Origin of the sequence: Micromonospora sp. B9E7, assembly GCF_039871815.1 — a bacterium.
Taxonomy (GTDB): domain Bacteria; phylum Actinomycetota; class Actinomycetes; order Mycobacteriales; family Micromonosporaceae; genus Micromonospora.
On record NZ_JBDPLX010000001.1, the window covers coordinates 401,963 to 517,305 of the forward strand.

At 71.0% G+C, this 115,343-nt stretch carries 96 protein-coding genes, 1 pseudogene and 1 riboswitch (2 of these 98 running past the window's edge); of the genes and pseudogenes, 39 read left to right on the plus strand and 58 right to left on the minus strand.

The window, feature by feature from the left end; genetic code table 11:
• Nucleotides 1-1,265, plus strand: partial view of a glycoside hydrolase family 18 protein gene (locus tag ABGB10_RS01760; protein ID WP_347659036.1) — the 3' portion only. The gene continues 61 nt to the left of window position 1, outside the view; 1,265 of the gene's 1,326 nt are visible here — the last part of the coding sequence; its start codon lies beyond the left edge, outside the window; the stop codon is at nucleotides 1,263-1,265.
• Between the two features lie 64 nt (nucleotides 1,266-1,329).
• Here ABGB10_RS01760 and ABGB10_RS01765 read toward each other — a convergent pair whose 3' ends face one another.
• Both ABGB10_RS01765 and ABGB10_RS01770 read right to left on the minus strand, forming a co-directional pair.
• The gene (locus ABGB10_RS01765) at nucleotides 1,330-3,249 is read right to left on the minus strand and encodes a caspase family protein (protein WP_347659037.1); all 1,920 of its coding nucleotides are present in this window, start codon (nucleotides 3,247-3,249) and stop codon (nucleotides 1,330-1,332) included.
• On the minus strand, nucleotides 3,246-3,662 hold the full coding sequence (locus ABGB10_RS01770) for a hypothetical protein (RefSeq protein ID WP_347659038.1): 417 nt from the start codon (nucleotides 3,660-3,662) through the stop codon (nucleotides 3,246-3,248). Before ABGB10_RS01770 ends, ABGB10_RS01765 begins: the two co-directional genes overlap by 4 nt.
• 168 nt (nucleotides 3,663-3,830) lie before the next feature.
• Between ABGB10_RS01770 and ABGB10_RS01775 the strand changes: the two genes are divergently transcribed.
• Nucleotides 3,831-6,635, plus strand: coding sequence for a M14 family zinc carboxypeptidase (locus ABGB10_RS01775; protein WP_347659039.1), 2,805 nt, complete (start codon nucleotides 3,831-3,833; stop codon nucleotides 6,633-6,635).
• 69 nt (nucleotides 6,636-6,704) lie between these two features.
• Here ABGB10_RS01775 and ABGB10_RS01780 read toward each other — a convergent pair whose 3' ends face one another.
• Nucleotides 6,705-6,899 carry a DUF397 domain-containing protein gene (locus ABGB10_RS01780; protein WP_347659040.1) on the minus strand — a complete coding sequence of 65 codons (195 nt, stop codon included), beginning with the start codon at nucleotides 6,897-6,899 and terminating at the stop codon, nucleotides 6,705-6,707.
• Nucleotides 6,887-7,687 (minus strand): helix-turn-helix transcriptional regulator, encoded by an 801-nt coding sequence (locus tag ABGB10_RS01785; protein WP_347659232.1) that lies wholly within the window; start codon nucleotides 7,685-7,687, stop codon nucleotides 6,887-6,889. The genes ABGB10_RS01780 and ABGB10_RS01785 overlap by 13 nt, the downstream gene beginning before the upstream one ends.
• A 233-nt stretch (nucleotides 7,688-7,920) precedes the next feature.
• On the opposite strand from ABGB10_RS01785, the gene ABGB10_RS01790 reads away from it, so the two are divergent.
• Nucleotides 7,921-8,214, plus strand: a complete 294-nt coding sequence (locus tag ABGB10_RS01790; protein WP_347659041.1) for a hypothetical protein — start codon at nucleotides 7,921-7,923, stop codon at nucleotides 8,212-8,214.
• A gap of 637 nt (nucleotides 8,215-8,851) precedes the next feature.
• Here the strand turns inward: ABGB10_RS01790 and ABGB10_RS01795 are convergent.
• From ABGB10_RS01795 to ABGB10_RS01825, 7 genes are all read right to left on the minus strand, one after another.
• Nucleotides 8,852-9,652, minus strand: a complete 801-nt coding sequence (locus ABGB10_RS01795; protein ID WP_347659042.1) for an SAM-dependent methyltransferase — start codon at nucleotides 9,650-9,652, stop codon at nucleotides 8,852-8,854.
• A 136-nt stretch (nucleotides 9,653-9,788) separates the two neighbouring features.
• Complete coding sequence (locus tag ABGB10_RS01800; RefSeq protein WP_347659043.1) at nucleotides 9,789-11,855, minus strand: cellulose binding domain-containing protein; 2,067 nt, start codon at nucleotides 11,853-11,855, stop codon at nucleotides 9,789-9,791.
• A gap of 268 nt (nucleotides 11,856-12,123) precedes the next feature.
• Complete coding sequence (locus tag ABGB10_RS01805) at nucleotides 12,124-13,383, minus strand: hypothetical protein (protein ID WP_347659044.1); 1,260 nt, start codon at nucleotides 13,381-13,383, stop codon at nucleotides 12,124-12,126.
• Nucleotides 13,380-14,426, minus strand: coding sequence for a lantibiotic dehydratase C-terminal domain-containing protein (locus ABGB10_RS01810; RefSeq protein ID WP_347659045.1), 1,047 nt, complete (start codon nucleotides 14,424-14,426; stop codon nucleotides 13,380-13,382). Before ABGB10_RS01810 ends, ABGB10_RS01805 begins: the two co-directional genes overlap by 4 nt.
• Nucleotides 14,419-17,199, minus strand: a complete 2,781-nt coding sequence (locus ABGB10_RS01815) for a lantibiotic dehydratase (RefSeq protein WP_347659046.1) — start codon at nucleotides 17,197-17,199, stop codon at nucleotides 14,419-14,421. Before ABGB10_RS01815 ends, ABGB10_RS01810 begins: the two co-directional genes overlap by 8 nt.
• Before the next feature lie 37 nt (nucleotides 17,200-17,236).
• Nucleotides 17,237-18,829, minus strand: coding sequence for a nitroreductase family protein (locus ABGB10_RS01820; RefSeq protein ID WP_347659047.1), 1,593 nt, complete (start codon nucleotides 18,827-18,829; stop codon nucleotides 17,237-17,239).
• Nucleotides 18,830-18,839: 10 nt separating this feature from the next.
• The gene (locus tag ABGB10_RS01825; protein ID WP_347659048.1) at nucleotides 18,840-20,804 is read right to left on the minus strand and encodes a TOMM precursor leader peptide-binding protein; all 1,965 of its coding nucleotides are present in this window, start codon (nucleotides 20,802-20,804) and stop codon (nucleotides 18,840-18,842) included.
• Nucleotides 20,805-20,921: 117 nt separating this feature from the next.
• Between ABGB10_RS01825 and ABGB10_RS01830 the strand changes: the two genes are divergently transcribed.
• A complete protein-coding gene (locus ABGB10_RS01830; protein ID WP_347659049.1) occupies nucleotides 20,922-21,149 on the plus strand; it encodes a hypothetical protein in 228 nt (75 codons plus the stop codon).
• 9 nt (nucleotides 21,150-21,158) lie between these two features.
• On the opposite strand, the gene ABGB10_RS01835 is transcribed toward ABGB10_RS01830, so the two are convergent.
• The 3 genes from ABGB10_RS01835 to ABGB10_RS01845 form a co-directional block, all read right to left on the minus strand.
• Nucleotides 21,159-21,374 (minus strand): hypothetical protein, encoded by a 216-nt coding sequence (locus ABGB10_RS01835; protein WP_347659050.1) that lies wholly within the window; start codon nucleotides 21,372-21,374, stop codon nucleotides 21,159-21,161.
• A gap of 193 nt (nucleotides 21,375-21,567) precedes the next feature.
• The gene (locus tag ABGB10_RS01840; protein ID WP_046564715.1) at nucleotides 21,568-21,750 is read right to left on the minus strand and encodes a hypothetical protein; all 183 of its coding nucleotides are present in this window, start codon (nucleotides 21,748-21,750) and stop codon (nucleotides 21,568-21,570) included.
• A 54-nt stretch (nucleotides 21,751-21,804) separates the two neighbouring features.
• Nucleotides 21,805-23,943 (minus strand): TOMM precursor leader peptide-binding protein, encoded by a 2,139-nt coding sequence (locus tag ABGB10_RS01845; protein WP_347659051.1) that lies wholly within the window; start codon nucleotides 23,941-23,943, stop codon nucleotides 21,805-21,807.
• A 482-nt stretch (nucleotides 23,944-24,425) separates the two neighbouring features.
• On the opposite strand from ABGB10_RS01845, the gene ABGB10_RS01850 reads away from it, so the two are divergent.
• From ABGB10_RS01850 to ABGB10_RS01870, 5 genes are all read left to right on the plus strand, one after another.
• Entirely contained in the window at nucleotides 24,426-25,322 is an 897-nt protein-coding gene (locus ABGB10_RS01850; protein ID WP_347659052.1) for an ABC transporter ATP-binding protein, read from the plus strand.
• Entirely contained in the window at nucleotides 25,319-26,161 is an 843-nt protein-coding gene (locus tag ABGB10_RS01855) for an ABC transporter permease subunit (RefSeq protein ID WP_347659053.1), read from the plus strand. Before ABGB10_RS01850 ends, ABGB10_RS01855 begins: the two co-directional genes overlap by 4 nt.
• Nucleotides 26,162-26,178: 17 nt before the next feature.
• The gene (locus ABGB10_RS01860; protein WP_347659054.1) at nucleotides 26,179-26,400 is read left to right on the plus strand and encodes a hypothetical protein; all 222 of its coding nucleotides are present in this window, start codon (nucleotides 26,179-26,181) and stop codon (nucleotides 26,398-26,400) included.
• A 97-nt stretch (nucleotides 26,401-26,497) separates the two neighbouring features.
• Complete coding sequence (locus ABGB10_RS01865) at nucleotides 26,498-26,662, plus strand: hypothetical protein (protein WP_347659055.1); 165 nt, start codon at nucleotides 26,498-26,500, stop codon at nucleotides 26,660-26,662.
• Nucleotides 26,663-26,706: 44 nt separating this feature from the next.
• Nucleotides 26,707-27,414, plus strand: coding sequence for an ElyC/SanA/YdcF family protein (locus tag ABGB10_RS01870; protein ID WP_347659056.1), 708 nt, complete (start codon nucleotides 26,707-26,709; stop codon nucleotides 27,412-27,414).
• A gap of 6 nt (nucleotides 27,415-27,420) precedes the next feature.
• Here the strand turns inward: ABGB10_RS01870 and ABGB10_RS01875 are convergent, their stop codons facing one another.
• Genes ABGB10_RS01875 through ABGB10_RS01890 form a run of 4 tightly spaced genes read right to left on the minus strand, consistent with a single transcriptional unit; the run spans nucleotide 27,421 to nucleotide 31,678 of the window.
• Nucleotides 27,421-28,446: a LacI family DNA-binding transcriptional regulator gene (locus ABGB10_RS01875; RefSeq protein ID WP_347659057.1), complete on the minus strand. Its 1,026-nt coding sequence runs from the start codon at nucleotides 28,444-28,446 to the stop codon at nucleotides 27,421-27,423.
• A gap of 52 nt (nucleotides 28,447-28,498) precedes the next feature.
• Nucleotides 28,499-29,335 carry a carbohydrate ABC transporter permease gene (locus tag ABGB10_RS01880; protein WP_347659058.1) on the minus strand — a complete coding sequence of 279 codons (837 nt, stop codon included), beginning with the start codon at nucleotides 29,333-29,335 and terminating at the stop codon, nucleotides 28,499-28,501.
• The gene (locus tag ABGB10_RS01885) at nucleotides 29,332-30,330 is read right to left on the minus strand and encodes a sugar ABC transporter permease (RefSeq protein ID WP_347659059.1); all 999 of its coding nucleotides are present in this window, start codon (nucleotides 30,328-30,330) and stop codon (nucleotides 29,332-29,334) included. Before ABGB10_RS01885 ends, ABGB10_RS01880 begins: the two co-directional genes overlap by 4 nt.
• Before the next feature lie 52 nt (nucleotides 30,331-30,382).
• Complete coding sequence (locus tag ABGB10_RS01890; protein ID WP_347659060.1) at nucleotides 30,383-31,678, minus strand: extracellular solute-binding protein; 1,296 nt, start codon at nucleotides 31,676-31,678, stop codon at nucleotides 30,383-30,385.
• Between the two features lie 254 nt (nucleotides 31,679-31,932).
• Between ABGB10_RS01890 and ABGB10_RS01895 the strand changes: the two genes are divergently transcribed.
• Nucleotides 31,933-33,558, plus strand: a complete 1,626-nt coding sequence (locus tag ABGB10_RS01895; RefSeq protein WP_347659061.1) for a glycoside hydrolase family 43 protein — start codon at nucleotides 31,933-31,935, stop codon at nucleotides 33,556-33,558.
• A 45-nt stretch (nucleotides 33,559-33,603) separates the two neighbouring features.
• On the opposite strand, the gene ABGB10_RS01900 is transcribed toward ABGB10_RS01895, so the two are convergent.
• Nucleotides 33,604-34,245, minus strand: coding sequence for a hypothetical protein (locus tag ABGB10_RS01900; RefSeq protein ID WP_347659062.1), 642 nt, complete (start codon nucleotides 34,243-34,245; stop codon nucleotides 33,604-33,606).
• A gap of 193 nt (nucleotides 34,246-34,438) precedes the next feature.
• On the opposite strand from ABGB10_RS01900, the gene ABGB10_RS01905 reads away from it, so the two are divergent.
• The 7 genes from ABGB10_RS01905 (at nucleotide 34,439) to ABGB10_RS01935 (ending at nucleotide 41,173) form a co-directional block, all read left to right on the plus strand.
• On the plus strand, nucleotides 34,439-35,734 hold the full coding sequence (locus ABGB10_RS01905; RefSeq protein WP_347659063.1) for a chitosanase: 1,296 nt from the start codon (nucleotides 34,439-34,441) through the stop codon (nucleotides 35,732-35,734).
• A 169-nt stretch (nucleotides 35,735-35,903) separates the two neighbouring features.
• Nucleotides 35,904-36,296 carry a MerR family transcriptional regulator gene (locus ABGB10_RS01910; protein ID WP_347659064.1) on the plus strand — a complete coding sequence of 131 codons (393 nt, stop codon included), beginning with the start codon at nucleotides 35,904-35,906 and terminating at the stop codon, nucleotides 36,294-36,296.
• Nucleotides 36,266-36,613 (plus strand): thioredoxin, encoded by a 348-nt coding sequence (gene trxA, locus ABGB10_RS01915; protein ID WP_347659065.1) that lies wholly within the window; start codon nucleotides 36,266-36,268, stop codon nucleotides 36,611-36,613. The genes ABGB10_RS01910 and trxA overlap by 31 nt, the downstream gene beginning before the upstream one ends.
• A 91-nt stretch (nucleotides 36,614-36,704) precedes the next feature.
• Nucleotides 36,705-37,955, plus strand: coding sequence for a DUF222 domain-containing protein (locus tag ABGB10_RS01920; RefSeq protein ID WP_347659066.1), 1,251 nt, complete (start codon nucleotides 36,705-36,707; stop codon nucleotides 37,953-37,955).
• A gap of 206 nt (nucleotides 37,956-38,161) precedes the next feature.
• Complete coding sequence (locus ABGB10_RS01925; protein ID WP_347659067.1) at nucleotides 38,162-38,758, plus strand: hypothetical protein; 597 nt, start codon at nucleotides 38,162-38,164, stop codon at nucleotides 38,756-38,758.
• A gap of 51 nt (nucleotides 38,759-38,809) precedes the next feature.
• Nucleotides 38,810-40,702 (plus strand): ABC transporter ATP-binding protein, encoded by a 1,893-nt coding sequence (locus ABGB10_RS01930; protein WP_347659068.1) that lies wholly within the window; start codon nucleotides 38,810-38,812, stop codon nucleotides 40,700-40,702.
• A 60-nt stretch (nucleotides 40,703-40,762) separates the two neighbouring features.
• A complete protein-coding gene (locus ABGB10_RS01935; protein WP_347659069.1) occupies nucleotides 40,763-41,173 on the plus strand; it encodes an SMP-30/gluconolactonase/LRE family protein in 411 nt (136 codons plus the stop codon).
• Nucleotides 41,174-41,273: 100 nt separating this feature from the next.
• Here the strand turns inward: ABGB10_RS01935 and ABGB10_RS01940 are convergent, their stop codons facing one another.
• From ABGB10_RS01940 to ABGB10_RS01955, 4 genes and pseudogenes are all read right to left on the minus strand, one after another.
• Complete coding sequence (locus ABGB10_RS01940; protein WP_347659070.1) at nucleotides 41,274-41,444, minus strand: hypothetical protein; 171 nt, start codon at nucleotides 41,442-41,444, stop codon at nucleotides 41,274-41,276.
• Between the two features lie 2 nt (nucleotides 41,445-41,446).
• A complete protein-coding gene (locus ABGB10_RS01945; RefSeq protein ID WP_347659071.1) occupies nucleotides 41,447-42,133 on the minus strand; it encodes a hypothetical protein in 687 nt (228 codons plus the stop codon).
• Nucleotides 42,134-42,239: 106 nt separating this feature from the next.
• The gene (locus ABGB10_RS01950; RefSeq protein WP_347659072.1) at nucleotides 42,240-42,794 is read right to left on the minus strand and encodes a DUF5872 domain-containing protein; all 555 of its coding nucleotides are present in this window, start codon (nucleotides 42,792-42,794) and stop codon (nucleotides 42,240-42,242) included.
• Between the two features lie 166 nt (nucleotides 42,795-42,960).
• Nucleotides 42,961-43,356 (minus strand): annotated as a pseudogene (locus ABGB10_RS01955) (response regulator); the annotation flags it as partial.
• Between the two features lie 47 nt (nucleotides 43,357-43,403).
• Here ABGB10_RS01955 and ABGB10_RS01960 point away from each other — a divergent pair.
• On the plus strand, nucleotides 43,404-43,817 hold the full coding sequence (locus ABGB10_RS01960; protein WP_347659073.1) for a hypothetical protein: 414 nt from the start codon (nucleotides 43,404-43,406) through the stop codon (nucleotides 43,815-43,817).
• Between the two features lie 42 nt (nucleotides 43,818-43,859).
• Here ABGB10_RS01960 and ABGB10_RS01965 read toward each other — a convergent pair whose 3' ends face one another.
• The 3 genes from ABGB10_RS01965 to rpsD form a co-directional block, all read right to left on the minus strand.
• Nucleotides 43,860-47,798 carry a polysaccharide lyase family 8 super-sandwich domain-containing protein gene (locus tag ABGB10_RS01965; protein ID WP_347659074.1) on the minus strand — a complete coding sequence of 1,313 codons (3,939 nt, stop codon included), beginning with the start codon at nucleotides 47,796-47,798 and terminating at the stop codon, nucleotides 43,860-43,862.
• Between the two features lie 86 nt (nucleotides 47,799-47,884).
• Nucleotides 47,885-51,820, minus strand: coding sequence for a ThuA domain-containing protein (locus ABGB10_RS01970; protein ID WP_347659075.1), 3,936 nt, complete (start codon nucleotides 51,818-51,820; stop codon nucleotides 47,885-47,887).
• A gap of 254 nt (nucleotides 51,821-52,074) precedes the next feature.
• Nucleotides 52,075-52,683 carry a 30S ribosomal protein S4 gene (rpsD, locus tag ABGB10_RS01975; protein WP_347659076.1) on the minus strand — a complete coding sequence of 203 codons (609 nt, stop codon included), beginning with the start codon at nucleotides 52,681-52,683 and terminating at the stop codon, nucleotides 52,075-52,077.
• Nucleotides 52,684-52,733: 50 nt separating this feature from the next.
• On the opposite strand from rpsD, the gene ABGB10_RS01980 reads away from it, so the two are divergent.
• Both ABGB10_RS01980 and ABGB10_RS01985 read left to right on the plus strand, forming a co-directional pair.
• Complete coding sequence (locus tag ABGB10_RS01980) at nucleotides 52,734-53,456, plus strand: DUF2470 domain-containing protein (RefSeq protein WP_347659077.1); 723 nt, start codon at nucleotides 52,734-52,736, stop codon at nucleotides 53,454-53,456.
• A 138-nt stretch (nucleotides 53,457-53,594) separates the two neighbouring features.
• The gene (locus ABGB10_RS01985; protein WP_347659078.1) at nucleotides 53,595-53,885 is read left to right on the plus strand and encodes a DUF1540 domain-containing protein; all 291 of its coding nucleotides are present in this window, start codon (nucleotides 53,595-53,597) and stop codon (nucleotides 53,883-53,885) included.
• A 49-nt stretch (nucleotides 53,886-53,934) separates the two neighbouring features.
• Here the strand turns inward: ABGB10_RS01985 and ABGB10_RS01990 are convergent, their stop codons facing one another.
• The 3 genes from ABGB10_RS01990 to ABGB10_RS02000 form a co-directional block, all read right to left on the minus strand.
• Nucleotides 53,935-55,395, minus strand: coding sequence for a hypothetical protein (locus ABGB10_RS01990; RefSeq protein ID WP_347659079.1), 1,461 nt, complete (start codon nucleotides 55,393-55,395; stop codon nucleotides 53,935-53,937).
• Nucleotides 55,392-57,248: a dynamin family protein gene (locus ABGB10_RS01995; RefSeq protein ID WP_347659233.1), complete on the minus strand. Its 1,857-nt coding sequence runs from the start codon at nucleotides 57,246-57,248 to the stop codon at nucleotides 55,392-55,394. Before ABGB10_RS01995 ends, ABGB10_RS01990 begins: the two co-directional genes overlap by 4 nt.
• Nucleotides 57,249-57,363: 115 nt before the next feature.
• Nucleotides 57,364-58,251 carry an IniB N-terminal domain-containing protein gene (locus tag ABGB10_RS02000; protein ID WP_347659080.1) on the minus strand — a complete coding sequence of 296 codons (888 nt, stop codon included), beginning with the start codon at nucleotides 58,249-58,251 and terminating at the stop codon, nucleotides 57,364-57,366.
• Between the two features lie 298 nt (nucleotides 58,252-58,549).
• Here ABGB10_RS02000 and ABGB10_RS02005 point away from each other — a divergent pair, with 298 nt between their 5' ends.
• The 7 genes from ABGB10_RS02005 (at nucleotide 58,550) to ABGB10_RS02035 (ending at nucleotide 68,005) form a co-directional block, all read left to right on the plus strand.
• Nucleotides 58,550-59,815 (plus strand): Hsp70 family protein, encoded by a 1,266-nt coding sequence (locus ABGB10_RS02005; protein ID WP_347659081.1) that lies wholly within the window; start codon nucleotides 58,550-58,552, stop codon nucleotides 59,813-59,815.
• Nucleotides 59,816-59,820: 5 nt separating this feature from the next.
• On the plus strand, nucleotides 59,821-62,385 hold the full coding sequence (locus ABGB10_RS02010; protein WP_347659082.1) for a LuxR C-terminal-related transcriptional regulator: 2,565 nt from the start codon (nucleotides 59,821-59,823) through the stop codon (nucleotides 62,383-62,385).
• 36 nt (nucleotides 62,386-62,421) lie between these two features.
• Entirely contained in the window at nucleotides 62,422-64,362 is a 1,941-nt protein-coding gene (locus ABGB10_RS02015) for a nitrate- and nitrite sensing domain-containing protein (protein ID WP_347659083.1), read from the plus strand.
• The gene (locus ABGB10_RS02020) at nucleotides 64,359-64,808 is read left to right on the plus strand and encodes a roadblock/LC7 domain-containing protein (protein WP_347659084.1); all 450 of its coding nucleotides are present in this window, start codon (nucleotides 64,359-64,361) and stop codon (nucleotides 64,806-64,808) included. The genes ABGB10_RS02015 and ABGB10_RS02020 overlap by 4 nt, the downstream gene beginning before the upstream one ends.
• The gene (locus tag ABGB10_RS02025) at nucleotides 64,786-65,166 is read left to right on the plus strand and encodes a DUF742 domain-containing protein (RefSeq protein WP_347659085.1); all 381 of its coding nucleotides are present in this window, start codon (nucleotides 64,786-64,788) and stop codon (nucleotides 65,164-65,166) included. The genes ABGB10_RS02020 and ABGB10_RS02025 overlap by 23 nt, the downstream gene beginning before the upstream one ends.
• Nucleotides 65,167-65,241: 75 nt before the next feature.
• Nucleotides 65,242-65,982 (plus strand): cellulose binding domain-containing protein, encoded by a 741-nt coding sequence (locus ABGB10_RS02030; RefSeq protein ID WP_347659086.1) that lies wholly within the window; start codon nucleotides 65,242-65,244, stop codon nucleotides 65,980-65,982.
• 109 nt (nucleotides 65,983-66,091) lie between these two features.
• Nucleotides 66,092-68,005, plus strand: a complete 1,914-nt coding sequence (locus ABGB10_RS02035; protein ID WP_347659087.1) for a glycerophosphodiester phosphodiesterase family protein — start codon at nucleotides 66,092-66,094, stop codon at nucleotides 68,003-68,005.
• Between the two features lie 138 nt (nucleotides 68,006-68,143).
• Here ABGB10_RS02035 and ABGB10_RS02040 read toward each other — a convergent pair whose 3' ends face one another.
• Genes ABGB10_RS02040 through ABGB10_RS02055 form a run of 4 tightly spaced genes read right to left on the minus strand, consistent with a single transcriptional unit; the run spans nucleotide 68,144 to nucleotide 70,544 of the window.
• Complete coding sequence (locus ABGB10_RS02040) at nucleotides 68,144-68,746, minus strand: hypothetical protein (protein ID WP_347659088.1); 603 nt, start codon at nucleotides 68,744-68,746, stop codon at nucleotides 68,144-68,146.
• Nucleotides 68,743-69,504 (minus strand): EndoU domain-containing protein, encoded by a 762-nt coding sequence (locus ABGB10_RS02045; protein ID WP_347659089.1) that lies wholly within the window; start codon nucleotides 69,502-69,504, stop codon nucleotides 68,743-68,745. Before ABGB10_RS02045 ends, ABGB10_RS02040 begins: the two co-directional genes overlap by 4 nt.
• Before the next feature lie 7 nt (nucleotides 69,505-69,511).
• Nucleotides 69,512-70,213, minus strand: a complete 702-nt coding sequence (locus ABGB10_RS02050; protein WP_347659090.1) for a hypothetical protein — start codon at nucleotides 70,211-70,213, stop codon at nucleotides 69,512-69,514.
• A 10-nt stretch (nucleotides 70,214-70,223) separates the two neighbouring features.
• Nucleotides 70,224-70,544: a type VII secretion target gene (locus tag ABGB10_RS02055; protein ID WP_347659091.1), complete on the minus strand. Its 321-nt coding sequence runs from the start codon at nucleotides 70,542-70,544 to the stop codon at nucleotides 70,224-70,226.
• Between the two features lie 195 nt (nucleotides 70,545-70,739).
• Here ABGB10_RS02055 and ABGB10_RS02060 point away from each other — a divergent pair, with 195 nt between their 5' ends.
• From ABGB10_RS02060 to ABGB10_RS02070, 3 genes are all read left to right on the plus strand, one after another.
• Complete coding sequence (locus ABGB10_RS02060; RefSeq protein WP_347659092.1) at nucleotides 70,740-71,120, plus strand: YccF domain-containing protein; 381 nt, start codon at nucleotides 70,740-70,742, stop codon at nucleotides 71,118-71,120.
• A gap of 306 nt (nucleotides 71,121-71,426) precedes the next feature.
• Complete coding sequence (gene helR / locus ABGB10_RS02065; protein WP_347659093.1) at nucleotides 71,427-73,568, plus strand: RNA polymerase recycling motor ATPase HelR; 2,142 nt, start codon at nucleotides 71,427-71,429, stop codon at nucleotides 73,566-73,568.
• Nucleotides 73,569-74,025: 457 nt separating this feature from the next.
• On the plus strand, nucleotides 74,026-74,823 hold the full coding sequence (locus tag ABGB10_RS02070) for an SAM-dependent methyltransferase (RefSeq protein WP_347659094.1): 798 nt from the start codon (nucleotides 74,026-74,028) through the stop codon (nucleotides 74,821-74,823).
• Between the two features lie 54 nt (nucleotides 74,824-74,877).
• Here the strand turns inward: ABGB10_RS02070 and ABGB10_RS02075 are convergent, their stop codons facing one another.
• Nucleotides 74,878-75,606, minus strand: a complete 729-nt coding sequence (locus ABGB10_RS02075; RefSeq protein ID WP_347659095.1) for a cellulose binding domain-containing protein — start codon at nucleotides 75,604-75,606, stop codon at nucleotides 74,878-74,880.
• 326 nt (nucleotides 75,607-75,932) lie between these two features.
• On the opposite strand from ABGB10_RS02075, the gene ABGB10_RS02080 reads away from it, so the two are divergent.
• Entirely contained in the window at nucleotides 75,933-79,091 is a 3,159-nt protein-coding gene (locus ABGB10_RS02080) for a GH92 family glycosyl hydrolase (RefSeq protein WP_347659096.1), read from the plus strand.
• On the opposite strand, the gene ABGB10_RS02085 is transcribed toward ABGB10_RS02080, so the two are convergent.
• On the minus strand, nucleotides 79,084-80,478 hold the full coding sequence (locus tag ABGB10_RS02085; protein WP_347659097.1) for a right-handed parallel beta-helix repeat-containing protein: 1,395 nt from the start codon (nucleotides 80,476-80,478) through the stop codon (nucleotides 79,084-79,086). The two genes, ABGB10_RS02080 and ABGB10_RS02085, sit on opposite strands and share 8 nt — an antisense overlap.
• 235 nt (nucleotides 80,479-80,713) lie before the next feature.
• Here ABGB10_RS02085 and ABGB10_RS02090 point away from each other — a divergent pair, with 235 nt between their 5' ends.
• Nucleotides 80,714-81,787, plus strand: a complete 1,074-nt coding sequence (locus ABGB10_RS02090) for a hypothetical protein (RefSeq protein ID WP_347659098.1) — start codon at nucleotides 80,714-80,716, stop codon at nucleotides 81,785-81,787.
• A 37-nt stretch (nucleotides 81,788-81,824) separates the two neighbouring features.
• On the opposite strand, the gene ABGB10_RS02095 is transcribed toward ABGB10_RS02090, so the two are convergent.
• Together ABGB10_RS02095 and ABGB10_RS02100 are read right to left on the minus strand one after the other, a co-directional pair.
• Nucleotides 81,825-82,922, minus strand: coding sequence for a winged helix DNA-binding domain-containing protein (locus ABGB10_RS02095; RefSeq protein WP_347659099.1), 1,098 nt, complete (start codon nucleotides 82,920-82,922; stop codon nucleotides 81,825-81,827).
• A gap of 132 nt (nucleotides 82,923-83,054) precedes the next feature.
• Nucleotides 83,055-84,311: a phosphodiester glycosidase family protein gene (locus ABGB10_RS02100; protein ID WP_347659100.1), complete on the minus strand. Its 1,257-nt coding sequence runs from the start codon at nucleotides 84,309-84,311 to the stop codon at nucleotides 83,055-83,057.
• A 332-nt stretch (nucleotides 84,312-84,643) separates the two neighbouring features.
• Here ABGB10_RS02100 and ABGB10_RS02105 point away from each other — a divergent pair, with 332 nt between their 5' ends.
• Nucleotides 84,644-90,133 (plus strand): carboxyl transferase domain-containing protein, encoded by a 5,490-nt coding sequence (locus ABGB10_RS02105; RefSeq protein WP_347659101.1) that lies wholly within the window; start codon nucleotides 84,644-84,646, stop codon nucleotides 90,131-90,133.
• 87 nt (nucleotides 90,134-90,220) lie between these two features.
• Here ABGB10_RS02105 and ABGB10_RS02110 read toward each other — a convergent pair whose 3' ends face one another.
• From ABGB10_RS02110 to ABGB10_RS02160, 11 genes are all read right to left on the minus strand, one after another.
• Nucleotides 90,221-90,682: a hypothetical protein gene (locus ABGB10_RS02110; protein WP_347659102.1), complete on the minus strand. Its 462-nt coding sequence runs from the start codon at nucleotides 90,680-90,682 to the stop codon at nucleotides 90,221-90,223.
• A 146-nt stretch (nucleotides 90,683-90,828) separates the two neighbouring features.
• On the minus strand, nucleotides 90,829-91,887 hold the full coding sequence (locus ABGB10_RS02115; RefSeq protein ID WP_347659103.1) for a beta-eliminating lyase-related protein: 1,059 nt from the start codon (nucleotides 91,885-91,887) through the stop codon (nucleotides 90,829-90,831).
• 17 nt (nucleotides 91,888-91,904) lie between these two features.
• Entirely contained in the window at nucleotides 91,905-92,483 is a 579-nt protein-coding gene (locus ABGB10_RS02120) for a sigma-70 family RNA polymerase sigma factor (protein ID WP_347659104.1), read from the minus strand.
• Between the two features lie 170 nt (nucleotides 92,484-92,653).
• Nucleotides 92,654-94,495 carry an ABC transporter ATP-binding protein gene (locus ABGB10_RS02125; RefSeq protein WP_347659105.1) on the minus strand — a complete coding sequence of 614 codons (1,842 nt, stop codon included), beginning with the start codon at nucleotides 94,493-94,495 and terminating at the stop codon, nucleotides 92,654-92,656.
• Nucleotides 94,492-96,198 carry an ABC transporter ATP-binding protein gene (locus ABGB10_RS02130; RefSeq protein ID WP_347659106.1) on the minus strand — a complete coding sequence of 569 codons (1,707 nt, stop codon included), beginning with the start codon at nucleotides 96,196-96,198 and terminating at the stop codon, nucleotides 94,492-94,494. Before ABGB10_RS02130 ends, ABGB10_RS02125 begins: the two co-directional genes overlap by 4 nt.
• Nucleotides 96,199-96,356: 158 nt before the next feature.
• On the minus strand, nucleotides 96,357-96,914 hold the full coding sequence (locus ABGB10_RS02135) for a gluconokinase (protein ID WP_347659107.1): 558 nt from the start codon (nucleotides 96,912-96,914) through the stop codon (nucleotides 96,357-96,359).
• The gene (manD, locus tag ABGB10_RS02140) at nucleotides 96,904-98,133 is read right to left on the minus strand and encodes a D-mannonate dehydratase ManD (RefSeq protein WP_347659108.1); all 1,230 of its coding nucleotides are present in this window, start codon (nucleotides 98,131-98,133) and stop codon (nucleotides 96,904-96,906) included. Before manD ends, ABGB10_RS02135 begins: the two co-directional genes overlap by 11 nt.
• A 37-nt stretch (nucleotides 98,134-98,170) precedes the next feature.
• Complete coding sequence (gene dgoD, locus ABGB10_RS02145) at nucleotides 98,171-99,319, minus strand: galactonate dehydratase (RefSeq protein ID WP_347659109.1); 1,149 nt, start codon at nucleotides 99,317-99,319, stop codon at nucleotides 98,171-98,173.
• Nucleotides 99,320-99,326: 7 nt separating this feature from the next.
• A complete protein-coding gene (locus ABGB10_RS02150; protein ID WP_347659110.1) occupies nucleotides 99,327-100,142 on the minus strand; it encodes a carbohydrate ABC transporter permease in 816 nt (271 codons plus the stop codon).
• Entirely contained in the window at nucleotides 100,139-101,089 is a 951-nt protein-coding gene (locus ABGB10_RS02155) for a sugar ABC transporter permease (RefSeq protein ID WP_347659111.1), read from the minus strand. Before ABGB10_RS02155 ends, ABGB10_RS02150 begins: the two co-directional genes overlap by 4 nt.
• 74 nt (nucleotides 101,090-101,163) lie before the next feature.
• Nucleotides 101,164-102,402: a sugar ABC transporter substrate-binding protein gene (locus ABGB10_RS02160; RefSeq protein WP_347659112.1), complete on the minus strand. Its 1,239-nt coding sequence runs from the start codon at nucleotides 102,400-102,402 to the stop codon at nucleotides 101,164-101,166.
• 183 nt (nucleotides 102,403-102,585) lie between these two features.
• Here ABGB10_RS02160 and ABGB10_RS02165 point away from each other — a divergent pair, with 183 nt between their 5' ends.
• Complete coding sequence (locus ABGB10_RS02165) at nucleotides 102,586-103,362, plus strand: FCD domain-containing protein (RefSeq protein ID WP_347659113.1); 777 nt, start codon at nucleotides 102,586-102,588, stop codon at nucleotides 103,360-103,362.
• A 71-nt stretch (nucleotides 103,363-103,433) separates the two neighbouring features.
• On the opposite strand, the gene ABGB10_RS02170 is transcribed toward ABGB10_RS02165, so the two are convergent.
• The 6 genes from ABGB10_RS02170 to ABGB10_RS02195 form a co-directional block, all read right to left on the minus strand.
• Nucleotides 103,434-103,721: a hypothetical protein gene (locus ABGB10_RS02170; protein WP_347659114.1), complete on the minus strand. Its 288-nt coding sequence runs from the start codon at nucleotides 103,719-103,721 to the stop codon at nucleotides 103,434-103,436.
• Between the two features lie 263 nt (nucleotides 103,722-103,984).
• Nucleotides 103,985-104,986 carry a hypothetical protein gene (locus tag ABGB10_RS02175; protein WP_347659115.1) on the minus strand — a complete coding sequence of 334 codons (1,002 nt, stop codon included), beginning with the start codon at nucleotides 104,984-104,986 and terminating at the stop codon, nucleotides 103,985-103,987.
• Nucleotides 104,983-105,348: a helix-turn-helix transcriptional regulator gene (locus tag ABGB10_RS02180; RefSeq protein WP_347659116.1), complete on the minus strand. Its 366-nt coding sequence runs from the start codon at nucleotides 105,346-105,348 to the stop codon at nucleotides 104,983-104,985. The genes ABGB10_RS02175 and ABGB10_RS02180 overlap by 4 nt, the downstream gene beginning before the upstream one ends.
• Before the next feature lie 127 nt (nucleotides 105,349-105,475).
• Nucleotides 105,476-106,384, minus strand: a complete 909-nt coding sequence (locus tag ABGB10_RS02185; RefSeq protein WP_347659117.1) for a hypothetical protein — start codon at nucleotides 106,382-106,384, stop codon at nucleotides 105,476-105,478.
• Nucleotides 106,385-106,396: 12 nt separating this feature from the next.
• A complete protein-coding gene (locus ABGB10_RS02190) occupies nucleotides 106,397-107,170 on the minus strand; it encodes an SDR family oxidoreductase (RefSeq protein WP_347659118.1) in 774 nt (257 codons plus the stop codon).
• A 17-nt stretch (nucleotides 107,171-107,187) separates the two neighbouring features.
• A complete protein-coding gene (locus ABGB10_RS02195; RefSeq protein WP_347659119.1) occupies nucleotides 107,188-108,027 on the minus strand; it encodes a fumarylacetoacetate hydrolase family protein in 840 nt (279 codons plus the stop codon).
• Nucleotides 108,028-108,130: 103 nt separating this feature from the next.
• Between ABGB10_RS02195 and ABGB10_RS02200 the strand changes: the two genes are divergently transcribed.
• From ABGB10_RS02200 to ABGB10_RS02215, 4 genes are read left to right on the plus strand one after another with little or no spacing between them, the layout of a single operon-like run.
• Entirely contained in the window at nucleotides 108,131-108,850 is a 720-nt protein-coding gene (locus ABGB10_RS02200) for a GntR family transcriptional regulator (RefSeq protein WP_347659120.1), read from the plus strand.
• 30 nt (nucleotides 108,851-108,880) lie between these two features.
• Nucleotides 108,881-109,591, plus strand: a complete 711-nt coding sequence (locus ABGB10_RS02205; protein ID WP_347659121.1) for a (Fe-S)-binding protein — start codon at nucleotides 108,881-108,883, stop codon at nucleotides 109,589-109,591.
• Nucleotides 109,588-111,033 carry a LutB/LldF family L-lactate oxidation iron-sulfur protein gene (locus ABGB10_RS02210; RefSeq protein ID WP_347659122.1) on the plus strand — a complete coding sequence of 482 codons (1,446 nt, stop codon included), beginning with the start codon at nucleotides 109,588-109,590 and terminating at the stop codon, nucleotides 111,031-111,033. Before ABGB10_RS02205 ends, ABGB10_RS02210 begins: the two co-directional genes overlap by 4 nt.
• Nucleotides 111,030-111,632 carry an LUD domain-containing protein gene (locus tag ABGB10_RS02215; protein ID WP_347659123.1) on the plus strand — a complete coding sequence of 201 codons (603 nt, stop codon included), beginning with the start codon at nucleotides 111,030-111,032 and terminating at the stop codon, nucleotides 111,630-111,632. The genes ABGB10_RS02210 and ABGB10_RS02215 overlap by 4 nt, the downstream gene beginning before the upstream one ends.
• Here the strand turns inward: ABGB10_RS02215 and ABGB10_RS02220 are convergent.
• Together ABGB10_RS02220 and ABGB10_RS02225 are read right to left on the minus strand one after the other, a co-directional pair.
• Nucleotides 111,621-112,133, minus strand: a complete 513-nt coding sequence (locus ABGB10_RS02220) for a signal peptidase II (protein WP_347659124.1) — start codon at nucleotides 112,131-112,133, stop codon at nucleotides 111,621-111,623. The two genes, ABGB10_RS02215 and ABGB10_RS02220, sit on opposite strands and share 12 nt — an antisense overlap.
• Before the next feature lie 109 nt (nucleotides 112,134-112,242).
• Complete coding sequence (locus ABGB10_RS02225) at nucleotides 112,243-112,923, minus strand: hypothetical protein (RefSeq protein WP_347659125.1); 681 nt, start codon at nucleotides 112,921-112,923, stop codon at nucleotides 112,243-112,245.
• A gap of 277 nt (nucleotides 112,924-113,200) precedes the next feature.
• On the opposite strand from ABGB10_RS02225, the gene ABGB10_RS02230 reads away from it, so the two are divergent.
• Nucleotides 113,201-113,482 (plus strand): hypothetical protein, encoded by a 282-nt coding sequence (locus tag ABGB10_RS02230; RefSeq protein ID WP_347659126.1) that lies wholly within the window; start codon nucleotides 113,201-113,203, stop codon nucleotides 113,480-113,482.
• Nucleotides 113,483-113,514: 32 nt separating this feature from the next.
• On the opposite strand, the gene ABGB10_RS02235 is transcribed toward ABGB10_RS02230, so the two are convergent.
• Nucleotides 113,515-114,501, minus strand: coding sequence for a zinc-dependent alcohol dehydrogenase family protein (locus ABGB10_RS02235; protein ID WP_347659127.1), 987 nt, complete (start codon nucleotides 114,499-114,501; stop codon nucleotides 113,515-113,517).
• Nucleotides 114,502-114,671: 170 nt separating this feature from the next.
• A complete protein-coding gene (locus ABGB10_RS02240; protein WP_347659128.1) occupies nucleotides 114,672-115,184 on the minus strand; it encodes an acyl-CoA thioesterase in 513 nt (170 codons plus the stop codon).
• A 119-nt stretch (nucleotides 115,185-115,303) separates the two neighbouring features.
• A riboswitch (cobalamin riboswitch) is annotated at nucleotides 115,304-115,343 on the minus strand (it continues 175 nt past the right edge of the window).

A 115,343-nucleotide genomic window follows, 5' to 3' on the forward strand; every position in this document is an offset into this window, starting at 1 on the left:
CCGCCGCCCCGCCCACCGCCGCCAGCGCGGGCGACAAACAGCAGCGCCGCACCGGCTACCACCGGGTCGGTTACTTCACCCAGTGGGGCATCTACGGCCGGGCGTTCCCGGTGAAGAAGCTCGACACCTCCGGGGCGGCGAGCCGCCTCACCCACCTCAACTACGCCTTCGGCAACGTCAGCGAGGACGGCCGCTGCTACGTCGACGGTGGGCCGGGCGAGGGCGACGCCTGGGCCGACTACCAGCGACCCGTGCCCGCCGAGGAGAGCGTGGACGGCGTCGCCGACGCCCCGGGCCAGGCGCTCAACGGCAACTTCAACCAGCTCGCCAAGCTGAAGGCCAAGCACCCCGATCTCCAGGTTCTGATCTCGCTCGGCGGCTGGAGCTGGTCGACGTACTTCTCGAACGCCGCCCGCACCGACGCCTCCCGCAAGGCGTTCGTCGCCTCCTGCATCGACCTCTACCTGAAGGGCGATCTCCCCGGCAGCCCGGGTGCCGGGGCCGGCGTCTTCGACGGCATCGACCTCGACTGGGAGTGGCCCAACTGGGAGGGTGAGCCCGGCAACGTCATCCGCCCGGAGGACCGGGAGAACTTCACCAAGCTGCTCGCCGAGTTCCGCCGGCAGCTCGACGCGTACGGGCGCACGACCCGCGCGCACCACCCGCTGACCGCGTTCCTGCCGGCCAGCCCGGCCACCATGGACGCCGGCTACGAGGGTCGCAAGATCTTCAAGTACCTGGACTTCGCCACCGTGCAGGGGTACGACTTCCACGGCGGCTGGGACGCGAAGGCCAACCAGCAGTCGGCGCTCCGCGTCCCGGCGGGCGCCCCGGACAACCCGGACTTCTCCGTCGAGGTGGCCATCGACGGGTGGATCGACCGTGGCGCGCCGCGCGACAAGCTGGTGCTCGGCATCCCGTACTACGGTCGCGGCTGGACCGGCATCACCGGCGGCGGCAACGGCCTGTTCCAGCCGGCCACCGGGCCCGCGCCGGCCACCTTCGAGGCCGGGTACGAGGACTACAAGAAGCTCAAGACCCTGGCCGGTAACGGCTACACCGTGCACCGCGACCTGCGCGCCGGGCACGCCTGGCTGTTCGACGGTACGACGTTGTGGACGTACGACGATCCGGCTGTCGTGTTGCAGAAGACGCTCTACATCCGACGGGCCGGTCTGGCCGGCGCCATGATCTGGTCGCTCGACGGCGACGACGACAACGCCACGCTGACCAAGACGATCGGCCTCGGCCTGACCACCTGGTAGCCGTCGACCTCCGACCCGGCCCGCCGTCGACCGATCGTTCGGTCGGCGGTGGGCCGGCTTCACCTCACTGGGTGCTCCAACGATCGCTGTACCGCAGGGCCGGCCTTCCGTCCGGTCGCGTGGGCAGCCGATCCTCCTCCGGGCCGGGCGGGGTGACCCCGTGCAGGGTGCCGCCCGCGAAGTGCGAGAGGGCGTGCAGGATCTCCGCCCGGCTGTGCGGGAAGTGCCGGAGGTCGGCCACTGGAAAACCGCCCAGCTCTGCCGAGTAGGTGAACTCGCGCGGCTTCTCCACCTCGGGATAGTCCCGTTTGAAGGCGATGACGAGGACGTTGCCGGCGACGAAGATCCGGTCCAGGTGGTGCCAGGCGATGAACCTGTTGTGCGCTCTGGTCTGAATGCCGATGCCCTGCTTGGAGAGGGAGACGACGAGCGGTCTCTTCGAGAGCGCCAGATGGCCGGTCAGAACGTCCTGGAACTGGACGACGAGCAGGAAGCCGATGGTGAGAAAGCCGGCAAGCGTCCACACCTCGCCGAGAGCGTGGGACTCGAGCAAACTGATGAACCGGGTCTCCCCCAGCACCGGGTCCGGGGTGGCGTAGAGCGCGGTCATCGCACCGAAGACGACGGCGACCACGAACGGGGTGCGCCACCACATCCGCAGCACGCCACTCTCGTCCCTCGGTTTCTGGCCCCCGAACCACCACAACGCCAGGGCAAACACGCAGGAGCCGAAGGGAACGACGAAGTGCGAGTAGTCACCGAGCAGCGGCACCACGACTCGCATGGCCACCGTCACCATCAGGAGCACGGCGACCACACCCCAGATCACGATGGCCAGGCCCCACTTGATCCTTGCGTCCCCCGGGAACCCTTCTCGCGCGTCGCGAGCGGCGGTGAGTGCCAGGGCGGTACCGACAGCCGCGGCGGCGATGTCGAGGATCGTGAGGAACACCCCCGGGCCCGGCCAGCCACCCCGGCTCGACGTCACCTCGGGAACAACGAGCCGCGCCAACAGGAACACGGTGTAGAGGGCAGCGATGCCAACGGACACCGCGAGCCGTCGCCGTTGCACCCGCAGGAGTTCCCGGTGCAGTGGGTGGAACAGCCGCTGCGGTCGGCGAAGTGTGTCGAGCACCGGCCGGGCCACGGTCAGTGCGGGCAGATTGCTGGCCGGAGCAACGGCGGGCGTCTCACCCGAGGGTTGGTCCTCGGCCGCCGGTGGAGCGCCGGGCCCCGGACGTAACACCAGGTCGGCCGCAAGGTCGGTGTTGCGTTGACGCGGACGGGGCAGGCCCTGGCTGGGCAGGGTCACCGCCAGGTGCCGGTACACGGCGCTCAGGGTGAGGTCTTCCCCGTCGGGATGGCCGTCGCGCACCGGTGGTCCGTGCCGGAGCAGGCTCAGCAGCTCGCCGGTGAACGCGGTGTGCTCCGCGCCGACCGGGGCGATCGCGGCGACGTTGTCGGAGGTGGCGGTCAGGGTGAACGTCCCCTGGATCTCGCTACGGTCGGCCAACCCGTTCTCGACGTCGGCGGCGGACATGGTGTTGAGCGCGCGGCCCGCGAAGCAGCAGTCGAGGATCAACACCCGGGTACGCGCGGGGCTGTCCCGCATGGCGTCCCGGATCCAGCTGAACGGGATGGCCGTGTACTTCAGCCAGTCCGGTCGGGGGTTCGTGCCCGACAGCGCGAGGAACAACTCCCCGTTGTCGTCCAGGAGCCCATGGCCGGCGTAGTAGACCAACAGCAGGTCCTCCGCCTCGCCGCAGCGTTCGGCGATGGTCACGCCGGCCTCGCCCGGGTGCGAAAGATCGAGGAGCTGCGTGCAGCGGTCCACGGCGACCAGGTCGACCGGCCCGGTGGTGACCAGCCGGGCCAGCTCGGTCACGTTCGCCCGCACGGCCGGCAGATCGTCAAGTGCCTGTTGACTGTGCGTGGCAGTGCCGATCAGCAGCGCGGTCGACCTGGTCGGGTCGGGGCGGCTCACCTGTCGTTCGTCTCGACAGACGGTTCGTGCTCGGTCAGCGCGCGGACGGCAGCTCCGATGAGCGCGGTGACCTGGTCCATGTCCCGGGCCCGACGGACGTCCAACTCGGCCGACGACCCGTCAGGAAGGGTCAGCTTCACCGTCACGTCCTCGCGACGGTGGGTCAGCCAGCCGGCGATCGACTGCACCAGCACCATCACCGCGCCGCCACTGCCGACCGCCACCAGCAGCACGTCGGTGGCCCCGGCCGACATCTCGTCGGGCCGAGCCGTCGAACCGGGCGCGGGCCCGGCGGTCACGTGCCCGCGGAGCCGATCCTCGGCACGCAGCCAGGACGCGAGGGATCGCCGAGCATCGGCGGAGGGCAGATCCGGGTCGACCGAGAGCGTGATCGTCTCCTGAGACGCGGGCACCGTCTTCTCCTTCCGGCGAAGGCAAACCCCACTCCCTCATCCTGCCAGCCGGTGTCGCCTTCGGGCAGCCCACAGAGTCACCGAAGTCGATCAGCCCTTGACCGTCGTGTCGGCCGGTTCATAGGCTCCGGCCACTGCGAGGCTTTTCCCGAGAAGGGAACCCGAGACATGCCCCCATCGACGCGTCCGTTCTGGATGGTTCCTCCGAAACGGCTGGCGGGTGCCGCCACCATCGCACTCCTACTCGGCATGACTCCCCTGCTCAGCGGCACGTCCGCCGCGACCGCCGCCCGGCCCACCCCCTGCAGCAGCGATCCGGGCGCCCGGTTGACCACCGTGCCGAGCCCGCAGGCCGTGCTCGGCTTCCCCCTCGGCGCGGGGCAGGAGCGGGTCGTCACCAACGACGAGGTCCGGACCTACCTCGGGGCCGTCGACAGCGCCTCCAACCGGGTCGTCACCGGGGTGATGGCCACCAGCGTGCTCGGCCAGCCGCTGCCGTACGCGGTGGTGTCCAACGAGCGCAACGTGCGGCCCGCCGCCCTGCGAAAGATCGCCGACGACGTACGGGACCTGCGCGACCCGCGCCGGACCAGCGCGCGGACGGCCGCCCGTACGGCGAAGGACAGCCCGGCCATCGTCTGGGTCACCGCGAACGTGCACGGCGGCGAGAAGAGCGGGACCGACGCGGCGCTCAAGACGCTGTACGAGTTGGCCGCGGGCCTGTCCTGCGAGGTCGCCCGGCGCAACGACAACCTGGTCACCATCATCGTCCCCACCCAGAACCCGGACGGCCGCGACGCGACGCGGCGGCAGAACGAGTTCGGCTTCGACATGAACCGGGACTGGTTCGCCCGCACCCAGCAGGAGACCGACGGCAAGCTCGAACTGCTGCGCCGCTACCCACCGCAGGTCTTCGTCGACGCGCACGAGATGGGCGGCCGGCAGTACTTCTTCCCACCCAACGCCGACCCGATCCACCACGAGATCGCCGGCGAGGCGGTGGACTGGATCAACCGGATCGGCGAGGCCAACAGGGCCGGCTTCGGCTTCAACGGCGCCTGCGACGACACCGTCACCACCGAGTGCTACTTCAACTACGACACGTACGACATGTTCTTCATGGGCTACGGCGACACCGTGCCGACCACCGGCTTCGGCGCGGCCGGCATGACGTACGAGAAGGGCAGCGCCTCGGCGGTGGCCGACCGCGTCCAGCAGCAGTTCCACACCCAGTGGTCGACGCTGGGCTGGGCCGCCGCGAACAAGCGCGAGGTGCTGGACGGCTACTTCGACATCTGGACCGACGCGCTCGCCCAGGGCCGGGCGGGCACGCTGGAGCCGAACGAGGTGGTGCAGCCCACCAACGAGGTCCAGTTCCCGGTGCCGGACGTCACGATCCGCTCGTACTTCCTGCTGCCCGACCGGCAGCTCGCCGACGTCCGACAACTGGTCGAGCGGCTGCGCCGGATGGACGTCGAGGTGTACGAGGTGCGCAAACCGACCCGGGTGCCCACCGCTCGGGTCTTCGGCGGGCGCACCGCCACGAACGTGACAGTGCCCAAGGGGGCGTACTGGATTCCGATGGACCAGCCGCAGAAGCACTGGATCCAGGCCGTCATGGGCGAGGACCCGTACGTGCCGTTCCCGTACTTCTACGACGTGTCGTCCTGGAGCAACCCACTGCTGATGGGTGTCTCGGCCATCTACACGGGCGACACCGTCAAGCCGAACGCCGAGCTGGTCCGCACGGTCGCCGGTGGTCGCACCGCTCCGGCGTGGCCGTGGGGCTCGTACACGTACCCGCTGGACTCGGCCGCCTCCGCGGAGCTCACCTTCGCCCTGCTCGGCCGCGGTGTTCCCCTGGTTCGTGACCTCCCGACCAGCAGGGTCGCCATCCCGGCGGCCAGGGTGAGCCGTACCGTCGACGAGCTGGCCACGTCGCTCGGGGTGACGCTCACGCCGGGCGGTCGGCCGACCGGCACCCGCGTCGACCTGCCCGACGTCGGGCTCTTCCAGGGCACCGGCATCTCCACCACGTCGGGTTCCCACGGTGAGGCGCGCTACGTGCTCGGCAAGCGGTGGGGGCTGGACCTGAAGCCGGTCACGACGGCCGACATCAACGACAACACCGCCGCGTTCACCGGGCGTACCGTGCTGCTGGTGCCGGACGGCAGCAGCCCGACCGGTGGTCTGACCGCCAGCGGCCAGGCCAACCTGCGGGAATGGATCGCCCAGGGCCACACCTACGTGGGGCTGCGCAACGAGGGCACCCGGTTGGCGCGCGCCGCCGGGCTCACCTCCACCACCGAGAAGACGAAGCCGGCCGACTACCTGGTGATCGGCTCGCACCTGCGGGTCGACGTGGACACCGCCAGCCCGGTGGCGTCGGGTCGCCCGGCGGAGGACTTCGAGTTCAACAACAGCGACCCGATCCTCACACCGAGCACCACCGGGACGAACGTGCTCAGCTACCCGACGGGTGACACCTTCTGGGCCAACGGCTACACCGTCGGCGCGGACACGCTCAAGGGCACGGCGGCCGTGGTGGACGAACCGACCGGAGCCGGTCGGGCGGTGCTGTTCGCGTTCAATCCGCTCTTCCGGGCGTACAACGAAAATGGTCTGCACCTGGTGGCCAACGCGCTGCTCTACCCGGCGGGCGCGGCTCCGGACGCCCGGCGCGCGGCCGGCGTCGACGCGGCGCGCGCCAGCGCCGCCGCCGCGCCAGTGCCGCCCGACCTGGGCGGCGGCTGGCGACCGATCACCATCCAGGTCGCGGTCGGCGACCTGCCGCGCACGCAGGCCATCGTCGAACGCTTCACCACCGACGCCCGGGTGTCCGCGAAGGACGATTCGGCGTACGTCGTGATCCCGAACCCGCAGGGACTCCAGGTGGACGAACACCCGTTCGCACGGGATCTGGTACGCGCGCTGAATGCCGCCAAGGTGCCGCTGCGGTCGGTGGTGGGCTGACCGACCCGTGCACAGCGAAGCGCCCGTCCCCTCGGCTGGGGCGGGCGCTTCGGCGCGTTCGGGAGTCGGTTACGACCGCCGGGCGACCTCGGTGACGAACGCCCGCCAGGTCACCGGCCCGAAGACCAGCGCCGGCCCCTCGGGGTCCTTCGAGTCCCGCACGCCCACGATGCCGGGCAGGTTGTCCGCGACCTCGACGCAGGCGCCGCCATTGGTGGATGAGCGGGAGGCTTTCCGCCACTGTGCACCCGTCAAGATGTCCATGTCTTTGCTGCTTCCTTCAGTAAGTCGAGGGTTTGCCCGAGTGGGAGAGCCTCGCCTCGGACGGCGTCCCACGACAGTCCCAGGCTAGCAACACCCTCGGGCTGCTCTACGATCTGCGCCGAGAGCTGGTTGTCCACATAACCAACACGTGACCCGTCGGGCATGTCGGCCAGAATGAATGCGCCCGCCAGCCCTGAATACATGCCAGTAGACATCGGAACCACGTGCAACTGAATATGCGGTTCCTCCGCGCAGCTCATCAAATATTCGACCTGCTCGGCCATCACGTCCCGCCCACCGCAGGCCCGTCGAACCGCCATCTCGTCCAGGACTACGAAGAGCTGCGGCGCCGGGACACGGGTGAGAACCGCTTGCCGTTCCAACCGCGCAGAAACACGCTGATCGAGCTCGAACGCCGGCACCCGTGCGGCCCGGAAGGTTGCCCGTGCATACGCCTCGGTCTGAAGGAGCCCCGGCACGAACGCGTGCTCGTACCAGCGCAGCGCAGTCGCCTCACGCTCAGTCTCGATCCACTCGCGCAGCCAGACCGGCGCAGCGTCTCCCTTCACCAGCTCATTCCAGAGCGTCGTGAAATATCCACCGGTGTCGAGTGTCTTATCCACGGCCGCCAGATAGGGCAGCGTGGGCTGCTTCGTTCCGGTCTCGATGGCACTCACCTGAGAATCTGAGCAAAACACCTGCTCTCCGAGCTGCGCCTGAGTCAATCCCGCCGCCGTCCGGCGTCTTTTCAGCTCGCGAAGTAGGTATTCAGAGGGTGAGATTCCCACGACTTCCACGCCCTTCCGCACGATTCCGCGCCGTTCCCCACCGACCCCGACCTGATGGCCACATTCCGTGATCGAGCGGTAACCATTCCGATCCTAGGGGTCCAGCATCCAGGGTGGAACCAGCGGCGCGGCCGGTGGAGGACCCGAGACCCGGCGGACGCGTTCGTAGCGGGGCCGCCCCTTGGGCGAGCACTCACGGGGCGGCCCCTCCCAACGTCAGCCAGGGGAGCATCATGAGCATCGACCAGCCGCGGCAGGTGCAGTCCGGTGACCTGTTGTGCCTGACCCGCGCGGCGAGCCCACAGTTCGCTCGGCCCATCACAGTCCGCGTGATCCGCGCCCTCACCGACCGGCACACGTACCACGGTTGGTTGTGGATCGACGCCTACCAGCTCGGCCCGAACGGCGACGCGATCGCGCGCCGCGCGCTGTACCTGATGCCCGCGGGCGCACAGTGGCTCACCTCCCCGCCGAGCCGGCCCACCGCCCGGCGTCCGGTCCGGCGAGCCCCGGTGCGGGTCGGCTGATGCCCCGTCACTCTCCCGGCCACCGGCCCGTGCGCCCGACCTGGCGCTGCGGTACGTGCGGCATCGCCTGGCCCTGTTCGCCGGCGAAGCTTCGCCTCCTCGGCGAGTACCGCCTTGACCGGCCGGCGCTGCTCGTCCACCTGGCGACACTCCAGGCCGAGGCCGTTGCCAACCTCGCGGAGCTAAACCCGAGCGCCCCACCCGCCGACCTGACCCACCGCTGAACGATGGCCGCGATCGCGTGGGTGACCGGCCACTCGTCGACGATCCAACCCTCGCTGGTCATCCGGACATGCGATCTCAACGGTTCGATCACCTCCAGCGGCAGGACCCACCTGCGCTCACGTCGGTCACCGGCACCGAACCTGGTGACCACGTTCACGACGTACACGAGGGCGACCGTACCGAAGATTGCGACCCCGCACCGTCGCGCGGCCCCGGCCGACGGCTCGACGCGATTGCCGTGACCACCGGGCGGCCCTGAGGGCCGGCAGTGGGGGTGGGCGCCTGTCGAGCTGATGTCGTAAACGATTCACGCGGGCGGGACGAGAGGATGAATCGTTTACGACATCAGCTCCATAGCGTCTCGAACAGTGGTGTCGCCCTCCCGGACCGGACTGGGGTCCTGGCGGCGGCTCTACGGCTTGCGGGCGACGCCGCTGTAGCCGGTGCGGGCGACCTGCGGGTCCTCGGTGGCCGGCGGCTCGGCGTACGGCCACATGTTGACCAGCCCAGGCGGCTCCAGGACGAAGTCGCCGAAGAACCCGGAGATGTCGGCGTGGCCACGCGGCACGAAGGGGCTGTTCGCCCGCGCGTAGATCGCGGAGATCCGGGCCATCAGGTCGGGGTGCGTGTCGGTGCTGGCGTGCGACAGCGCCAGGTAGCTGCCGGGGGCGAGCGCGTCGCGGTAGGTGGCGACGATCCGCTGCGGATCCTGTTCGTCGGGCACCAGGTGCAGCACGAACATCATCAGCACCGCGACCGGGCTGCCGAGGTCGATCGCGGCGCTGATGTCCGGGTGGCCGAGCACCTGCTCGGGGTCCCGCAGGTCGGCCTGCACCACCGACACCGACGGCGAGCCGGCGAGCAGGGCGCGGCCGTGCGCGCAGACCACCGGATCGTTGTCGACGTAGACGACCCGCACGTCCGGGTCGATGCGGTGCGCGATCTGGTGGACGTTGTCCCGGGTCGGCAGCCCGGACCCGAGGTCGAGGATCTGCCGGATGCCCCGCTCCCGCACAAGGTGCTGGACCGTCCGGGCGATCAGCTCGCGGCCCTGCCGGGCGGCCTCGGGCATCCACGGCGCCACCTGCAACACCATCTCGGCGGCAGCCCGGTCGGCGGCGAAGTTGTCCTTGCCGCCGAGGTAGTAGTCGAACATCCGCGCCGCGTTCGGCTTGTCCGGCTGCAGGGCCACCTCGGGCTGCGACTGCGTCATGATCGACCACCTCTCCCTGTCCGGTCCCGCAGCATAACGTCCACGGTGGAGGGATTCCGCCCCCGTGGGCCGGCCGAACCGCCGTCTGGCCCGAGGCTCCGGCTGGCCCGCACGATCGGGCCAGCCGGAGCTGGTGTCAGTCGGTGGCGCAGACCGTGCCGTTGAGGGTGAACGCCGTGGGGAGCACGTTCGGCCCGCTGTACCCCCCGACGAAGCCGGCGCTCACGCTGCCGCCGGCGGCGATTCGCCGGTTGTCGTCGGTGGGCGTGACCCGCACGGCGGTGCCCACCTGCTCCCAGGTGGCGCTCCACCCGCTGCTCACCTGCTGCCAGCCGGTGGGCCAGGTCCAGGTGAGTGTCCAGCCGTCGATCGGGCTGGTCTGGTTGTTGATGATCTCGACGCCACCGATGTAACCGTTGCCCCAGTCGTTGTTGGTGGTGAAGCGGACGGTGCACGCGCTGGCGGCCGGGCTGCCGGTGGCGAAGGTGAGCGGCGGTGAGGCCCAGGAGACCCGTCCGGCGGTGTCACGGGCCAGCACGTTGACGGTGTACCTGCTGCCTGGCACGAGGTTGTCGACAGTGAACGAGGTGGACGTCGTCTCGCCGAACTGCTCGCTGACCGTGCCGTTCTGCCGGTGCACCTCGTACTTGGCGATCGGGCTGCCGCCCGGGGTGGCCGCCGGCCAGGTGATCGTCGCGGCGCGGTCGGTGACGCCGCTCGCGGTGGGCTGGCCCGGTGCCGTCGGCCGTCCGCCGGTCGCGTCGGCCGGGCGCAAAACGAGCGTGGTCAACGAGTACGCCGGCAGCGTCCGGCTGGTCGCCGAGCCGGACTGACTGGTGGCGATGCCGGTGGCACCGTTGGTGAGGGTGGACACCGTCGGCGCGACGGTCGACGGGGTGAACCCGGCGTAGTCGATGGTGACCGGGTGGGCGTTGTCCGGGTCCTTGTTCACCAGCAGCACGGCCAGCTCACCGTTGCCCCGGCGGACGGCGTGGGCGGTGACCAGGGGCTCGTCGGTGCCGGCGCGAACGAACTGGTCGCCGGTCTTCGCGAAGAGCTTCATCATGGTCAGCCCGTGGTACGGCGCGAACGGTGTGTTCAGCGGCGGTTGGCAGACCGAGCCGTCCTCGGTGCAGGCACCACTGGAGAGCATGCCGAAGTCGCCGTAGTCGGTCTGGCCGGCCACCTGCGTCACGGTGCCCATGCCGTTGTGCACGTTCCACCAGTGGGCGGTGAAGACGCCGCTCTCCAGCAGGCCGCTGTAGACGTCGGCCAGGAAGAGTGCCGCCGGCTGGGTGTTCCGGCCTGCGTCGACGTTCAGCTCGGTGAAGCTGATGCCGATGCGGTCGGCGTTCGCCCCGGCGAACCGGGCGAGTTGCTGCCGCAGCAGGTAGGTGGCGTCGGGCAGGTGGTTGACGCGGGCCAGCGACTCGGCCGCGGTGCCGCCCGGGTACCAGTGCACGTCCACGAAGTCGATCTTCGGGCCGGCGATGGAGAGCACAGTCTGGTTCCACGGGCCCGGGTCGCTGCCGGCGGTGATCCCGTCCGGCCAGTTGCCGGGCATCGTCAGCACCGCCCCGACCTTGATGCTCGGGTCGACCGCCTTCATCGCGTCGGCGTACTCGACGACCAGCCTCGCGTACTGTGTCGCGCTCTTGTCCGGGTGGTCGTCCGCCTCCCACGCGGACCCGTAGTGGCCGTTGCCGTAGTTCTCGTTGCCGACGGTCCAGTACCGCGCGCCGTAGCCCTTGGTCACGTTGGCGTACCGCACCCAGTCTGCGGCCTCGGCGGGCGTGCCGGTGCCGTAGTTCGCGATGATCATCGGCTGTGCGCCGGCCCGGCGGACCCCGGCCATGAAGGTGTCGAAGTCGGTGTTCGGCGCGACGTACCCGCCGGGGGCGGTGTGGTCCCTCCAGTGGTAGATGTCGGCGTACGAGCCGCCGGGGTAGCGCATCATCTGCACGCCGGCGTCGCGCAGCAGGTCCGACGTTTCGGCGGTGCCGAGGTTCTGGTCCCAGATGGCGTGGTTGACGCCCAACGCGGTGCCCGGCACGGTGGCCAGTCCCGCCCGGGCGTTGACGGTGACGGCGACCGCGTCCGGTTCGGGTGCCGCGGTGGCGGTCGGCGGGTTGACGCCGGAGAGCGCGGTCGCGGCGAGCAGCAGGCTCGCCAGCAGTGTCGCGCGGCTTTTCGGAATGTGCATGGCGAGATGTCCTTCGCGGTGAACGACGGTGGGTCGCCCAGCCGGCAGGGTGCGGCGCGCTGGCAGGCGGACTCGTGGACGGACGGGCCCCGGCGTCCCGTCGCTCGTGCCCCGTCCCCCGAAATCCGTGCTCGGATCCCGGCTGCCCAGTGGACGGCGTCAGCCTCGCGCGTGCGGCATGCAATCGACGGCCAAGAATGTCATGGCGCACTGGACGATCTCAAGGGGGCCAGCTGAACCGCCTGGCGGGCACCTGACGCGGATCGACTCAGGGTTGCGGACCGTTCGCGGTTGGCAGCCCTGAGCCGTCTTCGGCTGCGGCACGTCTGCGGCGGGCCAGGTGACCGGCGAGCGCCAGCAACACCACGGCCTCGGCGACCAGCACGGTGACCGCCCAGCCGGGCCCGACCCAGCGGGCCAACGAGTCGTACCAGAATCGGATCAGCAGGGTCAGCAGGGTCACCGCGAAGGCCGCCGACGCGACTCCGTACCCGGTGTAGATCAGCCGTTCCCGACGGCGGTAGCCGGCGGTCGAACGGGTGCCGCCGCGCAGCAGCTGACCCCAGAACCGGTACGTGTCGGTCCGCAGGTCGGCGAGGTTGAGGGCGTGGCTGAGCATGTGGTAGCCGTCCAGCCGCAGGAACGGCACCAGGTTGAGCGCGGCGGTCGCGCTGCCGAACAGCAGCATGGTCCCGGCGAGGTCGCGCAGCGCGCCGGGAGCGGCCCAGGCCCGGATCGCGGCGAACGGCACCAGCGCCAGCATGCTGACGAACACGCCGGCGAACGCGATGGCGACCCGCCGCCGGGGGGTGAACAGCACGATGTCGTCGACCTTGCAGTACGGCGCCAGCAGCGGGAACCGCCACATCACCCCGATCTCGCTGACCCGCCCGCCGAAGTGCCGGCAGGTCAGTCCGTGCGCGCATTCGTGCAGGAAGACGATCAGCCAGGTGATCACCACGGCGGCCACGATCGCGGCGAGCGGACGGTGTCCGCCGCCGACCCCGGCCAGCAGGTCCGGCAGCTGCGCCACCACGAAACCGGTCACGGCGAGCACGGCCAGCAGGGCGGGCAGCACGAACCACCAGCTGAACAGCGGCCCGAGCCGGGGCAGCAGCAGGGTGAAGAGGCGATCCGGGTCGAACAGCGGCCAGCGGGCCGACAGCGGTCCACGCCGGGCCTTCGCGGCGCCCTCGGCGGCGGACGCGGTCAGCCGGGCGATCTCCTGCGGGTCGGTGGCGCCGTCGAGCAGTTGCCGGCGGTGCAGCATGCCGAAGAGCTGCTGCCAGTTCTCCGGCCCGAGCCGACGCTGGTACGTCGCGGCGTACTCGGCGGCGATGTCGTCGACGGTGCGGGTGCCGTCCATCCGGGAGAGCAGGAAGTGCTCCCGAGGGCCGACCCGGTAGAACCAGCCGGTCTCGGCGTCCCGGACGTGGTGCACGAGCTTCTCACCACGCCACTGGCCGGGGCCGAGCGCCACCCCGGCGCGCAGTCGGGGGCGCGTCCAGGTCGCGTCGACGGTGGTCATCGCGCGCCGGCCGGCGCGTCGTCGAGCAGCGCGGCGCGCATCAGGTACGACAGGTAGATCTCGTCCAGGATGCTCACCCCGAGCCGGTTGTTGGTCATGTGCACGTACGAGCTGAGCAGGATGGGCAGCGCGGCGTCGAGGTCCGTGATCGGCGTCGGGTCTGCGCCGCCGCGTTGGAACAGCAACTCGCCGCCCTGGGCGAGGGTCACCACCCGCTCCCGCAGCGCGGCGCAGTGCGCCAGCCAGCGGCCCTCCACGCCGCCGAGGCGCGTGGCCGACCGGTCCCGGGCCCCGGCGCGGATGTCGGCGAGCCGGCCACGCAGCGCGACGTCCATCCGCCGGTAGCTGGTGTCGAAGCTGGCGTGGTAGTCGTCGCTCGGCTCCGAGTAGGAGACCTCCCAGAACGTCCGGTACTCGTCGAGGAATCCGGCGATGTGCTGGTCGTCGTCGAGGAAGACGGCGCACATCATCATCGTCAGCTGGGCGGAGAGGCCGAGCAGCACCGGGCGGACGTGCACGTTCGTGGTGCCCAGCAGGTCGAGCACCACGTCACTGGAGTGCTCGAAGTGCCACTCGGCCAGCTCGACCCCGGCGGGGCCGCCGTAGCGGCCGTACTCCCGCTCGTACGGGATGTGGTGGTGGCTGTTGTTGGCCCGCATGGGCATCACGCCGTCCGGGCCGTACTCCTCGTCCCAGCGCTGCCGGCCGTACTCGGCGAGGAACATCTGCTTGTACAGGTCACCGAGGCCCGCGCTGTCCACCTCGTACAGAGCTGGCCGGCGACGCAGGAACGCCCCGATGGCCGCGTCGACCCGGGCGCGGACCACCGCCGGGTCGACGCCGGGGGCGGGCAGCACCCGCAGGCGTACGTGCGGCCCCTCCATCCAGTACTTGATGAAGAAGTACCGGCTGATGAGCCCATCGGCCCGCAGCTCGTCGACCAGCGGCCGGACGCCCTCGACCAGCATCGGGTTGGCGTTGCTGGCGTAGAAGACGTGCACGCTGAGCCAGCCGTGGTCGACCGGCGAGGGGTGGTCAGTCATCGTTCACTCCGTCTCGAACGCCGTTGAGTTCGACGGTCAGCTCGGTCACGTAGGTGCCGGCGTCACCGCGCACCATCTGCTCGTCGCGGCCCGGCAGCATCTCGGTCAACACCAGTCGACCGCCCGCGCCGCGCGCCGTCGCGTCCAGCAGGTGCAGCGAGAAGTGGCTGTCAAAGTCCACGTAGAGGGGCTTGTGGTCCGGCCGCGTCGCGGGCTGCGCGGCGGCCTGACCGCCGTCGTCGGTGGACGCCGGGGCGAGCCGGGTGCCCTCCGGGGTGGCGAAGACGCGCCGCGGCAGCCCGTTGTCGCGCCGCCACCGCTGCCACACCAGGAACCACTGCGCGTCGCTCTGCTCCGGTGTACGGGTCGGCAGGTGGTCCGGGTGCAGCTTCCACATCCGCCGTTGCAGCACCAGGTCGCCGTGCACGATGCGCGGGTACCCGGCGATGCCCCGGCCGGGCAGCGGCACGGTCGTGCCGGCCCACAGGTCCGGCTGGGCCATGCCCAGGTAGGCGAAGGTGAGCAGCACCTGCTGCACCTCCGGCAGCGCCATCGGCAGCAGGAAGCCGAGGTAGACCGGGATGACCTCGGCGTCGAGGCGCCGCGAGCGCAGCAGCAGCCGGTCGGTGACCGGGTCGTGTTCGACGCTGAGGTCGTCCATGTCGATCTGCTCGGCCGCCGGCCGGTGGCTAACCTCCCCCGGGCAGACCAGCTCGTACGGGGTGACGACGGGGTGCAGGTTGAGGTTGGTGGCGTCGTAGCCGCCCTTGAGTTCGGCGAGGACCGCGCCGGGCGGCTGGAGGCGCAGGAGTTCGGCGCGCAGCGTCCCGGCGAGGTCCTGGTCGGCGAAGAGGTGCGCGAAGCGGGAGAAGAGCAGCGTCATGCCGGAGTACACCCGGTTGACCACCACCCGGTGCCGGTCGCCCTGGTCGGCGAGCTGGAGGAAGAACGACCGGGGGTCGAGCGTGCCGAGCGTCTCGGGCACCATGGCGGCGACGTCGGCCATGAAGGCGTCGTCGAGGGTCAATTCCTCGGCGCCGGCGGGCAGCCGGTCGTACGCCTCGTTCATCCGCCGGGCCACCTCCAGGCGGGCGTCGTCCAGCGCCGTGATTTCGTCCTGCCGGAACCAGTTTTCCTGCCGGACGTAGCGGTTGTCCTCGTCGAATGCGCGACGGCGCATCATCCGGCCGCTGTAGTGCTCGAAGAAGTCCTGCTGGAACTCGTGGGCGAAGGTGAGCAGGTCGTCGCAGCGCCCACCGTCGCCGTACCGGGCCCGGAAGAAGCCCTTGGTGGCCAGCCTGCGGGGCAGGTTGATGTCGAACACCGGCATGATCCGGGCGAGCGCCCGCAGGCCGGGCAGGATCTCCCGCTCCCAGCGGATCCGGTCGGCGGTGACCGGGGCGTCGGTGTGCCGGGTGGCGTCCTCGTAGACCAGGGTGCGGGGGGCTGGAATGTCGGCGCGTCCGAGGTCAGCGTGCGCGGCGACCAGCTCGTCGCGGATCCCGTCCAGCGCGCGGCGGCGGCCCGGCACGTCCTGCTCCGGAAACGCGGTGGCCAGCCGGTTGGCCCTGGCCACCCGCTCGGCGAGGCGGTGGGACCAGTCCCTGTCGATCTGCCGCAGCGCGCCGCGGTAACCGTCCACGGGGTCGTCGGCGTGGATGTCCAGTTGCAGGTTCGGCACCACGAGCAGGCCGACGCGCAGCAGGTGGTGCAGGTACTGGGCGATCTCGTCGGCGGGCCGTCCGTCGGTGGTCAGCTCGGTGACCAGGTCGGCCATCCGCCGTACCCGATCGCCGTCGAGGGCGGCCAGGATGTCGTGCAGCACCCGGCCGGTGGGGAGCACGAACAGCGACTCGTGGATCGACTCCAGGGTGATCGCGGCATCGCCGTCCTCCGAGCTGGTACGGCGGCGGCGCAGGTACCGCAGCCGGCCGTGGGCGATGCGCCACCCGGTGGTGAGGGTCACCGGCAGGTCGGCGCGCAGCGTCTCGTCGGCGAGCACGATGGCCGACAGTCGGCCCAGCGCGGCAAGGTTGAGCCGGGCGCTGCCGCGCGCCGCCGCGACGATGCCGTCGGTGCTCGGCACGACGTGCAGCAGCTCGCCGGTGCCGGTGTCGAAGGTGCCGACGTTCACCGTGGTCAGCCGGCTGAACGGGCTGGTCTTGGCGGCGGTGCGGTAGGCGTACTCCAGCAGGGACCGCTCGATGCGGCGGGCCCGCTTGCCCAGCGGCCCGGTGCCCGTGACGTAGCCGGCGAGGTAGCGGTCCAGGGAGGGGGAGGCGAGCAGGATGCCGCCGCGCAGGTCCGGATCGTCGGCGAGGGCACGCAGCACGGCCCGCCGGCTGTCCAGCTCGTCGTCGAGCACCGCCGGGCCGGCGGCCAACTCCTCGCGGTACGCCGCGAAGGTGTCCAGCCAGCGGGTCAAGTCGCGATGGGTGTCCGTGCCCAACGCCTCGGCGGGCCAGTCGGTGGGGTCGGCCGGGCGGGGCACGCGGAGGTTGAACACGTCCCGGCGGAGCCGGATGAGCCGCCGCCGCAGCCCGTCATCGGTCAGGTTCCGACCGACCGCAGCCTGCAACGCGTCGGCCAGGTCCCGTCCGGTGGCGCGCAGCCGGTCCTCCAGGTCGAGCACCCGGCGGGCCCAGTCGGCGCTGCGGTCGAAGGCGAGCCGGTCGGCGACCTCGATCGGTAGTCCGGCGGTGCGCAGCATGAACACCCCGGGCATCCGCCAGGAGATCGGGGTCGCCGGTCGTGCGGGCAGGGACACCGTCACGGGTTTCTCCTTCGTCGGGTCGGCGCGGGTCGGGCCGTCACAGCCGGTACGCCACATCGGCGGTGGCCTGCGGGTGCCGCCCGAGCAGCAGGAAGAGCACGGTGCGTTCGTCAGTGCCGTCCAACCCGAGGGCGGTGTTCATGGCGAGGTTGTCGAAGCCGAGGACCGCTCCGCAGCCGAGGTCCTGGGCGGTGGCCGCGCAGTAGGCCCGCTGGGCGACGGTGCCGACCTCGGCGTTGAGGATCCGGTAACCGCGCGGCCCGAAAACGTCGAGGGCCGCGTCAGGGCGCCCGGAGATGGCCAGCACCGCGCCGACCTGCCCCATCGTGTAGTTGGTGAGGAAGTACTGCTGTTGCAGGAAGGCGGCCATCCCGCCGTCGGGTTCGGGACCGGCCGGCAGCAGGGCGTGTCGGCGCTCGCAGTAGGCGTAGCTGCCGCCTGGCAGGCCGTCGACGTGGTTGGCGAAGACCCACAGCCGGGTCAGCTCGGGCCCGCCGTCGGGTCGTTTGACGTCCGCCGGGTAGCGGCGGCCAGCGGCGGCGAACGCGAGGGTGGTGCCGAGTTCGGCGGCGGTCAGGTCGGGCGGGCGGCGGAACCGGCCGAAACTGCTGGACCGGCCGGACAGCACCGTCGACAGTGGACGCGCGAGTCGGTCGAGCTGCGCGGCGGGCAGCGCGACCGGCTCACCGGGCAGGTCCCGGGGCGCGGCGCTGTCGACGGTGTCCGGGGCGGGTGCGGCGGGGGCCGCTGCCGCGCGGTGCACGGCGGTGACCGCCGCGAAGTCCCGGACCCGCCGGGACCGCTCGAAGGGGGCATAGCGGACATGGACGTCCGCGTCCACCGGCGGTCCCGCCGGACCACCGACGTTCAGGGGTACGACCGCGAAGACGCTCTCCGCGTCGCCGTCCAGGTCGAGCAGGCGGTCCAGGGGTGCCGGGTCGAAGCAGAGCGACCGCCGCAGGGGTACGCCCAGCGCGGGCGCCAGCAGGTCCCACGAGCCGAGCAGCGCGCCAAGATCCTGGGTGACCACGTGGTAGCAGAAGCTGTTGTACTTGAACGAGTTCTTCCAGAACCGGATGCCGGCCAGCAGGTAGCTGTCGCCGGGGGCCGCGTCGCCACCGAGGGCGGCGCGGACGGTGCCGGTGACGTCGCCGACCAGCAGCCGCTCCAGCACGTGCGCACCGGTGTGGTAGTGGTAGACGCCCGGCAGCAGCGGCCCACCGGCCCCCGCCACCAGGTACACCTCCACCGGGTACATGCCACCGCCGGACGCGGTGCCGCGCCCCCACACCGCGTGCTCGAAGTGCGCCCGCTTGGCGACGTCCTGGTTCCAGTTGACCGTCAACCGCCGGTCCAGCACCCCGTACGACAGACGCAGCAGGGCGGCCAGTCGGGCCAGCGACCAGCCGGCGGCCGGCGGCAGGTGCTGCCCGGTGTGCAGGTCGCGCAGGGTGGCCAGCTCGGGCAGCCCGGCGGGCAGCGGCAGCCGGGGCGCGTGGGGGTAGCTCTTGTGCCGCGACGGCTGGTCGGCCCAGTCCACGTCGTAGTTGAGCGGTTCCATGGGCGTGCGGGCCCGCCGGAACACCGCCTCGGTGTACTCCCGGACGACCTCGATGGCCTCCTGCTGCATGGCGCTGCTCCTACGGGAAGGGGTGCGGGTGGGGGTTGCGACCGGTGGCGCCCAGCCCGTCCGGTCCGTGCCGCCCACGGGCCACATACCGGTCCAGGCGCTCACTGAAGAGCACCCGTTGCCGCTGCCAGCCGAAGTCGATCGGGACCAGGGCCGGCGCCAGCACGGCCATCGTGTGCACCCCGGCGACCTGCTGCTCGGGGCAGGTCTGGTCGACGGCGACGACGTCGCCGCCGAGGCCGGCGATCAGGCCGGCGAGGTACGACATGTCGGCGCGCAGGTCGTCGTGCTCGGGCCGGGTGGCGAGCCAGTCGCCGTACAGCTCGGACATGGACCGCAGCGGCGGGTCGTCGAAGAGGAACGCCGCGTGCCGCGCCATCTCCGGCAGGCCGTAGAGCAGGGCGTGGTGGCTCAGCTCGGTGACCCGGGTGTAGTCGCGGATCATCTCCCGCAGCTCGGGTTCGCTGGCGGCGACCCGCTCGTCGAAACCGGGCACGTATGAGGCGGTTTCGCAGAGCGCCGCGCGGACCGCGTCGTCCGGGTCGAGGCTGGCCCCGGCGGCGAAGCAGAGCTGCCCGAGCCCGTCGCCGCGCTTGACTGCCACCGCCGTGACGACCGGGATCGGCAGGTCCGCGCGGGTGTCGAAGAGTCGGACGTCGTAGCCGAGCAGGTCGACCCGGTCGAGCATGAAGTGCACCCGCTCGTCGCGGCACGTCGCCGGGTCGATCTCGGCCAGCCGCGCTCTGCCGTACCAGGCGAGCAGGAACGCGTCCCGCTCGACCAGTTCGAGCATGCCGTGCAGCAACGCCTCCTCCGGGCAGCTGCCGCTGGCGCAGCCGTTGGAGCACTCCTGGACGAACTTGCGCTGGTCGGTGCGGCGGTCCAGGTAGTAGACGAGTTGCTCGGGGACGAGACGGGGCTGCTCGTCGCGCAGCGACCACCCCCACACCCAGTGCATCGGCTCGTCCGGGGAGTACGGGGCGTAGTAGAGCCCGTGCCCCTGGTAGAACGCCGGGTGGTAGCCCAGACCGGACGGGTCGAGCGCCGCCGGGGCGAGGTTGGCATAGCTGTCGAACACCTCGGTGCGCCTGGTCCGCGGGAACTGACCGGCGTACCGCTCCAGGCCCTCCAGCAGCGCGTACGTCTCACTGCCGCCGTAGCTGTTGGCGTGCCCGCTCCACCACATCTCGTGCAGGTCGTAGCGGCTGCGGACCCGGAAGTAGCCGGTGACCGGGGCGGTGGCGGTGGCGTTGTACGCCCGCAACGCGTTGCCGCCCAGCGCGCCGACGACGGGGTTGGCCAACGCCCCGACCGGCAGGTCCAACTCGTCGGCATTCCGCAGCCGGTACGACGTCAGGTCGGGCTTCGGCCGACGGGTCAGCGCGGGCACGGCCGCCTCGGCGGTGTCCGGCGCAGTGGTGGCGCAGGCCGGGCACTCCGAGTCGGCCAGCACCTCCACCAGGGTCGTCTCCAGGGTGTCCATCCGCAGTTGGTGCAGCCGCGCGACGCCGGGGCGGTCGGCGCGGGTCCGGCAGGCCTGCCGGAACAGGTGCCAGAGCGCGTCGACGGCGAACGGGGTCAGGTGCGGCAGGGGCGCCACCACCCCGACCGGAGCGTCGTGCTCCAGAGCGTGCCGCTCCTCCCGAAGCCGGATGGCCTGCCAGCGACGCTGCACGCAGAGCGGACACGGGCCCGGCAGCGCTCCCGGTGCGGTGGTCCCGGTCCAGCGGGGGCCGACCAGCGCGGTCACGCCGTGCAGCCAGATCGGCACCACGTCGCTGGTGAGCCCAGCACCGGTGTCGGCGTACGCGTCGGTGAGGCCGAGGGCGGCGATCCGTACGGTGATCCCGGCGGGCGGTGGCCCGTCCTGGGCCGGCTGGTCGGCCCGGTCCTGGAGCCGCTCGTGGAACGCCTCGCCGAGCTGCTTGAGGCTGCTGTCCCACCCGGTGGAGGTGGTCCGGACGTCGACGATCATGCGGTTCACCTGTCTGCGGTCGCTGCGGTCTGGGGTCGGGACCGGGAATCCCCGCCGGCGTGGCTCGCCGGCGGGGACGGCTGCGGCGGTGGCTATCCGCCGCCGCATCCGGTGCTGGTGCTGCTGCTGCAGCAACTGGACGTGCTGCAACTGCAGCAGCTGGAGCAGGAACAGCTGGAGCTGGACCAGTCCATGACCATCGCGTCGATCGCGTCGACGTCCTCGATCTCGAACGTCTCGGTCTCCAACGCGCGGAGTTCCTCAGTCAGATCCGGCATTCCCTCTACCTCCCCTCGGGCGTACGCGGGCCTCGGCGCTGACCGGCCGTCCGGAGCGGCCGGCTGATGTCGAGGCTCAGCTGGTGCTGCTGCAACTCGACGAGGTGCAGCTACAACAACTGGACGTGCTACAGCTGGAGCAGCTCGACGTGCTGGTGCTGCTGCTGCAGATGTCCATGTGGTCGGCGGACAGATCCGCGATGTCCTCGACCTCGAACGTCTCGGTCTGCAGGTCGCGCAGCTCGCCACGGACCGATTCGGACAGTGCGGCGGATGCCAGGGGTTGGGTCACGGGCCTCTCCTTGTGCCGCGGTCAACGCCAGTCGTGGGTGGGTCTGCGTCCGCACCACCACGATGGAGCCAGCGGAGGCACGCAGGGGCTACTCGCCGGTGTCGGCCGGCGGCGGTTGGTGCGTTCGGATGCGACGTCCCACCGGGTGACTGGATTGCGTCAGCGTTCGGGGGTCAACCCCCGGTCACCCCGGTCAGCCGCAGCTGGAGGTGCTGGTGCTGGTGCTGCAGCAGCTCGATGTGCTGCAACTGCAGCAGCTGGAGCAGGAGCAGCTGGAGCTGGTAGCGGCGAGCGCCTCGCCGCCGTCCTCCACCTCCTCGATTTCGAAGGTCTCGGTCTCCAGCTCGCGGAGCTCGTCGTTCAGGGTGATCGGCATGTTTCCACCTCCTTCCACGGTGCGTGCCTCGCTCGGACCATTGGTGTGGTGGTTTCAGTCGGCCGCCTGGCCGTGGTGGCGCAGCAGGACCACGCCGCTGCGGAACGCGCCGCTGGCGCGTACGTCGCGGGTGGTGGTCTCGACGAGCAGCGCGCTGATCCCCCTTTCGCCGAGGGCGGCCAGTACGGCGGCCCGGTCGGTGCCACCCACCGGCGCGCCCGCGTTGCCGGCGCCGCCGGTGAGGGTGGCCGGGTCGAAGTCCGTGAGCACCGGGTCACCGAGGTCGGCGTCGGCCGCCTCGAAGTGCCGCACCTGGATCCGGCCGACCAGGTCGCGTACCGCGGCGAGCCGCGTGGCGGCCGGGTCGAAGCCGCCGGCGAGACGCCAGTCACGACCACCGGGGGTCTCGGTGACGGCGAGTACGGCGTGCGCCGGGGCGGCGCCGGTGAGGGCGAAGACCGCGAGCTGCCGGCCGAGGCGGTGGGCGGCCTTCACCACGAACGCGGTGTCGTCGTCGGCCACCAGCTCCTCCTCACCGACCACGGTGAGACCGCCGACGCCGCGCATCGCCGCGGTCAACGCGTGGTACGCCAGCGCGTCGGCCAGGCCCCGGTCGATGACACCGTCGAGGCTGTCGGCGGCGGCCGCGCCGGCGACCGTCCGTTCGGCGAATCCCTCGCCGTTCGCGGCCGACGTGGGCAGCGCGACCGCGGCGGGCACCCACACCGTGTCGGTGCCGCCCAGCACGGTCGCCGGCAGCCAACGGATCGCACGGTGCGGGTCATCGGGGATCGCCCCGCTCGCGGTGTCCAGCTCGGTCCACGGCACCGGATGCTCGCCACGGCCGCGCAACTGCTCGGCCGTGGCGCGGACGCCGGCGTGCGGGTCCGCGCAGCGGGCGGCGTGGTCGCGCACCGCCACCCGGTACGCGGCCAGCCGGGCACTCATCACGGTGTGCACGTCGAAGGCGGTCACCTCACGGGGCCCGCGCCGGCCAGGCAGCCGCAGCCGGGCGGTCTTCAGCGGCGCCTGCTCCAACGGGTCGTCCACGAACCGGATGAACACTCCCGCGTTCGGCGACACCAACGCCTGGGCACGCTGGTACGTCTCGTCGTCCGTGCCGCCGGGCCGGGCCGATCCGGGCACGTCCACGTCGCGACACACCGGGCAGGCCGGGTGCGGCAGCACCTGCTCCCGTGAGGACTCCAGGGTGGACGTCGCCAGCAGCAGCACGCCACCGGCCGTGTCCGGTGCCATCGCGCCGGTGAGTACGCGGAACAGCTCGAACGCGGCGGCGTTGCCGAGCATGCGCGCGGTCACCTCCGGCAGCGGCGCGGGCACGTCGGGGCCGGCGCCGACGGCAAGGTGACGCCAGAAGTCCGCGGCGTCGGTGGCCGGGGCGGCATCGGTGAGCCGGAGCTGCGCGCAGAGCCAGCAGGGCGTCCGCCCCGGCTCGACCGTGGGGCCAACCACCGCCCGCTCGTCGTCGGTGAGCACCGGGACCAGCAGCGGACCGTCCCGGTGGCAGATGCGGGCCAGCTCGGCCAGCTGGGGCAGGCCCGTGCGGTCGGTGCAGTACACCAGCGCGTCGGCTCCGGTCAGCTCGACCGGCCCGTCGTGCACCCGGACCTCGGCGGCCAAGCCGTCCGCGCGCAGCGTCGCCACCTCGGCCCGCAACGCCTCCGCGTAGCGCGACGGGTCGTCGTCCGGGTGCAGGTCGAGCTGGAGACACCCGTTGCGCAGCAGGCCGATCGCTGCGGCCAACAGGGTCGCTCCCCCACCGGCCAGCACCACCCGGGCGGTGTGGAAACGCAGGAAACGGCCGGTGGGGTCGTCGGCGAAATGGTCGACGAACTCGATCTGCGCGGCGAACCGTCGGGCCACCGGCTCGGCCAGCTCGGTGCGGTCGCCGGCGTCCTTCGCGAAGCCACGGGCCAGCAGCGCACGGACCAGGGTGAGGACGGTCTGTCGCTGCGCCTCATCCAGCGTGGCGGTGAGCTGCGCGAGAGTGTGCTCCCCGGTGAGGTAAGGGCTCAACGAGGTCAGCCAGCGGAAGGCGGACCTGCCCTTGATCAGGAAGGCGGTGTCCGGGCCACGCAGGTACGCGCCGGTCGGCGCATCAAGGAAGACCACATCGTGTCGCAGCTTAGGTCGCACTTCCAGGGTCTCCGCACCGTCCAGCGGCAGGCTCATCCGGGCTCCTATGCCAACGTTCACCATCGACTCGAAAGTGTCTACATGCTGCCCAAGGTCAACACTTTCGTCAACAGAATGTTTCGGGTCGGGTAGTGGCCGGAGTGAATTGAAGGGCACTGAGCTGCGGCGGCGAGAGATTTTCTCGGCGCGCGCCGACGCGAACCTTCCGGACCCGATCAACCTCCGCTAGTCTGTGGTCGCCATCGGACCCTTGCGCAGGTCAGGAGCGATTACATCGTTCCAGGCGCGAGGCTCCCCGGCGGCGCAATCCCCCACGGTGGATGGTCCCGCCGCCACCCCGACCTGCCTTAACGATCAGTTAATTGACCGCGCGTAATCAACTCTGCGTTGCGGTCGGGAATGAGTAAGGACCGTTCAGATGAAGGCGAAGCAAAATCTCGGCGGTGAACCCCGCCGGCCCACCGGACGATTGCGCCAGTCCGTTGGGGAATGACCGATTCGCCATTGAAGTCCACGAGGTGACCAAGCGTTATCCCGGCGGCGTCACCGCGGTCGACGGGCTCACCCTGCGGGTGCCCGAAGGGACGGTCTTCGGCTTCCTCGGCCCCAACGGCGCGGGCAAGACCACCACCATGCGGATGCTGGTCGGGCTCGTCCGGCCGACGTCCGGCCGGATCCGGGTGCTGGGTCAGCCCCCCGGCACCCCGAACGAGCTGGGCCGGGTGGGCGCGCTTATCGAGTCGCCGGCCTTCTACCCACATCTGTCCGGGGTGGACAACCTGCGGCTGGCCGCCCGATACGCGGGAGTGCCCGACAGCGCCGCCGACCGGGTGCTGGCCGAGGTGGGCCTGACCGGACGCGCGCGCTCGGCGTTCCGGACGTACTCGTTGGGCATGAAACAGCGGCTCGGCGTGGCCGCCGCGCTGCTCAAGGAGCCCAGCCTGCTGATCCTCGACGAACCCACCAACGGCCTCGACCCGGCCGGCGTCTCGGAGATCCGGGAGCTGCTCCGCTCGCTCGGCCAGCACGGACGCACCGTGCTGCTCTCCAGCCACGTGCTCGGCGAGGTCGAGCAGGTCTGCGACCGGATCGCCGTCATCAACCAGGGTCGGCTGGTCGCCGACGGCACCTCCGACGAGCTGCGCGCCGCGCTCGGCGGCGGGGAGCTGCTCATCGCCGCTGATCCGGTCGACAGGGCCGCCGCGTGCCTGCGCGACCACCGGGGCGTCCGGGCCGTCGAGGCGGTCGAGGCGGTCGACGGCACACTGCGGGTCAGCGCCGACCCGGCGCTCGCCGCGGAACTCAACCGCACGCTGGTCGAGGCCGGCATCGAGGTACGCGAACTGCGCACGGTACGCCACTCACTGGAGGAGGCGTTCCTGGAGCTAACGGGCACGACAGGGAGCAGCCGATGATCGCCTCGGTACGCGCGGCCTGGTTCGCCGACCGCAAACGGCCGGCGGTGTGGACCGTCACCCTCACCTGGATCGCGTTGGCGCTCGCCTTCGGCGTCGGCGTTCCGTACCTCGTGCACCTGGCTCTCGCCGGCAACCCGAAGCAGGCCGACGACGCCGCGTCGCTGCTGGACGCCGTACTGCCCGGCCAGCTCGTGCCCACCGGGATCGCGCTGTTCCCGCTGTTCGGTGGGGCGATCGTGGTCATCCTCGGCGCCGTCGTCGTCGGCAACGAGTACCGCTGGGGGACGCTCAATCTGATCTTCACCCAGCGTCCCCGAAGAGCGCAGGTGCTCGCCGGGCACGCCGTCGCGCTCTGCGCCCTCACCCTACTGCTCGCCGTCCTCACGTTCGCCGCCATGGCTGCCGTCACGACGCTGCTCGCACTGGTCGAAGGACGCGGACTGGACTGGCCACCGGCCGGCGACCTGGCCGGTGCCGTCGCGGCGGCCTGGCTGATCTGCAGCGCGCACGCCAGCCTCGGCTACTTTCTCGCCATCGCGTTCCGCAGCACCGCCACCGCGATCGCCGTCGGCCTCGTCTGGACGCTCGTGCTGGAGAACGCGATCAGCGGCCTCGCCCTCGTCCTCAGCCCCCTTGAGGTCGTCCAGAAGCTGCTTCTCGCCCCCAGCTCCGGTGCTCTCGCCGGCGCGCTGGGCGCCCGCTCCCAGTTCGAGGGCGGCACCCCCGGGGTGATCGAATCAGCCGGTGCCGTGCTGCCTGTCACCGTCCTGCTCGGATACGTCGTGCTGATGTTCGGGCTGGGCACCTGGCTCGCCGTCCGCCGGGACGTCGGCTGATCGGAAAGGATGTCGACATGGACTTCCTCCTCGCCTTCGTACTGACCGGGCTCGTCGCGTCCAGTGGCTGGATCGTCTGGGGTCTGGCCCGTGGCTGGGCCCGCACGCGGGACCGACGGCACCAGTTGCGGCTCGCCCGCGCGCGGTCCGCGGCCGAGGTGCGCCGGGCCGAGGTCCGGGAGATCGAGCTGGCCAACGAGACCTACCAGGACTTCGTCCGCCGCCACCCGGAGACCTGACGCCGGAGGCAGCTCGGCGTAGCCCCGCTCGGCTGGATGCGCGAAGACGCGCTTCCGAAACGATCGGCGAAGGCGCTCCCACCACCACTGCTGTCAGGTGACGAGCCGCGCCGCTGGCATCCCCCAATACTGGGTGATCGACCAGGACACGGCGCAGACTGTCGCCATGTACCGCCTGGAAGACGACCACTACGTGGTCCGCGCGACCATGCCGCTCGCCTGGCTCCTCAACACCGGCCTGGAGGAGCACGACCTCGGCTGAGGCGGTTGACCAGATCCGAGCGCGGCCGGAATAGTCTCGCGGGCATGCGGGGACGGTTGATCACGGCCAGGCGGTGGTACGGGGAACATCGGCGGCTCGTCCGTCGTACGGTTCTCGCGTTCGTGGCGGGTGCGGTGGTGGTGACCGGAGGCACCGTGGCCAGCGTGACGTGGATCCGCGACACGGCGGACGGCCACATCTACGACGAGGCGACCGTGCCGGAAGCGCCGGTCGCCCTGGTGCTGGGCACGAAGGTGGACGCGGACGGCAGCCCGTCACCGTTTCTCGCGGCCCGGTTGGAGATCGCGCGACGGCTGTTCGAGGCCGGCAGGGTGCGGGCGATCCTGGTCTCGGGCGACAACATGAACGCGGACTACAACGAGCCCGCCGCGATGCGGAGCTGGCTGGTCGACCGGGGGGTGCCGGCGCGGAAGGTGGTGCTCGACCACGCCGGTTTCGACACGTACGACTCGTGCGCGCGGGCTGAACGCATCTTCGGGGTGCGCCGGGCGACGGTCGTGACGCAGGCGTTCCACCTGCCCCGGGCCGTGGCCCTGTGCCGGGGCCTCGGCATCGACGCCAGCGGGGTGGGTGACGAGACCGCGAGGCGGTACGCGCAGACCTGGCGGATCAGCTCGTACCGGGAGAACGGCGCCTGTCTGAAGGCCGCGCTGGATCTGCTCTCCGGCCGGGACCCGGCACACCTCGGCCGGCGGGAGGTCGGCGTCGAGGACGCCCTGCGCGAGGGCTGACCGGCGTCACGCCGGTCGTCGGGGTGGCGCGGCGCTGTCGCGGACGATCAACTCGGTGGCGAGTTCCACCCGAGGGCTTTCGGTCTTCTCGCCGCCGGCGAGACGCAGGACGGTCCGTGCGGCCAGCATGCCCATCTCGGCGAGGGGTTGGCGGACGGTGGTCAGCGGCGGGGAGCACCACCGAACCTCCGGTAGGTCGTCGAAGCCGACCACGCTGATGTCGTCGGGCACCCGTAGGCCACGTTTGCGGACCGCCTCGTAGACGCCGAGTGCCATCTGGTCGCTGGAGGCGAAGATGGCGGTGGGCGGGTCGGGCAGGGCCAGCAACTGCGTACCGGCGCTGAACCCGGACTCGTGGTAGAAGTTGCCCGGCCGGATGAGGGCGTCGTCGACGGGGATGTCGGCGGCGCCGAGGGCGGCCCGGTAGCCGTCCATCCGGGCCCGGCTGCACATCAGGTGCGGTGGGCCGGCGATGAAGCCGATCCGGCGGTGCCCCAGGCTGATCAGGTACTGGTTGGCGCTCAGGCTGCCCGCCCAGTTGGTGGCGCCGATGGTGGGTGACTCCTGGGGGTCCACGCCGGCGGGGTCGATGATGACGACCGGCAGGTGCAGCCGACGCAGCTCGGCCTGCAATGGTGGGTTCACCATCGAGGTCACGAAGATGACCCCCTCGGTGGAGCGCGTACGCATGTTGTCGAGCCACTGCTTGGCCGAGGAGATGCGCCAGTGGATGGCCGACACGACGGTGCCGACGCCGCTGGTCTGACCGACGTCCTCCACCCCGCGGATGATCTCCACGGCCCACGGGCTGTCCAGGTCGTTGAAGACCAGGTCGATGAGGGCCGCGTCGGTACGCCGGGCCGGTGACCGGCGACGGTACCCGTGCCGGTTGAGCAGCGCCTCGACGCGTTCCCGGGTGTCGGGAGCGACGTCGGAGCGGCCGTTGATGACCCGGGAGACCGTGGGCACGGAGACACCCGCCAACCGCGCGATCATGGCGATGGTGACGTTTCGGCCGTTCTCCGCGCCCACGGTCCCCCCTCGTCGTACCGGAAGCTTCAGGTCTGCTCGCGGTGGTGCGATGTCATCCCTTGACGCTGCCGGTCAGACCGCCGATGAGTTGGCGTTCGGCCACCGCGTAGAAGCCCAGGGCCGGAAGCATGGACAGCACGACGTAGGCGAGCACCCGAGCGGTGTCGTCGGCGTACTGGCCCTGGAACGCCTGGACCCCGACCGGAAGGGTCCACCAACTCTGGTCGCTGAAGACGACCAACGGGAGCATGAAGTTGTTCCAGCTGGTCACGATGGCCAGCACCGAGACGGTGGCCAGGGCGGGACGGGCCATCGGCAGCAGGACCTTCCAGAAGAACCCGAAGGGGCCGCAGCCGTCGAGGACGGCAGCCTCCTCGACCTCGGCCGGGATGGTCCGGAAGAACTGGCGCAGGATGATGATGGTGATCGGCAGCCCGAAGGCGGCCTGGGGCAGGATGACGCCGAGCGGGTTGTCCAGCAGGCCGATGCCGCGCAGCAGCACGAACAGCGGCAGGATGGCCACCGCGAACGGGAACATCAAGCCGATCGCGAACAACGTCACCAGGAACTCGCGGCCCCGGAAGGCGTAGCGAGCGAAGACGAACGCGGCCATCGCCGCCGCGCCGACGACGATGAAGGTGCTACTCACGGCGATGAGGAGACTGTTACCGAGCTGCCGCCAGAACACCCCGTTGCCCAGGATCTCGAAGTAGTTCGGCACCCACGGGTCGGGCCAGCCCAGCGGGTTGGTGGACAACTGGCCGTTGTCCTTGAAGCCGCCGAGCACGCCGAAGTACACCGGCACGACGATGAGCACGCCGACGGCGATGCAGACGAGGTGCAGCACGACGCTGCGGGTCCGCTGGGCGCGACTCGCCGTGGCGGTCATCGCTGGCCTCCCTGGGTGGTGATCGCGCCCGCCGTGTCACGACGCAGGACGATGCGTTGGTAGAACAGGGCGAAGACGAGGCTCAGCAGGAACATCACGATGCTGATGGCACTCGCGTAGCCGACCTCGAAGCGACGGAAGCCGAACTGGTACATCGTGACGGCCAACGTCTCCGAGGAGTGGATCGGCCCACCACCGGTGAGCACCCACACCATGTCGAACAGTTGGATGGTGCCGATGACCGACAGGAAGATGCTGATGCGGATCGTCGGGCCGAGCAGGGGCAGGGTGACGTGTCGGAACGCCTGCCAGGCGGTGGCGCCGTCGGTGACCGCGGCCTCGGACAACTCCTTCGGGATGCCCTGCCGGGCCGCCAGGAAGAGCATCATGTAGAGGCCGAAGTACTTCCAGGACACCACGAGGAAGACGGCGTACAGCACCGTGTCCGGGTCGGCGAAGACGGTGCCCGCGTCGGCGCCCAGCCACCGGGCGACCCCCTCCCCGAGCCCTCGGTTGGGGGAGAACACCAGGGTGAACAGGACGGCCGTGGTGACCTCGGAGAGCACGTACGGGGCGAAGAAGATCAGCCGATAGACGGCCCGCCCGCGAAGTGGCTGGTTGAGCAGCATGGCCAGGGCCAGCGCAACAGGCAGCTGCACGACCAGGGACAGCACCACCAGCACCAGGCCACGCTGGAGGTCACCGCGGAACGTCGAATCGCCGAAGGCACGGGTGTAGTTGTCGAACCCGATGAAGTTCTCCGGCAGGCCGAAGCCGTTCCACTTGAAGAAGCTGGCGTAGGCGGCCACCACGATGGGGGCGAGGACCAGCAGTACGAACAGCGCCAGGGCAGGCGCCAGGAACACGGCGAGGACGCCACCCCGGCCCGGCCGGGGCTGGCGGCCACGCTTACGCGCGGTGCCCGGCCCCGGTGCCGGCGGATCGGTCGCCGTGTCGCCGCGCCTCAGGTCGGACACGGTCGATGGCCTGGTCATTCCTGCTCCACTCGGGTTCTACGGCCGGCTACGGACGGATGAGGGGTCACGATCAGACGGTCTTTGCCACCTGCGTGATGTCCTTGACGATCGCCGCCGGCGACTTCGAGCCGGCGATGATCTCCGCGACGCTGTCGTTGATCTGCTGCCCGAGTGCGGGTGCATACGCCTGGTCGAGGTAGAGCTGGAAGCCGGTGTTCTTGGCCAGGGCCTCCGCGACGGCCTTGTTGTTGGGGTCGCTGATGGCGGAGGTGGCATCCTTCACCGTGGGCAGCACCGCGCCGGTCTGCGCGGACCGCTTCTGGTTCTCGACGCTGAGCAGGAACTTCAGGAAGTCGATGGTGGCGGCCGGCGCGTCCTTGCCGACGGCGAAGCCGTTGCCACCGCCGAAGACCTCGGTCGCGGCGCCCTTGCCGCCGTCCACGGAGGGGAACGGGAAGAAGCCGAGCTTGTCGCCGAGGCCCTTCTTGCTGGTGGAGCTGGACGCCTGCACCGCCGGCGCCCACTGGCCCATCAGCTCCATGCCGGCGTTGCCGTTGCCCATGGTGGCGGCCTGACCGTCGGGCGAGCCGAACTCCGCGCCGAGGAAGCCCTTCTGGAACGGCTGCAGGTCGACGAGTTCCTTGAGCCGCTCACCCGCGGCGACGAGGTCGGGGGTGTCGAAGTTCTTGCTGTCGACGGCCTTCTGCAGCGCGTCGACACCGCCGATGCGCATCGCGAGGTAGGACCAGTAGAAGTGGGCCGGCCACTTGTCCTTACCGGCCAGGGCGACCGGGGTGATGCCGGCGGTCTTGAGCTTGCGGACCGCGTCGAGCACGCCGGTCCAGGTGGTGGGGGTATCGGTGATGCCGGCGCGGGTGAAGAGCTCCTTGTTGTACCAGAACCCGACCATGCCGATGTCGAACGGAATGCCGTAGATCTTGCCGTCGATCGTGTATGGCTGCATGGCGGCGGGCAGGATGCCGGCGACCAGGTCCTTCACGTCGTCGGTGAGGTCCTTGACCAGGCCCGCGTCGACCTGCTGCTTGAGCACGCCGCCACCCCAGGACTGGAACAGGTCCGGCGGGTCGCCGGCCTGGGTGGCGGTGGTGAGCTTGGCCTTGAACGCCTCGTTCTCCAGCGGCTGGATGGTGAACGTGACGTTGCTGTGCGCGGCCTTGTACTCGTTGGCCATCGCCGCCCAGACCGGGAGCATCGGGTCGGTGTTCTGGATGTGCCACCAGTTGATGGTCTGCGGGGCGTTCGGGTCGCCGGAGTTGTCGTCGCCGCTACAGGCGCTCAGCAGATACGCGCCAGCGCCGGCACCGGCGAGGCCGAGCAGCTTTCGGCGGGAAAGGTGCGGGGTCATGATCCATCCCTTCGGGAACTCACGGGGTGCTCGGTTGCCGGCCGGGCCGGCGTGGTGGGAACCTATGGATCTCCGGAACTTTCAAAAAGCTTCGCCGGTATTACCGGTCGATGGCCGGCACGCTACGAGCTGTTTCCGTAACGGTCAAGCCCTCTGTCCTATTGCGAAAAGACCGGCTAGCGTAGGCAGGACTTCCAGCGATCCGGGACCGCAAGTTTCCGGAAGTTCCAGACAGCCCGTCCAGAGGAGCCCTCGTGTCGACCGACATCGCTAACGTGGCGACCGCTACCCGGTCGATCCGCAATCCCGTCCTCGCCGGGTTCCACCCGGATCCGTCGATCCTGCGGGTCGGCGACGACTACTACCTGGCCACCTCGACGTTCGAGTGGTATCCGGGCGTGCGTGTGCACCACTCGCGTGATCTCGTGAACTGGCGCACCCTGAGCGGGGTCATCACCGACCGCCGCCTGCTCGACCTGCGCGGCTGCGGTGACTCCAACGGCGTGTGGGCGCCCGACCTGACGTACCACGACGGTCAGTTCCACCTCGTCTACAGCGACGTGGCCAGCTTCGCCAGCGGCTACTGGGATCCACAGAACTTCCTGGTCACCGCCGAGGACATCGCCGGCCCCTGGTCGGACCCGGTGAAACTGCACGGGCGCGGTTTCGACGCCGCGCTGTTCCACGACGACGACGGCACCAGTTGGCTGCTGAGCATGAGCGCGGACTGGCGACCCGGCCGGGACCGCTTCGGCGGCATCGAGATCCAGCAGTACGACCGGGCCGCGCGTCGGCTGGTCGGCCGCCCGCGCATGCTGTTCACCGGCACTGCGGTCGGGGTCACCGAGGGTCCGCACATCTACCGCCACGACGGCTGGTACTGGCTGATCACCGCCGAGGGTGGCACCAGTTGGGAGCACCAGGTCACCGTGGCACGGTCCCGGGAGCTGTTCGGGCCGTACGAGGTGGATCCGGACGGGCCGCTGCTCACCTCCGTCGGTCGCCCCGACCTGCGGCTGCAGAAGGCGGGTCACGGCAGCATGGTTCGCACCCAGACCGGCGAGTGGTACCTGGCCCACCTGGTGGGCCGCCCCTACTCCCCGCTGGGCAGTTGTGTGCTCGGCCGGGAGACCGCGATCCAACGGGTCGAGTGGCCGTCGGGTGACTGGCCGAAGATCGCCGGAGGGGTTCCGGCAGACGAGGTCGTCGCACCCGACCTGCCCGCGCACCCGTGGCCGGCAGAGCCCGAGACCGACCACTTCGACGCCCCCGAGCTGGGCCTGTGCTGGTCGACGCTGCGCCGGCCGGCCACCACGGACTGGGTCGACCTGCGCGCCCGTCCGTCGCACCTGCGGATCCACGGCGGGCAGTCGCCGGTCGGCCGGCAGGCCCCCAGCCTGGTCGGGCGACGCGTCGGCGCGATGCACTGCTCGCTGGAGACCGTGGTGGAGTTCGACCCGGTCGACCACCGGCAGCTCGCCGGGATCACCACCTACTACAACACCCTGAACTGGCACCACCTCTACCTGACCCGGGACGACGACGGGCGCACGGTGCTGCAGTTGCTCAGCTCCGACAACGGGCGGCGCACCCCGTACCCCGATCTGACCGTCGACGTCAGCGGCGTCACCCGCGTCGGTCTGCGGGCCGTGTTCGACGGGCCGGTGGTGCGCTTCGACTACGACCTCGGTGTCGGTTGGCAGCCGGTCGGCGTCGACCTGGACGCGACCATCCTGTCCGACGAGCACGCCGCGTTGATCATCGACGGTGAGCCGGCGGCGTGGGGTTTCACCGGAGCGTTCCTCGGTCTGTGGGTGCAGGACCTCGGCGGCGACGGCGGGTACGCCGACTTCGACCTGGCCACCTACCGGGAGCAGTGAGCACGCGGACGGCACCCGGTGGGTGCCGTCCGCGTTCCAGTCGTCCTACTCGACCTGGGCGGCGACGGCGCGGAGCTGGCCGAGGGTGGTGCGGAAGCCGTGGCCGGACGCGGCCGGGTCCTCGGTGACGAGGCCACTGACGGCCATGGCCTGCGAGCGGGACGCCGCGACCGCGTCGTCACCGGCCCCGGTCAGGTCGAACACGCCGAAGTCGCCGCTGAGCGTGCGGAACGTCGGGGCGGCCGGGTCCTTGGCGAGGTAGAGCACCGCGACCTGGCCCGCTTCGAGCGTGGACATGTGGGCCATGTCCGCCACGCCCCGGTCGAGGCCGGCGAGGGTGATCCGCGTCCCGGCGCGCACGGACGTCCCGTTCGCCGCGCGCAGCACCTCGTCGACCCGAAAGCCCGCCGCCTCGACCTCACCCCTTACCACCAGGTCCGCGGTCTCGCTGAGCTGACGCACCGTGCCGTACCCGCGCAGCTTGCCCTTGACCGGCGGGGGCGCCGCGCCGGTCGGCGTGGCCTCGGTCGGCGTGGCCTCGGTCGGCGTGGCCTCGGCGTTGCTCGTGGCGGGCGCACCGACCGGATCGGGGCCGTCGGGGCCGCCGCAGGCGGACAGCGCCGCCAGGGCGAGCACGGCCGTGGCCGCGGCCCACAGCGGCCGGGTACGGCGGGCGTCGACTGCCATGGAGCGCTCCTTGCGTCTCGGTGCCGTCCCTGGTCTGCTCGCCGGGACGCGGTACTGCTGACGACATCTAACTGTGCGGTCCGGGCATCGAGCTCGCGGGTGGCCGTCGACGAGATGAACATGCCTCGTCACGGACGGCTGACGTCGATTGACGACGCACCGACGTACTGATATCTGTTAATACAGTTTCCTGATGCTCGCGGTGCCCACCGGGGCCGAACCGCCGCGCCGGGCACCGACCGGCCGGCGGCATGCCGCCCCTTCCCCGAGGAACACCATGGTTCGCAAGAGAACAGCCGCCTACGTCGCGAGCACCCTGCTGATCGGCGTCGCCGCCGTCGGTTACGGCCTGCCGTCGGCCAGCGCCGCGACCGCCGGCCGGATCACCGGCCTGGCCGGCAAGTGCGTCGACGTGGCCGGCGCCAACCCGGCCAACGGCACGGCCGTCCAGCTCTACGACTGCAACGGCAGCGCGGCCCAGACGTGGACCGTCGGCAACACCGACAACTCGATCCGGGCGCTCGGCAAGTGTCTCGACGTGACCGCCGCGTCGACCGCCAACGGCGCCAAGATCCAGTTGTACGACTGCAACGGCACCGGCGCGCAGAAGTGGACCGCCAGCAACGGCGCGCTCGTCAACTCCGGCTCCGGCAAGTGCCTCGACGTCACCGACCGCAGCACCGCGAACGGCGCTCGGCTGCAGATCTGGACCTGCGGTGGCACCTCCAACCAGCAGTGGACCCTGCCCGGCGGCGGCAGCAACCCCACCCCCACGCCCACCACCCCGACCGGGACCAACCTCGACGACCCGGCGAAGAAGGACGTCGCCATGCAGCTCGTCTCGGCTGCGGAGAACTCGTCGCTCGACTGGCGTGCACAGTTCTCCTACATCGAGGACATCGGCGACGGACGCGGCTACACCGCCGGCATCATCGGCTTCTGCTCCGGCACGGGCGACATGCTCGAACTGGTGCAGGCGTACACGAACACCAAGCCGGGCAACGTGCTGGCCGGCTACCTGCCGGCGCTGCGCGCCGTCAACGGCACCCCCTCGCACTCGGGCCTCGACCCGAACTTCCCCCGCGACTGGCGGACGGCGGCCAACGACTCGGTCTTCCGGGCCGCCCAGGAGGCCGAACGGGACCGGGTCTACTTCAACCCGTCGGTACGCGACGGCAAGAACGACCAGGTCCGGGCGCTCGGCCAGTTCGCCTACTACGACGCGGCCGTCATGCACGGGTACGAGGGCATGCGGCAGATCCGCAACCGCGCCCTCGCTCGGGCGAAGCCACCGGCGCAGGGCGGTGACGAGCGGACCTGGCTCAACGCCTTCCTCGACGAGCGGGTCATCGAGATGAAGAAGGAGGAGGCCCACTCGGACACATCCCGGGTGGACACCGCCCAGCGGGTCTTCCTCAACAACGGCAACTTCAACCTCAACACGCCGTTGGTGTTCGCCGTCTACGGAGACCAGTTCCGGATCGGCTAGTGCGCACACGCTCAGGGCGCCGGCGAGCCGGCGCCCTGAGCCGTGCTCGGAGCCTGGACACGGCGCCCTGAGCCGTGCTCGGAGCCTGGACACGGCGCGGGGAGCAGCCTTGCCTTGACGCTGACGACAAGGTTTAGCCTGGTCGCGACGGGCTGGTCGAGGAGGTCTGATGCTGATCGGCGAGCTGGCGGAACGGGCCGGCACGAGCACCCGAACGCTGCGCTACTACGAAGCCCACGGGTTGGTACACCCGCAGCGCTCGGCGAACGGCTACCGCGTCTACGACGAGGCGGAACTACGGGTCGTCCGGGAGATCCGGGCGCTGCTCGACGTCGGCTTCGGCCTCGATGACGTCCGTCCGTTCGTTGCCTGTCTGCGAGCGGGCAACGCGTCCGGCGACGTCTGTCCGGATTCCGTGCTGGTGCTGCGACGCAAGCTCGCCGAGGTCGACGACTACCTCGATCGGCTCGGAGCGGTCCGTCAGCAGTTGCACACCCAGCTCACCCACGCCATCGCGCACCGGGAGGAAACATGCCCCAGGAAACGACCGTCAGCTCTCTGATCACCGCCACCGACGACACGTTCGCCGAGCTGGTGCTGGCCAGCGACCGGCCCGTCGTGGTCGACTTCTGGGCGGAGTGGTGCCCGCCGTGCAAGATGATCGAGAAGAGCCTCGTCGAGCTGGCACAGGAGTTCGGCGACCGGATGGTCATCGCCAAGCTCAACTCCGACGACAACCCGCAGGCCACGCGGCGCTACGGAGTCATGTCCCTGCCGACGCTGCTGGTGTTCCGTGGGGGCGAGGTCGTCGGCTCGGTCGTCGGGTCCAGGCCGAAACTCCACCTGCGGCAGAGCCTGACCATGCACGCCGGCCTGTGACCGATCACCGCCCGTGAGTCCTCTCCGCTCCGGCTGACATCAATCGATCATGGTAACTGAAAGTGTCGTACATCTGCTCTAGTCTCGGGTCATGGTCGAGGAGTTGGCGCAGGCGGACGACGCGGTCGCCGCCTGCGTTGACGACGCCGCCTGGGCTCTCGCCGACGACGAGCTGATCACGGCGCTCGACGCCGCACACCGCCTGGAGCAACGCCTCGCCGCCGTCACGCTCGCCCTGGTTCGTGAGATCGACGGTCGAGGCGCCGCCCGCGCGCGGGGCGCGTCCAGCACAGCGGTCTGGCTGCGCGAGCGACTGCGCCTCACCGTTCCCGCCGCCCGCCGGCTCATCGACCTCGCCACCGCACTGGACACCGGCAACCCGGGGGTACGACAAGCGTTGGCCGACGGGCACATCACCCTCGACCAGGCCCGGGTCATCGCCGACACTGTCACCACCGTGCAGGCGTCGGCCGGCGCGGAGGCCGCCGACAAGGCCGTCGGTGTGCTCACCGACTGGGCCGGCCAGTTCGATCCCACCCTGCTGCGCAAGCTCGGCACCCGCATCCTCGACCACGTCGCCCCCGACCTCGCCGACGCCGCCGCCCGTGCCGCACTGGACGCCGAAACCGCCCGGGCGACCCGCGACCGGCACCTCACCATCTCCGAGCAGAATGACGGTCGCTTGCGGCTCAGCGGCATCCTCGACCCGGAAACCGCCGCAGTGCTGCGCGCTGCCATCGATCCGCTGAGCGCACCCTGCGGGCCCGACGACACCCGATCCCCCGGGCAACGTCGACACGACGCCCTCAGCGATGTCTGCCGACTCGCCCTTCGCGCCGACGCACTGCCGGAGCATGGCGGCGAATCCGCGCAGATCGTCGTCACCACCAGCTTCGACGCCCTCGCGGGGCAACTCGGTGCCGGCACCCTCGACACCGGCCTCCACCTCACCCCGGACACGGTGCGCCGACTCGCCTGCGACGCCACCATCCTGCCCGCCGTCCTCGGTGGCACCGGCCAGGTCCTCGACGTCGGCCGACAACGCCGACTCATCACCGGCCCACTACGACGAGCCCTCGTACTACGCGACGGCGGCTGCACCTTCCCCGGCTGCGACCGACCACCACGCTGGTGCGCCGCCCACCACATCCAACACTGGGCCGACGGCGGCCCCACCAACCTCGACAACTCAGTCCTGCTCTGCGGCCACCACCACCGACACATCCACCACAGCAAGTGGACGGTTCGCCTCGGCGACGACGGCCATCCGGAATTCGTGCCACCGGCCTGGCTCGACCCCGAACAACTACCACGCCGCAACCACTACCACCGACGCACATAGCGGCGGAGAGCACGAAGATCCGAGCAACCCGACGAGCCGAGACGTCGTCCGGCTACCCGCTCGTTGCGGGATGCGCTCCTGCACCACAGTGTGCCCGTCGTCATCCGTCGGTGGCCTGCGCGATATCTTGCGCACCGGACACGAGACAGGGATGGGGCTCCATGGGGCGCACAGGACTGCCAGGCTCAGCGGTCGTCAGCACGGTGATGTCGGCGTTCCTGCTGGCCGCGACCGGATGCGCGGCGCAGGAGGACACTTCCGCGCCGGCAGCTGGTGCGCAGTCATCACCCCCTGCGGTGGCGATGCGCGTCGACAGGCCAACCATGCTTCTGGGCACCTGGCCCGAGTCCGTGGATCGAGGTCTACGCGACCGGGCCGAGCAGAACATGAGCAACGTCAAGAAGCTGCTGAGCACCGAGCCCACCAGCCTGGTGGGCACCGCCTACGTCCGGGCGGAGGAGGTGCACTCCCGAGAGCGCGGGCTGCACATCCCCGACGATGACCAGCGGGTGATCATGATCAGCGCGGTGTCGGGCACGATCACCGATCCCACGGCGACGCTGGACAAGATCTTCGGCGGAATACCGAACGTCACCGACGTGCGCCCGGTCCCGCCCGGCCCTCTGGGCGGGACGACCGGCTGCGGCATCGGCCAGGCCGAGACCGGCCTCCGTGTCGACATCTGCGTGTGGAGCGACCACCACACACTCGGCATGGTGACCTTCGTCGGCTTCGCAAAGACGGATGACCCGCAAGGTGTGTTCGGCCAGATCCGCGCCGAAGTGGAGCAACCTGCGAAATGACTTGACCTCAAGCTCGGGTGAGGTCATAGCCTCCAATATCGGAGGTAATGCATGAGCATGGAAGTTACCGCGTGGATGTCCCTGCACCACGCGATGAACGCACAGGACGAGCGCCCACTGTCCCGCGCCACGTTGAAGCGCATCGCGCGATTCGCGCGGCCACACCGTGCACTGATCGTCAGGTTCCTGTTGTTGAGCGTGGTGACGGCCGTCCTCACGGTCGCGGCACCGGTTCTCGCCGGGCGGGTGGTCGACGCGATCGTGGACGGCGCCGACAGCGGCGTGGTGATCCGGCTGGCGGTGCTGATCGCCCTGATCGCCCTCGCCGAGGCCGGCCTGGGTCTGGTGACGCGGTTCCTCTCCGCGAGCATCGGTGAGGGGCTGATCGTCCAGCTACGGACGGCGGTCTTCGACCACGTCCAGCGCATGCCAGTCGCGTTCTTCACCAGGACCCGCACGGGTGCGCTGGTCAGCCGGTTGAACAACGACGTGATCGGCGCGCAGCGGGCCTTCAGCGACACCCTGTCGAGTGTGGTCGGCAACACCGTCACGCTGATCCTGACGTTGGCCGTGATGCTCACCTTCTCGTGGCAGATCACGGTGCTGGCGCTCGTTCTGTTGCCCATCTTCGTCCTGCCGGCCCGGCGGATGGGGTCGAAGCTCGCCCGGTTGCAGCGTGAGGCGGCCGAGCACAACGCTGCCATGAGCACCCGGATGACGGAACGCTTCTCCGCACCCGGTGCCACACTCGTCAAGCTGTACGGGCGGCCGGCCGAGGAGTCGGCCGAGTTCGCGGCCCGGGCCCGACGGGTCCGAGACATCGGCGTCCGTACCGCCATGCTGCAGTGGGTCTTCATCACCGCGCTCACCGTCGTCGGCTCGCTGGCGCTGGCCCTGGTCTACGGCCTGGGCGGCCTCTACGCCCTCCGCGGCAGCCTCGACGCCGGGACCGTGGTCGCCCTCGCGCTGCTCCTGTCGCGTCTCTACGCGCCGTTGACGTCGCTGGCCAGCGCCCGGGTCGAGGTGATGAGCGCGCTGGTGAGCTTCGAGCGGGTGTTCGAGGTCCTCGACCTCAAGCCGCTGATTCTCGACAAGGCCGACGCCCAGCCGCTGCCCGACGGGCCGGTCGCGGTGGAGTTCGACGACGTACGGTTCGGCTACCCCTCGGCGGACAAGGTGTCGCTCGCATCCCTGGAGGACGTGGCGAAGCTGGACACACGCGGCGGCGAGGAGGTGCTGCACGGTGTGTCGTTCCGCGCCGAGGCGGGGCAGATGGTCGCCCTCGTCGGTTCCTCCGGGGCGGGCAAGTCGACGATCGCGCAACTCGTGCCACGCCTGTACGACGTGGAGGACGGCGTGGTGAAACTCGCCGATGTCGACGTACGCGACCTGTCGGCCGAGTCGATCCGGACGGCGTTGGGCGTGGTGACCCAGGACGGGCACCTCTTCCACGAGAGCATCCGCGCCAACTTGGCGTTCGCTCGTCCGGACGCGACCGAGGACGAGATGTGGGACGTGCTGCGGCGAGCCCGGCTCGACGACCTGATCCGCTCGCTCCCGGACGGGCTCGACACCGTCGTCGGCGAACGCGGTTACCGGTTGTCGGGCGGGGAACGGCAACGGCTCACCATCTCACGGCTGCTGTTGGCCCGCCCGCGCGTGGTCATCCTCGACGAGGCGACCGCGCATCTCGACTCCACCTCGGAGGCGGCGGTCCAGGCCGCCCTCGCCGAAGCCCTGACCGGCCGGACGAGCGTGGTCATCGCGCACCGGCTCTCCACCATCCGGGCGGCAGACCAGATCCTCGTCGTCGAGGACGGGCGCATCGTCGAACGCGGGCGGCACAGCGATCTGCTCGCCGCCGGTGGCCGGTACCAGGAGTTGTACCGCACCCAGTTCGCCGAGGACCAGCCGGCCGTCCAGGAGCAACGGGTCGCCGTCTAAGCCTGAATCCGTGGACGGGTCGTCCGATCGGGAATTAGTTGATCTTGTCGGTTTGAGAATGTGGTTGGTCCGCTGGTCGTGGTCCAGCTTGCTCTGGTGCTACTCGTCGGGCAGTTCGGTGGGTGTGTCGTGTGGTGCGGCGCCTACTCCGAGAACAAGATCTACAAGTACGCCGTGCAGCCCGACGGCAGCACCGGCGCTCGCAGCGTCTTCGTGAACTACATCGGCGGCCCGGACCGCGCGAGGATCGACTGCGCCGGCAACGTGTACTGGGCGTCGGGCTCGGACGGCCTGGTGCACGTCTACTCCCCCACGGGCGCCCAGCTCGGCACGATCCGGTCCGGCACCTCCGGTACGACGAACGTGGCGATCGGCGGCCCCGACCGGCAGACCCTCTACATCACCTCGGGCCCGAGGAACGACTCCGGCCTATACAGCGTGCGGCTCAACGTCCCCGGCTATCCGTACTGATGAGGATGCCGTTCCCGGACAGTTTGATCTGCGCGAGAACGGCATCCTCCGAACCAGCTATCGAGTATTCAGGTACCCGGTAACCGGAGGTGCCTGTGGCTTACAGCTCGATCGGCCAGCAGTCTTGGTTCCAGAAATTGCAGGGGTAGGCCGACGGGCCAACCTCGCCGCTGCCGGCAGCCCCGACATTCGACGTACCCAGCCCGAGCAGCGTGAGCGCGAACGCCGCCGTGGTCAGCGCGATGCCAGCACGCCTGACAATACTCGTCACAATCATTCCTCCGTTAGCGCACGAACATATACGTCCACGTTAGAGGTAACCGCTGTACTCGCTGTGGATTCCCAGTGGACGTCTTCCGGATGCCGGGGTGGGCAGGTGGAGACGAGCGGCCGGGATATCGGGAGTACCCAGCCGTGACCGGGCGGCAGCCAGCATCGCGGGCGGGCCGCAGACGTAGACGTCCTGGCCGGGCCGGGCCGGGCCGGGCCGGGCCGGTGATGCTCAAGGGCGACGGTCAGGGCATCGCCCTGTTCGGCCGCCTCGGCGCACGGGTCGTCGGAGAACGTCGGCACCACGGTCAACCACTCGTGGGCGCATTGCAGCTTGTCGAGGCTGATCGCGTCGTACAGGTCGGTGAACGAGCGCGCGCCGACGACCAGCGTCACCCGCCGGCCGTCCGGTGCGGCAGCGACCTGCTCGACGAGGGCGCGCAGCGGCGCCAGCCCGGTGCCACCGGCGACGAGCAGCAGATCATCGGATCGCGCCGCGTCGAGGCTGAGGCCGGTGTGGCCAGGTGGGCCGAGCCAGAGCAGCTCCCCGGGGCGTACCTCATGGACCAGTCGGTGGGAGACGGCGCCCGCGCGCGGGTCGTTCGCGGCGTTGACGCCCAGCGCGACCCCGGCCACCGCCAGCACCGCCGACCCGCCGACCGCCGCCAGAAGCAGATTGGAGCGCTTCATCGTGGTGTCCACTTTCCTCGGTTGTCGACTCCGAGGATCGGTCAAATCGGGATAGCAGCACGCTGTCGGGACGCTAAGGCCAGGTTAGGGCGGTCCAGGGGGCAGGTCAGCCGCGCCGGTTGAGTTCCGCCTCCAGCCGCTGGACGAGGGTCTTGCGGTCCTTGCTGGCGCGCTCGTTACGCAGGGCGGTCCTGAGCTGTCGCGTGTCGAGACCACGGACCAGCTTGACCGCCTCGGTGACCGGCATCTCCGACATCCGGCCGGCCGTGGTGGCGTCTCGACGCGCCCGTTTGGCCGGCCCGGTGTTGGCGACGTACTGCTTGCCGGTTCGAGAGGCTTCGCGCTTCTTGGTGTCGGTTGCGCGCTTCTGACTCTCCGACATCTCGTCCCAGGCCTTCTTGGGCAGGTAACGGCCCGTCGTGCCGCCCTTGCGCGCCCGCGTGTCGCCCTCTTTCGTCTGCCACTTCTCGTTGCCCCAGCGCTGCAGAGCCTTCTGCCGCTCGTCCTTTACGCCCAGGAATCCCCCACCGCGCTTCTTGTACTCCTGCGTGACCAGCTGCGACTTGCGCGCCGACCACTGCCCGGGCCGGCCGCCCTTGTCGGAAGCCTTGATTTCTTCCTTGATCTGCTCTCTGAGCTCGGGTTTCGTATACCGCGCCATGGCTGGCAGCTACCCGGCACCGCAGCGCCTATGCCTTGGGCGGTGACGTCGGCGGCCCGAGCCAGAGCAGCACCTGCGCCCCGCCACCCGGACCGGCACGCAGGTCGAGACGACCCCCGGCGGCCACCGACGACGAGCGCCGGATCCTGCACGTCGGCACCGGAGGGCCCCGGCGCAGCACCGCGCGGGCGCAGGCGTCGAGTTGCGCCGCGGTGAACGGCTTGACCACGTAGTCGTCGGCGCCCGCGTCGAGCACCCGCACGATCTCGGCCTCGTCGTCGCGCGCGGTGGCCACGATGACCGGCACCGAGCTGACCGCGCGCAGCATCCGCAGCAATTCGCGCCCGTCCAGGTCGGGCAGGCCCAGGTCGAACACGACGAGGTCGGGCCGGTCCTCCAGCGCGTCGCGGAGCCCGGCCATCGCCGTCGAGGCCGCGGCCACCGCATGGCCGCGTTCCCGAAGGGCACGGATCAGCGGGGTACGGATGGTCAGGTCGTCCTCGATGAGCAGCAGCGCTGCATCGGCTCGGAGCCGGTGTCCGTCGCCGACGACTGATCCCACCACAGGCCGGTGCAGGTGGGTTTGTCGCGATGGGCCACCATGTCGTCATGGTGGCGGCGTGGCGGGACGAGTCTGGTCAGCTGCGCACCTGGCGGGTGGGCCGCCGCCGTCTCGCCTGGCGTCCCCGCTTTCCTCAGCCCGAATGGCTCGCCGGCGGGGACGGCGGGCCGTTCGAACTGCTCGTCGTCGCCGTCCTCCTCCTGATTGGCCTCGGCTACCTGCTCAACTGGCTCGCCGCGCTGCTCGCCACCTCGGTCGTCTGGCCTTGGCGAGCAATCTCCGGGCGTTGGCCGGTCGTGGCCTACCCGCTCGATTCGTCTCTGGTCGCGACGGATGACCAGCGCGGCGACCGGCCGTATCAGCAACGGGTGACGGGCCGCGCCGCCGCCATGGCGCTGACCCGGCAGTGGGTGCGCAACGTCGAACAGCAGGGTCACCCGGACGTGGCTGTAGACCACTGACTGGCCGGGCGCCCTGCTGTCCCACCGACTGCGAGGGTCGAATCAGCTGGTCTTGATGGTCAGCGTCGGCGGGTTGGCCGACTCCCTGCTCCCGATGGTGACGGGGCGGTCGGCGGTGACCTGCAGGCTCAAACTCTGATCACCGAACCACTGCGCTATCGCGAAGCCAGTGACATCGATGGACACGTGAGGACTGTCGCCGGTGCAGGTCACCTCTCGCAGCGATGTCACCGTCGCCGACGGCCGGGTGTTCCAGGACGTCCCACTCTCTGTCCATCCGCCGTCCGCGCCGCCGTTGACCCTGAGCGTCACCGGCTGCGTGGCGCACTGACTGACGTACACGTTGACGGCGACCCGGTTCATGTCGGCCACCCCGGCGAGGCTGTACCGCAGCAGACCCACGCGATTGCCGGTGTCGACCGCGAGCGTGGCCCCGCTGCCATGGGCCGCCGCCGGACTGGCAGCGTCGACGTAGGTGTCCGCGAGCGCCGGCCGGTCGGCGTGCTCGGCTCGGAGGATCAGTTCCGGCGGGTTCACCGCACTCTCCCGAGAGGTGATGCCGATGTACTTGTTGCTCCCCGCCGGATCGCCGGTGATCGCGAAGGAGGCCCGTCCGTCGGCGGCGTTGCGCCGGAGATAGTCGGTCACGTCCAGCTCCACCATGCCGCCGTCCACGGACACGTTCAACGTCTTCAGGGTCGCGCCGGGAGCGGGCCTGCTGTTCCAGCTGACCAGACCCTCGTTCCAGGCATCGCCGGTCTCGGAGACGACCACCCTGTCCGCAGCAGGGACGGCGTCGGTCACCCGCGCGTGGAACTGCAGTTTGGCGTACTCGATCTCGCCGTACTGCGCGATGTCGAAGGTCAGATAGGTGGCCCTCTGTCGAGTGGTGGTGTGTTTGACGGCGTTCACGGGTGACTGGCCATAGGCTTCGCCAGGCACGCCTGAATCGACCCAGGTGTCGCCGATGGGGATGGTCCTGGCGTTCGGCTGCTGCCAGTTGTCCACCTGTGGTCCCCGAGAAGTCAGGATGAGCTCCGGCTGACCGGTCGGGGCCTCCCTGTTGTTGAGCAGCACGAAGTCGCCGGTCCGCGCCGGCTCGCTCAACACGAAGGTGACCACCCCGTCACCGGCCGCCTGCTCCCGGACATGGCTGGTGACGTCGCCGCTGGCGTACGCGGGTGTCGTGCCGACCGCGAGGTTGCCGACCGGGCCTCCCTCCGGGAGGGGAGCATTGTTCCAGGTCAGCTTCTCCTCGCGCCAGTCGTCGTCGGCCGATTGGACCATCAGGTCGGTGGTGCATCCGGTGCAGGTCGTGTTGCTGCCGTACATCCGCAAGGTCGCGCTGGCGATGTCGGCTGGGTCCACACCGGCCAGGTCGAACTTGAGGTAGCTGTGCCGCGTCCAGCCGTCGCCGGTGCTCTTCACGACCAGACCGGTGCCGCCGTAGTTCTCGTCGCCGTTGTCCTTCCAGACCATCGCGTCGGCCGTCGGACGCAGTACCTGCGGGTCGGTCGCCACCACCGCGGTCTCGGTGGCGCCGCCGCTCTGGAAGGAGGTCACGCTCAGGATCGCCGGCACCGTCTGCAGCAGCCGTACCCCGGGCGACCCTGACACGAGGCCCCCGCTGGGAGTGTTCAACTTCATGTGCAGCGCGCCCGTACGACGCTGGGTCGGATCGGCCGCGGCGACCCTCATGGTGGTGGGCGTGCGTTGGAGCACCACCGAAGCAGCGTCGTCGACCGTGAGGAACGATGCTTCGCCCCACGCGTCCAGCCGCTGGGTCACTCGGGGCTGCCAGAAGTTGACGCCGATGACGTCGAGCGCGTTCTGCTGGACCGCCTGGATCGTCTTCTCGTTGCGCAGCACGCGGATCTGCGGATTCGCCGCGTAATCGGCGGTCTGCTGTGCGGCAGCCCCGGGCAGCAGCACGTAGCTGTACGAGGCGTTCGACGGGTTCGTGCCGTGGTCGATCCAGAGGGACACGTACGCGCGCAGGTGCGACGTCGCGCTGCCACCCGGGTCGATCGCCTTCCAGGCGCCGCTTCGGAGCTCGCGCTTGCAGTGCAGGGTCACCCCGCCCGGGAAGTAGTAGCCGATGTCCTGGCCACTCAGGTGGGCGTTCGTCGCGCCACTGATGACCTCGGTGCTGCCGTTGGTGGCGCAGCGTGCTGTCCCGTTGATGGTCAGCGCCTCGGCACCACTCACCCGCCGCTGGTCCACCGTGGTGATGATGGTGCCGGTACCGGTGATGCCGGCGCCGAGCGCGACGATCTCGTTGTCGTAGAGGAACCAGGACTTCTTCGCCGTGAGGTCCGAGAACGGGTCGCGCAGGTCCATGCCGACCGAGGCGTACCGGTCGTCGAGCGACGCGCCGCCGACCCAACTCGCCGTGGACGGCACACCGGTGGGGTGCGCTGTGGACCGGGCCGCAGTGGAGACGGTCGTGCCGGGCAGACGGGTGGCGTCCACCGTCGGCCAGTAGGCGTCGTCGTACTGGCCCAGGTCGTTCGGCAGGATCAGCTGCGTCATGCCGTACCGGGTGAACCATCCGCGCGGGTTCTGGCCGAGGGTCTCGTAGTCGAGGATCCGGTTGGAGAACATGCTCACCCCAGCCATGTAACCGGGCCGCTGGTGGGTGACCTGGTCCATGCCGGCGTACACCTTCGTGGCGACCAGATCCACCTCGCCTACCACAGCGACGTCGTCGATCACCGCGTAGGCCCGCGCCAGCGTGAAGAGCGAAAGGAAGTAGCTGTTCGGGTAGGGCGCGAAGGTGTCGCCGCTGATCAGACCCTTCGCCATGCGGCGCAGTTGCAGTGCTTCGGTCGCGGGCACTGCCTCGGCCAGGACGAGTGCCGCCCGCGTGAGACCGTGCCCGGACTGGTGGTTGCTGATGCTGGTCCCGGCGGGATCGCCGCGCCTTCCCGTCCCGGCCCGCGCGATCTCCCTCCCCCGCACGCCGGGGGTGCCGGCACCGCGGTACACCAGCGGCCGCAGGCCGTCGCGCAGCCAGTCGGCGAACGCGGTGCTGGCGGTGCTGGCGATCGCCCAGGGTGAGCCACTCAGGGCGTAGATCAGCTCCGCGTACGTCTGGGCCATCGAGGTGCCGTAACCGCCGCTGTACGGATGCCGGCCGTGCTGGATGAAGGAGCCGTCGTCATAGATGCCCTCGCCGACCTGCACGGTCGCCATCGTCTCCAGGGCGTTGTTCCGTGCCGTGGTGATGGCCGCAACGTCGTTGGCCAGGACTCCCATCATGACCTCGGTGGTGCATTTCCAGATGCGGTTCGCGCCACGGCTCGGTTCGGCGTAGTCATTGGCGTTGGTGCTGCGGCCGGACCGCGTACAGGTCGGCGTGAGCACCTCGATGGCCGAGAGGTAGTCCTGCACGGCAAGTCTCGGATGCCCCCACATCATCACCGCGATGTTGACGATCTGCTTGGGGATGGCGATCTCCCAGTCGTACCACTCCGCGGCGGGATGCGGCAGCGGCAGCTCGGCAGCACTGTTCGGGAACGTGTCGACGAGCGCGTTCAGGCCGCCGACCGTCGCGTCGGCCAGCGCTGCGTCGCCGGTGAGCGTGGTCCCCGGCGTGGCGTAGGCGGTGGCCATCTGTGCCAGCCGATCGACCGACCTGGACACGCCCGCCGTGGTGTCGTAGTCGAACTCGGCCGGCCACAGCCGGCCGTGTTCGGGATTGTCCGCGTCCGACACGGCCAGCGGATCGATGCTGTCGATGTAGCGCTGCGTCTGGGAAGCATCGGGGAGGCGGCCTTTGTAGCGGTCATCACCGGCGTGGTTCGTGTCACTGTCGGTCAACAGTTGTAGCCAGCGGTGGCGAACGGTCTCCACGTCGCTCGCCGCACGGGCGGGCGCCGCCACCGCCTGGGCCGCGCCGGATACCAGCAGGATGAGAACGAGCAGCAGCACCCTGGGGTGCCGGTGACCCCAACTCGACTGTCGAAAGCGGACACCCATGAGCTTCTCCCCCGTGAAATTGGGCGGAGCCTAGCAACGGCGTGGCCGGCACGGAGGCCCGTGCCGGCCACGTCAGTGGTGGTGGTTCAGCTCGTGTAGGCCTCCACCTCCCAGAGCGAGTGCCCGTATCCGGTGCCCCGGGCGGTGCCGTTGATCCGCAGGTAGCGGCCGTTGGCACCGAGTGCGGTGTGCTCGTCCACCCCACCGTCTGCGCCGGTCACCGCTTTCACGGTGGTCCAGGTGGTGCCGTCGTTCGAGGTCTGGATCTGGTACGCGCTGCTGTACGCCGCCTCCCAGCTCAGCTTGACCCGACCGATCGCGGTGGGACTGCCGAGGTCGACGCGGATCCACTGCGGGTCGGAGAACGTACTCGACCAGCGGGTGGTGAGGCTGCCGTCGACCGCCTGGGCGCCGGTCACATCGGCGCCCTCGTTGCTGGAGGTCGACGTGGGCTTGTTGAGCAGCAGGTTGCCGCCGGTCGGGCCGCCGGTGCCGCCGTACACCTCGAACTCGAACAGCGAGTAGCCCCAGGCGGTACCCCGGGTGGTGCCGAGGAGCCGGATGTACCGGCCGGACCCACTGAGCCCGGTCAGATCGTCCACCCCGCCGTCGCCGCCGGTCACCGTACGGATCGTGGTGAAGTTGACCCCGTCCGGCGAGGTCTGGATCTGGTAACCGCTGCCGTACGCCGCCTCCCAGGTCAGCTTGACCCGGTTGACCGAGTACGTGGCACCGAGGTCCACGTCGATCCACTGCGGGTCACTGAACGCACTGCCCCAGCGGGTTCCGGCCACGCCGTCGAACGCGTTGGCCGCGACGAACGCGCCCTCGAAGCTGGACGCCCGCGCCGGCTTGCCCCGGGCCAGGTTGGTGCCCGGCTCGGGATCGGGGTCCGGGTCCGGCCCGGGTCCGCCGGGGCTGGTGGAGAGGGTGAACTCGTCGATGTCGAAGTACGGGCCGGTGCCCTTGAAGACCAGGAACAACATCCGGGTGCCGGTCGGGGCGGTGACCCCGCCGGTGACCGTGGCGAAGTTGGCGTACCCGCCGGTGGGAACCACGGTGGCCGAGCCGACCAGCGGCCCGGTGGGTGAGTCGACCCGCAACTCCAACGTGCCGCCACCGCCGGCCGGCGCGCCGACCCGGGCGCTGAAGGACTGCACGCCGGTCAGGTTGTAGGGGCGGAACGAGATCCAGTCGTTGTTGTCGACGTAGCCGACCGCCGCGCCGCCGTGCCCCGCCGCCCCGGCGACGATCTGGATGCCGGACGAGTCACCGAAGTGCTCGGCCTGGCGTACCCGCGGTTGCAGCACCGCCTGGGTGTGCGTGGTCAGCGGCGGTTGGCCGCCGCCACCAAGGTCGGTGTACTCGGCGTCGATGATGCCGAAGATGTTCGCCGCCGTGTCGTGCTCGCCGTCGGCCGACGTCTGGATGACCCCGGTGCAGCCCTGCACGCTGCCGAGCTGGTGGCCGTGCGAGTCGTGGCCGAGGACGTAGTTCACCTTGACGCGGGCACAGTTGATCGCGCCGTCCTGGGCGTCGGTGACGGTGACGGAGAACGGCACCGCGTCCCCGAAGGTGAAGGTCTGCCCGTTCAACGGGGTGTTCACGGTGACCACCGGGGCGCTGTTGCCGACCGTGACGACCACGCTCGCGGTGGCCGTCTTGCCGGTGGTGTCCCGGACGGTGAGCGTCGGGCTGCGGGTCCCGTTGGTGGTGTACGTGAAGCTCGGGTTCGCCGCCGTCGAGTCGGTGCTGCCGTTGTTGTCGAAGTCCCAGGCGTAGGTGAACGGATCACCGTCCGGGTCGAGGGTGCCGGCCGAGGAGAAGGCCACGGTCAGCGGCGCGGTGCCGCTGGTCGGGGTTGCCGACACCTTCGCGACGGGTGCTCTGCCCTCGCGGGCGTACTCGATGCGGTAGAGCGCCGAGTTGGCGTCGCCGTTGAACCAGCCGGTGCCGTAGTCGAGCACGTAGAGCGCCCCGTCCGGCCCGAACTCCATGTCCATGACCTGGGTGCCGGTCCACGGGAACGGGTTGATCTTCAGCGGCTGGCCGGTCGAGTCGAGCTTGATGTTCTTGATCCAGCGGCGACCGAACTCACCGGCGAAGTAGGTCCCGTCGTAGTACTCGGGGAACGCCACGGGTGAGGTGTTGTTGCGGTCGTACCGGTAGACCGGGCCGCCCATCGGCGACAGACCGCCGCCGGTGAACTCCGGCGGCGAGCCGGAGCCGCCGTACGGCAGCCAGGCCGGGATGGCCGGCGGGAGCTGGGTGATGCCGGTGTTGTTGGGCGAGTTGTTCACCGGCCCGCCCGCACAGTTGAACTTCGCCCCGGACGGTCCGGACGGGAAGGTGTAGTCGTTGTACGCGTCGTTGCGGGCGGTGCAGTAGGGCCAGCCGTAGAAGCCGGGCCGGTCGATCCGGGCGAACTCGACGTTGCCCGCCGGGCCGCGGTTCGGGTCGGCGGTGCCCGCGTCGGGGCCGTAGTCGCCGAGGTAGACGATGCCGGTGGCCTTGTCCACACTCATCCGGAACGGGTTGCGGAAGCCCATCGCGTAGATCTCCGGGCGGGTCCGCGCGGTGCCCGGGGCGAACATGTTGCCGGCTGGGATGGTGTAGCCACCGGCCGCGCTCGGCTTGATCCGGAGCACCTTGCCCCGCAGGTCGTTGCTGTTGGCCGAGGTGCGCTGCGCGTCGAACGCCGGGTTGCGCCCGGCGCGCTCGTCGATCGGCGTGAAGCCGGCCGAGTCGAACGGGTTGGTGTCGTCGCCGGTGGACAGGTAGAGGTTGCCCGCCGCGTCGAAGTCCATGTCACCGCCGACGTGGCAGCACATGCCCCGACTGGTCGGCACGTTGAGGATCAGCGTCTCGCTGGCCAGGTTGATGGTGTTGTCCGCGTTGACGGTGAACCGGGCCAGCCGGTTGACGCCGTCCCAGACGGCGAAGTCGGCCGGGGTACCGGTGGCCGGGGCGCCGCCACCCGGTGTGCTCAGTGGTGGGGCGTAGAACGCGTACACCCAGCGGTTGGTGGCGAAGTTGGGGTCGGCCTTGATGCCCTGCAGGCCCTCCTCGTCGCCGGTGTAGACCGGCAGGGTGGCGGCGATCTTGGTGTTGCCGTTGGCGTCGGTGTGCCGGATCACGCCGTTGCGGGAGGTGTGCAGCACGCCCCGGTCGGGCAGGACGGTGAGGCTCATCGGCTCACCGGTCTCGGCCGCGCCCTTGGCCAGCTCCACCTGTTGGAAGCTGCTGTTGACGGTGCCCCCGCAGTCGGCATCGACCTCTCCGGCCGCGGTCCTGATGCCGCCGAGCAGATGCTGGCGGAAGTTCGCCTCGCTGTACGACGCGTCGGTGTGGCCCAGACCCGTGTACCAGGCTCGGCCGCCGGAGTAGTTCTGGCACCAGGAGATCGGGTGGTCGGCGCCCATGCTGCCGCCGGTGTAGGTGGTCTCGTCCAGGGTGGCCAGCACGTGCACGTTGCCCCGGGGGTTGGTCCGGTAGTTGTACAGCTCGTCGAAGCGGCTCCACCGCTGCGGCAGCGTCGCGGTGGACGGGTGCACCTGGTCGGCGACCTTGACGGTGACGGTCTGCTCGGCGGGGTGCGAGGCGAAGTACGCCCCGACCAGCCCGCCGTACCAGGGCCAGTCGTACTCGGTGTCGGAGGCGGAGTGCACGCCGACGTAGCCGCCGCCGCCGGTGATGTAGCGCTCGAACGCGGCCTGTTGGGCGGCGTTGAGCACGTCGCCGGTGGTGGACAGCCAGATCACGGCGGCGAACCGGTCGAGGTTGGCGTCGGTGAACTGGGCGGCGTCCTCGGTGGCCTCGACGGTGAAGCCGTTGGCCGCGCCGAGCTGCTGGATGGCGGCGATGCCGGGCGTGATCGATCCGTGCCGGAATCCGGCGGTCTTGCTGAAGACCAGCACGGTGAACGGTGCGGCGCTGGCCGTGGGTGGCGCGGCGACGATGCCGCCCGCCACGAGGATCGTGCTCAGCGCGATGCCGAGCCACGATCTCAGGGATCTGCGCACAGTGGGGTCCTTTCGCGGTGCGGGGACGGCGTGCGCCGATCACGCCAGGCGGTGGTGGGACGAGACATGTGAATGCATCGTTGCGTCCCGATCACGGGCGCGTCAAGCACTTCCCCACCATCCGTGAGAGCGTTATCTCCGCAGGTCAAGGACGACTGTGCAACACAAGATCGAATAACGGTTTTCGGGTCGCGATCCGCGCGTGGAGGGCCCCGGAGCGGTCGGGACCCCTCCACGCGGTCGTCCACTCGCGCTCAGCGCGAGTAGTACTCGACGACGAGCTGCTCGTCGCAGACGACCGGAACCTCCGACCGCAGCGGAAGCCGGACCAGGCGAGCGGTCAGGCCGGACAGAGTGACGTCGAGATAGGGAGCGGGACGTTCCGGAGCGTGCGCCCCGGCCGCCGCGACGACGAAGGGAGCCTTGCCTCGGCTGCCTTCCGCCACGGCGATGACGTCACCGGGTTGCAACCGCGCGGACGGCCGGTCCACGCGGCGGCCATTCACCGTGACGTGCTGGTGCGTGACGACCTGGCGCGCCTGGTAGATGGTGCGGGCAAGACCGGCGCGCAGCACCAGGGCGTCCAACCGACTCTCCAGCTCGACGATCAGCTCCTCGCCGGTCTTCCCCGGCCGGCGCACGGCGCGGTCGAACGCGCGCCGCAACTGCCCCTCGTGCAGGTCGTACTGCGCCTTGAGCCGCTGCTTCTCCAGCAGCCGGACCTTGTAGTCGCTGGTGGTGCGTCGAGCCCGGCCGTGCTGCCCCGGAGGGAACGGACGGCGTTCGAAGTAGCGCACACATTTCGGGGTCAGCGCGATGCCCAGGGCACGGGAGCGCTTGACCTTGGGACGGGTCTGATTCATCCTTCACCTCTCAAGTAAGGTAAGCCTAACCTTATTAGGAGATGATCGCCTTGAGCAAGCCCTCGACCAGCACGGCGGACTCCACCGACGACGCGGCCGCGCGACTCCGGTCGATGCTCGTCGCAGCCGATTCCCTCACCCTGCGCATCCCGGGCATCGAGGCGTACGTCGCCGGACGGCACGCCGTGTCGAGCGACGGGCGGTTGCGGATGGAACTACCGGCCAGGAGCCACCTGACCGACCACCTCACGCAACACCGGGAGACGGTGGCGATGGTCGAGGTGACCGACTTGGCGCCCACCCCGGTGCGCAACCGGGTCCGCGGGCGCGGCACTCTCACCGGCTGGCTGGCGATTGAGCCCGCCACGACCGAGAGTGATCAGGGACTGGTCGCGGTCCTCGACCTCGCCACCGCCGAGTTGACTGTCGACGGACGCACCACAGGCGTCGACCCGGACGCGTTCGCCGCCGCCCGGCCCGACCCACTGGCCGCCGCCGAGGCCGACCTGCTCTGCCACCTCGACCACCACCACCCGCAGACCGTCGAACGGCTGTGCCGCCTGGTACCCGCCCGGCAACTGCAGGGCGTCCGCCAGGTCCGGCCGGTGCGACTGGACCGCCACGGCGTCGTGCTCCGGTTGGAGCTGGCCAGGGGTGACCGTGACGTCCGGCTGAGCTTCGGTGCACCCCTTCGGCATCCGGACCAACTCGGGGCCGAGATCAAGGCGCTGCTTCACCAGGCGCACGGCTGTCGGACCCGACGTGTGCACTGAATGACCGAAGACGATCGTTGCGGTTAGGCAAGCCTGGCCTATGCAAAATACCTGCAAAAGGGGCAGCCGCTGGGGAATTGTCCCGTCGGCGCCGGGTACTGGGATTACCCGGCACCACCGACGAAAGCGAGAGCGCTGATGACTGACATGCTGGAGATGCCGCGGGTCCACGAGTGCACCGTCACCGACTGCGGCTACAACCACGACGGCTGCCACGCGTTCGCCATCACCATCGGGCAGGAGAACGCCAACTGCGCGACGTTCATCGACACGTCGGCCAAGGGCGGGCTGGACCGGGTCATCGCCCAGGTCGGGGCCTGTAAGCGCAGCGACTGCCAGCACAACGCCGAGCTGGAGTGCCACGCGCCGTCCATCCGGGTGGGCCCGGGGCAGGACATCGCCGACTGCCAGACGTACCAACCGCGCTGAGCGAGCAGACGGGGGCGGCCGGGACGGCTGCCCCCGGCCGCGTCTGAGCTCAGCGACCGCCCGCGACCAGCTCGGCGATCATTCCCTCGCAGCTTCGGACGACGACCTGCGCCCCGCGCCGCTGTGCCAGCGGAAGCAACGGGTCCTCGGCCCGGTCCCGCCACCGCCACTGCGCGTCGGCGGCGACCTCCCAGAGCCGCTGCGCGGTCGCCTCGTGCTCGACACCGAGCCGGGCGGCGAGGCCCACCCCGTTGCCCCCGACCAGCCGCTGCGCCTCGCCGGCCAACTCCACGTCGAACCCGAGCCGGGTGTTGCGCAGCGCCACCAGCAGGCGCAGCTCCCGGAACTCGTGCGCTCCGGCGAGGATCTGCTCGATCGCGCCGACCAGCTCGTCCGAACCCCGGGCAGGCTCGGCCCGCAGCAACGCCTCCACCGCGGCCAGCGCGGAGCGGGCCTTCAGCGCGTCACGGCGGTCGATGAAGCAGCGGGTCACCGACTCGCGCAACTCGGTGAGACCGCTGCGCCGGATCAGCTCGGCGGAGAGCTTGACCCGACTGTCGAAACCACTTCGGACCAGGGTGGCCGCCAGCCGGACACCGAAGATCCCGAACCGGTCCAGCAGCGCGGCGCGCACCTCGGTGTCCAGCCGCACCGGCAACTCGCCCCGGAGGAAGCGATCGGCCGAGATCAGGTGGGCGTCCAGCTCCGCGCGGGGCACGCGGGCCAGGGCCGCGAGCGCCGCGAAGTCCGACTCGCCGAGCATCCTGCCCGCCAGCCCGAGCATCCCACTGCACGCCACCACGTTGACGCTGAGCGCGCTCACCCGCGGATCGCGGTACTGCCGTCGAGCGAGTTGGCGGGCGGTGAGCAGACCGTCGATCCGGCCTCCCCCGGTCTCGTCCGCCCGGGACAGCACCATGATCACGTTGACCGGGGCGGCCTGTCCGACGGCGCCGTCCCGGGCCGCCTCCAGCACCCGCAGATCACTGTCACGCCCGTCCCGGGTCAGGTACAACACCGCGTCCGAGTCCCGCAGCACCCGCTCCAACAGGGACGCCCGGCCCTGCTCGACGTCACCGTTGACCGCCGGAGTGTCGATCAGCGTGATCTGCCGCAGCGCCCGCGTCGGCCACTGCACGACGATGTCGCGTACGTCGCCGGTGTCCCAGCCGAGATCCACCTTCAGCCCGGTGGCCGACTTCACCACCGCCAGCTCCTGCGGGGGCTGACCGGACGGGTACGCGGTGGCGCGCGGCACCGGGCCGTCCTCGTACCAGGTGAAGACGCCGTCGGCCCGCTCGACCGGTGCGACCTCCTCGCCCATCAGCGCGTTGACCACAGTCGACTTGCCGGATCGCCACGGGCCCGCGACCGCGATGCGCAGTGGTTGCTCCAACCGGGCCACCTGATGCCGCAGCTGCCCCACGACGCGCGGGTCGTCCTGGTAGAGGCCTATGGCCTGGTGCAGCAACCCCCACGCCGCCTCGTCCAGCCGCAGCCCCACCGTCATGCCTGCGGCTCCAACAGCAGCGGGGCGGACCGAGCGCCGGTCAACTGCTGCGCCTGCTCGTAGAGCGCAGCCAGTCGGGTCATCTTCAGCCGGATCTCGCGCTGTCGTTGCTCACGCAGCGAGGCATCGGTGTCGGCCTCCTGCTTCGCACTGCGGAACGACTGGACGATGGCCTCCTGCAACTCCTCGGTCAGCCCCGTGAAGTGGTCGCGCAACATCCGCTGCACCTGGCGTACGGCGTCCCGGCAGTCCCGGGTGATCCGGACGAAGACATCGTCGACGTGGCGCTGGATGCTGGACTTGACGGTCGCCTGGCGACGACGGAGCAACTGCTTGCTCTCGTCGCGGATGCTCTTGCCACCGAAGAGCGCCCCGATGCCGACCGAGACCGGGTTGATCATCGGCATTCCGGCCAGGGTGGTCGCCAGACCGAACATCAGCATGCCACCGTACGAGCCCTTCATGCCGGTGAACAGCTTCTGGCCGGTGGTGAACCTGTCGATCGTCGGCCGTTGCAGCTCCGGCAGCCGCCCGCCGATGTCGTCCGGCATCGACATCGACCAGGGCGGCAGCACGTCGTAGCCGTACCGGTTGAAGTTGGCGGCCACCCGGCGGGCGATCCAGTCGCAGCGCTGGATCAGCCACTCGTGGTTCGCCTCGGCCGCCTCGACGAGGCTCCGCTCCAGCCAGTCCTGAAAGGTGTCCCAGGCGACCAGCGGATCGGCCGTGTCGAACGCCTCGTCCACCGTGCGCAGGATCTCCCGCGTCCGATCGCGAAGGTCGTACTCGATATCGGAGAGCAGGTCGGCGATCTCGTCGTTGAGCGTGTTCTGCCAGCGGGTGGAACACCTGCGCAGCTCGTCGACCTCGCGCTGCGCCGCGTGCAGCCGGGAGATCGGCCCGGACTGCTCCTCGGTCTCCTGGGTCGCCAACTCGGCGCGCAGCGGAGCGGCCAACTGCTCCACCACCGCCCGGGCCACCGTCTGCACCGATGCCCGGGCCAGGTGGTTGGCCTTGCCAGCCAGATCGCGCTGCAGTCGGGCGATCAGCTCGGGAAAGCCGGACTCGGCGTTGAGGCCACGGTCGTCAGCCGCAGCAGCGCGCAGTCGCAGCGCCGCCGAGACCGGGATCAGCGTCGCCGGGACGCCGGCCTCCACCAGGTGTCGCCGGTTGCGTTCGGCGACCGCACGCCAGTCGGCCACCAGGTCGGTCTTGCTCTGCACAACGACCACGTTCGGGTGTGACCGCATGACGTGCAGCACCATGTTCAGCTCGGCGACCGACAGCTCACGGGTGGAATCGGAGACCAGCAGCACGATGTCCGCGCGGGCGGGAGCAGCGACCGACGCGGCACCGCCGACCCCGGCGATCTCGTCGGTGCCGGGAGTGTCCACCAGCACCATCCCGGCACCGAGCAGGGCGCGCGGCACCCCGATCTCGACGTACGCCGGGCCGCCGCCCGCGCGACGACCGACCATTCCGGCCACGCCCGCCGCGACCTGGTTGAGGGCCATCGGCGTTCGCTCGACGGTCGCCGCCTCGGCGGTGCCGGCGGGACGGCCCGAAGCCGGTGGCGGAGCCTGCGCCACCGCTGCGCACGGGGCGTCGGCGTGCCGCACGACGGTCGGCAGGACGGTCGTGCGGCCGTCGCCGACCGGGCAGGCCGGAGCGTTGATGATCGCGTTGATCAGCTGACTCTTGCCCTGGTTCGGTTCGCCGATGACCAGGACGCGCAGCGTCGGGTCCAGCAGCTGGGCGCGCTTCTGCCGCACCGTCTGGAGGAGGTCACCACGACCGTGTGCACTGCACGTGCGGGCGATCTCGTCCAGCACGTCCAACCAGATCCCGGCCATCACCGCACCAAGTGTGCGGATTTCGGCTCAATTATCAAGAGGGACCGGATGGGGAACCGGAGAGGACCGGACCGCCCGAGGCGATCCGGTCCCCCGCTCCGACCGGAGATCCGGGTCAGAGCAGACCGCCGGTGATACCCAGCAGCCCGTGATCGGACGAGGCGTGCGAGTCGCCGCCGAGCACACCATCGGTGGCCCCACCGGTCACGTCACCGACCGTGCCGGTGACACCGGGGAGGATGCTGTCCACCTGGTGCGTCACGCCGCCCACCGCCGACGGCACGTCGAGCGGCGGGACCACGCCGCCGACGACACCGTCGCCGTGCCCGAGGCCCAGCCCGCCCAGGGTGTGGTCGACACCGAGGGAGCTGACGACCCCGCCGATCTGACCGTGGGTGCCGGACAGGACACCATTGGTCAGGTCGCCGCCGATCAGGTTCGAGTCGGTGACACCGAGCAGACCGCTCGGGTCGCCGACGGTGCCGGTGACGTCACCGAGGACCGGGTCCGCGATCGCGTCGACCGGCTGCACCACGTCGGCGTCGAGGGTGTACGCCACATCGGAGACACCGGCCAGGTCGGTGTCGAGCCCGTACGGGCCGACGCCCAGGCCCACCCCCGGCAGCACGGTGATCCCGGCGGCGGCGGCCGACGGGTCGACCGCGATGGCACCGAGCACACCAGCCTTGACATCCACGCCGGTGGGCGAACTCGTGACGCTGATCTGCTGCGCCACGCTCTGCAACTGGCCCACCACGTCGGTGGTGTCGGTGAGCAGCGGGTCCAGGCCGAGCTGCCCGACGGCCGGGGCCAGCGGTCCGAGGCCCTGCCCCGGCGCGTAGTCGACGACCAGCGGCACCACGTCCTGCACGTCCGCCGCGGTGATGTCGGTGAGCCCCGCGCCGCGCAGCGCACCCTCGGGGTCGAGGTCGAAGGCCGACCGCGCGTCGGGGTTCGTCAGCAGGTCGAGCACGAAGTCGTGGAGGGTCTGGTGCGAGTCCATGTGCTGGTTCTCCTCGGATCTGGCGTCGGCGACGTGTCGTACGTCGACAGTGACGCTATGGGCGGGGCCCCTCCCCGGGCATCGGGGCTGAGCCCGAATCCGGGCCGGTTGAACTAGGGGCTTCGCCGCCTCGTACGTTAGGGGGACAGGGGGAAACCGTCCCGGCGAGATTAGGGTCCCGACCAGGGGCTGATCTCTGGTACGAACGTAGGAGCCCGCGGGTTTCGCCGGGGGTGGGTCGTCGGCAGCACCGACGCCTCCGCCACCGGCGGCCACCTCACGGGGGGAGATAGAGACGATGCCGTACGTCCTGGGGATAGACATCGGGAGCACCAACACCGCCGCCGCGATCGCACGCCTGCACGGCACCACCTGGACCCGTCCCGAAGCCGTCCCGCTGCACGTCGACTCCACCCTCGTACCGTCGGTGCTGTGCCTGTCGGAGGACGGGTCGCTGCACGTCGGCGAGCCCGCGACCGACGACGGCAGCCGCACCACGCGCGACTTCGTCCACCGCATCGGCGACGACGTGCCTCTGCTGCTCGGCGGCGAGGCCTGCGCGCCGCAGACGCTCACCGCGGAGTTGGCGGCCTGGGTGGTGGAACGGGTCCACGCCCAGGAGGGGGGCCCGGCCGAGGCGATCGTGCTCAGCCACCCTGCGGGGTGGCGCCCCTACCGGCGGGAGGTGCTGCACCGGGCCCTGTCGGGCTTCGGCCTGCGCAACGTGACGTTGCTGCCCCGCACGGTGACGGTTGCCGAGAGCCACGCGGCCCGCGGGTTCGCGGGCCGCACTGCCGTCGTCTACGCGCTGGGCGGCAACAGCTTCGAGGCGGCGTTGGTGCGCCGCACCCCGCGTGGCACCTACGAGACGTTCGGCACTCCGCAGGGGCTCGACTCGCTCGGCGGGGCCGACTTCGACGAGGCGTTGGCCGAGCACACCCGTACCGCGCTGGCCCGGGAGCTGGCCGCCGGCGCACGCCGCGGCACCCAGGCCGCGTTGCGCGGGCTGCGCGCGGAGTGCGACCGGGTCAAGCGGATGCTGACCGTCGACCTGACGGCCGACGTGGTGCTCGCCCTACCGAACGGCCCGGCCCGGATTCCGGTGACCCGGGCCCAGTTCGAGGAGATGATCCGCCCGACGGTGCAGGTCACCGTCGACCTTCTCCTGCGGGCCGTGCGCAGTGCCGACCTGACGCCGGAGCAGCTCGACGGTGTCCTGCTGGCGGGCGGTTCGACCCGGGTTCCGCTCGTCACCGAGCTGATCGGCGCGGCCCTTCCGGTCCCCGTCGAGGTCGAGCCGGACTCCCAGTTGACCGCCGCCACCGGGGCGGCGCTGGCCGCCTGCCAGGTGGTGTCGCCGCGCACCCGCCGACAGACACCGGTCCGCGACGCGGCCCCGGTCAGCGGCGCCGGACGGGCCACCCTCCCGGCACCCCGCCGCCCTCACCACGACACCACCGTCCCGGGCGATCCGCCACCGCGGCCCCCGGTCCGGGTCCTCCCGCTGGACCTGCCGAAACCGTCCCGCCTGGCGTTGGCGCGCAGCCGGGGACGCGAAGGATGACCCCAATGATCATGAACGACATCGCCGAATCCGGGTTGACGCTGGACCGGGGGCCGCAGGTCCTGCTGGACACGGTCGGGCAGGACCCGGCCGGGCCGCTCAGCGTCGGCATCGCCGGCCCGGGCGGTCACGGAAAGACCGCGCTGCTGGCGGAACTGGCGCGGGTCCACCAGCGCGCAGGAATCGCCGTACGCACGGTCGCCCCCCAACCGGACGAAGCGGTCGACCCCGACACCCTGGTGCTGGTCGACGACGCACACCTGCTCGACGACGCGCGCGTCGAGGTGCTGCTGCGCCTGGTCGCCGCCCGCCGGCACCGGCTGGTGGTCGCCCACCGCCCGTGGCCCCGGTCGGCGGCGCTCAGTGAACTGGTCGACGCGCTGCGCCGTGACGGGCAGGCCGTGCTCCTCACGCCGTTCACCCGGGAACAGACCGCCACCTACCTCGCCCGCACGCCGGAGTTGGGCGACCGTGACGACCTGGTCGACTTCGTCCACACGCAGACCGGCGGCGTGCCTCGGGACGTCGAACGGCTGGCCCGTGGCCTGTCCGGCGCGGAGAAGCTGACCGGCGCGGTGGTCAACCCGCCCCGGTCGGTGGTCGCCGAGTTCGGACCGGACCTGGACGTCCAGCCCACCGCCGTACGACGGCTGCTGCTCGCCGTGGCGGCGGGCGGGACGCTGCCGGTGAGCATGCTCGGCACGCTCCTCGGCCGGGAACCGGCGGCGGTGGACGACCTGATCGCCACGACCAGGGCGGCCGGGCTGCTCGGCGCCGACGGCCGGCTGGCGCCGATCGTGCGGCGGGCCGTCACCACGCTCAGTCCCACCACCGACCGGACAGCCGTCTGGCGCCGGCTCACCGAGTTGCAGCTCGCCCGCGGTGGTGCGGTGCTGCCGCTGGTCCGGTCCCTGCTCGCGGTCGGGGCACTCGGCGACTGCCCCGTCCCGACCCTGACCGCCGCAGCGAACGAGGCACTGCCCGACGAGCCGGCGTTCGCCGCCGAACTGTTCGCTGCCGCCACGGCAGCCGGGCGGCCGGCCGGTGCCGAGCAGGCGCTCGCCGCCGCACTCGCCGGCAACCTCGACGACGCCCTCCGGTTGGCGGACCGTCTGCTGGCCACGGCCGCACCACCCGACCGTCGCGAGGCGGCCGTGGTGGCCGCGACCGCGCTGGCGCACCGAGGTCACGTCGGGCGCAGCGTGGAGCTGTACCGGTGGGCGGGCACCCCGTCGGCGACGGCCTTCGCCACCGTCGGCGGGCTCGCCATCGGCGACCTCGGCGTCGCGGCCGAGCCACCGGCGGGTGACCCCACCGGCGAACCCCCGACCATGCACGCCAGCGCCGCCCGCCTGATGGCCACCGGCGTACGCGACAGTGTGTCCGGCCCACCGACCGCCGCCCTCTCCGCCCTCGTCCAGGCCGCCGCGCTGCTGGAACCGGACGGACGGGCGGCACTCCTACCGGACAGCCCGGCCGCGCTCGCCGCGTTGACGGCGGTGCACTGCGGTGAGCTGGAGATCGCCGAGCGGGTGCTGCACCGGGCCCTGGCCGCCGGTGTCGGTGGCCCGCTGATGGCGCGCCGCCACCGGCTGTTGCAGGCCTGGATCCTGATGGTCCGGGGCGACACGCACGCCGCGACCGAACGCCTCGCCACGGTCACGCTCGACGGGCGGCAACTCGAGTCACGCGACCTGCTCTTCGCCGCCGCGATCCGGATGGGCATCAGCCGGCGCAACAGTGACCTGGGCGCACTCAAGCGGGGCTGGGGGCAGGCGCTGGAGGCGGTGGTCCGGCACCCCGTCGACCTGTTCAACCTGTTGCCGTTGGGTGAGCTGGCCATCGCCGGCGCGCGGCTCGGTGACCTCGCCCGGTTGGAGCCGTACCTGCTGCAGGGGCGGGTGTTGCTGGGCCGACTCGGCGATCCCCCACTGTGGAGTGTGCCGTTGCGCTGGAGCGGGCTGCACGCCGCGATCCTGACCGCCGAACCGGCGGTCGCCGACGAACACGTCGCCGCGCTGCTCGCCGCCGCCGACCACAGCCGGTACGCCGCGGTGGTCGCCGCCGCGGCGGAGAGCTGGGTGGAGGTGCTGCGGGGCGACGTCGACCCGGTCCGGGTGGAGGCCGCCGCCCGAGGGCTGCACGACACCGGGTTGTGCTGGGACGGCGCGCGCCTCGCCGGCCAGGCCGCCATCCGCACCGCGGACCGACGGGCGATGACCGCCCTGCTGGAGTGCGCCCGCGCGCTGCAGGGGCGACCGTCCGGCGGCCACGGCGGGCAGACACCGGCGACCGGCGCGAGCACGGCACGGGTCGCCGCCCCCACCCAGCAGGGGCTCAGCGACCGTGAGTACGAGGTCGCCGAGCTGGTGCTGGCCGGGTTGACCTATCGGGAGATCGGCGACCGGCTCTTCATCTCGGCGAAGACCGTGGAACACCACGTGGCGCGCATGCGCAACCGGCTGAACTGCGCCAACCGCACCGAGTTGCTGGCCCTGCTGCGCACCATGGTCGCCGACCGGGCCAGCGACACGGCCGGGCAGCCGTGGCCACAGCGGGCCGTCCGATGAGGCACCCGCGTGCCTCCGCAACGAGCGGGGCGGAACGTGACGCGTAGCGAGCTGCGACTGATCCGGGTCAGGCTGGCCGTGCTGGCCGCCGTGCTGCTCTCCCTCTGGTCGTACGCGGCCTACGTGGCCACCCAGGACGCGGTGGACCTGCTGCGGGTGCGGGCCCTCGCGGACACCCTGGGTCAGCCCGTCGACCGCCTGATCCAGGGCCTGCAGACCGAACGTCGACTGACCGCCGAGACGGTCACGAGAGCCGCGCCGGCAGCGGCCCCGCTCGTCGGAGCACGCGAGGGCACCGACCGGGCCACCGCCGACGTCCGCGAGTTCGCCGAGGGCCGCGACCTTCGATTGCTCAGCGCCGGCGACGTCCGTGACCGGGCCGACGAACTCGTCCGGCGACTCGACGGCCTGAGCACGATCCGCTCCCAGGTGGACGCCGGGAGTCTCGACCTGGCCGAGGCGGTCGACGGGTACGACCAGGTCATCGACGTCGCCTTCCGGGTGTACGGCCCGGAGTGGGGCGCGTACGAGAGCGCGCTGGCCGCCGACACCCGCGCGGTCATCGCGCTGGCCCGCGCCCGGGAGTTGCTCGCCCGGGAGGACACCCTGGTCAGCGCGGCCCTGACCACCGGGCGGCTCGCTGCCGACGAGCGGCGCCAACTGACCGAACTCGTCAGCAGCCAGCGGTACGCGCGCACCGAGGCGGCGGCCGGGTTGCCCACCGACGACCAGGGCGAGTATCAGCGTCTGGTGGGCGGCCCCGACTTCGCGAGTCTGCTCGCTCTGGAGGAGTCGCTACTCCGGGGCGACGCCGGCACGACCCTGACCGGGGTCACCGTCCAGACCTGGCGGGCCGCCGTGGACGCCACGCTCGGCGCGTTGCAGACACTCGTGACGACCACCGCCCGCAGCAGTGCCGAGCGGGCGGCGCCGGGCGCGGCCGTGGTGATCGCGCGTACCGGGGCAGTGGTCGGGCTCGGCCTCATCGTCGTGCTCGTGCTCCTGCTGGGCTGGGTGAACACCGTCCGCCGCCTGACCGACGCACCGGCCCGGCCGGACGACGACGCCGCGGTCCCGGTCCCAGCGCCGTCCGGTGCCGGCGGGACGACGCCGGGCGGCGCCGACCACGACCTGTTCCTGCGGCTCACCCGACGCAACCAGGCCCTGCTGCGCGACCAGCTCAGCCTGCTGGACGGGATGCAACGCCGGGAGCGGTCCACAGAGGAGACCAGCGAGCTGTTCCAGCTCGACCACCTCACCACCCGGGTCCGACGCAACGTGGAGAAGCTGATCGCCCTCGCCGGGGCGACGCCCGCCCGCCGCTGGCGGCGACCAGTGCCACTGCTCGACGTGGCGCGCGGCGCGGTCGCCGAGGTGCCGGACTACCACCGGGTGCTCATCGCGCCGCACTGGCCGTGGTCACTCGCGGGCCCCGCCGTCACCGACGTCGTCCACCTGCTGTCGGAGCTGATCGAGAACGCCCTCGCCCACTCCGCGACGGACACCACGGTCCGGGTCGCCGGCGAGCACCGGCCGCAGGGCTGCGCGGTCCTGGTCGTCGACGACGGGCCCGGCCTGGACGCGTCCGCGTTGGCCGAGGCCAACCGCCTGCTCGACAGCCCACCGTCGGACGGCCCTCCCCCGGGTTTCGCGGGCCTGTACGCGGCCGCCGTACTGGCCGGACGATGTGGCGCCCACGTCGCGCTGCGTCGCAGCCAGCGCGGTGGGACGGCCGCGATCGTGCTCCTCCCGACCGGGCTGGTCACCCCGCGCGACAGCGGCCGTGAACCGGCCACCGCACCACCCGACACCTCCTACCCACACACCCGCGACGACGTCGACCCGCCCGCCCCGAACGGCGACGGTGAACTGCCGACACGGGTTCGCCACACCGGGCCGCCCGGCCCCGAACACGGCAGGACCAGCCTCGACACGGTCGAGATGCCGGTCGCTAGAGCAGCAAGGAGACACCCATGACGTCCGCAGTGGTCACCGACGACAGCCTGACCGGCGCCCTCGACCGCCTGGTCGACCGAGTGCACGGCGCGGAGTTCGCCGTGGTGCTCTCCCCCGACGGGCTGCCCCTGGGCGGCTCCCGGCGGGTGGGGGCGGAACTGGTCGAGCAGATCTCCGGTGTGGTCGCCGGCCTGATCGGGTTGGGGCTGGCCGCCACCCGGGTCTGCGACGGGGGTGGTCTGCGTCAGGTCGTGGTGCAGATGTCGCGAGCGTTCCTCTTTATCGCCACCATTCCGAACGGGACCATCCTGACCGTGCGGATCGCCGGCGACGACGTCGAGGTCGGTGACATGGCCTACGAGGTGGCGTTGTTCGTGGGGCAGGCCGAGCGGCACCTGCCCATCCGTCTGGGACCCGCCTCCTCGGCGACGATCGGGGACACAGGTGCGCAGCACCGGCACCGCTGACGAGGCGTGGTACGACGACGACGCGGGACCCGTAGCCCGGCCCTACACGATGACCGGCGGGCGCACCGCGCCCACGGGCAGCCAGTTCGACCTGATCGCACTGGTCGTCGCCCGCCGGGGGGTCACGCCGCCCGCGCCGCTCTTCCCTGAACAGGCGCGGCTCGTCGAGCTGTGCCACCATCCAGTGTCGGTGGCCGAGGTCGGTGCCGAGCTGGACCTCCCGTTGGGGACCGTCCGGGTGCTGCTCGGCGACCTGCTCACGGCCGGGCTGATCGAGACGCACGACCCGCCGATGCTGTCGGAGCTGCCGACCGAGGATCTACTCGAGGCGATCCTCGTCGGGCTTCGCGGTCTGTGACAGGGCCGAAGCCATCCGCGACCCGCACGGATCGTGGGCGCGCATCCGGCGACGAAACCGAAGGGGAGACAGGCAGTGCCGGCAACACCACCCCAACCACGCCGTACCGTGGCGATCATCCTGCTGGACCGGGTCGTGGCTCTCGTCACGGCCACACGGCGGGTGCTCACCGGTCGGGACGACGTCTCGCGGGCCACCTGGGTGGCCGCGATCGCGGCGCTCGGGGTGCTGGTCCTGACGGCCGTCTCCGTCATCGGACTGCTGCGTACGCCGGAGAAGCTGACGCCGGTGACCCTCGACGCGCCGCCGTCCGTCGACCAGGTGGGCACGCCGTCGCCGGGCACTCCTCGAGCACAGGCGCAGCCGGCGGCGAGCAGCCCGGCGGTGCCCGCTCCCCCACCGTCGGCGTCGGCCACCGCGGTCCCACCGACAGTCGGGGCGTCGGCGCGGCCCACCCAGACCGGTGCGAGCACCTCGCCCACGCCGGCCGCCCTCAACGCCGACTTCTCCATCGCGGACAACGCACTGCTCAGTTACGGCGCCGCCGTGACGATCACCAACCCCGGGACGGTGTCGGTGCCGCAGTGGACGCTGACCGTCACCCTGCCCCGGGAGACGTTGCGCGTCAGTGCGGTCGAGGGCGCACGGGCCAGCCGCGACGGCGCGGTGTGGACGTTCGTGCCGGACGGAAGCGCCGGTCAGGTGCCGGGCAGCGCGTCGGTCCGGGTGACGTTCCGGGTCAACGGCTCACCGGCGGGTGCGGCCCCCGAGGCGTGCGCCATCGACGGGACCGCCTGCACCGGCCTGACGCACTGACCGGCTCGGGCCGGACCCCGACGCGGATCGAGAGCGGTACACCGAGCGTTCCGTCGACAGCCACGCCCGATTGATCATCGGTTCGGAGACGCTTCGTACCGTTCCGACCATGACTGTCCCACCCGCACCATCGTCGCTCGACCGCACCGGGTCGAGATTCGGCGCCCTGCGTACCCGGGTCGCCGCCACCGTCGCCGTGCTCGCCGTCGCCGGCGGTGCCGCGGTCACCGTCGCGACCTCGTCGCCCGCCACCGCCGGGCCGGGCAGCGTCGTCGTCTCGGAGAGTTTCTCGTCCGGGTCGCTGCCCGCCGGTTGGAACGCGGTCGACGGCACCTGGAAGGTCGAGAATGGCCGACTGTACGGGACCTCCGCCAGCTCCAGCGAGAACAACAAGATCACCTTCGGTCGGCACCTGAACGACTTCCGTCTCGAGGCGACCATGCGCTTCGAGACGGTCTCCGCAGCGACCCGCTGGGCCTCGCTCGGCATGGACGTCCCCGCCGACGGCGCGACCCCGTGGTGGATCGCCACCATGCGCAGCGGCACCACCGCCGCCAACGGTCTCGAGTTCGCCCAGCGCACCACGGGCAACGCCTGGGTCGTGACGAACACCGCCTCCGCCCCGTACGCCGCCGGCACCGGCCGGGACGTCCGGGTGGCCGTCGAGGTGCACGGCAACCAGGCCCGCTGGATCTTCGACGGGCGGGAGGCGATGCGGACGAACAGTCTCCAGCGCTCCACCGACGGCGTGCAGGGGCTCTTCGTCAACGGCGCGACCGTGTCGTACGACGACGTCACCGTCACCGAGCTGGCGGCGAACGGCTACCTGCGACCCGAGGGCAGCCCGTTCACGGTGATCGCCCACCGGGGCGCGTCCGCCGCCGCACCGGAGAACACCCTCGTCGCGCAGGAGATCGCGCGTCGCGGCGGTGCGGACTGGATCGAGAACGACGTCCAGCCGAGCAAGGACGGCATCCCGTTCATCCTGCACGACGGCACCGTCGACCGGACCACCGACGGCACCGGCAACATCCGGGACCTGACCGCCGCGCAGATCAAAGCTCTCGACGCCGGCTCCTGGTTCGGCCCGCAGTACGTCGGCGAGCGGGTGCCCACACTTGCCGAGCAGCTCGCCGACCTGCGGACCCGGGGCGGCAACCTGCTCGTGGAGATCAAGGGCAAGCACACCCGGGACGAGGTCGCCACCATCATCCAGGTGATCCGGGACGAGCAGATGATGGGCCGGGTCTTCGTCCAGAGCTTCGAGGTCGACGCCCTGCGGTACACCTACGAACTCGCCCCCGAACTGCCGTTGGGCCTGCTCCGCAGCACCCTCGACGCCGACCCGGTGGCGATCGCCAAGGAGCTGCACCTGACCGCGTACAACCCGAACGGCAACGCGCTGCTGGCCAAGCCGGAGGTCGTCGCCCCGCTGCACGCCGCCGGGGTCGCCGTGATGGCGTGGACGATGGACTCGGCCGGCCTGTGGCAGCGGTTGGAACGGATCGGCACGGACGCGATCATCACCAACCGGGCATCCGAGCTGGTCGGCTGGAACGCGGCGATCCTGCAGCGGCCCTCCGCCGACCCGACCGTGGAGATCACCTCGCCGGCAGACGGGGCTCGGCTCGACCGCGCGCAGTCCCCGGTGATCGCGGTCGCCGCGACCAACGCGGACACCGTCACGGTCACGCTCGACGGCAAGAAGTCGGCCGCCGGGCGAAAGCTCGACCTCACCAAGCTGACCGCGGGTCGCCACACCATCTCCACCCAGGTGACCGGGCCCGAGGGTGCCGCCACCGCGACGAGCACCTTCACCGTGACGGTGAGCCAGGCCGGCCTCGGCTACCTGATCCTCACCTCCGGAGCCGATCCGAGCGCCGTCACGGCGATGACCACCAAGCTGGTCCACGCCCAGTACGCCGAACTGGCGACCTACGCCGACCGGCAGGCCGGCAAGCTGGTGCCGACAGGGGTCGCCGGCGTCATCGCCGGTGACGCCCGCACCCTCGCCCTGAGGTAGCACCCCCGCACGTCGGTCCCCGCCGTCGCAGCCGACGGCGGGGACCAGTCGCGCGAAACCCCTCAGTGGACGGTCACCGATGTCGGCACCGAACTGCACCATGGTCGCGGCGAGCAGACCCCGGTGCGGGCTCCGCCGTCAGGCGCGCCAGACGGGTCGGGCGCCGGCCAGCGCGGCCTCCTGGTAGGGCGTCCGCGGCGAGCCCACGGCGACGACCTCCACCGGCCACTTCTGCCGCAACGACACCCACAGCGTCGACATCACGCCCGAGTACGTCGACATCTCGTCCGTGCCCTCGGCCACCTGCAACACGTACGTCCACGTCCCCGCCTCGGGTGCGCCGTCGAGCGGTGCACGCCAGGCGCGGTGCAGGGCGAGGCCGTGCCGGAGCGGGGCGTCGGCGGAGAGCAGTGCGTCGGCCGGGGCCGGGTCCGGGGCGTCCGCGGGGCCGTTCGGGCTGAACCGGTACGACAGCGGCGGCACCTGCGCCACGACCGGCACCTCGTCCAGGTCGGGCCCGTCGGGCTCGCCGAGGAAGGTGCGCATCAGGTCGCGTTCCTCGGCCGTGACGCCGACGCCCTCGTACGCCAGGCTGAGCAGGAGGGTGGCGTCGGCCAGGTCCAGCTCACCTGCTGCGTACTGCTCCCGGACGGTGCCGAGGACGTCGTCGGAGAGCCGGCCCACGAGCCGCCGGCACACCTCGGCGACCGCCGCGTACGTCTTCGTATCCATGGTGTTCATTTCTTCTTGTAGTCGCCGAGTTCGGTCCGCGTGACGTTGCCCTGGTCGTCCTGGACCACCCTGATGATCTTGTTGCCCTTCGGACCTTCCCAGGTCCAACTGCCGTCGCCGCCGACGTCGGGATTACTGTATCGGGGCGGGTTACCCATCGGGATTCCCTGCGGAGCGGGGTTCGGCGCCGGCGGGTTGCTGATGACGCCCGGGTTGGTCTTGTCCGGCGGGTAGGCGGTGCGGATCTCGCCGTCGGCGAGCACTGTCGTCTTGACCTGCACCCCGTCGACGACACCGACGTAGTCGTAGGCCCACGCCGGGTTGCCGTCCGCGTCCTTGGTCGGGTACGGCCCCTTGTTCGGCGGCCCCTGCTGCGTCACCCGGTGCGCGGCGTCGAGGATCTTCGCCTCGTCCCAGCTCTTCGGGAACTCCGTCTTGTTGGAGAAGCCGGTGCCCGCGAGGTGACCGCCCTGCCGACCACCGTCGCCCTCGAGGATGTGCTTCCTCGACGCGTCGCTGTGATGGATGCCGCCGGCGGTCGGCGGAGTGGTCGGAGCGGGGGGCCGGGTCGGCCTCGGCGGTGTGGTGGTGGACCCTTGGCCGACACCGGGTGGATGGCCCTGCTGCGTCGCCTGGCCGGTGGCCTGCTGAGCGCTGGAGATGCCGTTGCCGGCGTTGATACCGCCGTAGCTCTTCGGGGGTCTGCCCGCACCGCCACCGCCACCCGTGCCGCCGCTGCCGCCGCCGGGTCTTCCGGGCTTCGCCATGGACGCCTTATCCGTTCAGGATGCGGGTGAGGTTGGTCAGGCTGGTGATCAGCGCGCCCACGTACATCAGGATGCGCCCGGCCCACTTGACGACAGCCGCCGTGATCTGCGCGGCGATGACCGGGATCGTGACGACGAAGATGGCCTCGACGGCCCAGACGACGACGCGCGCCACAAGGTCGGCGATGAGGTCGCGCACGATGTCGCGGGTGAAGGCCACCAGGTTGCCCGCGCCCTCGGTGGCCGCCGCCAGCGCGGCGGAGACCGCGCCGAGCCCACCGAGGGCCTCGACGTTGTGATCCATCAGATTGTGGTACGCCACCGCGGCCTGCCCATACCACTCGGGCAGGTCGCCATCCAGGTGCGACCGGAGGTCGTTGGCCATGCTGTGCAGCTCGGCGGCCATGTTGTTCCAGGTGGCGGCGTGCGAGGCGACCACGTCGGGCATGCCGGTGAGCTTGTCGAGCATGTCCCGCAGCGGCTCGAAGTATTCCATCGCCCAGCCCAGACCGTTGGCCAGCAGCGCGCTGAACGGGTCCAGCACGGTCACCGCCGCGTCCAGCCCGAACGCGGCACCCGCGAGCAGGTCGTCGACCCAGCCCTCACTCCTGATCGCGTCGACCAGGCCCTCGACACTGTCGGCCAGGGAGGCGCCCGTCCAGACCTCCCGGGTTGACGTGACGTCGGCGACCAGCGACATGTCGGTCATCGCGTCGCCCTCACGGGGTCAACTGGCTTCCGACGTTGGTGATCAGGCTGGCGTTGTCCCCGTCGACCGCGTCATAGTCGTCGGCGGTGCGGCGCAGCCCGGTGGCGGCCAGCGTCAGGTTCTCCTCGACGCCGGCGAACAACTCGTCCTGCCGAACGTGCTTGCTCTCCAGCACCCCGGCGATCCAGCCGCACAGCAACCCGTACGCCGAGTCGTCCTGCGCGATGTGCGCGCTGGCGGCCTTCACCGCCGCGAACCGCCCCGCCAGCGCGTCGATGTTGCGCGCGTGGGCTCGGATCTCCTCCGCGTCGACCGCGAAGCCGTCCTCCATCGAAATCACCGCCAGCTTCGGTGGTCGTCGCCGCGCCCCCGCACCATGATCATCGGTGCTGGAGTCTAACAAGCACCGTCCATCCAGGTGACCCCACGTCCAGCCCCTCGACCGGACCAGCCCGCTGGCCACCCGCTGAGCGGGGGCGACCGGGTGCCGCGCCGTCGGGTGGCGAGGATCGCCCATGCTGGAGTGGTGATTCGCTTCGTACTGAACGTGTTGTGGCTCGTCTTCGGCGGCGGCATCGTGCTCGCGGTCGGGTACGGCTTCGCCGCCCTCATCTGCTTCGTCCTGGTCGTCACCATCCCGTTCGGCGTCGCGTCGCTACGCCTCGCCGTCTACTCGCTGTGGCCGTTCGGCCGCACCCTGGTGCCCAAGCCCGGCGCGGGCGTCGCCTCGGGGTTGGCGAACGTCCTCTGGGTGGTACTGGCCGGCTGGTGGCTCGCGCTGTCCCACATCCTCGCCGGCATCGCCCTCTGCGTCACGATCATCGGGATCCCGTTCGGCATCGCCAACTTCAAGCTCGTTCCGGCCGCGTTCTGGCCCCTCGGGCGTGAGGTCGTCGACGCTCCCTGACCCCCTGCGGGCCGGTCCAGACCGGCCCGCGCCCGTGCTCAGGTGAGGGAAGTAGGTCAGGAACTACTTTTCCTCACCTGATCACGATGGGTCGCTGCGGACAGCGACGAGGAGGCGTCGGCGTTGCGGCGGGAGGTCGCGGGCGCGTCCAGCAGACGGGGAAGGAGGACCAACGCACCCCTTCCACTCCTAACGTATAGCGCACTGGGGGGCTTGCGGCAAGACCCCGTTCCTGACGCAGAATCGTCGGCCGAGGCCAGATTCTGCCGAAATGGAAGTCATGAATTGGATTCCTTGCCTACCTCCGTGTTCGACCTCCCCGATTCCCTCTCTCCCAAGGCCGACCCGGCGCTCATCGCCCGCGACGAGCGGCACTTCGCGGCCATGGCGGAGAGCCTCGCGCAGGTGACCGCCGAGCTCTCCGACCGCCTCGACACCGCGCGCAGGGCCCCGGGCGGCAAGGGCCGGCAGGCGGTGGACCGGGACGAGGAGGTCCGCCGGCTGAGCGCCCGCCTGCGTGCGCTCAGCCGCTTCGGGCTGGACCTGTGCCTGGGCCACGTGGTCGAGGCGGGCAACCCCGATCCGGTGTACGTCGGGCGTCGTGGTCTCACCGACAGCGAGGGTCGACGGTTGCTGCTCGACTGGCGCTCTCCCGCGGCCGAGCCGTTCTTCGGTGCGACCCACGCCAACCCCATGGGCCTCACGAGCCGCCGCCGGTACCGGTGGACGCGAGGCCGGATCAGCGACTACTGGGACGAGGTCTTCACCCCGGACGGGTTCGTGGGCCACGCCGCCGCGCTCGACGACCAGTCCGCGTTCATCGCCAGCCTGGGCAGCGCCCGGTCGAGCCGGATGCGCGACGTGCTCAGCACCATCCAGGCCGACCAGGACGCCATCATCCGCGCGGGGTCGGCCGGGGCGCTCGTCGTGGACGGCGGACCGGGCACCGGAAAGACCGTCGTCGCCCTGCACCGCACCGCCTACCTGCTCTACTCCGACCCGCGCCTCGGGCAGCGCCGGGGTGGGGTGCTCTTCGTCGGGCCGCACCAGCCCTACCTGGCGTACGTCGCCGACGTCCTGCCCAGCCTCGGAGAGGAGGACGTGCAGACCTGCACCCTGAGCGACCTCGTTCCCGAGGGGGCCACGGCGACCGTCGACACCGACCCGGAGGTGGCGCGGCTGAAGTCCTCCGCCCGCGTGGTCGACGTGATCGACGCGGCGGTCAGGTTCTACGAGGACCCTCCGGTCGAACCGATGACGATCAGGACCGACGAGGCCGACATCCGGTTGCGCGCCGACGACTGGGCCGACGCGTTCCAGGCGCCGGGGCCGGGCACCCCGCACAACGAGGCACGCGACGAGATCTGGGAGGAGTTGCTCACGATCCTCGTCGACAGGTACGACGGCGACGAGCCGGACGATGTGCTCCGGGCCGCACTGCTGCGCAACCAGACGCTGCGGGCGACCTTCAACCGCGCCTGGCCGGTGCTCGACGCGGCCGACCTCGTCGGTGACCTGTGGTCGGTGCCCGCGTACCTGCGTCGGTGCGCGCCGTGGCTCAACCCCGAGGAGGTCGGCACGCTGCAACGCGAGGACGCCCGGGCCTGGACCGTGTCCGACCTGCCGTTCCTGGACGCGGCACGGCAACGGCTCGGCGACCCGGAGGGGAAGGGTCGCAAACGTCGGCACGACCCCGCCGCCGCCGTGGAACGTGAGCACATGGCCCGGGTCGTCGACGAACTGCTCGCCGCCGACGCCTACGACGACGGTGAGGGCCTGTTGACGATGCTGCGCCAACCGGACCTGCGCGAGGTCCTGGTCGACAGCTCCGCACTGCCGGACGCCGACCCGGACCTGCTCGCCGGCCCGTTCGCGCACATCGTCGTGGACGAGGCGCAGGAACTGACCGACGCCCAGTGGCAGATGCTGCTGGCACGCTGCCCGTCGCGCAGTTTCACCATCGTCGGCGACCGGGCCCAGGCCCGACAAGGGTTCACCGAGTCGTGGCAGGAACGACTCCGACGGGTCGGGCTCGACCGGATCACCCTGGCCACGCTGACCATCAACTACCGGACGCCGGCAGAGGTCATGGCGGTGGCCGAGCCGGTCATCCGGGCCGTGCTGCCGGACGCCAACGTGCCGACCTCCATCCGTGGCAACGGGCTGCCCGTCGTCCGGGGATCGGTGTCCGAGCTGAGGTCGATCCTCGACACCTGGCTCGCCGCGCACACCGACGGGATCGCCTGTGTGATCGGCGACCCGACGTTCCCGCCGACGTCGCGCGTCCGGTCACTGAGCCCGGAGCAGGCCAAGGGCCTGGAGTTCGACCTCGTCGTCCTCGTCGATCCGGAAACGCTCGGCACCGGCATCGAAGGCGCGGTCGACCGCTACGTGGCGATGACCCGGGCCACCCGGCAACTCGTACTCCTGACGAGCGATGTCCGCTGATCGGGGGCAGACCCGCAGATCAACGCACGAACTACGCGGATCGCTCGAACAGGCTGGAACCAGGCACCGGGTGACGCCGTACGGACCTGCTCGGACACCCGTTCCGCTGGGAAGGCCCTGGCAGACCATGCGCTCTCGCTTCCCCGCCCGCGACGGTCAGCGTCGCCTGCGGCGACCGGTTGCGGTTCGAGCCGGGCCCGCTGGCGGACTCCCCCGCCCTCTACGAGGACCGCTTGCAGACCGTGGTGTGGGCGTACCAGAACGGGGTGGTCCGACGGTGACGGCCGCATCGCGGTGCGGCAGGCGTGGCCACCACCGTCGAAATTTCGAGCCCTCCGGTCCCGTGCGGTATCCGACAGCCGTCCACCTGCCGTCGACAGTGGACGAAGCCGGAGTACGATCCCGCTCACACCTCAGTGGTGACCTCCAGCTCTCGACCCCTCGATAGGAGCCTGGCATGGCCGGTCCGGACGCCGAACTCGCCGCGAAGCTTCAGCCCGACGTGCCGCACGCGGCGCGGATCTGGAACTACTGGATGGGCGGGAAGGACAACTTCCAGTCCGACCGGGCGGCCGGCGACGCCGTGGCCGAGGTCTACCCGGAGATCGTCGTCATGGCGCAGCAGTCCCGTGTGTTCCTGGTGCGGGCCGTCCGTTACCTCGCCGGCGAGGCGGGCGTCCGGCAGTTCCTGGACATCGGCACCGGCCTGCCCACCATGCAGAACACCCATGCGGTCGCCCAGGGGATCGCGCCGGACGCGCGGATCGTCTACGTCGACAACGACCCGATGGTGCTGGTGCACGCTCGGGCGCTGCTGGCCAACACGACCACCGAGGGCGTCACCACCTACGTGCCCGCCGACTACCACGACCCGGAGAAGATCCTCGCCGAGGCGGCGCAGACGCTCGACTTCGGCCAGCCCATCGCGGTGATGTTCATGGGCGTCATGGGCTACGAGCCCGACCTCGACGTGGTGCGCTCGATCGTCGAGCGGACGATGGCCGCGATGCCCTCCGGCAGCTACCTCGTGCTCTGGGACGGCACCGACACCAGCCCGGAGGTGGTCTCCGGCGCCGAACGGCTGGCGCAGAGCGGCGGCGTCCCGTACATCCTGCGCAGCCCGGAGGACCTCGACACCTGCTTCGCCGGGCTGACCAAGGTGGAACCGGGCCTGGTGCCGATCCCCCTGTGGCGACCCGAGGAGGCCGACGCCGCCGGCATCGACGCCTACGGTGCCGTGGCACGCAAGCCCTGACCCGCTGGACGCCGCCCCGCCTCCGCCGTCACGGCGGAAGCGGGGCGCCGTCGTTCAGCGGGCGCAGCCCACCGTCAGTCCGTCGGGCACCGAGCTGGTCGCCACCAGCACACCGAACGTCGTGACACCGTCCAGCGCCAGCGTTCCGTTGTAGGAGGCGTTGCGGACCGTGACGTCTACACCGACCGTCTCGGCCACGCCACCCCAGACCGACTGGACGCGCTCGTCACCGGACCACCGCCAGGACACCCGCCACCCGTCCAGTGGCTGGGTTCCGGTATTGCGGACCGTGACCGTGGCGACGAAGCCGCTGCCCCAGCGCGCGTCGATCGTGGCCGTCGCGCGGCACGCCGTCAGCGGTGCGGTCCGCGCCGACGCGAGCACGTACGGGTCGCGCCGACCCTCGACGTCGGTGAACCGGTACCAGTACTCCGTGTCGGGTGTCAGCCGGTCGACGGTGACCGAGCCGTTGCGCTCCGGCCCGGAGACGGCCACGGCAACCGGCGCCCGCCACTGTTGGGCGTCCTCGCGGCTGGCGAAGAGGCTGACGGTCATCGGCGGGTCGTAGCCGCAGGGCGGGCGGAAGAAGATCGAGTACGAGATGGTCACGCTCGTGGTGGTGACCCCGGTGACGTTGGCCGTGATCGGCAACGCCGGCGGGCAGGCGATCGTCGGCGAGGGCGTTGGCGTGGCCGTGGGCGTGGGCGTCGACTCTGTGGTGCCGCTCGCCCCGCCCCAGACGGCGAGCGCCACGGTCGTTACGGCGAGGAACATGCGAAACATCGGTACCTCCGTGTTGCCGGGCACCGATGACCAGGGTGGCTGCCGGTGCCGCGCTCGGGGCTCCGGCCGTCGACGAGGATTGCCCGGCACGGATGGCATCGCCACCTCGTGCGCCCCGTGGACCGGAGAAGATGTGGTGCGCGCTGGCTCCCGAGCACGACCGAACCACAGCATGGCAGTCGACGAACATCGATACAAGGCAGTCGCGTCAGCCGCGGGAAGACCGAGCGGGTGGCCTCTGCACATCCTGACGGGCACCACGACGCAACCCTCGCGATGGTGTAATGCGTCGTCCCGCTAGCCCAACCGAGTCAGAGGGTTGCCCCGTGCGCATACAGCAGCCGACAACCGCCGGAATCGCCGTCGGCATGCTCCTCGCCGCCTTCCTGATCGGCACGCCAGCGCCGGCTCACAGCGCCGGTCCGGCACAGGCGGCGGCGATGCCGCTCACTCAGCACGTCAACCCGTTCATCGGCACCGGTATGAGCAACGCGCCGGAGCCCGTGCCCGGTGGCGCCGGTGGCAGCACGGTGCCGGGGCCGGTGCTGCCGTTCGGGATGGTGCAGTTCAGCCCGGACACGCCCCTCGCCTCGCCGTCCGGCTACCGCGACACCGACACCACCGTCGAGGAGTTCAGCCTCACCCACTTCAACGGTGCCGGTTGCGCCAACAACGAGGACATCGGCATCCTGCCGATCACCGGAAACGTGACAACCTCGCCCGGCACGACGTGGACGTCGTACGCCGGGAAGTACAGCAAGGCCAATGAGGTGGCGGCACCGGGGTACTACCGGACCGTCCTGGACAACTACGGCGCGACCCAGGTCGAACTCTCGTCCACCCACCGGACCGCGGCGATGCGACTGACGTATCCGTCGTCGGAGAGAACCGCGCAGGTCCTGTTGAACACGAGTCGCAACGCGACTGGTCAACGCAGCGGCTCGGTGGACATCAAGGGTCGCACGGTGACCGGCACGTTCACCGGTGGCGGTTTCTGCCACTCCACGAAGACGTACCAGATCTTCTACTGGATGGAGTTCGACCGCACCCCGACGGCCTCCGGCACCTGGCTCGAGAACACGGTCTCGCCGGGTTCGACCCAGACCAGCGGTGTCCGCTCCGGCGGCTACCTCACCTTCGACGCCACCACGAGCCGGGTCGTCCAGGTGAAGATCGGGATCTCGTTCGTCAGCCTGGCCGGGGCACAGGCCAACCTCGCGGCGGAGCATCCCGGCTTCGCGTTCGACACGGTGCGCGCGAACGCCGACAGCGAGTGGAACGCCATCCTCAACCGGGTCCAGGTGGCGGGCGGGACCGCGGTCGACCTGCAGAAGTTCTATACGGCGCTCTATCACGTGCTGGTCAACCCCAACCTGGCCAGCGACGTCGACGGGAAGTATCGCGGCTTCGACAATCAGATACACAGTGCGAGTCATCCCGTGTACCAGAACTTCTCCGGCTGGGACATCTACCGCTCGTGGGCCGCGCTGATCGCGCTGGTCGCGCCCGTCGAGGCGAGCGACATGGCCAAGTCGATGGTGCTCGCCGGCCAGCACGGCGGCCTGCTGCCCAAGTGGTCGCAGAACAACAACGAGCACGCCGTGATGATGGGCGATCCGGGTCCGATCGTCGTGTCCAGCATGTACGCGTTCGGTGCCCGGAACTTCGACACCGGGGCGGCGCTGACCCTCATGGACCGCAGTTCGTACGGCGGCACCATGCAGGGCATTCCGCTGCGCGCCCGGCAGGACGGCTACGTCGCGCGGCAGTACGTCCACGAGAACGCCGCCGACTCGCTGGAGTATTCGGCGTCCGACTTCGCCGTCGCGCAGTTCGCCCGCGCGCTGGGCGACACCGCGAGGTACAACGCGTACATCCGGCGGTCACAGTGGTGGCGCAACCTCTTCTACGCGGGATCCGGCTACCTCCAGGACCGCAACGAGGATGGCTCCTGGCCAGCGCCGCTCAACCCGGTCAGCCAGACGGGATACGCGGAGGGCAACGCGACCCAGTACACGTGGATGGTCCCGCACAACTACCGCGCGCTGATCGAGCTGATGGGCGGCCGGCAGACCGCCGTGCAACGACTCGACCACCATTTCACGCAGCTCAACGGCGGCCTGGGCAGGCCGTACTTCTACATCGGCAACGAACCGGAGCACGGCGTGCCGTGGATCTACCACTTCGCCGGCGTACCCGCCAAGACCAGCGCCGTGGTGCGGCGGGTGGTGACCGAGTCGTTCACCACCGGCGCTGGCGGTCTGCCCGGCAACGACGACCTCGGTGCCACGTCGTCGTGGTTCGTGTGGGCGGCGCTTGGCATGTACCCGACGACGCCGGGCAGCGACACGCTGGCCCTGCACGGCCCGTTGTTCCCCTCGATTCTGATCGACCGGCCCACCGGCGACATCCGGATCGATGCCACGAACGCCGGCAAGGACAACCCGTACGTGCAGGGGTTGTCCGTCGACGGGACCGGGACCTCGCGGCCGTGGCTGCGGTACGCGGACATCGGCGCCGGAGCGACGCTGAGCTACACGATGGGCGCGAGCCCGTCGAACTGGGGGACGGACCCCGACGACGCGCCGCCGTCGCTCGACGACGGGTTCAGCCCGCCGCCCGCGCCCGACCTCGGCCCGAACCTCGCCGCCGGCCGCCTCGCGACCGGATCAACACCCTGTGCGGCTGACGAGGCCCCGGCCATGGCGTTCGACGGCGACCTGGGCACCAAGTGGTGCACGCTCGCGACCGATCCCAAGGTGCTCCAGGTGGACCTCGGCGCGACGCAGGACGTCACCGGGTTCGTGTTGAAGAACGCCGGCCTGAGCGGCGAGTCGACGGACCTGAACACCCAGAAGTACACCATCTCGACCTCGACCGACGGGACCACCTGGTCCACGAAGGTCAACCCGATCTTCCGACTGCGGGCGAGTCGCAGCTACTACCCGGTCGCCGCCACACCGGCGCGGCACGTGCGACTCACCATCACCGAGGCCAACGGCGTCGGGGGCGCCGCCGCCCGCATCCCCGAATTCGAGGTGTACGGAACGGGCGGCGGCCCGACGAACCTGGCGCGCGGTGGCGCCGTCCGGGCCGCCCCCTCCTGCGCCGCCGACGAAGGTCCGGAGAAGGCGGTCAACGGCACGGTCGACGGCGGTGTGACGGACAAGTGGTGCGCGTCCGGCCCGGACAAGTGGCTGAGTGTGGACCTGGGCGCCGCCCGCGCGCTGACCGAGATCACCGTGCGGCACGCCGGCGCCGGTACCGAGACGCCGGCCTGGAACACCCGCGACTACGACCTGCGGGTGTCGGACGACGGCGACACCTGGACGACTGTCGCCCAGGTGCGCGGCAACACGGCGAGCGTGACCCGGCACAGCATCGCGGTCAGCGGCCGGTACGTCCGGCTCGATGTCCTGGTGCCCGCCCAGAACACCGACGCTTCGGCGCGCGTCTACGAGCTGGAGGTCTACGGGCTCAGGTGATCGAGTTGTAGACCGGAACCCAGCCCAGGCTCTGCCCCGTGGAGGAGAACACTTCGATCTTGCGGACCACCGAGCCCGGCGTGCTGGCCGCGGCGCTGTTGCCGACCCCGATCCCGCCGACGGCGATGAGCTTGCCTTCGGTGCGGATCTGGCCCGCGCCGCTGCGACGGATGACGACCGTGTCGGCGGGGGCCTGGTAGGGGACAGCCGCCTCCACGGCATTCCACGCCAGCGTGACGTCGGTCGACGCGGTGTCCACGAAGACCGCCGGGAACGACGGATGCGTCTGACGCACATGGTTGCCCACCACGACGACCTTGGTGGCGCCCTGGTGGATGGCGACGCAGCTCACGCCCCGGCTCGCGTTCAGGTTCGCCACCTTGTTGCCGACGACGGTGACGTCGCTGGTGGACAGGACGTTGATCTGGCCCTTGCAGTTGGTCACCGAATTGCCGGTGATGGACACGCCGACCGCCTGGCCCGACCGAGGAATGTTCCCGCCGAGCGCGCTGCCGTCGATCTCGATGCCCGGATTCTGGCAGCCGATCACGGTGTTGTCGGCGACCACCAGGTTCGTCACCTGCTGCACGTAGACGCCGGCCTGGCCACACTCGGTGATGGTGTTGCCGGAGATGACGGTACGGTCGGCGCCCCGCCACACATTGATGCCGTCGTAGTACTTGGACGCCGCGCGCCAGACGCCGCCCCAGTCCTTGGCTTCCTGCGACGACAGCCAGTCCATCGCCACGTGGTTGTTGGTGATCCGCACGTCGTGACCGTTGCTGGAGATGCCGAGCCGGACATCCTCGGTGGTGCAGTTCGTGATGAGGATGTCATTGGACGTGCCGGGGGTGTTGTCCCACACGCTGATGCCGGTGTGCCGGAACCCTCGGGACACGACCCCGTCGACCACGACACCGGTCGACGCGGTGATGACCAGACCGCTGTACCAGTACGTGGCGGCGTTGTCGACGAGGTTGAGCCCGAGCACCTTCAGCCGGTGGCAGTCCTGGATCTGGAGCACGCCGAGGACCGACTCCTTCTCGGTTATCGGCGGGGCGTCGACCAGCGTCAGGGTGGCCCCGTGGCCCCGCAGCGCGGTGTCGGTCAGCCCGGAGAGCCGCACCTGGTTGCTGACGCGGTACGTCCGGCCCGCCGGAAACAACACGCCCTTGTTCGGCGTGGCCGCCCGGGCGGCGTCGAACGCCGCCTGGATCGCCGCGGTGTCGTCGGTGACCCCGTCGCCAACCGCGCCATGCGCGAGAACGGAGATCCACCCGTCGTCCGTGGCGGGTATCGCCGCCTCGGCCGGCTTGGCCACCAGAGCGGCCCCGCCCGCGAGGGCCGTGGCCGCCAGGCCGGCGCGCAGAGCCGTACGTCGTCCCATCGATGTCATGTGATCGCCTCCCGTGAAACGTGCCCAATCACCATCGCGCGCACCCTATCCGTCTTGTCTCGACCGGTGGGGGCACGCGTTTCGGGGGGGGTCCCGCCCGGGAGGAGAGGCCGTGCGCAGGCCGGTCGGACATCGTCCGCCTGCTCTTCGCCGGACGGACACGCGCCGGGCGCCCGCGCCGACAATGATCCATCATTGTCTATCACTTCGGACGTGGGAGCACACCATGCTCGACAGAAGCAGCACGGCCTGGCGATCCCGGGCAGCGAGGGCGCTGATCGCGGCAGCCGCCGCCGCAGTGCTGGCCGCCCCCCTTCTCTCCGCGCCAACGCCGGCCGGAGCCGCCGTCAGCCGGGCCGAACTCGCCCTCCGCTGGGCACCCATCCACTACCAGGACGTCGATGCCACCGGGAGCCACACGCTGAGTGGCCAGTCGGACTACATCAGCAAGGTCGACTTCGACGGTGACCTCAACGGCCGAAACAACTGGGACCGGGTCGGCCAGTCAGGCACCTCACTCGCTGCCCACGCCTACTACTCGGTCGTGGAGACGAGCACCCACTGGTACATCACGTACTTCTTCTTCCACCCTCGCGACTGGACGGACCACCCGTTCTTCGAGACCGAGCACGAGAACGACGGTGAGGGCGCCCTGTTCGCCATCGAGCGCGACGGCTCCACGTACGGCGTCCTCCGCTCGGCCGTCACCGTCGCGCACAGCGACTTCTTCTCGTACACGCCGGCCGGCAGCACCTGGACCGGTGGCCGGGAGAACATCGACGGCACACTTCAGTTCCAGGCGTCACCGCACGACACGTTCCAGCACCCGGTGACGGCACAGGAGGCGCAGGGCCACGGCCTGAAGGCCTACCCGCAGTACGCCATCAACGGCGACGGCCTGGTCTACTACCCGTCGACAGTCGCCGAGACGCCGAGCAGTGGCAACGACCGGGACGTCCGGTATCAGCTCATCGACATCTTCGCCGCCGGCGGGCTGTGGGCGCAGCGGTCCAACCCGAGCCTGTTCGCCAGCCTCGGCACGTTCGCCGGTGACACGTCCGGCGACTGCGGCGTCGGCACCTGGAGTTGTTCGACCAACTCGGCGAACGCGCCCTGGGGCTGGGACGACGGCAACGACGCCCCTGCACGCGGGGAGATCGCCAGCGACCCGGCGAAACTGTCGGCCGAGTACTTCACGGTGCCGGCGGGCCTGGCACGCAACTACAGCTACAACCCGTACGCCACGGCGGCGGCGGCGCTCGCCGAGGCGGCGAGGACGGCACCGCCGACCATCGACTGACGCCTGCCGCTCCCCGGTGACAGGTCCGGAAGACCCGTCACCGGGGAGACGGGGCCACCCGCACGCGGTCGCTCTCGTTGTCGGAGAGGAACAACGCCAGGGCGTGCCCCTGCTCCGCCACCGCGCTGCGGTCGGCTCGGCTGAGGTTGGTCAGTGGGTCGACGGTCACGGTGCCCGACTCGACGGCCCAGGTCGCGGCGACCCGGCCGTCGACGAGCACCACGCGTTCGCCGGCCACCGAGAGGAGACGGTGCGCGTCGTCGATGATCCGGCTGCGGTCGTCGTAGCCGAGGATCGCGTTGTCGAACGCCGGCAGGAACCGTACCGGGGCGGGTGTCTCCGGGTCGGGACGCGGCGCGTCGGGCAGGTCGATCAGTTTCCGGCCGCGCTCGTCGCGAAAGGTCACCAACTCGTCGCGCATCTCGGCCACCGTGGCGGGCAGACCGGTGAGGCCGCACCAGGCGCGCAGGTCGGCGGTGGCGGCCGGCCCGAACGCGGCCAGATAGCGGCGGACGAGCACCTGCCCGACCGGGTCGGAGCCATCCGGGGTCGGCGGATCGACCTTCCGGCCCACCCACGCGGAGAGCGGGACATGTCGCACGCCCCCCTTCGCGCGCCACACGCCGCGCGGCGGCAGTTGGATCAACGGGAGGAGTGCGACGGCCATCTCGCCCAACGCCCGTGGCCCCGACGCCGGCCAGCGTTCGGCGAGTGCCCGCCCGATCTCCGGCATCGAGCGCGGCTCACCGTCGGCCAGCACCTCCTGGGCTGCCGCGGCGAGGTCGTCGAGGTCGACGCCGTTCAGCTCGGCGCGGTAGACCCCGAGCACCCGTTGGCGCAGCATGGCGTCGTGGCGGGACCGCCAGGCCACGGCGTCGTCGGCGACGAGCAGGTGGACGGTGCGACGCATCAGGTGGGTGCGCACCACGTGTCGCTGGGTCAGCAGGTGCGAGAGCACCGCCGGGTCGAAGGCACGCAGCCGCGACCAGAGCCCGACGAACGGTTCCTGCGGCTCCTGCGCCTGCAGACCGCCGAGGTGCGCGACGGCGTCGGGGACCGGCATCTCGGCGCGAGAGAGCAGCAACTGCCGGGCGAGCGTCGCGCGGTTGAGCGCCCGCGAGTCGAGAACGGTCACGTTCTCATTCTCCGTCCCGGGCTGACAGTTTCCGTCGAGGCGGCCGGGTCGTGGTCGAGAACGACAGGTGCCGGATACGGGTTCGCCCCGCCGGTGAGCACCGGGCGGGGCGATTCCGTGCGGATCGACAGTTCAGTGCCGGCCCACGAAGATCCCGATGCCGTTGGCGACCGCACGCTCCGTACCGTCGGACGGGTTGTTGCGGGCGGTGGCCTCGGCCTGGCCCGGCTCGCGGACGGCGACCGTGCTCGATCCGCCGCCGTCCAGGTTCACGGCGTCGTGCGCGCCGAGCGAGCGCATCAGGTCGGCCAGTTCGGCGATCGTGAAGCCGGCGCTGGCCGGGGCGCGGCCGGCGAGGGCGACCAGGTAGACGGTCCTGCCGTCCGGGCTGACCCCGGCCGAGCTGCGTACCGCGGCGGTCTTGGTGTCGAGGCCGACCAGCGGCGTGCCGTCGCGCAGGATCGGCGCTCCACCGACCGCGAACGTCAGCTTCGGCTTGTCGGCGGAGTCGAGCTTCTCGCGCACCTGAACCCGGTCGCCGACGGCGAGGTCGTCGAGCGCGTCCGCGCCGCGATCCCGGCCGACCAGTACCTGGGTGTCGACGGGGATCGCGCCCGCACCGGGCGCCTGCCCCACTGCGGTCACCACACCGTCGCGCACGGTCACCTCGTAGGTGTGGGTGCTGCACGGGTCACTGCGGCTCGTGTCGGAGCCACAGGTCGACCGGACCCGCGAGGCGGCACCCCAGTCGGAGGTGAACAGGCCGACGCCGTCGACCGGGAGCGCGTACTGGTTGAGGCCGCTGAGGGCGATCGTGCCCTTCCTGCTGCGGACCTCGCCGTCCAGGCTCAGCGTGTCGACGCGGGCCTTGCCGTTCACGCCCACGCCGAACACGTCCCGGGTCGAGGTGCCGGGGGCGAGGCCGGGGCCGAAGCGCTGCGCGTTGGGCACCGCGAACTTCAACTCCTCGCCGTCGGCGATCTCCGGACCCGAGGAGGAGTAGGTCGGGGTGACGCCGGCGTGGGTCTCGCTGTTGTTGAAGAAGTCGCCGTTCACGCCGGCCACGGCACCCTGGTCGTTCGTCATGGCCGAGACGACCTTGCGCTGCGCGACCGCGTCGGGGTGCAGCAGGTCCAGGGAGACCTTGTTCTTCTGCAGGTCCGCCGTGAGCAGGTAGCCGACGGTGACGCCGCGAGGTGTGGCCACCTGGAACGAACCGTACGTGACGCCCGGCGCGAGCTGCTCGGTGGCGGTGAAGGTGATCGGGGTGCCCGCCTCGGTTACCGTGGCGGTCGCGGCGTGGGCTGCGCCGACCGGCGCCACGAGCGTGCTCAGCCCCGCGGCGAGCAGCAGCGCCAGACTCGGGCGTACGAGGTTGGATGACCTCATTGCCGCTCCTTTCGTGATGCGATTCCTGGCCTGCGCCGGGGGTGGTCGAACCGGCTGGCGGTCCGGCCGGGCCCGGCGATGATCTTCCTGACCAGCCGACCAGGCGGGGGTGAACACGGAAGGCGGTCGACGTGAACCGCCCGGGCCGTCTTGATCAACTGCCGGAGCCGGCGCGGGGGTGCCAAAAAGTTTTGTGGACTTCCTACAACTGAGCGACTGTTGGTTCAGTGGTTGCGCCATAGCGCTGGCCGCCGCCAGCCGGAAAGGTGATCACTGCTGGGAGCCGTCGTTCCGCGGCACCCAGTTCAAGGTCTAGCTAAGGGGTCAATCGGGTGTTCAACCGTGTCGCCATCGTCAACCGTGGTGAAGCCGCCATGCGGCTCATCCACGCGGTCCGCGAGTTGGCCGCGGAGACCGGCATCCCGCTCGAAACCGTCGCGCTCTACACCGACGTCGACCGCACCGCCACATTCGTCCGCGAAGCGGACATCGCCTACGATCTCGGCCCGGCGTCCGCCCGCCCGTACCTCAACCACCAGGTGCTGGAACGCGCCCTGACCGAGACCGGCGCCGACGCCGCCTGGGTCGGCTGGGGCTTCGTCGCCGAGGATCCGGCGTTCGCGGAACTGTGCGAGAAGATCGGCGTCACGTTCGTCGGGCCGAGCGCGGACGCCATGCGCCAGCTCGGTGACAAGATCGGCTCCAAGCTGATCGCCGAGGAGGTCGGCGTTCCGGTCGCGCCATGGAGCCGGGGCGCGGTCGAGACCCTGGCCGCCGCCCGGACGGCAGCGGCCGAGATCGGCTACCCGCTGATGCTCAAGGCGACCGCCGGCGGCGGCGGGCGCGGCATCCGCGTGATCCGGAACGAAGCCGAGCTGGACGACGCCTACGAGCGGACCAGCCAGGAGGCGGCACGGGCGTTCGGCAGCGGCATCGTGTTCCTGGAACGCCTGGTCACCGGGGCCCGGCACGTCGAGGTCCAGGTGATCGCCGACGGGCAGGGCACCGCCTGGGCGCTCGGCGTCCGCGACTGCTCGGTGCAGCGCCGCAACCAGAAGGTCATCGAGGAGTCGGCGTCGCCGGTGCTCGACGCGGCGCAGGCCGCCGAGCTCAAGACGTCGGCCGAGCGGCTGGCCGTGGCGGTCGGCTACCGCGGCGCGGCGACCGTGGAGTTCCTGTACCACCCCGGCGACCGGCTGTTCGCGTTCCTGGAGGTCAACACCCGCCTCCAGGTCGAGCACCCGATCACCGAGCTGACCACCGGGTTCGACCTGGTCAAGGCGCAGCTGCACGTCGCCTCGGGCGGACGGCTCGAGGGCGAGCCGCCGGTGGAGCGCGGCCACGCCATCGAGGCCCGACTGAACGCCGAGGACCCCGACCGTGACTTCGCGCCGTCGCCGGGGCGGATCGCGCGGCTCGACCTGCCCAGCGGCCCCGGCATCCGGGTGGACACCGGCGTCAGCGAGGGCGACACCATCCCCGCCGACTTCGACTCGATGATCGCGAAGATCATCGCGTACGGCCGCGATCGCGACGAGGCGCTCGGCAAGCTGCGTCGGGCCATGGCGAACACCACGGTGATCATCGAGGGCGGCGCGACGAACAAGAGCTTCGTGCTCGACCTGCTCGACCAGCCCGAGGTCATCGACGCCAGCGCGGACACCGGCTGGATCGACCGCGTTCGCGGCGAGGGCCGGCTCGTCACGCACCGCCACAGCGCGGTCGCGCTTGCCGCCGCCGCCATCGAGGCGTACGAGGAGGACGAGCGCGTCGAGCGGCAGCGGCTGCTGTCGACGGCGGCCGGCGGACGCCCGCAGGTGCAGCACTCCAGTGGCCGACCGCTCGATCTCAAGCTGCGCGGCGTCGGCTACCGCACCCGTGTGGCCCGGGTCGGGCCACACCGGTTCCGCGTCGGTATCGAGGCGGGCGCCGTCGTCCGCACCGCCGACGTCGAACTCGACCGGTTCGACCGGCACACCGGCCAGATCGTCGTCAACGGCATCCGGTACCGCCTGCTCACCGGCACGTACGGCCCGACCCACCTGGTCGAGGTGGACGGTGTGACGCACCGGGTCAGCCGCGACGAGGGTGGCGTCCTGCGCTCCCCGATGCCGGCGCTCGTCGTCGCCACGCCGTTGGAGGTCGGCGCCGAGGTCGAGGCGGGCGCACCGGTACTGGTACTGGAAGCGATGAAGATGGAGACGGTGCTGCGGGCGCCGTTCAAGGCCCGGCTCAAGGAGTGCGCCGTCTCGGTGGGCAGCCAGGTGGAGGCGGGTGCGCCACTGCTGCGCCTGGAGCCACTGGCGGACGACGCCGAGGAGGCCGCGGACGACCCGACCGCCGAGACCGTCGAGCTGGACCTGCCGACCGCCGCCGAGGACGTTCCGGCGGACGAGCGCAGCCGGCGCGGTCAGGAGGACCTGCGCGGGCTGCTGCTCGGCTTCGACGTCGACCCGCACGACGACCGTCGGGTGCTCGACGGCTACCTCACCGCGCGGCGGCAGGCCACCGAAGCAGGTCAGCGGCCAGGGGGCGCGGCAGCCGGTCCGCGGCCACTGGCAGCCGAGCTCGACCTCATCGAGGTGTTCGCCGATCTCGCCGAACTGAGCCGCAACCGGCCGACCGGTGAGGACGGCGGCGGTGCCCACGTGCACAGCGCCCGGGAGTACTTCCACACGTACCTGCAGAGCCTCGACGTCGAGCGGGCCGGGCTGCCGGACGCCTTCCAGACCAGGCTCGCCAAGGCACTCGGCCGGTACGGTGTCACCGATCTGGAGCGCTCCCCCGCCCTCGAAGCGGCCGTGTTCCGGATCTTCCTCGCCCAACAGCGGGCGTCCGCCGACGCCACGGTCGTCGCGACCCTGCTGCGCGCCTGGCTGCGGGAGACCCCGCCGGACGAGTCGTTGCGCGAGCCCGCCGGCCTGGCGCTGGAACGGCTGATCGCCGCGACGCAGGTGCGCTTCCCCGTGGTCGCCGACCTCGCCCGTGGCGTGGTGTTCGCCTGGTTCGCCCAGCCGCTGCTGCGGCGCAACCGGGCCCGGGTCTACGCCGAGGTCCGTGGGCACCTGCGGCACCTGGACGCGCAGCCGGACGCGGCGGACCGCGCCGAGCGCATCGCCGAGATGGTACGCAGCACCGAGCCACTGGTCCGACTGCTCGGGCAGCGGCTGGTCCGCGACCACCTCGACAACGCGGTGATGCTGGAGGTGCTGACCCGGCGGTACTACGGCAACAAGGCGCTCACCAGGGTGCGCGCGCACGAGGTCGCGGGCTGCACGTTCGTGGTCGCCGAACGCGCCGACTCCAGCGTCGTCTCCGCCGCCGTGAGTTTCGACGCGCTGGGCAGCGCACTGCGCGGCCTGGCCGAGCTGGCCAGCGGCGAGGACTCCGTCGATGCCGACATCTACCTCGGCTGGGAGAACCAGCCGGAGGACTTCGACGCGATGGCTGCCGCGATGGCCGAGGTCGTCGCCGCGCACCCGCTGCCGCCCCAGGTCCGCCGGGTCACCACCACCGTCGCGGGTCGTGGCGGAGCGGTCATGCACCACCACTTCACCTTCCGCCCGTCGGGCGATCAGATGACCGAGGACCGGCTGATCCGCGGCCTGCACCCGTACATCGCGCAGCGGATGCAGTTGGAGCGGCTGCACAAGTTCGACCTGACCCGCCTGCCGTCGTCGGACGAGGAGGTCTACCTCTTCCAGTGCGTGGCGCGGGAGAACCGGGCCGACGAGCGTCTCGTCGCGTTCGCGCAGGTGCGTGACCTGACCGAGCTGCGCGAGCAGGACGGCCGTCTGGTCGCGCTGCCGACCACCGAGGACGCCATCGCCGCCTGTCTCGACTCGATCCGCCGCGCCCAGTCGCTGCGGCCGTCGAAGACGCGCTTCAACACCAACCGCATCGTGGTCTACGTGTGGCCGCCGAGCGAGCTCACCCGCGAGGAGATGGAGATGATCGCCGGGCGCGTGCGCCCGACGACCGCGGGCGCCGGGCTGGAGGAGATCCTGTTCATCGCCCGCCAGCGCGACCGCCGGACCGGCGAACTGACCAAGATCGCCGTACGGATCTCGTTCGACGCGGCGGGCGGGGCGGAGCTGGCCGTCGGTGAACCCCCGGTCGAGCCGATCGAACCGCTCGACGAGTACCGGCTCAAGGTGCTGCGCGCGAGCAGCCGCAACACCGTGTACCCGTACGAGCTGACCGGGCGGCTCGGTGGCTTCGTCGAGTACGACCTCGACGACGACCACGTGCTGGTGCCGGTGGACCGGCCGAAGGGGCGCAACAGCGCCGCGATCGTCGCCGGGGTGGTCACGACGCCGACCGAACGGCACCCGCAGGGTGTCACCCGGGTGGTGCTGCTCGGCGACCCGACGAAGTCGCTGGGCGCCCTGTCGGAACCGGAGTGCCGGCGCGTGATCGCCGCCCTGGACCTGGCCGAGCGGATGCAGGTGCCGCTGGAGTGGTGGGCGCTGTCCGCCGGCGCTCGGATCTCGATGACCTCGGGCACCGAGAACATGGACTGGGTGGCCGCGGCGCTCAAGCGGATCGTCGAGTTCACCCAGGCCGGCGGTGAGATCAACATCGTGGTGGCCGGCATCAACGTGGGCGCGCAGCCGTACTGGAACGCCGAGGCGACGATGCTGATGCACACCAAGGGCATCCTGGTGATGACCCCGGACTCGGCGATGGTGCTCACCGGCAAGCAGTCGCTCGACTTCTCCGGTGGTGTGTCCGCCGAGGACAACTTCGGCATCGGTGGCTACGACCGGGTGATGGGCCCGAACGGGCAGGCGCAGTACTGGGCGCCGAACCTCACGGCCGCCCGGGACGTGGTGATGGCGCACTACGACCACGCGTACGTCGCTCCCGGCGAGGACGCTCCCCGGCGGGCGGTCACCTCCGACCCCACCGACCGCGACATCTCCGACTTCCCGCACGACGTGGCGGGCAGCGCCTTCGCCACCGTCGGGGAGATCTTCTCCGTCGAGGCGAACCCGGACCGCAAGAAGCCGTTCGACATCCGTACGGTGATGCGGGCCCTCTCCGACCAGGACCACCCGGTCCTGGAGCGTTGGGCGGGCATGGCGGACGCGGATACCGCTGTCGTGCAGGACATCCACCTCGGTGGCATTCCGGTCTGCCTGCTCGGCATCGAGTCCCGGTCGGTGCCACGGCACGGCTTCCCGCCCACCGACGGCCCGGACACCTACACGGCGGGCACGCTGTTCCCCCGCTCGTCGAAGAAGGCCGCGCGGGCGATCAACGCGGCCAGCGGCAACCGGCCTCTCGTCGTGCTGGCGAACCTGTCGGGCTTCGACGGCTCACCGGAGTCGATGCGCAAGCTGCAACTGGAGTACGGGGCCGAGATCGGTCGGGCGATCGTGAACTTCGACGGGCCGATCGTGTTCTGCGTGATCTCGCGTTACCACGGCGGTGCGTTCGTGGTGTTCTCGAAGGCGCTGAACCCGAACATGACAGTGCTCGCGTTGGAGGGCTCGTTCGCCTCGGTGCTCGGTGGCGCACCCGCCGCAGCGGTGGTGTTCTCCGCCGACGTCAACGCCCGGACGGCGGCCGACCCGCGCGTGCGGGACCTGGAGGCCCGCGTCGCGGCTGCCACCGGCACCGAGCGCGCCGCGCTGACCGCGGAGCTCGACGAGCTGCGCTCGTCGGTGCGGGCGGAGAAGCTCGGCGAGGTCGCTGCGGAGTTCGACCGGGTGCACAACATCCACCGTGCGGTCGAGGTCGGGTCGGTGGACGCCGTCGTCCGCGCCGCCGAGCTGCGTCCGCGCATCATCGAGGCCATCGAGGCCCGGCTGGGTTAGCCCGGCCGGTACACCCGCACCACGTCAGCGCCACCGGTCGTCGACCGGTGGCGCTGACCGTACGGGAGGGGTGAGGTGCTTGGCGGTCTAGCTGAACGCCGCGTTCAGCGCGACGGCGATGGCGAGCCAGATCATGACCGTGCCGATACCGACGCCGACCATGGCGAGCGCCTTGACGGCGGTTGTCATCCGGGTGTGGGCAACTGTCAGGTTCGCCCAGACGCCCAACGCCCCAACCAGCGCGCCCAGGATGCCGCCGACGGTGAACAGCAGGATCGGCAGCAGAACCAGGATGCGCAGGAAGATCGGCATGGAGGGCCCGGTCCGGTGCCGCACACCGTTGACCTCCACGGTCGGGTAAGGATCGGCCAGAACGTTGCGTACCGTGGCCTGGACGACACCACCGTCGACAGTCGGCAATGCGTAGCGTCTGCCCGTCCTGGGGGCCGGGACGCCGCCGACGGTGACGGCAGGGTGGCCAAAGAGTGCCTTGGTGGCGACGACGATCGGGCCAGCCACGCCGGCGACGCTGAGCGGTTCGGTGTTCACCGGCGTGATCTTAGCCAGATTCGTGGTTCGAACCCGTACCGCTACCGCCTCGGACCCTGGAACCCGCGACCCCGCGTCAAACCTGCAGGAGCAAGGGTCGTGGTGTCGCCGACGGCGACACGGCCGGGCCGGACAACGTCACCACGTCAGGTGGCTCGCCGCAGCAGTTCGTGGATGAGCGTGACGACCTCGTCAGGGGTGAGTGTCATGGCGTTCTCGCCGACGCTCACCTCGAACGAGCACCGGTCGGGCGCCGACGCCGACCGAACACGGCCAAACAGCTCCACCCCGTCGGCGGCGAGCAGGGCGTCGGCGGCCCGCGCCGCGGCGTCCGGGCCGACCGGAAGGTGAACGTGGAACAGGGGCGTCTGTGGCGGGTTCGGAAACGCGCGCGCTACACAATCAGCATTGATGGCCGCCGCGATCGACATGGCGTGCTCCCGGTGCGCCGGCAGCCGGGGAAGCAGGGTGTCCAGGCCGTGCAGTGCGCTGAGCGCCATCGGCCACCCGTCGTAGACGTCGCCGCCGAGCCGGCGACGCCACACCCGGGCCTCGGTCACGAGGGCGGCGTCCCCGGCGAGCGCGGCACCGCCGACGCCCTGAAGTCCCTTGTAGAACGAGACGTACACGGTGTCGAACAGCGCGGCGATCTCGGCGAACGGCCGCTGGTAGTACGTCTGTGCCTCCCACAGGCGCGCGCCGTCGAGGTGGATGGCGGCACCGCGCTCCCGCATCGCCGTGGTCTGCGCGACGAGGTCGTCCCACTCCGGCAGCAGACCCCCGATGTCACGTTGCGGCAGCTCCCAAACCACCGCCGAGAGCGGTTCGGCGACAGCGGTGAGATCGGCCCGGGTCATCAGCCGGTGGCGGTCGCCGACGGGCTGGAAGCGCAGCCCGTGCACGACCGCGTACCCCTGCTGCTCCCAGACCTCCAGGTGGCACTGCGGATGGGCGGCGAAGGCCCGCCGGCCGCGGCGGTCGGCGTGGATGCGCAGGGCCACCTGCTGCGTCATCGTCCCGGACGGGAAGAACAGGGCTTCGTCCTTGCCGAGCAGTGCTGCCACGCGCCGTTCGAGGACGGCCACCGGTCCGTCCGGCCCGTGCGGTGGCGTGTCGGGATCGACCTGGGCCAGCATCGACCGCAGCATGTCGTACGGCCGGCGGCGCAGATCCGAGTGCAGGAACAGGGAACGCCGCACATCCATTGCGGCAGTATCCACCCTCAGCCGATTCGTCGCCCGTGGCTCGGGTCGGTGTCGGCCTGCCAGGCCGTGGCGAGATCCTCGCGCGCCCGGGCGACCCGGGAACGGATCGTGCCGACGGGGCACTGGCAGACGTCCGCCGCCTCGGCGTAGGACAGGCCGAGGATCTGGGTGGCGACGAACGCCTCGCGGCGCTCCCGGGTCAGGCCGGCGATCATCTGGTGCAGGGTCACGCCCTCGTCGGCGCCTGCGGTGATCGCACCGGCGGCCTCGGCGGCCGCCTGCCAGTCCGGCACCGACGCCAACCTCGGCCGGGCCACCGCCGTCCGGACGTGGTCCACGGCGACGCGCCGGGCGATCGTGAACACCCACGTCCGGGCCGACGAGCGGCCGGCGAAGCCGGGCAGGTTGCGGAATGCCCGCAGGAACGTCTCCTGGGTCAGGTCGTCGGCCTCCCCCGGCCCGGCGAGGTGCGACAGGAACCGCCAGACCTGGTCCTGAAGGGCCCGGATGAACGCCGTGGCGGCCTGCCGGTCGCCCTGGCCCGCCTCCTGCGCCCACCGGGTCACCTGGGCGTCGTCAACGCCGCCGGTCCGCACAGACCACCGTCCTGTGTGCCACGGGCGCTCCTTCCGGCCGTCGGGCCGTCGTCGGGACGCCGCCGGTCGGCCGCGCACTCTGGTGGTCGCCGACCGGGCCGGAAAAGTTCCCGAGGTTCCCACGTTCGACTGATCTCGGTGATGTCCGAGATGACGGGAACCGGGTCCGCTCAGCTCGGGACGGGCTGGTCGGCGCTCTCGCGTTCTCTCGGGACCACCAGGTCGGGCATGCTCCACGAGCGCCACAGCTGGCTGTAGCCGCCCCCGGCCGCGAGCAGCTCGGCGTGCGTACCGCGCTCGGCGACGCGCCCCTGGTCGAGGACGACGATGCGGTCCGCGGTGGCCGCCTGGCTGAGCCGGTGGGCGACGATCAACGTGGTGCGACCCTCGGTGGCCGCCACGGCGGCCCGGTCCAGGTCGCGCGCGCCCGCGCTGCCCGCCTCCGCGGTGGCCTCGTCGAGGACCGCGACGGCGGGGTCGGCGAGGACGAGGCGGGCCAGCGCGAGTTGCTGGGCCTGCGCCGCGGTGAGCTGGCGTCCGCCCTCGCCCACCGCGGTCGCCAGACCATCCGGCAGGGTACGCAACCACTGGGTGGCACCGACGAGGTCGAGGGCGCTGGTCAACTCGGCGTCGGTGGCGTCCGGGTCGGCCAGGCGCAGGTCCTCGGCGAGCGGCCCGGCGAACACGTGCACCTCCTGGCTGACGAGGGCGATCTCGCGCCGGAGGCGGTGTTCGCCGAGGTGGGCCAGCGGCACGCCGCGCAGGCTCACCGAACCCTGGCTGGGCTCGATGATGCCGGCGATGATGCCGGCGAGCGTGCTCTTGCCCGCGCCGCTCGCACCCACGAGGGCGACGCGCTCTCCGGGTGCGAGACGGAGGGCGATGTCCCGTAGCACGACCGGTCCGTCGTCGTAGCGGTGCTGCGCGACGGTCACCTCCAGTGCCGCCGGCTCGGGTCGCTCCGGACGGGCGGCCCGTGGGCTGGCGGAGGACGCGGTGTCCGGAAGTGTGGTCACCCCGACCAGCCGGGCGAGGCTCGCCCCGGCCTGGAGCACCGAGTCCGACTCGAACAGCAGCAGGCCGATGGGGTTGAAGAGGCGGTGGAAGTAGAGGGCGGCGGTGGTCGCCGCACCGACGGTGGACAGGTCCTCGCGGACCAGCAGGAAGCCGGCGAGCAGCACGGCGGCCAGCCCCACGAACTCGGACCTGTTGATGCGCAGCCCGAACCGGGTGAACAGGCCGAAGATCTCCAGCGACAGGTCGCGGGCCACCCCGGAACGATCCGCGATCCGCGCGACGTGGGCGTCCTCCATCCGGTAGGCGCGTACCGTCGCCGAGCCGCGCAGCGCCTCGGCCGTCGCCTGCGTACGCTCGCCGGTCGCCACCCGCTCGCGGGCGTAGTACGGCACCGACCGCCTGAGGTACCAGCGCAGCGCCAGCGCGTACGCGGGTGCGGCGACCAGCCCGGCGAGGCCGAGTCGCCAGTCGAGGGCGAAGAGCCCCAGCGCGGTCAACACGACGGACAGCGTCGCGCCGAGGAAGGCGGGGCCGCTGGTGGCGATCACGTTCGTCACCACTGCCACGTCGTCGCCCGCCCGGGCCACCAGGTCCCCGGTCCCGGCTCGTTCCAGGGTGGCCGACGGCAGGTGCAGGGCACGGTCGAGGACCCGCTCGCGGAGTCGGGCCAGCACGGTCTCGCCGAGGCGTGCGGCGACCGCGGCTCCGGCCGCGGTGAGGAGCCCCGCGAGCACCGCGGCACCAGCGATCACGCCCGCCCAGGCCACGACCTGCGGTGTGTCGGTTCCGGCGATGACGTCGTCGACGAGGCGACCGAGCACCCAGGGGGCGACGAGCCCGGTCGCGGACGCGGCGACCAGCAACGTGCCGGCGACGGCGCTGAGCAGTGGCAGGCGGGCCAGTTCGGCACGGAGGGCGGCCCAGGTCTGCCGGCCGGTGGCCGTCGGCAGCAGGTGCCGGGGCTCGACACCGCTCGTGGTCGACGGGTCGGTCATCGCAGGATCTCCTCCCGGTAGCGGGTGTCGGTGGCGAGCAACCGCTCGTGCGGCCCCTCGGCGACGACCCGACCCTGGTCGATCACGGCGACCCGGTGTGTGATGTGCAGCAGGGCCGGGCTGGTGGTGATCAGCACCGTGCCGCGGCTGGCCGCCGCGCGAGCCGAGGCCAGCCCTTCGGCGAGCAGCGCCTCGGTCACCGCGTCGACCGCCGTGGTGGGGTTGTGCAACACCAGCACCGGCGGGTCGGCGACGAGCGCCCGGGCGAGCCCGATCCGTTGCCGCTGCCCGCCGGACAGGTTCGCCCCCCGTTCGGTGAGCCGGCGGTCGAATCCGTGCGGGTGCGCGGTGAGCACGTCGTCGGCGGCGGCAGCCCGCACGGCGGCCCGCAGGACCGTGTCGTCGACGTGGGCACCGGCGCTGAGGTTGGCGCGCAGGGTGCCCTCGAACAGCGCCACGTCATGCTGCTCCACCAGGACCACGGCGCGCACGGCGTCGATGTGCAGGTCCTCGGTGGGTACGCCGTCGACGGACAACGTCCCCCGGTAGTCCGCGCGGGGCACCCGGCCGGCCAGCAGCGCGACAAGTGCCTCGGCCTCGCTCGGGTCGTAGGCGAGCACGCCGAGGATCTCACCGGCGCGGACGCGCAGGCTGACGTTGTCCAGGCCCCCGTGCGAGACCGCGTCCAGGGCGAGCCGGGTCGGGCTCGGCTCGGGCGGCCCGGCGTCACCCGGCGCGAGGACCGGTGCCGCGCCGAGGACCCGGGCGACCCGCGCCGCCGAGGCCCGGGCCATGGCGAACAGTTGTACGCAGTATCCGAGCGTCTGCACCGGCTCGGCGATGAACTGGGCCAATCCGACGACGGCGACGAGTTCGCCGATGGTGAGCCGACCCTGGAGCGCGAGCCAGCCCGCGGCGCCGGCGACCGTCGCGAGGAAGAGGCCGTTGACCATGGTGGTGAGGCCGAGGTGCAGGCCCTTGGTGGTGGCGGCGCGGAGGGTCACGTCGAGGGCGTGCCGGCTGGCGCCCGCGTACCGTCGGGCCGCGTGGTCCTGGGCGCCGATGCCGCGCAGCACGCGCAGCCCGGTGACGAGGTCGACGGCGAGCGCGGTCGTGGCCGCCAGGGCCTCCTGCTGCGACGTGCTGCGCCGGGTGAGCAGGGGCGCCATCCGCTGGAGGGCAAAAACCAGCAGCGGTACGCCGAGAAGCACCCCGAGCCCGAGGGGGACGTCGACGACGAGCAGCGCGACGGCCGCGACCACGATCGCGGTGAGCGCCGCGGCGGTGAGCCCGGCGACGCGCACGACCAGCGCGGACAACTCGGCGTCGGAGGCCGTGACGGACAGCAGTTCTCCGTCGCGCAGGCCCGAGCGGTGTCCGCGCGGGTCGAGGGCGCTTCGGACGATCTCGACGCGGGTCGTGTGCGCCTCGTGTTCGACGGCGGCGTAGGCCAGCCGCGCGCCGGTCCGGTAGGCGAAGGCCAGGGCGGTGAACAGGGCGGCGAGGCCGGCGAGGGAGAGCAGCAGCGCGCGGACGTCCCCGGTGGCCACCGCCCGGTCGATGATCACGCCGATGGCGACCGGTACGAGGGCTTCGGTGGCCTGGTGGGCGCAGAGCAGCACGATGCCGAGCACCACACGGCTGCGCTGTCGGCGCAGGGCGCGGCGGAGCACCACGCTCCCGCTGATCTCGGCGACCGTCATGCTCGGATCGATGGGGGCATGGCGACGGACTCCAGTTAGTGAGGGCAGGCTAACCTAACATGCCCTCGGGAAGCCGGAGCGGGCGGAGTGTGCCGCCGACGCCGGCCGCCATGTCTCGACGGCAGCGGCCGGCGTCGACGGTCCCGCACCGGCCCCGGCTACCGCTCCCCCATCGGAATCGAGGCGGGCAGGCCGAGGCCCTCGACGGCCGCCGCGACCAGGGCCTGCGGGGCGAGCGAGACGTCGAGCACGAGGACCGACTCGTCCGGCTCGGCCGGCTCCAGCGTCGCGAGCTGTGATTCGAGCAGGCTCGCCGGCATGTAGTGCCCCTCACGTCGGGCCATCCGCGCTCGGATGACCTCCGCCGACCCGTGCAGGTGCACGAAGTCCAGGTGCGGCGCGCCCTGGCGAAGCACGTCCCGGTACGACCGCTTCAACGCCGAGCAGGCCAGCACCGTCGACCGGCCCTCCGCGCCGCGATCGGCGATCCACCCGGCGATGTCGGACAGCCAGGGCCAGCGGGTGGTGTCGTCCAGGGGTACGCCGGAGCGCATCCGTGCCACGTTCTCCGGGGAGTGGAACTCGTCCGCCTCGGCGAACGTCAGCCCGGTCGCCGCGCTGATCCCGCGCGCCACAGTGGTCTTGCCGGCCCCGGAGACGCCCATCACCACGACGTGCCGGGTGGGCCGGGCGTCGCCGCGCCACTCACCAGTCATGGACCGTGCCGTCCTTGAGCCGATTGAACGGCAGGTAGGCCGGCTCGTACGGGAATCGGGCCGCCACCTCCTCGTCCAGCTCCACCCCGAGCCCCGGCTGGTCGCCCGGGTGCAGGTAGCCGTCGGTGAACGTGAACGACTGCCGGAACACCTCGTTGGCCAGCGGGGTGTGCTTCATGTACTCCTGGATCCCGAAGTTGTGGATGGCCAGGTCCAGGTGCAACGCCGCGGCCATGCCCACCGGGGAGATGTCGGTGGGGCCGTGGATGCCGGACTTGATCTGGTACTGGGCGGCGAAGTCGAGCAGCTTGCGCATGGCGGTGATGCCGCCGGTGTGGGTGACCGCGGACCGGACGTAGTCGATGAGCTGCTCGCGGATCAGGGTCTGGTAGTCCCAGACGGTGTTGAAGACCTCGCCGATGGCCAGTGGGGTGGTGGTGTGCTGACGGACCAGCCGCAGCGCCTCCTGGTTCTCGGCCGGGGTGCAGTCCTCCAACCAGAACAGGTCGTACGGTTCGAGGGCCTTGCCGAGCTTGGCGGCCTGGATCGGGGTCATCCGGTGGTGACCGTCGTGCAGCAGCGGCAGCTCCGGGCCGAACTCGGCGCGGACCGCCTCGAAGACCGTGGGCAGGTGGCGCAGGTACGCGCGGGTGTCCCAGTCCTCCTCGGCGGGCAGCGGGGTGCGCTGCGCGGGCTCGTAGTCGTAGCGCTGACCGGTGGCGCTGGGTTGCGCGGCCACGCCGTAGACCGCGTTGATCCCCGGCACCGACGTCTGCACCCGGATCGACCGGAAGCCCTCGTCGAGGTGGCGGCGGATCGAGTCGAACAACTCGGGGATGTCCCGCCCCGACGCGTGCCCGTACGCCATGATGCCGGTGCGGGACGCGCCGCCCAACAGCTGGTAGAGCGGCATGCCGGCGGCCTTGGCCTTGATGTCCCAGAGCGCGACGTCGACGGCGGCGATGGCGGCCATGGTGACCGGCCCTCGCCGCCAGTACGCCGAGCGGTAGAGGAACTGCCAGGTGTCCTCGATCCGGTGCGCGTCGCGCCCCATCAGCAGCGGGGCGACGTGGTCGCGCAGGTACGAGGCGACGGACAGCTCTCGGCCGTTGAGTGTGGCGTCGCCCAGACCGGTGATGCCGTCGTCGGTGGTGATCTTCAGGGTGACGAAGTTCCGGTCGGGGCTGGACACGATGACGTCTGCGGCGACGATCTTCACGGGGTGCCTTTCGTTCTTTCCGGTCGGAGGGGCGGTCTCACCATTCGGCGAAGGAGCCGTCGGGGTGCCGCCAGGTCGGGCTGCGCCAGGCGTGCCCGCGTTTGTCCGCTGTCCGTACCGCGTGTTCGTCGACCTCGATGCCGAGACCGGGTGCGGTCAGCCGAGACACGTACCCGTCGACGAAGGTCAGCGGGGTCTTGTCGAGGCAGTAGTCGAGCACTTCGGCGCCCAGGTTGTAGTGGATGCCGATGCTCTGTTCCTGGATCAGGAAGTTGGGCGTGGCGAAGCCGACCTGCAGGCAGGCGGCGAGGGCGATCGGCCCGAGCGGGCAGTGCGGGGCGAGCTGCACGTCGTACACCTCGGCCAACGTGGCGATCTTGCGCACCTCGGTGATGCCGCCGGCGTGCGCGAGGTCCGGCTGGGCCACCGCGATGCCGGCCTGCAGGACGGGCAGGAACTCCTGCCGGCTGTAGAGCCGCTCCCCGGTCGAGACCGGGGTCGTCGTGCAGCGGACGACCTCACCGATCAGGTGCGAGTTCTCCGGCACCACCGGCTCTTCCAGGAAGAACGGCCGGTACGGCTCCAGCAGCGGAGCGACCCGCCGGACGTTGGCGAGGGTGAACCGCCCGTGGAAGTCGACGGCGACGTCCCGCTGGTCGCCGAGGACCTCACGGGCGACGGCCACCCGCTGCACCACCGCGTCGAGTTCGGCGACCGAGGCCAGCGAGCCCATCCGCCCCGACGCGTTCATCTTCACCGCGGTCAGGCCCGCCTCGATCCGGGCGCTGATCTGGTCGCGGATCTCGGCGGGCTCGTCGCCGCCGACCCAGCCGTAGACCCGGATCCGGTCGCGGACCGGCCCGCCGAGCAGTTGGTGCACGGGGGCGCCGTAGTGCTTGCCGGCGATGTCCCAGAGCGCCTGGTCCAGACCGGACACCGCGCTGGCCAGGATCGGGCCGCCCCGGTAGAAGGAGCCCTTGGTCAGCACCTGCCAGTGGTCCTCGATGCGCAACGCGTCCTGACCGATCAGCACCTCGCTGAGCTGGTGCACGGCCGTGCGTACGGTCTCGGACCGGCCCTCGCAGGTCGCCTCGCCCCAGCCGACGACGCCGGACTCCGTCTCGATCCGGACGAACAGCCAGCGCGGCGCGACGAGGAAGGTCTCCACCTGTGCGATCTTCGTCATCGAACGGTCAGCCCTTCGTGGCACCGGCGGTGAGGCCGGAGACGACGTACTTCTGCACGAACAGGGCGATCAGCATGATCGGCAGGGTGACCACGGTCGCCGCGGCCATCAGGCCACCCCAGTCGATGCTGGCGTACCCGACGAAGTCGAAGATCGCGACCGGGAGCGTCTTCGTGTCGGAGCCGGAGAGCACCAGGGCGAACATGAAGTTGTTCCAGGAGAAGATGAACGAGAGGATGCCGGCGGTCGCGACGCCGGGCACCGACAGCGGAAGGGTGATCCGCCGGAACGCGCCGATGTGGGTCAGTCCGTCGACGAGCGCGGCCTCTTCCAACTCGGTCGGCAGACCGTCGAAGTAGCCCATCATGATGTAGACGATCAGCGGCAGCGACACGAACATGTGGCTCAGGATCAGCACGGTGAACCCGCCGACCATCTTCAGGTTCGAGAAGACGTAGTACCACGGCACCAGCAGCGAGACGCCGGGGATCACCCGGGCCATGAGCACGACGAGCGCGGACTTCTTCATGGCGAAGCGACTCATCGAGTACGCGGCCGGCACCCCGAGCAGCAGCGAGAGCGTGGTCGCCGCGAACGCCACCCAGAGGCTGTTGCCGATGAACTCGAGATAGTTCGCCTGCTGCAGCACGGTCTCGTAGTTCTTCAGGCTGGGCGAGAAGACGAACGCCTTGGCGGTGTCGTAGATGTCCACGTTGGTCTTGAACGACGCGGCGATCATCCAGAGCAGAGGCGCCATCAGCGCGAACACCACGACGACGAGAGCCGACGTACGGAACACCTGGTACGGCTTGCTCGGCTTCATCGGCCCAGCCCCTTCTTGCGATAGGTGAGGGCCCACATCACCCCGATGATGATCAGGAAGAAGATGATGAGGACTGTCGACGAGACGCCGTAGTCGTTGTAGTCGAAGCTGAGGCCGTAGGCGTACACGTTGAGGGTCTCGACCTCGTGGAAGGACCCGCCGCCGCGCCCCTTCGTGGCGTAGAGGATGTCGAACGTCTTGAGCGCGTCGATGCCGCGCAGCAGGATGGCGACGATCACCGTGGGCATCAACAGCGGGAGGGTGACGTGCCGGAACCGCTGCCAACTGCTGGCGCCGTCGATCCGGGCCGCCTCCTGAGGCTCGTCGGACAGTGAGGTGAGCCCGGCGAGCAGGATCAGCACGACCATCGGGGTCCACTGCCAGATGTCGATGAACATCGTCGTGGGCAGGGCCGAGTGCTGGCCGGCCAGCCAGGGCTGCGGGCCGATCCCGACCCAGCCGAGCAACTGGTTCGCCATGCCGATGTTCGGGTCGAAGATCAGTCGCCACATCATGCCGACCGCCACCGGAGTGGCCACCAGCGGCAGGAGGATCGCGACCCGGACCCACTTCTCACCGCGGAAGGGTCGCCACAGCAGCAGGGCTATCGCCATGCCGAGGATGACCTCGAAGAACAACACGACGCCGGTGAAGAGGACCGTACGCCAGACCGCCGGCCAGAACCGCTCGGTGTCGGTGAGCACGTCGAGGTAGTTCTGGAAACCGATGAACTCGAACTCGGCGCGTACCGAACCCTCGGCGTCGGTCAGGCTCAGGTACCCGGTCCACGCCACCGGAAAGATGATCAGCAGGGCGACGAACGCCATGGCGGGTGCCGCGAAGAGCCACTTGCGGTGTTCGTTGGCCCAACGTGACCAGGCGGAGTCTTCCGGGGACGCCGCGGGGGCCTCGGGCGTGTCGGTGCGGGGGGTGATGACGGCTGACATGGGGATCTCCGGGTTCGGGGGTCAGGTCCCGGCGGGGCGGCGGAGCCCGTCGGCTCCGCCGCCCGGCGGTCGGGTTACTTCGCCTCGTCGTCGAGGAACTTCTGGAACGCCGCGTTGGCCGTGTCCGCCGAGGCGGCGGCGTCCTTGCCGGTGATCGCGTCGACGATCGGCTGACCGACGATCTCCCGTGCCTGCGCGACCTTGACCACCAGCGGGCGGTCGTGTCCGACGCCGTTGGCGGTGCTGACCGTGTTGGCCTCGGCGAGGTCCTTCGGCAGGGTCGCGGTGCTCGCCGGGTTCGCCCAGACCGAGGTGCGGGCGCCGGGGACGCCCGCCGTCTGCTGCGCCAGCGCCTGCTCCTTGCCGGCCGCCCACTGGATGAACTTCCAGGCGTTGTCCTTGTTCTCCGAGCTGTCGTTCACGCCGAGCGCCCAGGAGGGGATGTTGTACGGCTTCGATCCGGCCGGACCGGCCGGGAAGGGCGCGAAGCCGACGGTGTCGACGACCTTGGACTTGGTCGGGTCGGTGGCGTTCTTGTAGAGCGAGTTGGCCTCGGTGTAGAAGGCCGCCTTGCCCTGCGTGAAGATGGCCATCGCCTCGGACCAGCTCATGTCGGTGCTGATGTTCTCCGGGCCGTGGTCGCGTAGCAGCCCGCCGTAGTAGGCGTACGCCTGCTTGGCCTGCTCGGTGTTGACGGTGGCCTTTCCGCTGGCGTCCACGAAGTCGCCGCCGAAGCTGAAGAGGAAGCTGGAGAACTGCGTGACGGCGGCGGCCTTACCGGTACGGGCCACGAAGCCGGCGACGCCGGGGTTGTCGGCCTCGATCTTCGCGGCCTGCGCCTTGAGCTCGTCGAGCGTCTTGGGCGGCGCGGTGAAGCCGGACTTCGTCAGCAGGTCCTTGCGGTAGTAGAGGACCTCCTGCTCGGTGATGATCGGCAGCCCGACGACCTTGTCCTCATAGGTCGTCGCCTGCATCGGCCCAGCCTGGAAGTCGCCGATCTCGAAGGCGCTGTCGGACTTGGCCCTCTCGCTCAGGTCGGCGAGGTACTTGTTCTTGCCGAACAGCTTCCCCTCCTGCAGGGGCCGGTACATCATCACGTCGAGGTCGTCGGACCCGGCGTTCAGCTTGACGTTGTACTGGTCGGAGAGCTGGTCCTCGCCGAGTTGGGTGACCTCCACCTTGAGGCCGGTCTGCTTCTCGAACTCCGGTAGGGCCTTCTTGATGTTCTCCGTCCAGACGTGGTTGACCAGTGTCACGCGAACGGTTGTCGAGCCCTCGCCGCCGTCGTCGCCGCCACAGGCGGCCAGGCCCATGGCTGCGACCACGGCCAGAGAAGTGCCGATTATCGATCGACGTCGCACGCTTGTCTCGCCTTCTGTCGTGGCCGCCGCCCCGCAGGGAGCCGCTACCTCGGTGTTACATCCGCTTAACATCGGGATGCTAGGCCGAATAGACGGATCACTTCAAGAGGTTGATGTAAATGATATGATCTTTGCGTGGAACCGTCCTCACTAGAGGTTGCAGCCGCTCAGACCGTCCCTGCCGAGTCGGGGCTGCACGCCCGTGTCCTCGAACACCTCGGCACCGCCATCTGCGGCGGGGAGCTGGCACCCGGGGCGGTTCTCAACATCGACGAGCTGGTCGACCGGTACGCCGTCTCCCGCTCGGTCGTCCGCGAGGTGCTGCGGGTGCTGGCCTCGATGGGTTTCATCGAGGCCCGCCGCCGCGTCGGGGTGATGATCCTGCCGGCCAGCGCGTGGAACGTCTTCGACCCGCAGGTGATCCGCTGGCGGCTCGCCTCGGCTGGCCGGATGGCCCAGCTCCGGTCGATCACCGAGCTACGCACCGCCGTCGAGCCGCACGCCGCCTTCCTGGCCGCCACCCGGATCGGTCGTGACGAGGCGAGCGACCTGGTCGGGCTGGCGGCGAAGATGTGGGCGGCTGGCGAGGCCGGTGACGAGGAACGCTTCCTGCACCTCGACATCGAGTTCCACCGGCGCGTCCTGCTCGCCTCCGGCAACGAGATGTTCGTCCGGCTCCAGGAGCTGGTCGCGGAGGTGCTGACCGGCCGGCACAAGCACCACCTCATGCCGCACCATCCGCACGAGCAGGCTCTCCAGATGCACGCGGACGTCGCCCAGGCCATCCAGCGGCGCGACGGCGAGCGCGCCCGGCAGGCGATGGTGCAGCTCATGGAGCAGGCGTTCGACGAGATGAAGTCGCTGTGGGAGCAGACCGCCCTGCCCCACCGGAGCGGCGACCAAGCGCCTTGATCCACTCGGTTTCCGTGAAAGCGCGGCATCGGACCGCCTCCGACACCCCGATATCGGTGAACCCGAGTGGATCACCCCGCGTTCACACGGCGACCCGCGCCAGCCTTGCCGTCCCGGCCGTCCGAGCGCCGCGCCGCGTCGTCGTCGCCGATCAAGCGGCTACTTCCGGCCAGGACCCGCTCTCCGGCAGTCAGCAGGCCACTGCCGCTCACCGCTCCTGGCGCGCCGACGACGGCCAGGCCAGCCACCCCGGTCAGCCCTGCCACTCCGGCAACGAACCAGCGAGCCCGCCGCCTCTTCGGCGGGCGTGGCTGGTGTGCCGCCACGTCATCCACGTTCGGGTGTCGATGGTTGGACATCGAGCTACCTCGCTCTTCTGCGCACCCCATGGCTCCGCACGTCACAATTAGTGCAGAAAGCGACAAATCGGTTGCCGCCCCCAGGTGGAACGTAGTCGAGCGGCACTCGCGTTAAGGGTACTTATGCGAAGAAGTCCTACATTTGGTGCGAGATCCCCGACGTGCCCGCTCGGCAGCAGCGCGCACCGTCCCCGCTGACCGCCGAATCGCCGCAGCGGCACTCTTCGGCGCTCGCTTTGGCCAGGGTCCTGCTACCGGCGGCGTCATCGACCGCAGGTCGGGCAGGGCTGGGCCACGGCGCGGGCGGGATCGAGGGCGGTCACACTGGTGGGCGCCCGTCGACATGTCGCCACGGCGGCTCCCAGGCTGCCCGTCGCTCCGACGACGACGGCTGCGGCGGTCCCGGCGATGACCGCGAAGGTGGAGGGGCCGGACCCGAGCAGGTCGCGGGCCATCGCGCTCAGGACGTAGAGGCCGAGGAGTCCCACCGGAGCGAACAGGACCAGGGTGGCCCACAGCCCTCGGGTCTCACCGCGCAGCGACAGCACCGCCGCGACCAGCACGGCCGTCACCAGCAACGCCACCCCCGCATACGTGAGAAGAATGCCCCCGTCGTCGAAGCGGTAGTTCCAGGTTCCGCGACCGCTCAGCACCGGACCGGCCGTCAGGCCAGCCCCGAGCGCCGCTACCAACGGAACTGTGCGGTGCCACCGCGACCGACTGGCGGGAAGAGCCAGCGCGAGCAGGCCCAACGTCGCCTGTGGCACCAGGTGGAACAGCGGCGGCCGGGGCAGGCCGGCCAGGTCGGCCACCGGCACCACGGCAACGGTCAACAGGAGAGCCACGATGATGGCCAGCCGTGTCCAGCGGACCGGGGCAAGGGCGTCGACAGCGCCGGCCAGCAGCCACGCGCTCCAGACGACGATGCCGACGCTGACGAACGGTCCGACGGCCGGCACACTGCGGTCGGCAGGATCGACGATCTGCTCCGCCCCGGCCCACAGGCCGGACAGCGCGGTCGCGGTGACGAACGCCAGGACCGCAGCCAGCCGTACCCCCGGAAGGAGGCCGCCGGCCCCGGCGGCCCGCAGCCGCTCACGCACCGCACCCGCGACCAGGTCGGCGGCGTCCGCGGCCGAGGGCCAGCGGCGTCCGGGTGGGGTCAGATCGAGGTACGTGCCCAGCATCTCCTCGCCCCGCACGCGTCGGTAGTCGTCGGGGTACAGGCGCAACAGCAGGCGGTATCGCCCTTCGAGGTCGCTCATGCCAGCCCTTCCACGGCAGGTCGGACAGCGGGCCGGGGAGTGCGGGCCCGCTTGCCCAGGCGGGCGGTCGCGACCTCGACGTTGTGGCGCAGCCGCTCGGTCTCGGCCCGCAGCGCCGTGTCGCCGGCCGGCGCGAGGCGGTAGTAGCGGCGCAGCCGCCCGTCGACCGTCTCTTCCCGATCGACCTGGACCAGCCCTGCGTCGACAAGGCGATCCAGCGCGCCGTAGAGGGTGCCGGGGCGCAGCGACAGACGACCCTCGGACAGCACGGCGACCTCGCGGATGAGCCCGTACCCGTGCATCGGCTCGGCGGCGAGCGCGGCGAGGATCAGGAACGTCGGTTCCCGCAGCGGGGTGTCCATCTCCGCAATATAACGGTCGCGAAGCTATCGAGCGCGCGAATGAAACCCGGCGCGTCAGGACACTTTGATCGACAACGGGGGCACAACCCGTTGCCGGCAACGCACGATGGAGAAGGCGGTGCCGGCCCTAGCGACCGGTGTTGCCCCGGCGACCCGGGCCGGCGGCGGAGGGCCGGTGAGCGATCCGGGGTGCCCGCACGGCCGACGCGGTGCCAGCGCCCGGTCGGAAGTCCCGGGCCGCAGCGGCCACCATCTCGTCGGGGTCGCGGGTGAGTGCCTCCCGGATGTGCGGCGGGACGACCTCGGAGGTCGCCATCGCCAGGCGGACCTGCACCGAACGGTCGTCGACCAGGCGCACCAGATCCGCCTCGTCCAGCTCGACCGCACGCACCAGCGCGGCCCGGACGTCGACGACCGGGTCCGCGGCGAGCGCGCTGCGCTGCTCGGCGGTGGTCCGCGGGTTGCGGGCAACCCCCTTGCGTACGCGGGCGGTGCGATCGGCCATCAGGGTGGTGATCACGTCCGGGTCGTGGGTGTGGGTGCCGAGCCGTTCCCGTACCTCGGGTGAGACGTCGTCGGTCAGCCTGGCCGCCAACTCTGGCTCCAGCTCGCGACTCTCCGCGAGGAGACCGCGCAGCTCCTTGTCCGATGCCTCGGACATCACCCTGCGGATCGACTCGTCACAGGCCGGGTTGCCGGCGACCGCCCAGCGCACCCAGCGGTCGGCGTCCTTGACGAGGCGCATGAGGTTGGCGATCGAGGTGGAGGGGTTCCTCGCCACGGCCTCGCGGACCTGACGATCCTGGTCCCTGGTCAGCGGTCGCAGGGCCTGCGCGGGTGCGTCGGGCCGAGCGGCGACCGTCTTGCGGACCACGGCCGACGGGTCGGAGGCCAGGTCGATCAGGGTCATCTGTGGCGTGGTGGGGTCCTGAGCGAGGGCGAGCCGAGCGTCAGCGCTGCCACCGATCGGACGGTGGGCGGTGGTGCCGGTTTCGCTGTGCTGGTCGGCCTGGCCGACGTCCTGCTGTTTCCCCATCGCGCAATCATGTCACGCGCCCGATTTGCCGCCTGCGGGCGCGGGTAGTCGCAGGCCGGACATGCCGCCGTCCACCGCCAGCGACGTGCCGGTCACCGACCCGGTCGCGGGCGACGCGAGGTAGACGACGGCGGCGGCCACCTCGTCGGCGGTCACCAGACGACCGGTCGGCTGACGGGTGGCGAGCTGCCGCTTCTCCGCAGTCGGATCGGCCGCCCCGGCGAGCAGGCGGGCCACCCAGGGGGTGTCGACGGTGCCCGGGGCGACAGAGTTGACCCGGACCCCCTCGACCACCAGGTCGGCGGCCATGGCGAGGGTGAGGGCGTGCACGGCGCCCTTCGACGCCGAGTACAGGGCGCGTCGGGGCAGGCCGACGGTCGCCGCGATCGAGGAGATGTTGACGATCGCCGCGGACGACGACCGGCGCAGGTACGGCAGGACGACGGCGCTCGTGCGGGCCACGCCGGAGACGTTGACGTCGAGCACCCTGCTCCATTGCTCGTCGTCGTCCTCCTCCACGGTGCCCACGGCGGAGATGCCGGCGTTGTTCACCAGGATGTCGACGCCCCCGAACGCCTCGGCGACCGAGGCGACGGCCGCGCGGAGGGAGGACCGGTCGGCCACGTCGGCCCGTACGCCGTGGACGCGGGGGTCCTCGGGCAGGCCCGACAGGTCCAGGTCCAGGACGCCGACCCGGGCACCGGCGTCCAGGAACGCCCGTACGCAGGCGTCCCCGATTCCCGAGCCACCGCCGGTCACCACCGCCACGAGGCCGTCACACCGCATGCTTGTCTCCCCTGCCATCAGGCGCTGCCGAGCGTGTTCCGCTGCCGGCCGAGGCCGTCGATCTCGACCTCCATCACGTCGCCGGCGGCCAGGTACGGGAACCGACCGGAGAGCGCCACCCCCTGCGGGGTGCCGGTGTTGATGACGTCGCCCGGGTCCAGGACGGTGTACTGGGACAGGTGCCAGACCAGGTACGCCACGTCGAAGATCATGTCCTTGGTGCTGGAATCCTGCCGGGGCTCGCCGTTGACCCAGGAGCGCAGTCGCAACGCCTGCGGGTCGTCGATCTCGTCGGCGGTGACCAGCCACGGGCCGAACGGTTGGAACGTCTCGCAGGACTTGCCCTTCGACCACTGGCCGCCGGAGACGGCGAGCTGGAAGTCCCGCTCGGAGACGTCGTTGGAGAGCACGTACCCGGCGACGTGCCCGAGGGCGTCGGCCGGCGAGGCGAGGTAGCGGGCCCGTCGGCCGATCACCACCGCCAACTCCACCTCCCAGTCGGTCTTCGTCGAGCCGCGCGGGATCAGGACGTCGTCGTGGGGGCCGACGACCGTGTTGGGCGCCTTGTAGAAGATGATCGGGGCGGTGGGTGGCTCGGCACCCGACTCGGCGGCGTGCGCGGCGTAGTTCTGCCCGACGCAGAGCACCACCCCGGGGCGGGCGATCGGCGCGCCGACCCGCTGGCCGGTGACGTCGACCTCGGGCAGGTCGGTGGCTTCGCGGACCCGCTGGACGCCGTCGCCGGCGAGGAACTCCCCGTCGATGTCGGCGGTGAGCGACGAGAGGTCGAAGTGCCTTCCGTCGGCGAACAGCACGGGGCGTTCCCGCCCCACGGGCCCGACGCGCATGAACCTCACGAACCAACCTCCAGTGCGGGTGAGCCTATTTCCTATAGGATGCTGCCCTGTGCTGGTGTACCCGCTCACACCAGCACAGTCAAGGGGTTGTTGAGGAGACGAGATGGCCCAGCAGGAAGCTCACGAGGGCCGACTCCGTCCCGCCCGTCGACTCACCCTCGCCGAGGACGTCTACGAGTCGATAAAGACCCTGGTCATGGACCACCTCCTGCCCCCGGGCGAGCGCGTCAACATCGACGCTCTCGCCCGGGAGCTGGACGTCTCCCCCACCCCGGTACGCGAGGCGCTGGCCCGCTTGGAGGCCGACGGCCTGGTCCGCAAACGCCCCCTGTCCGGCTACAGCACCACGCCGCTGCTGAGCCGTGCCGAGTTCGACGACCTGTTCGACGTCCGGCAGCTGCTGGAGGGCGCCACCGCCGCCCGGGCCGCCACGCACGCCTCCACCGAAGCGCGCCAACGGGTCAGCGCCGAGGCGGCGGCGAGCATCGACGTCGAGGCCGGCGACGGATACCGCCGACACGCCGCCTTCACCGCGCTGGACGCGAAATTCCACGACCTGATCGCGGAGGTCTCCGGCAGCCCTCTGCTGCGGGACACCATCACGAGGCTGCACTCACACCTGCACCTGCACCGGCTGTACTTCCCGGTCGCCGGCGCGCCGGACACCAACACCGAGCACCAGCGCATCGCCGCCGCCATCGTCGCCGGTGACGCGGCAGCCGCCACCGCGGCGATGCGCGCCCACCTCAGCGCCGCCCGGGAGCGCCACCTGCCCGCGTTCGACCGGCTTCCCGCCCCCGGAGCGCCGCGCGACCCCGTGTGACCCACCCCCCGACCCGTCCGAGGAGCCGCCGTGCGCATAGCCCTCTTCATCACCTGCGTCAACGACCTCGCGTTCCCGGCCACCGGCATCGCGGTCACCCGAATCCTGCGGCGGCTCGGCCACACCGTCGACTTCCCCGACCGGCAGACCTGTTGCGGGCAGATGCACGCCAACACCGGCTACCGGGCCGAGGCCATGCCGATGGTGCGCCACTACGTCGACGTCTTCGACGGCTACGACGCCGTCGTCACGCCGTCCGGGTCGTGCACCGCGATGATCCGCGACCAGTACCCGCGCCTGCACCCACCCGCCGCGTCGGTGGCCGCCCGCACCTACGAGCTGTCCGAGCTGCTCGTCGACGTCCTCGGCGTCACCGACGTCGGCGCGGAGTTCCCGGAGACGGTCACCTACCACCCCACCTGCCACGGCCTGAGAATGCTGCGGTTGGGCGACCGGCCGCTGAAACTGCTGCGCCAGGTACGTGGGATCGACCTCGTCGAGCTGGGCGACGCCGAGGAGTGCTGTGGCTTCGGTGGCACGTTCGCCCTGAAGAACCCGGACGTCTCCACCGCGATGCTCACCGACAAGTGCGCCCGGGTCGGTGAGACCGGTGCTCGGGTGCTCGCCGCCGCCGACAACTCCTGCCTGGCCCATATCGGAGGCGGTCTGGACCGCCAACGGTCCGGGGTGCGGGCCGTGCACTACGCGGAGATCCTCGCCGCGACGGGGGCCACCTCATGAACCCTCCGGGCGCACCGGCCACCGGCGGCGGACGCATCCGCACGCCACTGCCGTTCCCCACCGCCGCCAAGCCGGCCGTCGCCGACACACAACTCCGGGCCAACCTGCACCGGGCCACCCGCACCATCCGGGCCAAACGAGCCCTGGTCGTCGACGAGGTGCCCGACTGGGAGGACCTGCGCGACGCCGGCTCCGCGATCAAGGCGGACGTCCAACGCCGGTTGCCGGAGCTGCTGGAGCAGTTCGAGGCGTCCGCCACCGCCGCCGGTGCCACCGTGCACTGGGCTCGGGACGCGGCCGAGGCATGCCGGATCGTGGTCGAGCTGACCCGGGCCGCCGGGGCCGACGAGGTCGTGAAGGTCAAGTCGATGGCCACCCAGGAGATCGAGCTGAACGAGGCCCTGGAGGCGGCCGGGATCGCCGCGTACGAGACCGACCTCGCGGAGCTGATCGTGCAGCTCGGCGACGACACCCCCTCGCACATCCTGGTGCCGGCGATCCACTACAACCGGGCACAGATCCGGGAGATCTTCCAGCGGCGGATGCCGGACGTGCCTGCCGACCTCAGTGACGAGCCGTCCGCGCTGGCCGAGGCGGCCCGCGCCCACCTGCGACGGCGTTTCCTCGCGGCCCGGGTCGCCGTGTCCGGCGCCAACTTCGCCGTCGCCGACACCGGCACCCTCGTCGTCGTGGAGTCCGAGGGGAACGGGCGGATGTGCCTCACCCTCCCGGAGACGCTGATCAGCGTCGTCGGCGTCGAGAAGCTGCTGCCGACCTTCAGCGACCTGGAGGTCTTCCTGCAACTGCTGCCGCGATCGTCGACCGGCGAGCGGATGAACCCGTACACCTCGATGTGGACCGGCGTCACCCCGGGTGACGGTCCGCAGTCGATGCACGTCGTGCTGGTCGACAATGGCCGGTCCGCGGTGCTGGCCGACCCGGTCGGGAGGCCGGCGTTGTCCTGCATCCGCTGCTCCGCGTGCCTCAACGTCTGCCCGGTGTACGAGCGGGCCGGCGGGCACGCGTACGGGTCGGTGTATCCGGGGCCGATCGGCGCGATCCTGTCGCCGCAACTGACCGGTGTGGCAGACAACGCCTCCCTGCCGTACGCGTCGACCCTCTGCGGCGCCTGCTACGACGTGTGCCCGGTGAAGATCAACATTCCGGAGATCCTGGTCCACCTCCGGCAGGAGGCACCGCACCCACCGGCGGAACGAGCCGCCATGCGCGTCCTGTCCTGGGTGATGCGCAGCCCTCGGCGTTGGGCCGCCGCCCTGCGCCTGGCCCGGACCGGCGCGGGACCGCTCGGCGCGTATCGCGAGCGGCGCACCGGTGCCCGTACGCTGCGTAAACTGCCCTGGCCCGCCTCGGCGTGGACCCGGTCCCGGGACGTGCCGCTGCCCGCGGCGCAGACCTTCCGTGAATGGTGGAACCAGCAGTGACCGCACGTGACGAGATCCTGGCGCGGCTCCGCACGGCCCTGGCCGACGACCCGCCGCCGGTGCCGGTGCCCCGCCGGTACCGGCGCGTCGACGACCGCTCCGACCTGGTCGCGGTGCTCGTCGACCGGTTGGAGGACTACCGGGCGGTCGTCCACCACGGCATCGACGCCCTGCCGGGGCTGCTGGCTCAGGTGGACCGACTCGCCGTCCCCACCGACGTCCCCGCCGACTGGCTGGCCGGCTACGCCGGACAGGTGTGCCCCGACGCTCCCCCGCTGTCACCGGCCGCGCTGGACGCGACGGACGCGGTCCTGACCGGCTGCGCCGTGGCGATCGCCGACACGGGCACCATCGTCCTCGACGCCGGCCCGGCGCAGGGCCGGCGGGCGCTCACCCTGGTGCCTGACCGGCACATCTGCGTCGTCCGCGCCGACCAGGTGGTCGGCCTGCTGCCGGAGGCGTTGGCCCGGCTGGACGCGCGTGCGCCGCTGACCTGGATCTCGGGCCCGTCCGCTACCAGCGACATCGAACTCAACCGGGTCGAGGGCGTGCACGGTCCACGCCGACTGGAGGTCGTGCTGGTCGGTTCAGGAGCCTGACGGCACCTGCTCGTCATCGCGGGTCTCGCCCGGTGCGGTCGTCTCCCGCAGCGGAACGCCGCGCAGGTTGAGCAGCATCACGATGCCCACGCCGACCACCAGCGCGATGTCCGCGACGTTGCCGACGAAGAACCCGGCGTAGTCGATGAAGTCCACCACGTGCCCGCGCGCGAACCCCGGCTCGCGGAAGAGGCGGTCCAGCAGGTGCGTCGTCGCACCGCCGAGCACCAGCCCCAGCGCCACCGCCCACGGACGCGACGTGACCCGCCGCGCCACGACCGTCACCGCGACCACGGCCGCCGCCGCGAAGACCGCGAAGATCCAGGTGTACGCGGCACCGATCGAGAAGGCGGCGCCCGGGTTGTAGACGAGCCGCAGTTGCAGCAGGTCACCGACGAGGGAGATGGCCTGCCCGTCCGACAGTGCGGACTCGGCCCAGTACTTCGTGGCCTGATCCGAGGCGAGCACCACAGCAGCGATCAACACGACGGCGCGAAACACCCCGGAACCCTAGCCGGTCGAGCGCGACCGTCACCACCGGCGGCGAGCCGTCCTGTCGGAGAGGACGACCCGGCGTCCGAGAGGGACGCGGAGAGGACTGTGGTCGCGGTCATGCCACGACTCGCCGTCGGCGCAGTCGGCGCGACACCAGCAGGGCCCCGACCGCGACCAGCAGCGCACCCCCGACGACGGCGGCGAGTTGGACGGCGGCACTGCGGCCACGGTTGGTGCTGCCGACGGCCGGCGCAGCACCGGCGAGCGTCCAGTCGTGAGAGTCCTCGCCGGAGCCGTACACCGCGCGTTGCCCGCCGGGGCCGGTCGCCATCGCCCGGTAGGCGGGGTTGAGGTCGGTGAGCATCCGCACCGCGACGGTGACCGTGCCGACCGGCCCCGGGCAGGTGTAGTCGATGGTCGCACCGGTCCTCGCCAGGGCCTTCAGCGGCGCGACAGCGCCGAGGCAGGGCCGCGCCCCGTCGGCCACGGTGATCTGCCTGAGCAGGTACGCGGGGAACTGCTCGGACGCCGCGATGACGGCGGGATCGGTCGTCCGGTAGTCGACCGCGCCGTCGAGCAGGACGCGGTCGGTCGGCAGCAGGCCGAGGGAGACTCCGAGCAGTGTCAGGTCGTCGGGGCCGCCGACCCGCCAGCGCACCCGCACGACGTCGGGCCGCTGCTCGTCGAGCGTGATGGACACGGTCTGCGGGTCACCGAACGGGTGCGCCGCCGCCGGGGACGGCAGCGCCAGGACGGCCGCCGCGACGGCGACGACCGTCAGCGGAGTCACCGTCACCGCGCTTCGTCGTCGACGTCGAAGCAGGGACAAGGAGAGCTCCAGGATTGTGCTGACACGATTCGCGACCACCCTGCTGACTGCCGGGAAACGCGCAGGTCCGGGCCGGTGTGTGGGACAAAACAGCGACATGAACAGTTCGTTGATCAATCCGTTGGCCGGTGCGGATGCGCGGGCGGTGCCACGGGCCGGACGTAGGACTCCCTGTTCATGACGCAGACAACTGGTATCCGTCCGACCTTCCGGCGCCTCGTGGCGTCGACCGCAGCAGCCCGGGATGCTCGTCCTCGTCGCCTGCTCGGCCCCGGCGACCCCGGACAGTTCAGCCGGCGGCGAGTTCGCCGAGCCCTCGACTGTCGGCGCGCCGACCGCCGAGCCGACGGCGGCGAGCGCGCTGCTCGACGCGGCTGGCTGGAAGCCGGGCGCGGGTTCCGCCATCCGCGACTACCAGCGGACCCAACGGGCCGGCGTCCTGGTCATCAGCCACGACCAGACCCTGCTGGACCGTTGGGCGGACCGGATCGTCGACCTGGACAGCAGGTCACCGGCGCGGACCTGACGACCCGGCCAACGCAGCGGACCGTTCCCCGCTCAGTCGGCGACGTCCACGATGACCTTGCCCTCGGCGGTGCCGTCGGCGACCAGCCGGTGGGCGTCCATGACCGTGTCGAGCGTGAACGTGCGTGGATCCAGTCGCGGGCGCAGGGCACCGGCATCGGCCAGCGTCGCGATCTCGCGCAGGATGTCGCCGTGGTGTTCGCGGCCCCGTCCGGTGAGCATCGGCAGCAAAGTGAACACGCCGGAGTAGGTCGCGCCACGGAACGACAGCGGGGCGAGCGAGTGCGACCCCCAGCCCAGCGCGCTGACGACGTGCCCGTGATAGGTGCGTACCGCCGCGAACGACGCGTCGAGCGTCGCGCCACCGACGTTGTCGACGACGATGTCGAACCCCTCGCCACCGGTGTGCCTCTCGACGTACTCCTCGACGCTGGTCGAGGTGTAGTCGATCGGCACGGCACCCAGGCTCTCGATCACCCGTACGCTCGCCGGGCCTCCCGTGGCGTACGCCTCGGCGCCCCTTGCCTGGGCGAGTTGCACACCCACGTGTCCGACACCGCCGGCACCGCCGTGCACCAGCACCTTCTGCCCGGCGCGGACCCCGGCGCGGTCGACCAGCCCTTCCCACGAGGTGACCGCCGCCAGGGGCAGTGCGGCGGCCTCTCGCATCGAGAGGCTGCTCGGCTTGCCGGCCAGCAACCGGGCGTCCACGGCGGCGTACTCGGCCAGCGACCCCTGCAGGTCGCCCACTCCCCCGCACAGCCCGTACACCTCGTCTCCCGGCGCGAACCCGGCCACCTCCGCGCCGACCGCGGCGACGACGCCGGCCAGGTCCAGTCCGAGCACCGCGGGCGGCTGGACGCGCGCGTGCGCGGCCTTTCCTGCCTGGATCTTCGTGTCGAGTGGATTGACCCCGCTGGCGATGACGCGCACCAGCACCTGCCCCGCCCCGGGAGCGGGTTGATCGACGTCCTCCACCATCAGTGGACTGTCGAACTCCCGCAGCACCGCAGCGCGCATGACGGTTCACACCCTCCGTGATCTAGACATCACCTGGACGCTATCCAATTGGGTTGCCGGCCGGGCGACATCCGGGTTGTCCTGCGTCCGCATCCGGCGCGCCCGGCCGGACGAGCGACGATCGCGGCGAGCCACCCGGGGAACGTCGCGACGGACAGCCCGAGCGGCTCTCAGCCGTCCTCGGCGCCGTCGAGCAGCGCCCGCCGCAGGGCCAACCGGTGTTCGCGGCGGATCTCCGCCTCCCGGTACCGACGCCGGTCCCCGTCGGTCTCCGGTAGCAGCGGCGGCACCGTACGAGGCTGGCCGTCGTCGTCGACGGCGACCATGACCAGGTGGGCGGTGGCCACGTCGGTGGGCGGCACCGCCCGGTCCCACCGGTCGGCGGTGACCTTGACCGCGACCTCCATCGAGCTGCGTCCGGCCCAGGTGATCCGGGCGTCGACGTGGACGACGTCGCCGACCCGTACCGCGCGCAGGAAGGCGGTCTCGTCGATCGCGGCGGTCACCGCCGGCCCGTCGGAGTGCCGGGCGGCGACCACACCGGCGACGGAGTCGATGAGGTTGAGGATCCGGCCGCCGTGCACCGTACCCATCAGGTTGGTGTGGTGCTGGTCCATGATCTGCGACAGGGTCAGGTGCGACGCCGACGGCGCGCGGCCGGCGATCGTGGCGGTGTCGTGCACAGCGGTAGTCCGTCCCTCGGGAAACCACACCACCGGAACGCGGACACGCTGACGAGGACGCGCCGACGTACGGCACGTCACCCGCTGAGCCCACCCGCGAGGCCGACGGCGGCGCACACGGTCGTGTGCGCAGCGCAGGCAGGTCTTCGGACTCGCGGG

Bases quoted from the DNA above. Each gene is read 5' to 3' on its own strand.
- ABGB10_RS01945 (WP_347659071.1), bottom strand. From the start codon at position 42,133: ATGAAGCGCTCCAATCTGCTTCTGGCGGCGGTCGGCGGGTCGGCGGTG.
- ABGB10_RS02235 (WP_347659127.1), bottom strand. From the start codon at position 114,501: ATGCGCGCTGCGGTGCTGCGGGAGTTCGACAGTCCACTGATGGTGGAG.
- ABGB10_RS02170 (WP_347659114.1), bottom strand. From the start codon at position 103,721: ATGTCCAACCATCGACACCCGAACGTGGATGACGTGGCGGCACACCAG.
- ABGB10_RS02020 (WP_347659084.1), top strand. From the start codon at position 64,359: ATGACGTCCGCAGTGGTCACCGACGACAGCCTGACCGGCGCCCTCGAC.
- ABGB10_RS02055 (WP_347659091.1), bottom strand. From the start codon at position 70,544: ATGGAGGACGGCTTCGCGGTCGACGCGGAGGAGATCCGAGCCCACGCG.
- ABGB10_RS01820 (WP_347659047.1), bottom strand. From the start codon at position 18,829: ATGCAGCAGGAGGCCATCGAGGTCGTCCGGGAGTACACCGAGGCGGTG.
- ABGB10_RS02085 (WP_347659097.1), bottom strand. From the start codon at position 80,478: ATGGGACGACGTACGGCTCTGCGCGCCGGCCTGGCGGCCACGGCCCTC.
- ABGB10_RS01780 (WP_347659040.1), bottom strand. From the start codon at position 6,899: ATGGACATCTTGACGGGTGCACAGTGGCGGAAAGCCTCCCGCTCATCC.
- ABGB10_RS01990 (WP_347659079.1), bottom strand. From the start codon at position 55,395: ATGACGGTGGGGCTGCGGCTGGACGAGGCGGCGTGGGGGTTGCTGCAC.
- ABGB10_RS02045 (WP_347659089.1), bottom strand. From the start codon at position 69,504: ATGGCGAAGCCCGGAAGACCCGGCGGCGGCAGCGGCGGCACGGGTGGC.
- ABGB10_RS01910 (WP_347659064.1), top strand. From the start codon at position 35,904: ATGCTGATCGGCGAGCTGGCGGAACGGGCCGGCACGAGCACCCGAACG.
- ABGB10_RS01960 (WP_347659073.1), top strand. From the start codon at position 43,404: ATGGTGGCGGCGTGGCGGGACGAGTCTGGTCAGCTGCGCACCTGGCGG.
- ABGB10_RS02200 (WP_347659120.1), top strand. From the start codon at position 108,131: ATGGCCCAGCAGGAAGCTCACGAGGGCCGACTCCGTCCCGCCCGTCGA.
- ABGB10_RS01860 (WP_347659054.1), top strand. From the start codon at position 26,179: ATGGACTTCCTCCTCGCCTTCGTACTGACCGGGCTCGTCGCGTCCAGT.
- ABGB10_RS02075 (WP_347659095.1), bottom strand. From the start codon at position 75,606: ATGTTTCGCATGTTCCTCGCCGTAACGACCGTGGCGCTCGCCGTCTGG.
- ABGB10_RS02005 (WP_347659081.1), top strand. From the start codon at position 58,550: ATGCCGTACGTCCTGGGGATAGACATCGGGAGCACCAACACCGCCGCC.
- ABGB10_RS02155 (WP_347659111.1), bottom strand. From the start codon at position 101,089: ATGTCAGCCGTCATCACCCCCCGCACCGACACGCCCGAGGCCCCCGCG.
- ABGB10_RS02050 (WP_347659090.1), bottom strand. From the start codon at position 70,213: ATGACCGACATGTCGCTGGTCGCCGACGTCACGTCAACCCGGGAGGTC.
- ABGB10_RS01870 (WP_347659056.1), top strand. From the start codon at position 26,707: ATGCGGGGACGGTTGATCACGGCCAGGCGGTGGTACGGGGAACATCGG.
- ABGB10_RS01900 (WP_347659062.1), bottom strand. From the start codon at position 34,245: ATGGCAGTCGACGCCCGCCGTACCCGGCCGCTGTGGGCCGCGGCCACG.
- ABGB10_RS02130 (WP_347659106.1), bottom strand. From the start codon at position 96,198: ATGACGGTCGCCGAGATCAGCGGGAGCGTGGTGCTCCGCCGCGCCCTG.
- ABGB10_RS01810 (WP_347659045.1), bottom strand. From the start codon at position 14,426: ATGACTGACCACCCCTCGCCGGTCGACCACGGCTGGCTCAGCGTGCAC.
- ABGB10_RS01845 (WP_347659051.1), bottom strand. From the start codon at position 23,943: ATGAGCCTGCCGCTGGACGGTGCGGAGACCCTGGAAGTGCGACCTAAG.
- ABGB10_RS02210 (WP_347659122.1), top strand. From the start codon at position 109,588: ATGAACCCTCCGGGCGCACCGGCCACCGGCGGCGGACGCATCCGCACG.
- ABGB10_RS01880 (WP_347659058.1), bottom strand. From the start codon at position 29,335: ATGACCGCCACGGCGAGTCGCGCCCAGCGGACCCGCAGCGTCGTGCTG.
- ABGB10_RS02125 (WP_347659105.1), bottom strand. From the start codon at position 94,495: ATGACCGACCCGTCGACCACGAGCGGTGTCGAGCCCCGGCACCTGCTG.
- ABGB10_RS01985 (WP_347659078.1), top strand. From the start codon at position 53,595: ATGACTGACATGCTGGAGATGCCGCGGGTCCACGAGTGCACCGTCACC.
- ABGB10_RS01885 (WP_347659059.1), bottom strand. From the start codon at position 30,330: ATGACCAGGCCATCGACCGTGTCCGACCTGAGGCGCGGCGACACGGCG.
- ABGB10_RS02100 (WP_347659100.1), bottom strand. From the start codon at position 84,311: ATGAGGTCATCCAACCTCGTACGCCCGAGTCTGGCGCTGCTGCTCGCC.
- rpsD (WP_347659076.1), bottom strand. From the start codon at position 52,683: ATGAATCAGACCCGTCCCAAGGTCAAGCGCTCCCGTGCCCTGGGCATC.
- ABGB10_RS01965 (WP_347659074.1), bottom strand. From the start codon at position 47,798: ATGGGTGTCCGCTTTCGACAGTCGAGTTGGGGTCACCGGCACCCCAGG.
- ABGB10_RS01805 (WP_347659044.1), bottom strand. From the start codon at position 13,383: ATGACCACCGTCGACGCGACCTGGACGCGCCCCCGACTGCGCGCCGGG.
- ABGB10_RS02230 (WP_347659126.1), top strand. From the start codon at position 113,201: ATGCTCGTCCTCGTCGCCTGCTCGGCCCCGGCGACCCCGGACAGTTCA.
- ABGB10_RS01855 (WP_347659053.1), top strand. From the start codon at position 25,319: ATGATCGCCTCGGTACGCGCGGCCTGGTTCGCCGACCGCAAACGGCCG.
- ABGB10_RS02035 (WP_347659087.1), top strand. From the start codon at position 66,092: ATGACTGTCCCACCCGCACCATCGTCGCTCGACCGCACCGGGTCGAGA.
- ABGB10_RS02070 (WP_347659094.1), top strand. From the start codon at position 74,026: ATGGCCGGTCCGGACGCCGAACTCGCCGCGAAGCTTCAGCCCGACGTG.
- ABGB10_RS02135 (WP_347659107.1), bottom strand. From the start codon at position 96,914: ATGACTGGTGAGTGGCGCGGCGACGCCCGGCCCACCCGGCACGTCGTG.
- ABGB10_RS02115 (WP_347659103.1), bottom strand. From the start codon at position 91,887: ATGGATGTGCGGCGTTCCCTGTTCCTGCACTCGGATCTGCGCCGCCGG.
- ABGB10_RS01920 (WP_347659066.1), top strand. From the start codon at position 36,705: ATGGTCGAGGAGTTGGCGCAGGCGGACGACGCGGTCGCCGCCTGCGTT.
- ABGB10_RS02160 (WP_347659112.1), bottom strand. From the start codon at position 102,402: ATGGGCCTGGCCGCCTGTGGCGGCGACGACGGCGGCGAGGGCTCGACA.
- ABGB10_RS01905 (WP_347659063.1), top strand. From the start codon at position 34,439: ATGCTCGCGGTGCCCACCGGGGCCGAACCGCCGCGCCGGGCACCGACC.
- ABGB10_RS02090 (WP_347659098.1), top strand. From the start codon at position 80,714: ATGCTCGACAGAAGCAGCACGGCCTGGCGATCCCGGGCAGCGAGGGCG.
- ABGB10_RS01840 (WP_046564715.1), bottom strand. From the start codon at position 21,750: ATGCCGATCACCCTGAACGACGAGCTCCGCGAGCTGGAGACCGAGACC.
- ABGB10_RS01790 (WP_347659041.1), top strand. From the start codon at position 7,921: ATGAGCATCGACCAGCCGCGGCAGGTGCAGTCCGGTGACCTGTTGTGC.
- ABGB10_RS02150 (WP_347659110.1), bottom strand. From the start codon at position 100,142: ATGAAGCCGAGCAAGCCGTACCAGGTGTTCCGTACGTCGGCTCTCGTC.
- ABGB10_RS01925 (WP_347659067.1), top strand. From the start codon at position 38,162: ATGTCGGCGTTCCTGCTGGCCGCGACCGGATGCGCGGCGCAGGAGGAC.
- ABGB10_RS02040 (WP_347659088.1), bottom strand. From the start codon at position 68,746: ATGAACACCATGGATACGAAGACGTACGCGGCGGTCGCCGAGGTGTGC.
- trxA (WP_347659065.1), top strand. From the start codon at position 36,266: ATGCCCCAGGAAACGACCGTCAGCTCTCTGATCACCGCCACCGACGAC.
- ABGB10_RS02175 (WP_347659115.1), bottom strand. From the start codon at position 104,986: ATGAGCGACCTCGAAGGGCGATACCGCCTGCTGTTGCGCCTGTACCCC.
- ABGB10_RS02185 (WP_347659117.1), bottom strand. From the start codon at position 106,384: ATGGGGAAACAGCAGGACGTCGGCCAGGCCGACCAGCACAGCGAAACC.
- ABGB10_RS01950 (WP_347659072.1), bottom strand. From the start codon at position 42,794: ATGGCGCGGTATACGAAACCCGAGCTCAGAGAGCAGATCAAGGAAGAA.
- ABGB10_RS01930 (WP_347659068.1), top strand. From the start codon at position 38,810: ATGAGCATGGAAGTTACCGCGTGGATGTCCCTGCACCACGCGATGAAC.
- ABGB10_RS01890 (WP_347659060.1), bottom strand. From the start codon at position 31,678: ATGACCCCGCACCTTTCCCGCCGAAAGCTGCTCGGCCTCGCCGGTGCC.
- ABGB10_RS02190 (WP_347659118.1), bottom strand. From the start codon at position 107,170: ATGCGGTGTGACGGCCTCGTGGCGGTGGTGACCGGCGGTGGCTCGGGA.
- ABGB10_RS01795 (WP_347659042.1), bottom strand. From the start codon at position 9,652: ATGACGCAGTCGCAGCCCGAGGTGGCCCTGCAGCCGGACAAGCCGAAC.
- ABGB10_RS01775 (WP_347659039.1), top strand. From the start codon at position 3,831: ATGCCCCCATCGACGCGTCCGTTCTGGATGGTTCCTCCGAAACGGCTG.
- dgoD (WP_347659109.1), bottom strand. From the start codon at position 99,319: ATGACGAAGATCGCACAGGTGGAGACCTTCCTCGTCGCGCCGCGCTGG.
- ABGB10_RS01825 (WP_347659048.1), bottom strand. From the start codon at position 20,804: ATGATCGTCGACGTCCGGACCACCTCCACCGGGTGGGACAGCAGCCTC.
- ABGB10_RS02010 (WP_347659082.1), top strand. From the start codon at position 59,821: ATGATCATGAACGACATCGCCGAATCCGGGTTGACGCTGGACCGGGGG.
- ABGB10_RS01995 (WP_347659233.1), bottom strand. From the start codon at position 57,248: ATGGCCGGGATCTGGTTGGACGTGCTGGACGAGATCGCCCGCACGTGC.
- ABGB10_RS02000 (WP_347659080.1), bottom strand. From the start codon at position 58,251: ATGGACTCGCACCAGACCCTCCACGACTTCGTGCTCGACCTGCTGACG.
- ABGB10_RS02180 (WP_347659116.1), bottom strand. From the start codon at position 105,348: ATGGACACCCCGCTGCGGGAACCGACGTTCCTGATCCTCGCCGCGCTC.
- ABGB10_RS01800 (WP_347659043.1), bottom strand. From the start codon at position 11,855: ATGCACATTCCGAAAAGCCGCGCGACACTGCTGGCGAGCCTGCTGCTC.